Source organism: Verrucomicrobiia bacterium (assembly GCA_019694135.1).
Classification (GTDB): Bacteria; Verrucomicrobiota; Verrucomicrobiia; order JADLBR01; family JAIBCM01; genus JAIBCM01.
The window spans coordinates 113034-228376 of the sequence record JAIBCM010000004.1; the positions used below are offsets into that span (position 1 = coordinate 113034).

The 115343-nt window shown below is 42.9% G+C and carries 103 protein-coding genes and 2 tRNA genes (2 of these 105 cut by a window edge); 61 read left to right on the forward strand and 44 right to left on the reverse strand.

All coding sequences use genetic code 11. From position 1 onward, the window contains the following. The 8 genes in view from K1X66_07150 to K1X66_07185 are tightly spaced (at most 53 nt apart) and all read left to right on the forward strand, a layout consistent with a single transcriptional unit that may run on beyond the window. Nucleotides 1-539: the 3' end of a hypothetical protein gene (locus K1X66_07150; GenBank protein ID MBX7158145.1), read on the forward strand. 610 nt of this gene lie to the left of the window's left edge; 539 of the gene's 1149 nt are visible here — the last part of the coding sequence; its start codon lies beyond the left edge, outside the window; its stop codon occupies nucleotides 537-539. 53 nt (nucleotides 540-592) lie between these two features. After that, nucleotides 593-1756: a hypothetical protein gene (locus K1X66_07155; GenBank protein MBX7158146.1), complete on the forward strand. Its 1164-nt coding sequence runs from the start codon at nucleotides 593-595 to the stop codon at nucleotides 1754-1756. 50 nt (nucleotides 1757-1806) lie between these two features. Beyond that, on the forward strand, nucleotides 1807-3036 hold the full coding sequence (locus K1X66_07160; GenBank protein ID MBX7158147.1) for a phosphoglycerate kinase: 1230 nt from the start codon (nucleotides 1807-1809) through the stop codon (nucleotides 3034-3036). Between the two features lie 3 nt (nucleotides 3037-3039). After that, complete coding sequence (tpiA, locus tag K1X66_07165) at nucleotides 3040-3804, forward strand: triose-phosphate isomerase (protein MBX7158148.1); 765 nt, start codon at nucleotides 3040-3042, stop codon at nucleotides 3802-3804. A gap of 49 nt (nucleotides 3805-3853) precedes the next feature. Further along, the gene (gene secG, locus K1X66_07170) at nucleotides 3854-4240 is read left to right on the forward strand and encodes a preprotein translocase subunit SecG (GenBank protein ID MBX7158149.1); all 387 of its coding nucleotides are present in this window, start codon (nucleotides 3854-3856) and stop codon (nucleotides 4238-4240) included. Further along, on the forward strand, nucleotides 4221-5816 hold the full coding sequence (locus K1X66_07175) for a peptide ABC transporter substrate-binding protein (protein ID MBX7158150.1): 1596 nt from the start codon (nucleotides 4221-4223) through the stop codon (nucleotides 5814-5816). Before secG ends, K1X66_07175 begins: the two co-directional genes overlap by 20 nt. Before the next feature lie 5 nt (nucleotides 5817-5821). Further along, a complete protein-coding gene (locus K1X66_07180) occupies nucleotides 5822-6739 on the forward strand; it encodes an ABC transporter permease (protein ID MBX7158151.1) in 918 nt (305 codons plus the stop codon). Nucleotides 6740-6746: 7 nt separating this feature from the next. Continuing rightward, nucleotides 6747-7637 carry an ABC transporter permease gene (locus K1X66_07185; protein ID MBX7158152.1) on the forward strand — a complete coding sequence of 297 codons (891 nt, stop codon included), beginning with the start codon at nucleotides 6747-6749 and terminating at the stop codon, nucleotides 7635-7637. A gap of 16 nt (nucleotides 7638-7653) precedes the next feature. On the opposite strand, the gene K1X66_07190 is transcribed toward K1X66_07185, so the two are convergent. After that, complete coding sequence (locus K1X66_07190; GenBank protein ID MBX7158153.1) at nucleotides 7654-8688, reverse strand: polyprenyl synthetase family protein; 1035 nt, start codon at nucleotides 8686-8688, stop codon at nucleotides 7654-7656. Between the two features lie 252 nt (nucleotides 8689-8940). On the opposite strand from K1X66_07190, the gene K1X66_07195 reads away from it, so the two are divergent. From K1X66_07195 to fmt, 17 genes are read left to right on the forward strand one after another with little or no spacing between them, the layout of a single operon-like run. After that, nucleotides 8941-9369 (forward strand): division/cell wall cluster transcriptional repressor MraZ, encoded by a 429-nt coding sequence (locus K1X66_07195; GenBank protein MBX7158154.1) that lies wholly within the window; start codon nucleotides 8941-8943, stop codon nucleotides 9367-9369. A gap of 44 nt (nucleotides 9370-9413) precedes the next feature. After that, a complete protein-coding gene (gene rsmH, locus K1X66_07200) occupies nucleotides 9414-10367 on the forward strand; it encodes a 16S rRNA (cytosine(1402)-N(4))-methyltransferase RsmH (protein MBX7158155.1) in 954 nt (317 codons plus the stop codon). After that, the gene (locus K1X66_07205; protein MBX7158156.1) at nucleotides 10360-10719 is read left to right on the forward strand and encodes a hypothetical protein; all 360 of its coding nucleotides are present in this window, start codon (nucleotides 10360-10362) and stop codon (nucleotides 10717-10719) included. The genes rsmH and K1X66_07205 overlap by 8 nt, the downstream gene beginning before the upstream one ends. Further along, nucleotides 10716-12491, forward strand: a complete 1776-nt coding sequence (locus tag K1X66_07210) for a penicillin-binding protein 2 (protein MBX7158157.1) — start codon at nucleotides 10716-10718, stop codon at nucleotides 12489-12491. Before K1X66_07205 ends, K1X66_07210 begins: the two co-directional genes overlap by 4 nt. Continuing rightward, nucleotides 12488-13954, forward strand: coding sequence for a UDP-N-acetylmuramoyl-L-alanyl-D-glutamate--2,6-diaminopimelate ligase (locus K1X66_07215; GenBank protein MBX7158158.1), 1467 nt, complete (start codon nucleotides 12488-12490; stop codon nucleotides 13952-13954). Before K1X66_07210 ends, K1X66_07215 begins: the two co-directional genes overlap by 4 nt. Next, a complete protein-coding gene (locus K1X66_07220) occupies nucleotides 13945-15339 on the forward strand; it encodes a UDP-N-acetylmuramoyl-tripeptide--D-alanyl-D-alanine ligase (protein ID MBX7158159.1) in 1395 nt (464 codons plus the stop codon). The genes K1X66_07215 and K1X66_07220 overlap by 10 nt, the downstream gene beginning before the upstream one ends. Then, complete coding sequence (mraY, locus tag K1X66_07225; GenBank protein ID MBX7158160.1) at nucleotides 15333-16430, forward strand: phospho-N-acetylmuramoyl-pentapeptide-transferase; 1098 nt, start codon at nucleotides 15333-15335, stop codon at nucleotides 16428-16430. The genes K1X66_07220 and mraY overlap by 7 nt, the downstream gene beginning before the upstream one ends. A 22-nt stretch (nucleotides 16431-16452) precedes the next feature. Next, a complete protein-coding gene (gene murD / locus K1X66_07230) occupies nucleotides 16453-17784 on the forward strand; it encodes a UDP-N-acetylmuramoyl-L-alanine--D-glutamate ligase (GenBank protein ID MBX7158161.1) in 1332 nt (443 codons plus the stop codon). Nucleotides 17785-17806: 22 nt separating this feature from the next. Then, nucleotides 17807-18646 carry a LysM peptidoglycan-binding domain-containing protein gene (locus K1X66_07235; GenBank protein MBX7158162.1) on the forward strand — a complete coding sequence of 280 codons (840 nt, stop codon included), beginning with the start codon at nucleotides 17807-17809 and terminating at the stop codon, nucleotides 18644-18646. Nucleotides 18647-18651: 5 nt separating this feature from the next. Further along, nucleotides 18652-19803, forward strand: a complete 1152-nt coding sequence (gene ftsW, locus K1X66_07240) for a putative lipid II flippase FtsW (protein MBX7158163.1) — start codon at nucleotides 18652-18654, stop codon at nucleotides 19801-19803. 3 nt (nucleotides 19804-19806) lie between these two features. Continuing rightward, nucleotides 19807-20916 carry an undecaprenyldiphospho-muramoylpentapeptide beta-N-acetylglucosaminyltransferase gene (gene murG / locus K1X66_07245; protein MBX7158164.1) on the forward strand — a complete coding sequence of 370 codons (1110 nt, stop codon included), beginning with the start codon at nucleotides 19807-19809 and terminating at the stop codon, nucleotides 20914-20916. After that, nucleotides 20913-23201, forward strand: coding sequence for a UDP-N-acetylmuramate--L-alanine ligase (gene murC, locus K1X66_07250; GenBank protein MBX7158165.1), 2289 nt, complete (start codon nucleotides 20913-20915; stop codon nucleotides 23199-23201). Before murG ends, murC begins: the two co-directional genes overlap by 4 nt. 17 nt (nucleotides 23202-23218) lie before the next feature. After that, nucleotides 23219-24118 carry a D-alanine--D-alanine ligase gene (locus tag K1X66_07255; GenBank protein MBX7158166.1) on the forward strand — a complete coding sequence of 300 codons (900 nt, stop codon included), beginning with the start codon at nucleotides 23219-23221 and terminating at the stop codon, nucleotides 24116-24118. Beyond that, nucleotides 24115-25011 (forward strand): FtsQ-type POTRA domain-containing protein, encoded by an 897-nt coding sequence (locus K1X66_07260; GenBank protein MBX7158167.1) that lies wholly within the window; start codon nucleotides 24115-24117, stop codon nucleotides 25009-25011. The genes K1X66_07255 and K1X66_07260 overlap by 4 nt, the downstream gene beginning before the upstream one ends. A gap of 3 nt (nucleotides 25012-25014) precedes the next feature. After that, the gene (ftsA, locus tag K1X66_07265) at nucleotides 25015-26241 is read left to right on the forward strand and encodes a cell division protein FtsA (GenBank protein ID MBX7158168.1); all 1227 of its coding nucleotides are present in this window, start codon (nucleotides 25015-25017) and stop codon (nucleotides 26239-26241) included. 14 nt (nucleotides 26242-26255) lie between these two features. After that, entirely contained in the window at nucleotides 26256-27422 is a 1167-nt protein-coding gene (locus tag K1X66_07270; protein MBX7158169.1) for a hypothetical protein, read from the forward strand. Beyond that, complete coding sequence (gene fmt / locus K1X66_07275) at nucleotides 27419-28366, forward strand: methionyl-tRNA formyltransferase (GenBank protein ID MBX7158170.1); 948 nt, start codon at nucleotides 27419-27421, stop codon at nucleotides 28364-28366. The genes K1X66_07270 and fmt overlap by 4 nt, the downstream gene beginning before the upstream one ends. Here the strand turns inward: fmt and K1X66_07280 are convergent. Both K1X66_07280 and moeB read right to left on the reverse strand, forming a co-directional pair. Next, complete coding sequence (locus K1X66_07280) at nucleotides 28347-29120, reverse strand: rhomboid family intramembrane serine protease (protein ID MBX7158171.1); 774 nt, start codon at nucleotides 29118-29120, stop codon at nucleotides 28347-28349. The genes fmt and K1X66_07280 overlap by 20 nt on opposite strands. Next, on the reverse strand, nucleotides 29121-30314 hold the full coding sequence (gene moeB / locus K1X66_07285; GenBank protein ID MBX7158172.1) for a molybdopterin-synthase adenylyltransferase MoeB: 1194 nt from the start codon (nucleotides 30312-30314) through the stop codon (nucleotides 29121-29123). A gap of 212 nt (nucleotides 30315-30526) precedes the next feature. Between moeB and K1X66_07290 the strand changes: the two genes are divergently transcribed. Then, complete coding sequence (locus K1X66_07290) at nucleotides 30527-31354, forward strand: hypothetical protein (protein MBX7158173.1); 828 nt, start codon at nucleotides 30527-30529, stop codon at nucleotides 31352-31354. A gap of 15 nt (nucleotides 31355-31369) precedes the next feature. Here the strand turns inward: K1X66_07290 and lpxA are convergent, their stop codons facing one another. From lpxA to K1X66_07305, 3 genes are read right to left on the reverse strand one after another with little or no spacing between them, the layout of a single operon-like run. Then, entirely contained in the window at nucleotides 31370-32167 is a 798-nt protein-coding gene (gene lpxA, locus K1X66_07295; protein ID MBX7158174.1) for an acyl-ACP--UDP-N-acetylglucosamine O-acyltransferase, read from the reverse strand. Then, the gene (gene radC / locus K1X66_07300) at nucleotides 32164-32862 is read right to left on the reverse strand and encodes a DNA repair protein RadC (protein ID MBX7158175.1); all 699 of its coding nucleotides are present in this window, start codon (nucleotides 32860-32862) and stop codon (nucleotides 32164-32166) included. The genes lpxA and radC overlap by 4 nt, the downstream gene beginning before the upstream one ends. 36 nt (nucleotides 32863-32898) lie before the next feature. Further along, nucleotides 32899-34872, reverse strand: a complete 1974-nt coding sequence (locus K1X66_07305; GenBank protein ID MBX7158176.1) for a phospho-sugar mutase — start codon at nucleotides 34870-34872, stop codon at nucleotides 32899-32901. A 197-nt stretch (nucleotides 34873-35069) separates the two neighbouring features. Here K1X66_07305 and K1X66_07310 point away from each other — a divergent pair, with 197 nt between their 5' ends. Then, a complete protein-coding gene (locus K1X66_07310; protein ID MBX7158177.1) occupies nucleotides 35070-36605 on the forward strand; it encodes an amino acid permease in 1536 nt (511 codons plus the stop codon). On the opposite strand, the gene K1X66_07315 is transcribed toward K1X66_07310, so the two are convergent. Genes K1X66_07315 through K1X66_07340 form a run of 6 tightly spaced genes read right to left on the reverse strand, consistent with a single transcriptional unit; the run spans nucleotide 36602 to nucleotide 44474 of the window. Continuing rightward, complete coding sequence (locus K1X66_07315) at nucleotides 36602-37948, reverse strand: glutamine synthetase family protein (protein ID MBX7158178.1); 1347 nt, start codon at nucleotides 37946-37948, stop codon at nucleotides 36602-36604. The two genes, K1X66_07310 and K1X66_07315, sit on opposite strands and share 4 nt — an antisense overlap. Nucleotides 37949-37972: 24 nt before the next feature. Beyond that, entirely contained in the window at nucleotides 37973-39409 is a 1437-nt protein-coding gene (locus K1X66_07320) for an aldehyde dehydrogenase family protein (GenBank protein MBX7158179.1), read from the reverse strand. A gap of 6 nt (nucleotides 39410-39415) precedes the next feature. Next, complete coding sequence (locus tag K1X66_07325) at nucleotides 39416-40534, reverse strand: iron-containing alcohol dehydrogenase (protein ID MBX7158180.1); 1119 nt, start codon at nucleotides 40532-40534, stop codon at nucleotides 39416-39418. Nucleotides 40535-40549: 15 nt separating this feature from the next. After that, complete coding sequence (locus K1X66_07330; protein ID MBX7158181.1) at nucleotides 40550-41281, reverse strand: type 1 glutamine amidotransferase; 732 nt, start codon at nucleotides 41279-41281, stop codon at nucleotides 40550-40552. Continuing rightward, complete coding sequence (locus K1X66_07335) at nucleotides 41250-42800, reverse strand: NCS2 family permease (protein MBX7158182.1); 1551 nt, start codon at nucleotides 42798-42800, stop codon at nucleotides 41250-41252. Before K1X66_07335 ends, K1X66_07330 begins: the two co-directional genes overlap by 32 nt. Before the next feature lie 39 nt (nucleotides 42801-42839). Next, entirely contained in the window at nucleotides 42840-44474 is a 1635-nt protein-coding gene (locus K1X66_07340; GenBank protein ID MBX7158183.1) for a hypothetical protein, read from the reverse strand. A 109-nt stretch (nucleotides 44475-44583) separates the two neighbouring features. On the opposite strand from K1X66_07340, the gene K1X66_07345 reads away from it, so the two are divergent. Continuing rightward, on the forward strand, nucleotides 44584-45675 hold the full coding sequence (locus K1X66_07345) for a hypothetical protein (GenBank protein MBX7158184.1): 1092 nt from the start codon (nucleotides 44584-44586) through the stop codon (nucleotides 45673-45675). Nucleotides 45676-45677: 2 nt separating this feature from the next. Here K1X66_07345 and mog read toward each other — a convergent pair whose 3' ends face one another. Next, on the reverse strand, nucleotides 45678-46166 hold the full coding sequence (gene mog, locus K1X66_07350) for a molybdopterin adenylyltransferase (protein ID MBX7158185.1): 489 nt from the start codon (nucleotides 46164-46166) through the stop codon (nucleotides 45678-45680). Between the two features lie 99 nt (nucleotides 46167-46265). On the opposite strand from mog, the gene K1X66_07355 reads away from it, so the two are divergent. Continuing rightward, nucleotides 46266-47486, forward strand: coding sequence for a hypothetical protein (locus K1X66_07355; GenBank protein MBX7158186.1), 1221 nt, complete (start codon nucleotides 46266-46268; stop codon nucleotides 47484-47486). Here K1X66_07355 and moaC read toward each other — a convergent pair whose 3' ends face one another. From moaC to K1X66_07370, 3 genes are all read right to left on the reverse strand, one after another. After that, on the reverse strand, nucleotides 47487-47933 hold the full coding sequence (gene moaC, locus K1X66_07360; GenBank protein MBX7158187.1) for a cyclic pyranopterin monophosphate synthase MoaC: 447 nt from the start codon (nucleotides 47931-47933) through the stop codon (nucleotides 47487-47489). A gap of 47 nt (nucleotides 47934-47980) precedes the next feature. After that, the gene (locus K1X66_07365; protein MBX7158188.1) at nucleotides 47981-48613 is read right to left on the reverse strand and encodes a phosphoribosyltransferase; all 633 of its coding nucleotides are present in this window, start codon (nucleotides 48611-48613) and stop codon (nucleotides 47981-47983) included. Nucleotides 48614-48691: 78 nt separating this feature from the next. Continuing rightward, nucleotides 48692-49876 (reverse strand): molybdopterin molybdotransferase MoeA, encoded by a 1185-nt coding sequence (locus K1X66_07370; GenBank protein ID MBX7158189.1) that lies wholly within the window; start codon nucleotides 49874-49876, stop codon nucleotides 48692-48694. 50 nt (nucleotides 49877-49926) lie between these two features. Between K1X66_07370 and modA the strand changes: the two genes are divergently transcribed. Next, complete coding sequence (gene modA, locus K1X66_07375; protein ID MBX7158190.1) at nucleotides 49927-50682, forward strand: molybdate ABC transporter substrate-binding protein; 756 nt, start codon at nucleotides 49927-49929, stop codon at nucleotides 50680-50682. Nucleotides 50683-50730: 48 nt separating this feature from the next. Here modA and K1X66_07380 read toward each other — a convergent pair. Beyond that, nucleotides 50731-50803, reverse strand: a tRNA-Ala gene (locus tag K1X66_07380). Nucleotides 50804-50873: 70 nt separating this feature from the next. Between K1X66_07380 and K1X66_07385 the strand changes: the two genes are divergently transcribed. The 6 genes from K1X66_07385 (at nucleotide 50874) to K1X66_07410 (ending at nucleotide 54309) form a co-directional block, all read left to right on the forward strand. After that, the gene (locus K1X66_07385) at nucleotides 50874-51707 is read left to right on the forward strand and encodes a LysM peptidoglycan-binding domain-containing protein (GenBank protein ID MBX7158191.1); all 834 of its coding nucleotides are present in this window, start codon (nucleotides 50874-50876) and stop codon (nucleotides 51705-51707) included. Between the two features lie 26 nt (nucleotides 51708-51733). After that, the gene (locus K1X66_07390; protein MBX7158192.1) at nucleotides 51734-52354 is read left to right on the forward strand and encodes a hypothetical protein; all 621 of its coding nucleotides are present in this window, start codon (nucleotides 51734-51736) and stop codon (nucleotides 52352-52354) included. An 8-nt stretch (nucleotides 52355-52362) separates the two neighbouring features. Next, nucleotides 52363-52611 (forward strand): hypothetical protein, encoded by a 249-nt coding sequence (locus K1X66_07395; protein ID MBX7158193.1) that lies wholly within the window; start codon nucleotides 52363-52365, stop codon nucleotides 52609-52611. Between the two features lie 12 nt (nucleotides 52612-52623). Continuing rightward, nucleotides 52624-52932, forward strand: a complete 309-nt coding sequence (locus K1X66_07400; GenBank protein MBX7158194.1) for a zinc ribbon domain-containing protein — start codon at nucleotides 52624-52626, stop codon at nucleotides 52930-52932. Next, nucleotides 52916-54199 (forward strand): hypothetical protein, encoded by a 1284-nt coding sequence (locus tag K1X66_07405; protein MBX7158195.1) that lies wholly within the window; start codon nucleotides 52916-52918, stop codon nucleotides 54197-54199. The genes K1X66_07400 and K1X66_07405 overlap by 17 nt, the downstream gene beginning before the upstream one ends. 38 nt (nucleotides 54200-54237) lie before the next feature. Further along, nucleotides 54238-54309: transfer RNA gene (locus tag K1X66_07410), tRNA-His, on the forward strand. Nucleotides 54310-54433: 124 nt separating this feature from the next. Here the strand turns inward: K1X66_07410 and K1X66_07415 are convergent. The 3 genes from K1X66_07415 to K1X66_07425 form a co-directional block, all read right to left on the reverse strand. Further along, nucleotides 54434-55699, reverse strand: coding sequence for a hypothetical protein (locus K1X66_07415; GenBank protein ID MBX7158196.1), 1266 nt, complete (start codon nucleotides 55697-55699; stop codon nucleotides 54434-54436). Nucleotides 55700-55777: 78 nt separating this feature from the next. Continuing rightward, nucleotides 55778-57094: a VCBS repeat-containing protein gene (locus tag K1X66_07420; protein MBX7158197.1), complete on the reverse strand. Its 1317-nt coding sequence runs from the start codon at nucleotides 57092-57094 to the stop codon at nucleotides 55778-55780. 162 nt (nucleotides 57095-57256) lie between these two features. Beyond that, a complete protein-coding gene (locus K1X66_07425; GenBank protein MBX7158198.1) occupies nucleotides 57257-58570 on the reverse strand; it encodes a hypothetical protein in 1314 nt (437 codons plus the stop codon). A 77-nt stretch (nucleotides 58571-58647) separates the two neighbouring features. Between K1X66_07425 and fumC the strand changes: the two genes are divergently transcribed. Genes fumC through K1X66_07440 form a run of 3 tightly spaced genes read left to right on the forward strand, consistent with a single transcriptional unit; the run spans nucleotide 58648 to nucleotide 62181 of the window. Beyond that, nucleotides 58648-60051, forward strand: coding sequence for a class II fumarate hydratase (fumC, locus tag K1X66_07430; protein ID MBX7158199.1), 1404 nt, complete (start codon nucleotides 58648-58650; stop codon nucleotides 60049-60051). 15 nt (nucleotides 60052-60066) lie between these two features. Continuing rightward, nucleotides 60067-61662 (forward strand): CTP synthase, encoded by a 1596-nt coding sequence (locus tag K1X66_07435; protein ID MBX7158200.1) that lies wholly within the window; start codon nucleotides 60067-60069, stop codon nucleotides 61660-61662. A 51-nt stretch (nucleotides 61663-61713) separates the two neighbouring features. Continuing rightward, nucleotides 61714-62181: a single-stranded DNA-binding protein gene (locus K1X66_07440; GenBank protein ID MBX7158201.1), complete on the forward strand. Its 468-nt coding sequence runs from the start codon at nucleotides 61714-61716 to the stop codon at nucleotides 62179-62181. A gap of 6 nt (nucleotides 62182-62187) precedes the next feature. Here the strand turns inward: K1X66_07440 and K1X66_07445 are convergent, their stop codons facing one another. The 3 genes from K1X66_07445 to K1X66_07455 are packed head-to-tail and all read right to left on the reverse strand — an operon-like array spanning nucleotide 62188 to nucleotide 67046. Further along, a complete protein-coding gene (locus K1X66_07445; protein MBX7158202.1) occupies nucleotides 62188-64869 on the reverse strand; it encodes a DEAD/DEAH box helicase family protein in 2682 nt (893 codons plus the stop codon). A gap of 6 nt (nucleotides 64870-64875) precedes the next feature. Next, nucleotides 64876-65454 carry an ORF6N domain-containing protein gene (locus tag K1X66_07450; GenBank protein MBX7158203.1) on the reverse strand — a complete coding sequence of 193 codons (579 nt, stop codon included), beginning with the start codon at nucleotides 65452-65454 and terminating at the stop codon, nucleotides 64876-64878. Continuing rightward, nucleotides 65451-67046 (reverse strand): site-specific DNA-methyltransferase, encoded by a 1596-nt coding sequence (locus K1X66_07455; protein MBX7158204.1) that lies wholly within the window; start codon nucleotides 67044-67046, stop codon nucleotides 65451-65453. The genes K1X66_07450 and K1X66_07455 overlap by 4 nt, the downstream gene beginning before the upstream one ends. A 130-nt stretch (nucleotides 67047-67176) precedes the next feature. Here K1X66_07455 and K1X66_07460 point away from each other — a divergent pair, with 130 nt between their 5' ends. The 4 genes from K1X66_07460 to K1X66_07475 are packed head-to-tail and all read left to right on the forward strand — an operon-like array spanning nucleotide 67177 to nucleotide 74037. Continuing rightward, nucleotides 67177-68340, forward strand: coding sequence for a PAS domain S-box protein (locus K1X66_07460; GenBank protein ID MBX7158205.1), 1164 nt, complete (start codon nucleotides 67177-67179; stop codon nucleotides 68338-68340). A 7-nt stretch (nucleotides 68341-68347) separates the two neighbouring features. Further along, nucleotides 68348-69739 carry a sigma-54 dependent transcriptional regulator gene (locus K1X66_07465; protein ID MBX7158206.1) on the forward strand — a complete coding sequence of 464 codons (1392 nt, stop codon included), beginning with the start codon at nucleotides 68348-68350 and terminating at the stop codon, nucleotides 69737-69739. Further along, nucleotides 69729-70682, forward strand: coding sequence for a ribose-phosphate pyrophosphokinase (locus K1X66_07470; GenBank protein MBX7158207.1), 954 nt, complete (start codon nucleotides 69729-69731; stop codon nucleotides 70680-70682). The genes K1X66_07465 and K1X66_07470 overlap by 11 nt, the downstream gene beginning before the upstream one ends. 13 nt (nucleotides 70683-70695) lie before the next feature. Continuing rightward, nucleotides 70696-74037 carry an AsmA-like C-terminal region-containing protein gene (locus K1X66_07475; protein ID MBX7158208.1) on the forward strand — a complete coding sequence of 1114 codons (3342 nt, stop codon included), beginning with the start codon at nucleotides 70696-70698 and terminating at the stop codon, nucleotides 74035-74037. Nucleotides 74038-74044: 7 nt separating this feature from the next. Here the strand turns inward: K1X66_07475 and nifS are convergent, their stop codons facing one another. Beyond that, complete coding sequence (nifS, locus tag K1X66_07480; GenBank protein ID MBX7158209.1) at nucleotides 74045-75238, reverse strand: cysteine desulfurase NifS; 1194 nt, start codon at nucleotides 75236-75238, stop codon at nucleotides 74045-74047. A gap of 44 nt (nucleotides 75239-75282) precedes the next feature. On the opposite strand from nifS, the gene K1X66_07485 reads away from it, so the two are divergent. From K1X66_07485 to K1X66_07500, 4 genes are read left to right on the forward strand one after another with little or no spacing between them, the layout of a single operon-like run. Continuing rightward, a complete protein-coding gene (locus K1X66_07485; protein ID MBX7158210.1) occupies nucleotides 75283-76428 on the forward strand; it encodes a glycosyltransferase in 1146 nt (381 codons plus the stop codon). Continuing rightward, on the forward strand, nucleotides 76418-77134 hold the full coding sequence (locus K1X66_07490) for a GNAT family acetyltransferase (protein ID MBX7158211.1): 717 nt from the start codon (nucleotides 76418-76420) through the stop codon (nucleotides 77132-77134). The genes K1X66_07485 and K1X66_07490 overlap by 11 nt, the downstream gene beginning before the upstream one ends. Before the next feature lie 3 nt (nucleotides 77135-77137). After that, nucleotides 77138-77905 (forward strand): polysaccharide deacetylase family protein, encoded by a 768-nt coding sequence (locus tag K1X66_07495; protein ID MBX7158212.1) that lies wholly within the window; start codon nucleotides 77138-77140, stop codon nucleotides 77903-77905. Then, nucleotides 77898-80273: a glycosyltransferase gene (locus K1X66_07500; GenBank protein MBX7158213.1), complete on the forward strand. Its 2376-nt coding sequence runs from the start codon at nucleotides 77898-77900 to the stop codon at nucleotides 80271-80273. The genes K1X66_07495 and K1X66_07500 overlap by 8 nt, the downstream gene beginning before the upstream one ends. On the opposite strand, the gene K1X66_07505 is transcribed toward K1X66_07500, so the two are convergent. Both K1X66_07505 and K1X66_07510 read right to left on the reverse strand, forming a co-directional pair. Beyond that, nucleotides 80270-80947: a type II secretion system GspH family protein gene (locus K1X66_07505; GenBank protein ID MBX7158214.1), complete on the reverse strand. Its 678-nt coding sequence runs from the start codon at nucleotides 80945-80947 to the stop codon at nucleotides 80270-80272. The two genes, K1X66_07500 and K1X66_07505, sit on opposite strands and share 4 nt — an antisense overlap. Before the next feature lie 18 nt (nucleotides 80948-80965). After that, nucleotides 80966-81496: a hypothetical protein gene (locus K1X66_07510; protein ID MBX7158215.1), complete on the reverse strand. Its 531-nt coding sequence runs from the start codon at nucleotides 81494-81496 to the stop codon at nucleotides 80966-80968. Between the two features lie 90 nt (nucleotides 81497-81586). On the opposite strand from K1X66_07510, the gene cysK reads away from it, so the two are divergent. The 9 genes from cysK (at nucleotide 81587) to K1X66_07555 (ending at nucleotide 90195) form a co-directional block, all read left to right on the forward strand. Further along, nucleotides 81587-82549: a cysteine synthase A gene (gene cysK, locus K1X66_07515; GenBank protein MBX7158216.1), complete on the forward strand. Its 963-nt coding sequence runs from the start codon at nucleotides 81587-81589 to the stop codon at nucleotides 82547-82549. A 39-nt stretch (nucleotides 82550-82588) separates the two neighbouring features. After that, the gene (locus tag K1X66_07520) at nucleotides 82589-83071 is read left to right on the forward strand and encodes a TlpA family protein disulfide reductase (GenBank protein MBX7158217.1); all 483 of its coding nucleotides are present in this window, start codon (nucleotides 82589-82591) and stop codon (nucleotides 83069-83071) included. Nucleotides 83072-83208: 137 nt separating this feature from the next. Further along, a complete protein-coding gene (gene allB, locus K1X66_07525) occupies nucleotides 83209-84564 on the forward strand; it encodes an allantoinase AllB (GenBank protein ID MBX7158218.1) in 1356 nt (451 codons plus the stop codon). Beyond that, nucleotides 84561-85592, forward strand: coding sequence for an N-acetyl-gamma-glutamyl-phosphate reductase (gene argC / locus K1X66_07530; protein MBX7158219.1), 1032 nt, complete (start codon nucleotides 84561-84563; stop codon nucleotides 85590-85592). The genes allB and argC overlap by 4 nt, the downstream gene beginning before the upstream one ends. Further along, entirely contained in the window at nucleotides 85589-86803 is a 1215-nt protein-coding gene (gene argJ, locus K1X66_07535; GenBank protein ID MBX7158220.1) for a bifunctional glutamate N-acetyltransferase/amino-acid acetyltransferase ArgJ, read from the forward strand. Before argC ends, argJ begins: the two co-directional genes overlap by 4 nt. 25 nt (nucleotides 86804-86828) lie before the next feature. Further along, nucleotides 86829-87704, forward strand: a complete 876-nt coding sequence (gene argB / locus K1X66_07540) for an acetylglutamate kinase (GenBank protein ID MBX7158221.1) — start codon at nucleotides 86829-86831, stop codon at nucleotides 87702-87704. Nucleotides 87705-87709: 5 nt separating this feature from the next. Further along, complete coding sequence (gene argF, locus K1X66_07545; protein MBX7158222.1) at nucleotides 87710-88612, forward strand: ornithine carbamoyltransferase; 903 nt, start codon at nucleotides 87710-87712, stop codon at nucleotides 88610-88612. Between the two features lie 2 nt (nucleotides 88613-88614). Continuing rightward, nucleotides 88615-89727: a mechanosensitive ion channel family protein gene (locus K1X66_07550; protein ID MBX7158223.1), complete on the forward strand. Its 1113-nt coding sequence runs from the start codon at nucleotides 88615-88617 to the stop codon at nucleotides 89725-89727. A 24-nt stretch (nucleotides 89728-89751) separates the two neighbouring features. After that, the gene (locus K1X66_07555; GenBank protein MBX7158224.1) at nucleotides 89752-90195 is read left to right on the forward strand and encodes a DUF5069 domain-containing protein; all 444 of its coding nucleotides are present in this window, start codon (nucleotides 89752-89754) and stop codon (nucleotides 90193-90195) included. Nucleotides 90196-90215: 20 nt separating this feature from the next. Here the strand turns inward: K1X66_07555 and polX are convergent, their stop codons facing one another. From polX to K1X66_07570, 3 genes are read right to left on the reverse strand one after another with little or no spacing between them, the layout of a single operon-like run. Next, nucleotides 90216-91952, reverse strand: a complete 1737-nt coding sequence (gene polX, locus K1X66_07560) for a DNA polymerase/3'-5' exonuclease PolX (GenBank protein MBX7158225.1) — start codon at nucleotides 91950-91952, stop codon at nucleotides 90216-90218. 6 nt (nucleotides 91953-91958) lie between these two features. Continuing rightward, nucleotides 91959-93101 carry an 8-amino-7-oxononanoate synthase gene (gene bioF / locus K1X66_07565; protein ID MBX7158226.1) on the reverse strand — a complete coding sequence of 381 codons (1143 nt, stop codon included), beginning with the start codon at nucleotides 93099-93101 and terminating at the stop codon, nucleotides 91959-91961. Nucleotide 93102: 1 nt separating this feature from the next. Then, nucleotides 93103-94251: an amidohydrolase family protein gene (locus K1X66_07570; protein ID MBX7158227.1), complete on the reverse strand. Its 1149-nt coding sequence runs from the start codon at nucleotides 94249-94251 to the stop codon at nucleotides 93103-93105. Nucleotides 94252-94289: 38 nt separating this feature from the next. On the opposite strand from K1X66_07570, the gene K1X66_07575 reads away from it, so the two are divergent. Then, the gene (locus tag K1X66_07575) at nucleotides 94290-96014 is read left to right on the forward strand and encodes a carbon starvation protein A (GenBank protein MBX7158228.1); all 1725 of its coding nucleotides are present in this window, start codon (nucleotides 94290-94292) and stop codon (nucleotides 96012-96014) included. Here the strand turns inward: K1X66_07575 and trpD are convergent. The 5 genes from trpD to K1X66_07600 form a co-directional block, all read right to left on the reverse strand. Further along, complete coding sequence (trpD, locus tag K1X66_07580; protein ID MBX7158229.1) at nucleotides 96004-97065, reverse strand: anthranilate phosphoribosyltransferase; 1062 nt, start codon at nucleotides 97063-97065, stop codon at nucleotides 96004-96006. The two genes, K1X66_07575 and trpD, sit on opposite strands and share 11 nt — an antisense overlap. Before the next feature lie 12 nt (nucleotides 97066-97077). Continuing rightward, nucleotides 97078-98136, reverse strand: a complete 1059-nt coding sequence (locus K1X66_07585; GenBank protein ID MBX7158230.1) for a type IV pilus twitching motility protein PilT — start codon at nucleotides 98134-98136, stop codon at nucleotides 97078-97080. A gap of 2 nt (nucleotides 98137-98138) precedes the next feature. Beyond that, complete coding sequence (locus tag K1X66_07590; GenBank protein MBX7158231.1) at nucleotides 98139-99464, reverse strand: PilT/PilU family type 4a pilus ATPase; 1326 nt, start codon at nucleotides 99462-99464, stop codon at nucleotides 98139-98141. A 59-nt stretch (nucleotides 99465-99523) separates the two neighbouring features. After that, a complete protein-coding gene (locus K1X66_07595; GenBank protein MBX7158232.1) occupies nucleotides 99524-99949 on the reverse strand; it encodes a hypothetical protein in 426 nt (141 codons plus the stop codon). A gap of 85 nt (nucleotides 99950-100034) precedes the next feature. Next, nucleotides 100035-102134: a hypothetical protein gene (locus K1X66_07600; GenBank protein ID MBX7158233.1), complete on the reverse strand. Its 2100-nt coding sequence runs from the start codon at nucleotides 102132-102134 to the stop codon at nucleotides 100035-100037. A gap of 33 nt (nucleotides 102135-102167) precedes the next feature. Here K1X66_07600 and K1X66_07605 point away from each other — a divergent pair, with 33 nt between their 5' ends. After that, the gene (locus K1X66_07605; protein MBX7158234.1) at nucleotides 102168-102593 is read left to right on the forward strand and encodes a VOC family protein; all 426 of its coding nucleotides are present in this window, start codon (nucleotides 102168-102170) and stop codon (nucleotides 102591-102593) included. Between the two features lie 11 nt (nucleotides 102594-102604). On the opposite strand, the gene alc is transcribed toward K1X66_07605, so the two are convergent. The 7 genes from alc to K1X66_07640 all read right to left on the reverse strand — a co-directional run bounded on the left by alc (nucleotide 102605) and on the right by K1X66_07640 (nucleotide 110154). Beyond that, nucleotides 102605-103603 (reverse strand): allantoicase, encoded by a 999-nt coding sequence (alc, locus tag K1X66_07610; GenBank protein MBX7158235.1) that lies wholly within the window; start codon nucleotides 103601-103603, stop codon nucleotides 102605-102607. Nucleotides 103604-103634: 31 nt separating this feature from the next. Then, nucleotides 103635-103994, reverse strand: coding sequence for a hydroxyisourate hydrolase (uraH, locus tag K1X66_07615; GenBank protein ID MBX7158236.1), 360 nt, complete (start codon nucleotides 103992-103994; stop codon nucleotides 103635-103637). 9 nt (nucleotides 103995-104003) lie between these two features. Next, nucleotides 104004-104516 carry a 2-oxo-4-hydroxy-4-carboxy-5-ureidoimidazoline decarboxylase gene (gene uraD, locus K1X66_07620; GenBank protein MBX7158237.1) on the reverse strand — a complete coding sequence of 171 codons (513 nt, stop codon included), beginning with the start codon at nucleotides 104514-104516 and terminating at the stop codon, nucleotides 104004-104006. Between the two features lies 1 nt (nucleotide 104517). After that, on the reverse strand, nucleotides 104518-106101 hold the full coding sequence (aceB, locus tag K1X66_07625) for a malate synthase A (protein ID MBX7158238.1): 1584 nt from the start codon (nucleotides 106099-106101) through the stop codon (nucleotides 104518-104520). 94 nt (nucleotides 106102-106195) lie between these two features. Beyond that, complete coding sequence (locus tag K1X66_07630; GenBank protein ID MBX7158239.1) at nucleotides 106196-106915, reverse strand: response regulator transcription factor; 720 nt, start codon at nucleotides 106913-106915, stop codon at nucleotides 106196-106198. Nucleotides 106916-106920: 5 nt separating this feature from the next. Continuing rightward, nucleotides 106921-108783, reverse strand: coding sequence for a HAMP domain-containing histidine kinase (locus tag K1X66_07635; protein ID MBX7158240.1), 1863 nt, complete (start codon nucleotides 108781-108783; stop codon nucleotides 106921-106923). Between the two features lie 45 nt (nucleotides 108784-108828). Continuing rightward, nucleotides 108829-110154 carry a VWA domain-containing protein gene (locus tag K1X66_07640; protein MBX7158241.1) on the reverse strand — a complete coding sequence of 442 codons (1326 nt, stop codon included), beginning with the start codon at nucleotides 110152-110154 and terminating at the stop codon, nucleotides 108829-108831. A gap of 102 nt (nucleotides 110155-110256) precedes the next feature. Here K1X66_07640 and K1X66_07645 point away from each other — a divergent pair, with 102 nt between their 5' ends. Next, nucleotides 110257-111045 carry a M14 family metallocarboxypeptidase gene (locus K1X66_07645; GenBank protein ID MBX7158242.1) on the forward strand — a complete coding sequence of 263 codons (789 nt, stop codon included), beginning with the start codon at nucleotides 110257-110259 and terminating at the stop codon, nucleotides 111043-111045. Nucleotides 111046-111088: 43 nt separating this feature from the next. Here the strand turns inward: K1X66_07645 and K1X66_07650 are convergent, their stop codons facing one another. From K1X66_07650 to K1X66_07660, 3 genes are read right to left on the reverse strand one after another with little or no spacing between them, the layout of a single operon-like run. Continuing rightward, nucleotides 111089-111886, reverse strand: a complete 798-nt coding sequence (locus tag K1X66_07650) for a TIGR00282 family metallophosphoesterase (GenBank protein ID MBX7158243.1) — start codon at nucleotides 111884-111886, stop codon at nucleotides 111089-111091. A gap of 7 nt (nucleotides 111887-111893) precedes the next feature. Next, nucleotides 111894-112736: an ABC transporter substrate-binding protein gene (locus K1X66_07655; protein ID MBX7158244.1), complete on the reverse strand. Its 843-nt coding sequence runs from the start codon at nucleotides 112734-112736 to the stop codon at nucleotides 111894-111896. Nucleotides 112737-112762: 26 nt separating this feature from the next. Further along, nucleotides 112763-113119, reverse strand: coding sequence for a cupin domain-containing protein (locus K1X66_07660; GenBank protein MBX7158245.1), 357 nt, complete (start codon nucleotides 113117-113119; stop codon nucleotides 112763-112765). Nucleotides 113120-113173: 54 nt separating this feature from the next. Here K1X66_07660 and speY point away from each other — a divergent pair, with 54 nt between their 5' ends. After that, entirely contained in the window at nucleotides 113174-114331 is a 1158-nt protein-coding gene (gene speY, locus K1X66_07665; GenBank protein ID MBX7158246.1) for a deoxyhypusine synthase, read from the forward strand. 64 nt (nucleotides 114332-114395) lie between these two features. Beyond that, a protein-coding gene (locus K1X66_07670; GenBank protein MBX7158247.1) for a DUF11 domain-containing protein crosses the window boundary here: on the forward strand, nucleotides 114396-115343 show its 5' portion. It continues 1494 nt past the right edge of the window; only the first 948 of its 2442 coding nucleotides appear in the window; the start codon lies at nucleotides 114396-114398; its stop codon lies off the right edge, out of view.

The window sequence follows — 115343 nt, forward strand, 5'->3', positions numbered from 1 at the left end:
AAGAATTTTGGTTTCGTTGGTTTTTCCCAAGTGTGGTTCAATTTGGCCACGGGTTAGCGATTGATGATATATCAGTATCCTTTAGTGGTATTTCTAATATAATTAATCCGGGTCCAACTAATAATAATGGCAGTAATAGTGTCTTATCATTATTGGATGTTCAACTTAACCTTAAGAAACCGAAGATTGATAAATTATTGCGTTTTAATGGCCTGAATGGTTTTCCCATAAAAGGTCAAATCTTTGCCAATACGAGTGTTGTGACCAAAGCTTCTTATGCTGCTTTTGCTACTTCGACTAATATTCCCACCAATCTTGTTTTCTTGGAGGCAGGTATATTTAAAACTAAAATCAAGAAGAAGTTAGCCAAAAAAGGGGTTGTGGCTCTTTTCAAGCATAAAGGTAAAGCCAATAAGCCGGGCCAAGGTATTCCTTCAGAAACTCCTTCTATAACGCTTATCGTGAAGGTGGATGGAACCCAGGGAACTAATGCGGGTAGCGCTTTATTTACGAATGTTTTCAGTTCAAAGGTAAAATAAGGTTTTTTTTATTTTTACATTGAAAAAAAAATCTCGAATCCTAACTTAGTTCGATGAAATATTCTAAATTAGCTTTGTATGGTTTATTAGGTTTTGTTTTTCAATTGTCTTTACGAGGGCAAATTGATATTCCCAATGTGCCTTTTACTTATAGCCAAAACTTTGATGTTTTTGGGGTAAACAATTCTCCCTGGGCGAATAACATGAACCCGTTACCAGGTTGGTATTATGTTTTTTCCACGGATGGTATGGGTTCTTCGGATATCTTCGGCTTAGTAGCCGATGATGGAAGCAATCCTTTAGTGGTTCCCAAAAATTATGGTTCCAATGGGGCACTTGATCGAGCTTTGGGGGGAGTCAATGGACTGCTTGGTCCTCAACATTTGGATTGGTTTTATGGGGCACGCTTTCATAATTCCACCGCTTTTAGTATTAGTAATATTACTATTTCTTATAAAGGGGAACAGTGGACTCAAAACAATCCGATGCCACAGACTTTAAGATTTTTCTACCGAATTGGTGGTAATGATTTTCTAGCCAATAATACAGGTTGGACTGCTTTGTCTTTGTTTGATTTTGTTAGCCCTAAAACGGGTGCGACTCTTGCTTTGAATGGGAATGCTCTTTCCAATCAAAAATCATTTTCTGTGAATAGCGCGGTATTCCCTAATCCTATTGTTATACCGCCCAATGGAGAATTTTGGATTCGTTGGGTTCAATCTGATAATCTAAACAATGGTCAAGGTTTGGCCATTGATGATTTTGCAATAGATTTTTCTACTAATGCATTCAATGTTAATCCCAATCCTACCAATAACGCTCCTGTTTCATTTGCTGATATTCAGCTTTCTCTAAAAAAACCTAAACTTACCAAGACGCTTCGCTTTAAGGGAACTGGCGGTTTTGCTTTTAAAACTCATGTGCTTGCCACAGTGAGCACCCCCACACAAGTGTCGTATGTCGCTTTTGCCACAGGAACAACCAATGTTCCTACTAATCTTGTTGTAGCAGGACTGTTTAAACCCATTACCAAAGGCAAACTCGCCAAAAAAGGTGTGAAGGCACTTGCTAAACATAAAGGTAAAGCCAATAAACCGGGACAAGGCGTTGCCCCAGACACCGCTTCGGTTACCTTAATTATTAAAGTTGATGCAACACAAGGCACAAATATTGGTAGCGTTTTCTTTACTAATACTTTCACTTCTCAAGTAAAATAAATTAATTGTTTTTGCGCGACAGCGAGCCATATCTTTCTATACTGAGAGATATGGCTAAACTTTCTATTCAAGATATTTCTTGTGAAGGTCAGCGGGTAATAGTTCGCGTTGACTTCAATGTTCCACTGGAAAATAAACAGAGTCACCCCACGATCGCCGATGACACTCGAATTCGAGCCGCTTTACCTACATTAACTCATTTACTGAAGCAAAATGCTATTATTATTTTAGTGAGTCATTTAGGACGTCCAAAAGGAAAAATAGATACTCATCAAAGTCTGCGTTCCATCGGTATTCGACTCAATGAACTGCTCGATCATCCGGTGGCGTTTATTCATCATGATCTAATGAAACCGCAAGATTATGAAGAAGTTCAATCAATTCTTGCTCACGCCAAACCAGGACAAATTTTTCTTCTCGAAAATATCCGGTTTTATCCGGGTGAAGAAAAAAATGATCCTGACCTAGGCAAACGCTTGGCCGCCTTAGGCGATATTTATATCAATGACGCCTTTGGCGCGGCACATCGCGCGCATGCGTCCACTGAAGCCATTGCGCGCTTTTCAAAAAAAGCAGTTAGTGGATTTCTCATGCAAAAAGAACTCCAATTCCTTAGCGAGGCAGTGGAAGAGCCGGCAAAACCGTTTGTGGTGATTTTAGGCGGCGCGAAAGTGTCCGATAAAATTAATGTCATTGATCGGCTCATCGAAAAAGCTGATACGATTTTAATCGGCGGGGGGATGGCTTATACCTTTCAATACGCTTTAGGCAAAGGCATTGGAGACTCCTTATGCGAACCAGATAAAAAAGAAGTGGCTTTAGCTGCCATCAAAAAGGCGAAACAAAAACAAATTTCATTTTTATTGCCTGAAGATAATTTGATCGTTGATCAGCTCGATTTTTCTAAAAAAAGTGTGGGTCAAAGCCGTTTTACCCAACCCGGCGAAGCGATTCCTGATTCGTGGCAGGGCGTCGACATTGGTCCGAAGACCATTAAACGCTATCAACAAGAAATTGCTAAAGCCAAAACGATTTTATGGAATGGTCCGATGGGAGTTTTCGAGATCGCAGCTTGTGCTCAGGGCACATTTGCGATTGCCCAGGTGGTTGCAAAAAACAATCAAGCCACAAGCATCGTTGGAGGCGGGGACTCCATCAAAGCCATCAAGCAAGCTGGTGTAAAAGATAAAATTACCTTTATCTCAACCGGAGGAGGCGCTTCCCTTGAATTGCTGGAAGGCAAAACCTTGCCTGGGGTTGCTGCGTTGAATGATAAATGATTTATGCTTCGTAAAAAAATTATTGCTGCCAACTGGAAAATGAACAAAACGCCCTCTGAAGGCGTAATTTTAACCCAAAATCTTCTCAAGCAACTGGGCGATTTTGACCGAGCGGATTTAGTGATTTGCCCGCCCTTTACCAGTTTAGCGAGTGTGAACGATTTGATTAAAGGTCACTCTCATTTTTCGCTCGGCGCTCAGAATCTTTTTTATGAAAAACAGGGTGCTTACACGGGTGAAATTTCAGCCGATATGCTGCGAGACGCGGGATGTGGTTACGTAATTATTGGCCACAGTGAACGGCGCGAATATTTTTTGGAGACTGACGAAATAGTAAATCGCAAAATTAAAGCTGCGTTGGCTGCGAATTTGAAATCCATTGTTTGTGTGGGAGAAAAATTATCAGTTCGCGAAGACAATGGCGCTGAAACTTTAATTCGAAACCAAATTCAAAAAGCGTTTCACGATCTTTCTGATGAAGCGATGAATCACATCATCGTTGCTTATGAACCGGTTTGGGCCATTGGCACAGGGAGGAATGCCACGCCTGCGCAAGCTCAAGAGGTGCATAATTGGATTCGAGATCAGATCGCTAAGCAGTTTAGCACTAAAGTGGCCGATCAGATTCGCATTCAATATGGTGGTAGTGTGAAGCCGGAAAATGCTAAAGAACTGTTAAATCAACCTGACGTGGATGGCGCTTTGGTGGGAGGGGCGAGCCTCGAAGCAGCGAGCTTTACTGCGATTGTGAAAAATAGTGTAGGATAAGCTTCTAGCTTGCCATGATTGGGTTTGCTCTTTATGCTTCGGGCGCTTTATGTGGACAAATTTTATCATCATAGGATTGCAAATTATTTTAGTGCCGCTTTGTGCTTTCATGGTGCTTTTGATTTTGATGCAACGCCCGAAGCAAGAAGGATTAGGCGCGGCATTTGGTTCAGGCATGACCGAATCGGTTTTTGGTGCTGACACTTCTAACGTGCTTAGTCGCTTAACTGTTTGGTGCGTGGTTTTATTTTTTGGTATTATATTAACCCTAAGCTCGCTTTATGCGCACCGTTCCACTCCTTCTAGTGAAGTCCAAAAAGCGTTAACGGAACACACAATGAAACCAACTTCGGTTTCCACTAATATTTTGTCTTTGGAAACTAACGTCATGGATTTGACCACTAATCTTTCCTCCAATGCCACAAATCAGCCGTAACGTGTTGTTACGATTTTTTCTTTATTTTATTTTTCTGGGATTTTCCCTTTCTTCCTGTTCGCCCTCCAAACCTCGAGCAGATTTAGTTTTTATTAATGGCATTGAGCCGGAAAGTTTGGATCCCGCTATTATTACGGGTCAACCGGAGGGGCGCATTGTAATGGCGCTTTTCGAAGGATTAACCTCGCGCGATAGTTATGGTCGTGTGGGGCCTGGTATGGCGGAGCGTTGGGAAATTTCTTCCGATGGATTAACTTACCGTTTTTATTTGAGAAATAACGCGCGTTGGAGCAATGGCGATTTGGTAGCCGCGCAAGATTTTGCGCAGTCGTGGGAGCGCGTGTTAAATCCAGTGACAACTTCCGATTATGCGGAAATTCTTTACTATCTTGAAAATGCTGAGGCTTATCACGATGGTAAAATAAAAGATTTTAATCAGGTGGGGGTGAAAGCGCTCGATTCGCAAACCCTGGAAGTGAGATTGCACGATCCCACGCCTTTCTTTCTCGATCTTTGTGCGTTTGTGACGACTTATCCGGTCCATTTTCCTACCCTTAGGCGCTACGGATTAGATTGGATTAAACCAGGAAAATTAGTTTCCAATGGCGCTTATCGTTTGACGGATTGGCGGATCAATGATCGCATTCGGTTGGAAAAAAATCCTTATTATTGGCGTGCTGATCAGGTGGAATTGAACACGGTAGAAGCGTTGCCGATTAATCAAGCAACAACGGCTTTTAATTTTTATCAAACTAGTGTGGCCGATCTTGTTTTGGATAAAGGCAGTATACCACCTTTATTATTAGGGGAACTGCGCAAACGTCCCGATTGTCATATTGCGCCGATTTTAGCTACTTATTTTTATCGCTTTAATGTTACGCGACCCCCTTTCAATAATCCTCTGGTTCGCAAAGCGATTGCATTTTCGATTGATAAAAAATTTATTGTCGAACGCGTCACGCGCGCTGGCGAACCGGTCACAGGGTCTTTCACGCCTCCAGGACTTCCGCAATATCAACCGCCCCGAGGTTTGAGTCACGATCCTGATTTGGGTCGAAAATTATTAGCCCAAGCCGGTTATCCGAATGGGAAAAATTTTCCTGCTATGACATTGCTTTATAATAAAACTGAGCAAGACGAAAATATTGCGTTGGCTTTTCAAAGTATGATGAAAAAAGAGTTGGGAATTCGAGTGGAATTGAGAAATCAAGAATGGAAAGTTTATCTCAATTCATTGAGCCAATTGGATTACGATATCGCGCGCTCCAGTTGGGTGGGAGATTATGCTGATCCTAATACTTTTCTCGATTGCTTTGTTACAGGTCGCGGCAATAATCGCACGGGATGGAGTTTTGCTCGATACGATCAATTGATGACTCAAGCCAATCAGGAAAATAATCCCGACAAACGCGCGCAGTTGCTTTATCAAGCTGAAACTATTCTTGTGGAAGAACAGGTGCCTATCGTTCCTATTTTTCATTTCGTTGGCATTAAATTATATGACGCGAATCGATTAGGAGGCTTGCATCTCAACTTGATTGATGAATATCCTATTCGCGAAATGTTTCGAAAATAAATTTTATGAGACGCCGTTTGATTATTCGCGTGGTATTGGCGATTCCCACTTTGTTTGCGGTGGTTTGTCTGACTTTTTTCTTGATGCGTTTGGCTCCTGGTGGACCGTTTGATCGTGAAAAAGCGATTCCTGAAAGCATTAAACGTCAACTCATGGCGCAATATCAATTGGATGGTCCCGTGCTAACTCAACTTTATTATTACTTAAAAGACGTAGCTCGAGGCGACTTGCGATTATCCACCAAATATCGCAATCGCACAGTGAACGAAATCATTTCTCAAACGTTGCCCATTTCCGCTTGCCTAGGAGGCATTGCTTTTTTTTTGGCGTTGGGTGGAGGTTGTTTTTTTGGAATTTGGGCGGCTTATCGACATAATCGACCGTCGGATTCTATTTTGATGTTTTTAGCTTTGTTGGGAATTGCATTGCCGAGTTTTGTGATCGGGCCATTACTCATTGTTCTTTTTAGTTTTAAGTTGGGATGGTTGCCCGTAGGCGGTTGGGGGACAGTCCAACAAGTTTTTTTGCCTGCTCTGGCTTTGAGCCTTCCATACATGGCTTATCTCGCCCGAATGGTGCGGGTGAGCATGTTGGAAACATTGAATCAAGATTATATTCGCACAGCTCGCGCCAAAGGTCTTGCTGAATGGCGCGTGCTTTACGTTCATGCTTTAAAAAATGCTGCGTTGCCTGTGGTTTCTTATTCTGGGCCGCTCGCGGCTAATATTTTAACCGGTTCTTTGGTTGTGGAAGAAATTTTTAAAATTCCTGGCATTGGCCCTTTTTTCGTGAACGGCGTTTTGAATCGCGACGTTTTTGTTGTCGGTGGCATTACACTGGTTTACAGCATGTTGCTAATTGCCTTCAACCTGGTAGTCGATTTGTTTTACGGTTTGCTAGATAAACGGATTCAATCTGCGTGATATTGAGATGAAACTTTTTTCTCAAATTCTAATTCATCGACGTATCATGATAGCTTTATGCATTTTATGTATCGTTGTTTTGGCGGCTATTATCGGTCCTTGGTTTTCGCCTTACGATTATGAAACGGGTAGCGCTACGGCATTTTCTCCTCCAAGTTGGCAGCATTGGGGGGGGACGGATTTATTGGGACGCGATGTTTTTACACGCATGCTTTATGGCGCGCGAATTTCTTTGTTGGTAGGTTTTGTAGGCGCTCTGGTGAGTTTGCTGATTGGTGTGAGTTATGGCGCGATTTCCGGCTATATCGGGGGAAAAATTGATTTGGTGATGATGCGTTTGGTGGATGTGCTGTATAGTATTCCACGACTCATTTTTGTTATTACTTTGATTAGCATGTTGGATTGGCAAATGCGGCGCTTGTTAATGCGTTGGGAATGGCCGGAATTAGCGGCTCAGGCTCGATTAGTTTTATTATTCGTAGGATTAGGTGCTGTCGAGTGGTTAACTATGGCACGCATTGTGCGAGGGCAAGTTTTGACTTTAAAAGAAAGACAATTTGTAACAGCAAGCCGCGCTTTGGGGCAAAATCATTTTTATCTCTTATTTCGACATATTTTGCCTAATCTCACCGGGATTATATTGGTTTATTTAACCTTAACGATTCCAGTGGTTATTTTGGAGGAATCGCTCCTTAGCTTTTTAGGTTTGGGTGTTCAAGCGCCTCTTTCGAGTTGGGGAATTATGATTTCCAGTGGAGCGCAAATTATTAATCCTATTAAAAGTTATTGGTGGCTGCTTTTTACGCCTAGTTTGGCCATGGCCATTACGTTGTTGGCCTTGAACTTTGTGGGTGATGGTTTGCGCGATTGGCTTGATCCTCGAAGTCAATCGCATTGATCTCTAGGTAATAAACTTAAAGAGGTTCGAGTTGTTGCTTTAATGTTTCGAGGAACTTTTCTAATCCGTTGCGATAAACATTTTGCTTCCATTCAGTAAGGTAAGCGCGACTCGCATCAATTTCTTTAATAAAACTTTCAATAGCGTGACGAAATTGGCCTGAAGCATGAATTGCTTGAATGAGTTGATAGTAACTTTCTAATTCGCCGCTCAAAATAATTTCATGCGCTTTTTCCAGGTCGGCTCCTTGAAGAGTTTGAAGATAAAAAAGAATAGGCAAAGTTAGCTTGCCTTTTACCAGGTCGGTGCCCAAAGTTTTTCCAGTTTGGTTTTCAGTTCCAACCAGATCTAGACAGTCATCGTAAATTTGATAAGCAATACCTAAATGGCGGCCAAATTGCCGAAAACTCTCTTGTTTTTCTTGGTTAACCTGATTGAGCAGAGCGCTTAGTTCGGTGCAGACTTCAAATAAGGCAGCTGTTTTCATACCGATGATTCGAAAATAATCTTCTATGGAAAAAGTCAGGTCGAATTGACGTTGCGTTTGCAAAATTTCACCTTGGATCAAATCGCTAGCAGCTTCGGCAACTTTTTCTGCAACACGGCGATTCTCAAAACGGGTGCATAATTTGAGGGCATGGGCAAAAAGACAATCGCCCAAAAGCACTGCTGTTTCCGGGCCCCATCGGGCATGAGCGGTGGCTTTGCCGCGTCGCATTTCAGCATGATCTAAAATGTCGTCGTGAACTAAAGAAGCGAGATGAATTAATTCCACGACGGAAGCGAGTTTTATATGATCGGTTTGAATTTGTCCTGAAACACCGCCAGCGAGTAAAACCAGAGCGGGTCGCAAATTTTTGCCGCGCGTTTCTAATACATAACTTAAATAACCGACTAAAGCCGGATCAAACGCGGCCACTTGTTTGCGAATAAATCGGTCTACTTCCTTAAGAAATAAATGAATTTCTGCAAAGGAGATTTCAAATTTTGCTCGAATGAGGGGAATTTCCTTTTTGAAAAAGTTGGCGGATTGCAAAGGAGGACGTTTCATGTTTATTTAAATCTGCCTGCAAGTTTCAATGCGTCAAAGAGATTTTTGTGATTAAATTTTTTGTGTAAACCACAATCAAACGATTCTTGGGTGTTAACGAATAATCTTTAACAGTTATTCTGCAAGGCGGAGATGAATATAGGGTTACAGCAAAAAAGATAAAAAACGTGATTTTTTGTTTGCATTGGTGGCAAGAAATGGTGTAAAGTGGTGAAATATGGAAAAAGAAACCATATTCTCCCTTTAAAAATTATGAATGCTCCCTTTAAAGCCAGTTATGCCGATTCGTTCGAGCACGGCTTTGATGCGAAGGGACGCATTACGATTCCATCGGAATGGCGCGATGAGGGTTATGAATCGCAACTGTTTGTTTTTCCTTCCAGTGAAGGTTGTTTAAAGGTTTACCCCAGCTCTTGGCTGGCTCGACAGCAGGAAAAAATTATTGATTTGCCGTTGGCCGATAAACGCAGAAAGAAAATCGAAGCGCTTGCTATGATTGCGCAGAAAATTGTGTGGGATGCACAGGGGCGCGTAATGATTTCGGAAAGATTGCGCCAGCATGCGGGCTTGAAAAAAAATGCCATTTTAGCTGGCGCTTTGGACCATTTTGAAATTTGGGATGAAAAACTTCGTAAAATTAGGCGTGAAACGCGTTTGAACTTGGAAGATTTAGGGTTGTAAACGATAAGAAAAAGAATTGGAAAAAATGAATGGGGGAAAATTAATTGAAAGAGGCTTCTTATCACGAGCCGGTTTTGGTTCGCGAGGTTGTAGCAGTCTTACAACCGACGCAGGGCAAATATTATCTCGATGCCACATTGGGCGGAGGTGGACACAGCGAGGCTCTGTTAAATACGGGGGCTCGGGTTTTGGGATGGGATCGCGATCCAGAGTCTATTCAGTTTGCGGCCAAGCGATTGGAGCGATTTGGAGATCGATTTTTGGCCGAAAAGAAAAATTTTTCTCAAATCAACGAGTTGCCGGCAAATGGGCTAGATGGTGTGTTGCTGGATTTGGGCGTTTCCTCGCATCAATTCGACACTCCGGAACGAGGTTTCAGTTTTCGATTCGATGCGCCTTTGGATATGCGCATGGATCCGTCGCAAGGGCAGCCGCTTTTTCAACTTTTACAAACGGTAATGGAGGAAGATATGGCTTTTTGGTTGCGTGAATATGGTGAGGAGCCTAAGGCTCGAGCGATCGCGCGCGAGATTGTGAAAGCGCGTTCCATGTCACGTCCAGTAAAAACGACACAAGATTTAGTGGCTGTGATTGAGAGGGTTTATCCCGGTGGAGGCCCGCGTTCACATCATCCAGCCACACGTTCTTTTCAAGCGTTTCGCATAGCGGTTAATGACGAGATGGGGGCACTCAAAAAAGCGCTGGAATTGGCAGAAAAAATTTTAAAACCGCAAGGGCGTTTGGCTGTGATTACTTTTCATTCTCTTGAGGATCGCTTGGTAAAACAGGTGATGAAAGAGAAAAGTCGCGCTTTTGAGGAAACGCCTCGTTGGCCTAACAGCGTGCCTAACCCTAAACAAGTTTTTCAACTCGTCACCAAAAAGCCGATTGTCGCGAGTGCCGAAGAAATTGCAAATAATCCTCGTGCGCGAAGCGCCAAACTGCGAGTGGTGGAAAAATTAACTTTCGAAAAAGAATCAGGAGTCAGTTATGAATAATCGATTACGTGAAGCACAAGCCTTTCAAGTTTTTACCGCGATTAAATTGGGGATCGTTATCCTTTTTGTCACGTTATTAGGTTTAGGTTTTATTGTTCAACACAATACGCATCGGCATTTGAGTGAGGAACTTAGTTTGCGCGAAAAAACGTTGCGTGAATTAAAGAAAAAAAATCAGATTCAAGAGGCATATGTTGCGCGTTTAAAGAATCCCGAAAATTTACGAAATCGGGTTCAGGAATTGGGATTAAATTTGGTTGAAATCAAACAAGAACAAATTGTGCGGGTTTATCAAGGGTTGTCATTGCCCCTGCCGGAATCTCGCCTTGCCAAAGTGGCTCAAGCGCGATGAATTTTTCTTGGACAGAGCAAATGCGAAAGCGCGCAGTACTTACGATTAGTGGGTTGGTTTTTTTATTTACTGTTCTTTCATTGCGTTTGTTGGAAGTGCAGGTGGGAAAGCATGATTATTATCTGGGTCGAGCGGCCGCAAATCATGCTTTTCGTAAAATGGTTTATGCTCGGCGCGGCGATATTCTGGATCGCAATGGCAATCTTTTGGCAACCAGTATTCCTTATAAAACGGTTCAAGTAGATCTTTTGCGTTTGCGACAAATCTTGCAGAAGAATCAGGAGATAAAAAACCCTAAAAAAAGAATGTCATTGGAGCAAATCGCTCAGTCTCTTGCTCCATTTTTGGAGATGGATACGAACGAAATTTTGAAACGTTTGAATGATACTCGATCCCTTATTGTTTTGAAAAAGAAAGTAGAGCTTTCAGCCTGGGAAAAAATCGAGGCTTTACAATGGCCGGGTATTTTAGGTGTGGACGAATATCAACGTCGTTATCCCGAAGGGCGAAATGCGAGTCATGTCTTGGGTTATGTCGATAGCGAAGGCAATGGCAAGGATGGCATTGAAGCTTCGATGGATCATTATTTAAAAGGCATTGATGGTTGGTATGTTTCAGAGCATGATGCCAGTCGACACGAGATTCGCGCTTATCGTTCGCAAGACGCGCCAGTAAAAAATGGTTATTCCATTTCGCTCACATTGGATCAAACCATTCAATATATTGTTGAGGAAGAGTTGGATAAGGCGATGACCAATTATTCGCCGGCAGCCGCTTATGCGATTGTGATGAGGCCAAAAACTGGTGAAATTTTAGCGTTGGCCAATCGTCCCACTTATGATCCTAACGAACGAGCCAGTTTAACCTGGGAAGGTATGCGCAATCGGTGTGTGACGGATACCTTTGAACCGGGGTCGACCTTTAAAATTGTTACCACGGCTGCAACGCTCAATGAAGGATTGGTGACACTTGATACTCCGATTTTTTGTGAAAATGGTTTGTGGTTTTGGGCAGGTGTGCCTTTGCGAGATCATAGCAGTTATGGAACTTTGACTGTGGAACAAGTTTTACAAAAATCCAGCAATGTTGGTTTTGCTAAATTGGGTTTGAAGTTGGGTGAGACTTTGCTTTATCGCTACATTCGCGAATTTGGGTTTGGGCAAACGGTTTTAAATCAGATCATGCCAGGTGAACAAGTTGGCACATTGCGACCTTTGGCAAAATGGTCAAAAATTTCTATTACTCGTGTTCCAATTGGTTATGAAGTGGCAGCAACACCTTTGCAAATGATTACTGCCATGTCAGCCATTGCCAATGATGGTGTGCTAATGAGACCCATGTTAATTCATGAGGTTTTGGATGAGGAGAGCAGTGTGGTGGCCCGTTATAGTCCACGAGTTGTTAAACAAATTATTAGGCCGGAAATTGCGAAGCAGGTGATTAAAGCTTTATCATCAGTAGTTTCGCAAGAAGGCACAGCGGGCAAAGCGGCGGTAGAAGGATTTACTGTAGCGGGAAAAACAGGAACTTCACGCAAATGGGATAATGAAGCGAAAGAATATTCGCACAAACGGTATTTAGCTTCCTTCATTGGTTTTTTGCCAGCGCAAGATCCGGAATTTGCTTTGCTAACGATTATTGATGAGCCTTCCAGTGGAGGAATTTATGGTGGTCAAGTGGCAGCGCCCGTTTTTTCCGCAATGGCTTCGCGCATTGCACGACATTTGGATCTGAGTCCTGAAACTTCTTTCTGGGAGGTGGCGAGCCGATGATGTTGCAAGATTTAATTCAGGAGGTGTCATCGGCCCGCCTTTTTGGTCAATCAGAAATTCAAGTAAAAGGGTTGGCTTATGATTCGCGTCGTGTGCAAAAGGGAGACCTTTTTTTTGCTTTATCAGGAAGCCAAAAACAAGGACGTGATTTTATTCAGGAGGCGATCAGTCATGGGGCAGTGGCAGTTGTTGGTGAAGAGAGTTTTGAAACAGAAGTAACTCGGATTGAAGTGGCGAATGCCCGGATGGCTATGGCAAAAATCGCTCAACGATTTTTTGATTTTCCAGATCGTCAGTTGCAGGTGGTTGGGATTACGGGAACAAATGGCAAAACAACAACGGCATTTTTGACAAAACATCTTTTGCAATCGATGGGCCTGCGTTGTGGATTAATCGGAACGGTGCGTTATGAGATTGGGGATCGAGTTGAGGCAGCGACTCATACGACACCAGAATCGTGTGAGTTATATGCCTTATTACAAAAAATGGTGAGAGAAAACTGTCGTGCGGCTGTCATGGAGGTTTCTTCTCATGCACTGGATCAATATCGAGTAGGTGGAGTGGATTTTGATGTAGCGGTTTTTACTAATTTAACCCGTGATCATTTAGATTATCACTCGGAGATGGAATCTTATTTTTCGGCAAAGCAACGTTTGTTTGCCAATTTAGGACAACAACAAAAACCGGGTGCGATGGTGGTAAACGGAGATGATAAGCGCGGTCAAATATTGGTAAAAAATTTTTTATTGAAATCTGATAGGAAGGTTGTCTTTGGCGAAATTGCTGGAGATTTACTATGGAGATTGTGCGGTTGGCATGAAAAGGGATGTTTGGCAGAATTTGTTTATCGCAATCAACGCCGATCCGTGGCGTTGCCTTTGTTTGGAAAATTTAATATTGCCAATGCTGCTGCGGCAATGGGAGCAGGGTTGATGCTGGGTGGCGTTTTTGAAAAATTAGCACGAGCTTTAGAAAGTGCGCCATCTGTGCCAGGTCGTTTGGAAGCGGTGCCCAACACTCAAGGGTTTAAAGTTTTTGTGGATTATGCTCATACCGATGATGCATTAAGAAAAGCGTTGGAAACGTTGGCACAAGTGCCACATCGTCGTTTGATTACGGTGTTTGGTTGTGGTGGGAATCGTGATCGAACGAAGCGTCCTTTGATGGGTGCGGTTGCGATGGAATTGAGTGATCGAGTTTATGTGACGTCGGATAATCCACGATTTGAAAAGCCAGAAGCTATTATTGAAGAAATTGTGGTTGGGTTGAAAGAGGACAATGATTTTGAAATTGTTGTTGATCGTGAAGAGGCGATTCGCGCAGCGCTTAATGAAGCGGGAACTGAAGATATTGTTTTGATCGCGGGTAAAGGACACGAAACGTATCAAGAAATTGAGGGCGTGCGTTATCCGTTTCATGATAGGGAAGTGGCACAAAAAATTCTGGAGGAGGCATGCGAGTGATGAAACTTTCGGAATTGATAGAGGTTTGGGACGATGCATTTTTGTTATCAGGACGAAATGTTTCGAGTGCCACTCAAGTTTTGGGTGTGAACACGGATTCGCGTCGAGTGATAAAAGGCGACTGTTTTTTTGCGCTGAAAGGAGAGCGTTACGATGCTCATGATTTTATTGAGGAAGTTATTGCACGGGGTGCTGTGACTGCTGTTGTGGAGCGCGATGTGAAAACACTAAAAGAGTTTCCATTAATTCGCGTCGATAACACCGTATTGGCATTACAGCAGTTAGCGTCTTTTTATCGCGATAGTCTTAAGATTCCGATTGTAGCGGTAGCCGGAAGTAATGGTAAAACGAGTACGAAAGAATTAATTGCAGCGGCGTTAAGTTCACGATGGAATGCGGCAAAAACTTTGGGCAATTTAAATAATCATCTGGGTGTTCCATTGACGCTTTTGGGAATTGATCCTGAGCATGAGGCGGCAGTGGTGGAGTTAGGCACGAATCATCCTGGCGAAATTGCCTTTTTAACGAAATTGGTTAAGCCCACGGTGGGGGTGATTACTAATATTGGTTTGGAGCATTTGGAATTTTTTAAAGATGAGGCAGGGGTTGCCAAGGAGGAGGGCGCTTTACTTGAGGGAATGGAAAATCAAGCGATCGCCATTTTGAATGCGGATGATTCTTGGACGGAATCGTTGCGTGGTAGAGCAAAAGGAAAAGTTTTAACTGCTGGGTTTAGTGAATCGGCTGATGTTCGAGTGAGCAAATTGGAACAAAATGATAAGGGGCAATCTTTTTGTGTGACTTTTCAAGATGATGAGAAAATTTTTGAATTACCCTTAGTGGGTCGACATTTGGCGGGAAATGCTGCTTTGGCTATTGCTACGGGTTTATCGTTAGATTTTTCTTTAGCCGAGATGGCGGAGGGATTGAAGCGAGTGAGTTTACCTTCTGGAAGAATGAAGGTGTATGTTGCGAAAGGTGGCGGAAAAGTGATTGATGATTCTTATAATGCCAATCCTAGTTCCATGAAGGCAGCTTTGCATTATTTGGCTGGTTTATCAGGACGGCGAATTGCCGTGCTGGGAGATATGGGAGAGCTGGGTGAGGAGGCGAGTCAGTGGCATCGTTATGTGGGTCGAGAAGCGGCTCAACTTCCTTTGGATTTGGTGGTGGCGATTGGGAGGGAAGCGGGAAATTATGCTCAGGGAACTGCTGGTAAGATAAAGGTTGAAACTTTTGTTGGGGTAGAAGAGGCTGTCGATTTTCTTAAAAAAAATGTGGGTTCGAATGATGTGATCTTGGTTAAAGCGTCACGTTCAGCGCGATTAGAGCGAGTCGTGGAAGCGTTGGTAGGAAGCGTTACAGAAAGGGATCACTCGTGTTAGAATTATTACATCGTTATTCTGAAACGTTTGGTGCGTTTAACTTATTTCGTTACGTTTCTTTTCGAGCGCTAGGTGCGGCGACGACGGGTCTTTTATTTTGTTTGTTTTGTGGGCCTTGGATTATTCGTAAATTGACGGAGTTAAAATTAGGCCAACCGATTCGCACTAAAGAAGAGGTTCACCGTTTGGCTGAATTGCATGGTGGAAAAAGTGGAACGCCGACAATGGGAGGTGTGATGATTTTAGCGGCGGTGGTAATTGCGACTGTGTTGTGGGCACCGATTTTGAATCGGTTTGTTCTTTTGACTTTGTTTGCGATGCTAATTTTAGGCGGATTGGGATTTTGGGATGATTTGTTGAAAGTGAAACAGAAGAAATCGGCTGGAGTTCCAGGTCGAGTAAAACTTTTAGTGCAAATTGTGTTGGCAGTTGTGATCGGAGCCACTTTGTTAAGTGACGAAGCAACGAGTCAACAGGCGTCTCAGTTGGAAGTGCCATTTTTTAAAGAACCGATTTTAACGATGGGTTGGGGAGCTTTAGCTTTTTTTGCGCTGGTGTTAACGGGTTCTTCAAATGCGGTAAACTTAACGGATGGGTTAGATGGTTTGGCCGCAGGATGCACAGTGATTGTGGCATTGGTATTTGGTATCTTTAGTTATGTGTCGGGCAATGTGAAATTGGCTGAGTATTTATTTATGCCTTACACGGCTGGAACAGGGGAGTTGACGGTGATTGCTGCTGCGCTAGTGGGCGCGACTTTAGGGTTTTTATGGTTCAACTGTTATCCAGCCAAAGTTTTTATGGGTGACACCGGTTCTTTAGCGATCGGGGGAGCTTTAGGCACGATTGCGATTTGTATCAATCAAGAATTTTTATTGTTGGTTGTGGGTGGCGTATTTGTGATGGAAGCGCTTTCTGTGATTTTGCAAGTGGCCTCTTTTAAGCTTACGGGTCAAAGGATTTTTGCGATGGCGCCTCTTCATCATCATTTTGAATTGAAAGGGTGGAGTGAGACAACGGTGGTGGTTCGATTTTGGATACTTGGCGTTTTTTTTGCGTCATTAGCTTTGTTAACTTTGAAATTACGGTGAGGTAGATGAAGCATGAATGGTTATGAAATGGAGTGGACAAAAAGTTGTGGTGATTGGGCTGGGTGCCAGTGGTTTGGCAGCGGCACGTTTGCTCTATGGAGTAGGAGCGGAGGTTACTGTGAGAGATGAATCGGATAATGAATTGTTGAGAGAACGCGCTAATTCCTTGCAAACTCGAGGGATTCATGTCGAGTTGGGGAAATTAATTCGTGCAGATGAGACACGTTTTGATTTTGGAGTTTTAAGTCCTGGGATTGATCCTCGGCGCTCTATGATTCAAAATTTATTGAAAGCCAAGGTGCCAATATGGAGTGAGTTGGAGTTGGCTTATCGTTTTTGTCAGTGTCCTTTAATTGCTATTACGGGAACGAACGGAAAAACGACGACAACGGAATTAGTGCATGCTGTTTTGACGGCGGGTGGTAAAAAATCGTGTGCTGCAGGCAATATTGGATTGGCTCTCAGTGAAGTGGTTCATGATAGTGATAAACGAGATGTGACGGTGGTGGAAGCTAGCTCTTTTCAATTAGAGCAAACTATTCATTTTCATCCCAAAGTTGCGGCATTGCTTAATATTTCACCGGATCACATGGATCGCTATGATTCGATGAGCGACTATTTTGCAGCAAAGTTAAAAATTTTTAGAAATCAAGCAGCGGGTGATTTAGCAATTGTAAATGCCTCGTTTGGTCGGTTGGATCTGAAAGCAAAAACAATTACTTTTTCTGCGCGTGGATTAGCTGCGGATTATACTCTGGAAAGAGGTGTGATTTGTTATCGCGGTCGCGCTATTGTTGCTATGGAATCTTTGCCATTGCGGGGATTGCATAATGCAGAAAATATCATGGTGGCGATTGCGGTGGCTCAATATTATGGAATCGAAGAGTCAGTAATCGTGAAGGCGTTGATCAATTTTCGTCTTGCGCCGCATCGATGTGAGTGGGTTGGAAAAATAAAAGGAGTGACGTTTATTAATGATTCTAAAGCAACCAATGTGGATGCGATGGCGCAGGCGATTGAAAGTTTTCCTAATCCCATTGTTTTAATTGCCGGTGGAAAAGATAAGGGATTTGAATTTGATTCTGTAGCCGAATTGGTGGCGAAACGAACTCGGGGCGTGGTGTTGATAGGAGAGACTGCATCGAAATTAAAACAGGCCTGGGAGAAGGCGAATTGTTTGTCCGCAACAAACTTTCAAAAAGCCTTTGATCAAGCTGTGCGTTTAGCTCAAGCAGGTGATGTGGTGTTGTTGTCACCCGGTTGTTCCAGTTTTGACATGTTTCGCGATTATGCGGATCGCGGCAATCAATTCAAAGCGATGGTGCAAAAATTTTTACAGGAAAATATCGGTTAAATTCAAAAAAGGAGAAATCAATATGGAAAATCAATGGGAAAAAGAAAGTAAAGAAGGCATTCGTTTGTCGCATGTCTTTTTAATTGTGTTAGTCGTTCATCTTGTGGTGATTGGTGGCGCTTTTGCGTTTCAATATTGGCGAGGTGGCGCGGAAACGAGTGTGAGCGAAGTTTCTGAAAAACAGCAAAAGAGTCGATCCAGAAAAAAAATGGAAGTCAGCGAGCCTAAAGTTCAAAAAATGGCAGAAGAAATCAGTCAAACGACTCCTGCTATGGCCTCTGCAGAGAAGGATACTGTCAAACCAACTACTACTCCTACTTTGCCTCCGCCTGTGGCGACACCCAAGGCAACGGTTCAGGAAGTGAAAAAAGAAATAGTTGTTGCAGCACCGCTTTTGCACGCCGTGGTAAAGGGTGACACTTTAAGTAAAATTGCAAAGCAATACAAAATTACTTTGGCAAATTTGTTGAAATGGAATCAATTGGCAGACGATAAGATTCGTTTGGGTCAAGTTTTGAAAGTTTCTGAGTCGAAAATGATTGTGGCTCAGCAGGAGCCAGTTGCCGCGACCGCGGCTCGCCCTCCCGTGGTTGACACGACTCCTGTGATCAAGCCGGTCGTTGAAACGAAGCCCGCTACGAAACGCATGGAAAATTATACCGTGGTCAAAGGTGATACACTTTATCGTATAGCCAAAAAATTTGGAACGAAACCTCAATTAATTTTAGAGGCGAACCAGATTCAAGATGCGAATAAAATTGGTGTTGGCATGCAGTTAAAGATTCCAGTTGAAACGGAAGTTTCCAAAGCTACTTCGCCTCAAAAAATTGAAGCTTCTCATGTTGCAATGTCGGTACAATAAAATTTATGCTTTTGAAACGGCAGGGTTCCACGCTTTTATTTTTCATCTTGTTCAGTTTTTGTGGACTGGGCTTGGTGATGTTGTATAGCGCGAGCGCTTTCTCTAAGGAAGCGCTCCATGCCGGAGATAGTTTTCGATTTTTAAAAAATCAGGCGGTTTGGTTGGTTTTGGGATTGATCGCTTTAGGAGTCACAGCCTTTCGAGATTATCGTTGCTGGAATAAAAATATTTGGTGGCTGTTGGGAGGGGTTGTGATTCTTTTAGCTTTATGTTATGTGCCAGGAATTGGGAAGCGGGTAAATGGCGCAAATCGTTGGTTAGGTTTAGGTGGGTTGACTTTACAACCGAGTGAATTGGCTAAGTTGGCTTTGCTGCTGTTTGTGTCATGGTGGTATGATATCAATCAGCGACGGGTCAAAACATTTCTTCATGGTTTTTGTATTCCTGCTGCGGTTTGTGGTGTAGTTTTGCTTTTAATTCTTTTTGAAAAGGATGTGGGTACGACGTTGTTATTGGGTGCGGTTCTTATGATTTTATGGTTTGCGGCGGGTGTGCGTTGGCAATATCTCGTTTTAACTATGGTGATAGCAGCCGGAGGTGTGGGTTTTATTGTGTCGAAGGACAAAGAGCGTTTAAGTCGTTTATGGGCGCATGCCAGTCATGGAGATAAAATGGTGGAAAAGGGGGAGGGATGGCAACAAACACAGTCGTTGATTGCACTAGGTTCAGGAGGGGTAGAGGGTTTGGGTATTGGCGAAAGTCGTCAAAAACTTTATTATCTTCCTGAAGCGCATACCGATTTTATTTTCGCAATTATTGGTGAAGAGTTAGGGTTAAGGGCAACGTTAATGATTGTGTTGGGTTTTGTGATGTATGTGATGATTGGGGGGTATATTGCAACGCGCGCTTCGGATTGGCAGGGAACTTTACTGGCGTTGGGTATTGTGACATTGGTGGGGTTGCAGGCTTTTATTAATATGGGGGTTGTCACGCGATTGTTGCCCAATAAGGGATTGGCTTTGCCTTTTATTAGTTATGGTGGATCGAGTTTGGTGGTGGCGTTGGCTATGACGGGATGGTTGATAAGTATTGCGCGTCATGTGTCGACCGAAGAAGAAACGCGATGGGTGTGGAGGAAAAGAGAGAGGCTTACGTGATTTATGGGTTATCGTATTGCCATTGCATGTGGCGGAACGGGAGGACATTTGTTTCCCGGTTTAGCAGTGGCTGATGTGTTGCGAGAACAGGGCAATCAAATATTATTACTAGTCTCGAATAAAGATATTGATCGTTCTGCGCTGAATAAACATCAAGGTTATGAGTTTCGTGTTTTATCCGCTGTGGGATGGCCGGGGTTTCGTCCATTTCTTTTGGTTCATTTTTTTTGGCGTTATTTTCAAGCGGTGCGAGAATGTAAAAAATGGTTCAAGGTTTGGAAGCCGGATGCGGTATTGGGAATGGGAGGGTTTACATCAGCTGTGCCTTTGCGTTATGCGATAAAAAGAAAAATTCCGACATTGATGCACGAATCCAATGTGATTCCAGGAAGAGTTACGGTTTGGTTATCAAAAAAGGTAGATAAGGTTTTATTGGGATTTGAGGCGTGTCGATCGCATTTAGCTTCGATGATCAGCACAGGTGTGACAGGCACGCCATTAAAAGTAAAACCGAAATTGGGTGATCGAATCGAAACTTTGAAAAAATTAGGTTTGTCTCCCGAAAAAAAAACGATTTTGGTGATGGGAGGGAGTCAAGGCGCTAAAGCGTTAAATGAATTGGTGGTTCAAGCGATGCGGTATTGGGAGGGGTTGCAATCGCGTTGGCAATTCATTCATCTTACTGGAAAAGGAGAAAGGGAATTGGTGGAGTTGAATTATCGGCGAGAAGGGTTTCAGGCACAGGTGATGGAGTTTTGTGGTGAGATGGCGGAGATTTATCGAGTTACAGATCTTGCCATTTCTCGAAGTGGTGCGGCTTCATTAAGCGAGTTAACGGCATGGGAAATTCCTAGTGTATTGATTCCTTTTCCTTTTGCGGCGGGCAATCATCAATTTTTTAATGCGCAAGTTTTTGAAAAGGCAGGAGCGGCTTTGATGGAGGAACAGGATTCTCTAACACCTGAAATATTGGGTCAAAAAATAAAAATCTTATTAGAAGATGAAGAGCAGCGGCAGCGGATGCATGAAGCGTGTCGAAAAGTGGCAATTGAAGATGGTGCAGAACGTGTTGCGGATGCGGTGATGAGGGCTATCGAGGAGAAACCAGCATGAGCGCCATTGTGCAATGCTTGCATCACCGCATGCCCGACCGTTTTTGGCATTTTGTGGGAGTGGGGGGTAGTGGAATGTCGGGTTTAGCGCGTTTGTTATTGGAAAAGGGTTATCAGGTTTCGGGTTCTGATTTGGTGGAAAGTCGACTCATTCAACAATTAGAAGAGAAAGGGTTGATTTTTTTTCAAGGTCATCAATCGGATTTTGTGGATCAGGCTCAAGCGGTTGTGGTTTCCTCTGCAATTGATGAGAGTAATGTAGAATTGGAGTCGGCTCGAGCAAGAAAAATTCCCATTTTTCATCGCGCAGAGTTGTTATCGGCTTTGTTAGCAGAGAAAAAATCTATTGTCGTAGCGGGAATGCACGGAAAAACGACAACGACAAGTTTGTTGGCTTGGCTGTTTCACGAGACGCAAAGTTCTTTTTATGTAGGAGGTGTAGTGACACAGTTGGGAGCGAGCGCGAAAATTGGCGAGGGAGAGTGGTTTATTGCTGAGGGAGATGAAAGCGATGGCACGCTGGTTAAGTATGCGCCGCATTTTTCTTTGGTGTTAAATATTGAAAAGGAACATTTAGATTTTTATCCTTCTTTGCAAGCGATTGAATCAGTTTTTCGAGAATTGGGAGAGCGGACGAAAGGAAAAATTTTTTATTGTGGAGATGATGAAGGAGCGACGCGAGTTTTTAAAAGTTTTGAAAATGCGATTAGTTTTGGATTGAGTCATTCAGTTCATGTTCAGGGGAAAAATGTTGTATTCGATAAATCAGGATCGCGTTTTGATGTTTGGGTGAAGGGAAAATTATGGCTTGAGGGAGTGCATTTATCTTTGCCAGGTTCGCATAATATTCGAAATGCGCTGGGAGCAATTGCAGTGGCGCGTGAAGCGGGGTTAAGTGAAAAAATGATTGTGGAAAGACTTGCTTCTTTCCAGGGAGCGCGACGTCGATTTGAGATTAAATGGGAGTGTGATGATTTTTTAGTGATTGATGATTATGGGCATCATCCCACTGAAATTCGAGCGACGTTAGAAGCTGCGAAACAGGTGGCGGGGGGGAGGCGGCTAGTTGTGGTTTTTCAGCCGCATCGATTCAGTCGCACAAAAGCGTTAAAGGAAGACTTTGCTAAAGCTTTTGATTGGGCAGATCGTTTGTTTTTGACGGAAATTTATCCGGCGGATGAGTCAGCAAAGGATTGGCCAGATGTGACGGGAGAAAATTTGTTTCGTGTCGTTGAGGCAACTGGGCGCGGGGCAATTTCTTTTCAAGGTCAAGGCTTAGCATTGGCACAAGAACTGATTCATGAAGTGAAACCGGGCGATTGTGTTGTGGTGTTGGGAGCGGGTGATATCGGAAAAGTGACGCAGGTTTTGGTGGAGCACTTGAAATTTTATCGAGAGTTAATGGAAGCGGCTGGAGATAATGGGCGTGTGGTTCGTAATGAATCTTTGCGTCGTCACACCACTTTGCGTGTGGGCGGGCCTGCGGAGTTTTGGTGTGAGCCGGATGGAGAAGAGTCTTTGGCACGAGTTTTACAATTGTGCGAGAAAAACGCTATGCCTGTCACATTTATTGGACGGGGATCGAATTTATTAATCAAAGATGGGGGAATTCGCGGGGTTTGTTTACATTTGCATGAAAATTTTTTTTCAAAGATTGAAGTTGCAAAAGATAAAGTTTCGGCGCAAGCGGGCACTAAACTAAAATCGATTGTGGCGGCTGCCAAGCGTGAGGGATTGGGTGGTTTTGAATTTATGGAGGGGATTCCAGGAAGTTTAGGTGGGGCGCTATTTATGAATGCAGGAGCGATGGGAGGATGGATGTTTGAGAGGGTTGTCTCAGTGCGTTGTATGAATAAAAATGGTGAGATTGCTGAATTGTTGCGAGAGGGGATTCAAGCCAATTATCGTTGTGTGCCAACGTTGCAAAATAAAATTGTTTTATCAGCAGTTTTGCAGGGTAAAAAAGAAGCAAAAGAAGTTGTCGAAGAACGTTTGCGTGAGTTTAGTAAGAAACGTTGGGAATCGCAACCGGCAGCATCGAGTGCGGGTTGTATTTTTAAAAATCCTTCGTTGAGTCCTGCGGGTAAGTTGGTGGACGAGTTGGGGTTAAAAGGTTTGTCGATTGGTGGCGCACGAGTTAGTCAAGAGCACGGTAATTTTATTGTAAACGATGGCACAGCGACTGCTTCGGATGTATTAGGGTTGATTGAGTTGGTGCGGCAACGCGTGCGTGCGGAACGCGGGGTGGAATTGGAAACAGAAATTATTATTTTAGGAGATAATTAAAGTGTTAAGATAACAAAATGAAGATTGTCGTTTTAAAGGGCGGTATTTCGGCAGAGCGTGAAGTTTCTTTGCGTTCGGGAGCAGCTGTCGCAAAAGCCTTACGTGAAAAAGGTTATGAAGCCGAGGAGTTGGATGTGGTTTCTGAAGAGTTTGTCTTGCCTGTTTGCGATGTGGTTTTTATCGCGCTGCATGGCACGTTTGGTGAGGATGGCCAAGTGCAAGCTATCTTGGATAAGCAAAATTTAATTTACACGGGTTGTGGACAGGCCGCTAGTGAGAAGGCTTTTGATAAGGTGGTTTCGAAAGAAATCTTTGTGGATCACGAGGTGCCTACGCCTGCTTTTGAAATTTGCAAAAAGGGGGAGCGTCCCTCATTAGCTCTGCCGTTTGTGGTGAAGCCGTCGCGGCAAGGATCCAGTGTGGGAATTTCTCGTGTGGTGTCACAAGAGCAAGTAGATTCGGCTTTGACGCTTGCTTTTCAGTACGATGACGAGGTAATTGTGGAGCAGATGATTGTGGGTAAGGAGTTAACGGTTGGTGTTTTAGGGGATCAAGCTTTGCCAGTAGTTCATATCGAGCCCCAGGAAGGGTTTTATGATTATCAAAATAAATACACTGCAGGCCGAACGTGGTATCATTGCCCCGCAGATTTATCGAAATTAGTTACGGAAGCAGTTCAAGAAGCGGCTTTGAGCGCACATCAGGCTTTGGGTTGTGAGGTTTATTCGCGAGTGGATGTTTTGTTGGATGCACAAGAGCGCCCCTGGGTTTTGGAGGCAAATACGATTCCTGGCATGACAGAAACTAGTTTGTTGCCCAAGGCGGCAGCTGCGGCTGGGATTGGATTTGGGGATTTGTGTGAACGTATTGTGTTTTTATCGCAAGCAATGAGAAAGAAAAATAATGTTATTTTATGAAGAGTTCATTTGGGAAACGAAAATTAAATGATGGTAATCGACGCAAGGCTGGTAAAGCGATTTCGTTGCGTGCGAGTATTCAAAAAAGTCGAGGACGGCGTCATGGGGCAAAGCAGTTGCGAAATATTTTGTTGGGTTTAAGTGGAGTTGGATTGGTGTTGGTATTGGGATTTTTTTTGGGACGTTGGGCGTTGAATCGTTTGTTGTATCAAAATCCGCGTTACGCTTTGACGCGTGTGGATGTGGAATTGCAAGGTCGATTAAGGAGGGATCAAGTACTACGATGGGCAGATATTCCTGCTGAAGCGAATGTTTTGGCGTTGAATTTACGAGCGATTCAAAATCGTTTAGAGTCGCAATCTTCCGTGCAAACGGCTGAGGTTTTGAGAGAGTTGCCAAATCGTTTGGTGATTCGTGTGACGGAGAGACGACCTTTAGCGCGAATTGTGATTAAAACGTTATTGGAGGAACAGGAAGAATCTTATTATACGATTGATGAAGAAGGGTTGGTGATGCGTTTGCGACCTGGGGAAGATTTTCGACATTTGCCGGAGATTCGAGGTGTAGATAGTGAAAAAATTGTGGTTGGTGAAAAGATTGAGTTAGGAGAGGTTTATAGCGCACTTTTTTTATTATCCTTAATGGAGCAACGATTGGCTCAAGCTCAATTTCATTTGTTTTCAATTGATGTGTCGAAGGAAGGAATTTTGGAAGTGAATTTGGAAGAGGGCGGAAAAGTTAGATTTTCTGCTAGTTCGAATCAGTTGAAGACGCAATTAGAACGGTTTGAAAAGATTTTAAATTATTGTGGTGAAGTGCACCGTAAATTGTTAAGTGCTGATCTTACAGTCAATCGTAATGTGCCGGTGACATTCGCGCCGGTGGAAATTTAGGTTATGTTATTTCGTTCAAAAGAGACAACGTTGGTAGCAGTAGAAGCTGGCACGAGCAAAATGGTGGTGGCGGTAGGCCATGTTCGCCATGATGGGGTGTTGAAAGTGTTGGGTTTGGGAGAATCAAGTTCTGCTGGAGTACGAAAAGGGGATGTGTTTGATCCGAAAACAGCTTCGGACGCCTTGCGTGAAGCGATGGCAAAAGCGGAGGAAAATGCTGATGTTGTTATTCATGAAGCTTTTGTTGCATTGAGCGGCGCTCATTTGGAATGTGTGGTGCAAAGAGGTTCCACGATGATTTCTCAGGAAAAAAAGGTGGTGACGGAAGAAGATATCGAGGAAGCGCGAGATTTGGCTGAAGAAATGTCTTTGCCAGAGGGTCGATGTCATGTGGCGACTTTGCCGAAGGGGTTTTCTATTGATGGTGGGCCGCGGGTTTCCGATCCTGTGGGCATGAATGGAACGCAAGTTGAGGGTGAGTTTTTAATTGTGCATGGTGTGGCGAGTCGTTTGCATAATGTGATGGATCGTGTGCGTGAGTTGCAAATTGATGTGTGTGATTTTTCGCTGAGTCCGATGGCTTCGGCTGAGGCTGTGTTGACGGAGGAGCAAAAGAAGTTGGGTGCGCTTGTGATTGATTTGGGAGGGGGATTAACTCATTATGCGGCTTATATCAATGGACAGATTGAGTCATTAGGGGTTTTAGGCGTGGGGGGAGATCATGTGACACAGGATTTGAGTCGTGCGTTTAATTTGCCATTGAGATTGTCGGAAGATTTGAAATGTTCGCAAGGCGCGGTAATCGGAGAGGATCGAGTGCGGGATGAAGTTATTGCTCTGAAACCGATGAGCGGTTTTGCGGGGAAATCGATTTATCGAGAAAGTTTAATTAAAGTCATGAAGACGCGATGGGAGGAGGCGTTGTTGATTGTTAAAAAGCAGTTGGGAGAAAATTTTTTGGATTTATTATCAGCAGGAATTTTTCTTACTGGAGGCGGTTCGCGAACCCAAGGAATTCAGGTTTTAGCCGAGACGATTTTTCAGTTGCCTGTGACTTTGGTGAAGGAGCATGCGTTTAATGGTAATGTGGGTGAGTTGGCGCGTCCGGAGCTTTCGACAGTTTTGGGAGTTTTGTTATTGGGGCAAAAACGGGTTTTGCAAGAGAGAGGCGATTCTTCGTTAGGGCAGCGGTTTAGTCGCGCTTTGAAAAAAATGAAATTTATTGTTTAATGATTGATAGAGTTATGAAGATTCAGGTTTTTGGTTTGGGTGGTGCAGGGCTTCAGATGATCGGATCGATCAAGCCAACGGATTCTGTGCAAGTTGTGGGTTGGGATGCTGATGAGAGAGCTTTGAAACACTGTTCATTAAAAGAGAAGCGATGGATTGGTGCGGATTTGTTGCGGGGTTGGGGAGTTCGTGGAGATAAATCGGTAGGCGCGCAAGTATTTCGATTGCATGAGCAGGAAATGAAAAATGAAATTAAGACGTCTGCGATTGTTTTTTTAGCGGCTTCGTTAGGAGGAGGATTGGGGGCGGGCGGATTAGCATCAGTTGTTAGCTGGGTTAAAGAGAAGGGAGCGCTTCCTATTATTTTAGTTTCGATGCCTTTTCAATGGGAAGGTGTTCGAAATGTTAATCAGGCTATGCAAACGTTGCAGGAATTAAGAAAAACTGGAGAGACTGTTTTTATTTTTCCGGCAGATCAGTTGACCAAAGAGGGTTGGGCAGAGGGCGAAAGGGCAGATCAGAAATGGCACGCTGTGATTGAAGCGATGGGACAATGTTTGAACGGTTTGATAGAAATGATTACGAAAAAAGGACTGGTTTTTTCGGAGACTGAAGAAGTGTTGAAAGCCATTACGACTATATCGCATGGCGCCAGCTTGCAAGGAGGATTTGGATGGGGTGAGGGGAAGGGAGCTCATGCCATGGACGAAGCGCTTGCTACAGTGATCGCGAATGACTGGTTGCGAGATGCAGCGACTTCGGCGCATGAAGTTTTGGTGGCAGTGTTAGGAGGACCTAAGTTGGCTTTGGCCGAAGTGAAGAAAGCAACAGAATTTTTGAAGCAGCATGTAGGCAATGAAAATACGCATTTTATTTTTAATGCGATTTTGGAAGAAAGTTACGAGGGAAAAGTTAAATTGGTCATTTGGACAGCAGGAGTTAAAGGTGGTGACGAGTTAGCGGTAAATGTGCAGGAAGTAGCGGATGAAAGTAAAATTTCGCTTCCGCTAGAAGAATCGGCATCTTTAAAAGAGAAGGAATTGAAACAGGAAGCTTTTGCTTTTGAAACTCCTAATCGTGGCCGATTTGAAAAAACGGATGCAACTTTTTATCAGGGTGAAAATTTGGATATTCCCACTTTTTTAAGGAAACAGATTCGTATTCGTCAGGTATCGGTATGAAAGTGGTGTTTATTGGCACAGGTGAAATTGGGGTGCCTTGTTTAAATAGTTTGGCAGAAAGCGACGAGTATGAAGTAGTGGCCGTTGTAACGCAACCCGATCGACCTGCAGGTCGACAGATGCGTTTGCAGACGAGCCCGATTAAACAGGCGGCTTTAAAATGGCATATTCGTATTTACCAACCGCAAAAAATTAATGAAAAAACCGTAGTTGCACAGTTGCGTTATTTAGAAGCAGACGTATTTGTGGTGGTTGCTTATGGACAAATTTTATCGCAAGCCATTTTGAATTTACCCAAATTGGGTTGTTTGAATGTTCACGCGTCGCTGTTGCCGAAGTATCGGGGTGCGTCACCGATTCAAGCCGCTATTCGAGCGGGTGAGCGTTATTCAGGCATTACGATTATGTGGATGGATGAAGGTTTGGACACTGGCGATATATTGTGCTCCCAACGTCTTTCGATTCGAAGCGATGAGACGGCAGAGACGTTGCATGATCGTTTGGCAGAGTTAGCTCCTAAGACTTTGAAAGAGGGATTAGATTTGTTGCAAAAAGGAAAAGCGCCTCGCATGAAACAGAAGGAAAAGGAGGCGATTTATGCTAAAAAAATTAAAAAAGAAGAAGGCTGGATTGATTGGAAGCAAGAGCAGGTGGCCGTGGATCGGCAAATTCGCGCAATGATTCCTTGGCCAGGAGCTTATACGTGGTTGAAAGTAGGGAACCAGCGAAAGTGTTTAAAAATTTTTAAAACGATTTTATCCAATCGATGTCACGGTAAACCAGGTGAAGTAGTGAAAGTGGATAAACACGGCATTTTGGTTGCTGCGAAAAAGGGAGGACTTTTATTGCGTGAAGTGCAATTGGAGGGAAAACAGAGGATGGCAGCGACAGATTTTGTGCGAGGTTTTTCGATTCCGATTGGAACTATTTTGGAATCGCCTTAGGAAGGTGTTCCAGACAATATTCTTGGCCATCAGCGGCAATACGAAAATGCAGGTGAGGATTGGTTAAATCGGTTTTTTTACACACGAAACAGTTGTGAAATGCTTCTGAAACCGGTCTTGGATGAGATTGAATTTTTTTCTTTCGAAGATGAGCCGATCGTCTTTGAAAAAGAATTCGCGCGATATCTTTTCCAAAAAAGAGAAAATAGTTAAGGTGCGCAATCAATAGAGATATTTTTCCTGCAAAAGAAGTGTTGAAAAAATATACAATAAGAATGAACAAACTAAAGTAAGCCAACCATTTGACTTTAATGGGTAAAATAAAGAACACCAAAATTTGATAATTGGGATAAAGCGTAGCAAAAGCAAAAAAAATAGTGCTGTAAATAAACCCTCCCGTGGCATCTACCCAATTAAAAATAAAAGCGATGAGTGTTGTGCTCAATAGACCAATAAAGAAATAGAGATTCACGCGAAATGCGCCCCAGGCCTGTTCCAGGCCATTGCCCAGCATCCACAAAAACATGAGCGCAAAAATAATCCAAAAAAGATTAACTGTTGGTGGAATGAAAACGTAAGTGAACAAACGCCAGACTTCGCCTTGAAGAATAAGCTGAGGGTTGAGAACCAGATAATTAATGAAATCAGGTTGAAAACGAAGCAGGACAAAAGTGATGGTAGACAAAAAAACAATGCCAGGTATCAGATGCGGGATAGCAAAACGGCCAAATTTATTTTCTAGATAAGCAAGCATTTAATATTTTGGTGTTTTAGGATCCACTTCATTGGCCCAGGCTTCGATGCCACCTTTGACATTCCACACTTTTCTAAAACCAGCCTGTTGCAAAAGTTGAACGGCTTTCGCGCTGCGCATACCGCTCTTGCAATGAATCACAATTTCATCCGCAGAATCCAGTTCATGAATACGCGCTGGCAATTCGCCCAAAGGGATGAGCCTAGAATTGGGAATGCGACAGATTTGAAATTCATGCGGTTCTCGAACATCGAGCAAAATAAATTTATCTTTTTGATTAAAACGATTTTTTAATTCGGTGGCGGAAATTTCCGGCACTACGGGTTCTTCATCCTGCGTGACGGGTCCCTCCACAGCGGGCATGCCGCAGAACTGCTCGTAATCGATCAATTCTTTAATGGTAGGATGATCGCCGCAAATGGGGCAGTTCGGATTTTTACGCAGTTTTAATTCTTTAAATCTCATTTTGAGCGCATCGAAGAGCAGAAGTTTACCGATCATGAGATCGCCCAAGCCTAAAATAATTTTAATGGTTTCAATCGCTTGCAAAACTCCGATGATTCCCGGCAACACGCCTAAAACACCACCTTCTGCGCAACTGGGAACGAGACCGGGTGGAGGGGGTTCGGGATAAAGACAGCGATAGCAAGGGCCTTGCGATGCCCAAAAAATGGTAGACTGGCCTTCAAACCGAAAAATGCTTCCGTAAACATTCGGTTTATCGAGTAAAACGCAGGCGTCATTTACGAGATAACGCGTTGGAAAATTATCTGTGCCATCCACGACCACATCATAATCTTTAATGATGTCGAGCGCATTATCCGAGCATAAAGCGGTCTCATAAAGTTGCACTTCGCTGTAAGGATTAATTTCATGAATTCTTTCCTGAGCGGAAAGCACTTTGGGTTTTCCGATGCTTGATGTTCCGTGAATAATTTGGCGTTGCAAATTGGAATAATCGACCGTGTCAAAATCGACAATACCCAATTTTCCCACGCCAGCCGCAGCAAGATAAGAGAGCAAGGGCGAACCCAAACCTCCTGTGCCAATGGCCAAAACGCGAGAAGCTTTTAATTTTTTTTGTCCTTCGATCGTGACTTCGGGCATAATCAAATGCCGGCTGTAACGCTTAATTTCCTCATTGGAAAGATTCGTCCGACCAAAACTCTGAACAATACGCGGTAAATAACTCATAAACAACCTAATTTGCTTAGCAGGATTTTTGAAGAATGCAATGTGTAGGGTTATTTAGTTTGAAGGCCAATTTTCAAACTAGGACACTATCAGAATGCATAGTGAGCAATTTTGAATTTTGCTTATCAATAGTTAATTTTAATTTGACAAGGTCATTTTCGTAAATACTTTTGAATTTGAGGAAAGTAACCAATCACTAGGAGGTAAATATTATGGGACTATTGAGTCAAGCCGCGAAGAAAGCTCTTAAGGACACACTTAAAGCGACGGTGAAACAGGGGAGGCAGGCCCAAAAAGATGCTAAAACTTTTTTAGCTGGAGTGAGAGAGTCTTTAACTCAAGCTAAAGACCGTCTTCCTCCAAAGGATATTCTTAAAGCAGAACCCAAAGGATATTTACCCTTAATGGATCAGAACGCCTTAGACGATGCCAGAAAAATCATTAGAGGAGCGCCCGACCAGCTTGAATCGCTTAAAGTGCAAGCTAAACGTGCTTCTGAAGAAGTGGGGCAGCGGTTTAAAGAGGTTGAGAAGCAGGTTGAACGTGTAGAAAGATATTCGGATATTCACCCCTCCGGACATCCGCTGTTGGAAGAAGCCAAGGAGTCGTTGGCGATAGCGGTTCGCGATGCGGAACTGGCTGCAAAACGTGTCAGCGATGCTAATGAAAAAATTAATCAAATTTATGATAAAGTAGATGGTGCGAAAGAAACTATTATAAAATATACCGGTTATGGTCTTGCAGTGGGAGCAGCTTTAACTCCTCAAGAATCGTTGGCAGCAGATGTAGCAGAAGCATCTTTGGATGCACTTGGAGTAGTCGAAACGATGGCAAGCGGTCCTTTGGGTGCTCTTGCCGGTTGTTTAATTGCACCAGCTCCTGGTAAAAGCAGATTGGATATTTTTTCTTGCATGAGTCATGAGGTAAATGAGGTAGGCAATGAGTTAGTAAGTAGCCCGGCTGCAAAGAATGTTTGGAATCACATTGAAAATCAATCCAAAGCTGCCATTCAATCGGGCGGAGCAGGCATATTTTATTGATTCTCGTTTGTCTTATCATTCTTCATCGTCAGCTTTTGAGCTGGCTTCAGGCATCACAACGCCTTTTTTTGCGGTTTGAATGAATTGAATGATTTCTTTGATTTCTGAAGAAGCGGATGCAAGGTCAAATTGTTTCAAAGTTTCGTTGAGATTTTTTTCAGAAAGAAACAGCTCATGATAAAGACGTTTTAACGCCATGCGGGTTTCTAAAGAAAATTGTGCGCGTTTAAGAGCGACGCTATTTAAACCCATCAAACGATTTGTCGCATCGCCGATCATGAAAGGAGGAATATCTTTGCTGATGCGTCCTCCGCCGCGCAGCATGCCCATACGACCCACGCGACAGAATTGATGAATCACGGTGTTGCCAGAAATGAAAGCTTTTTCGCCGATTTCGACATAACCCGCGCATAAAGCGTGGTTCGCGAGAATGGCGCCATCTTTAACTTTGCAATTATGAGCCAGATGAGAGCTGCCCATTAAAAAGCAGTGATTCCCGATTTCTGTAGCTGTTTCGGGTTGGGTGCCGCGATGGATAGTGGCATATTCGCGAATTATGTTGTGATCGCCCATTCGCACGTAGCTAATCGTTTTAAAATCGAAAGCGTGATCTTGAGGTTCAGCGCCAATAATCGCTCCATAACCAATTTGATTATGATTTCCAATTGTTGTGTGACCTGTAATGACAGCATGAGCACGAATCTCGCAATTTTCTCCGATAGTAACGTGTTCATCGATAATAACGCCCGGGCCAATTTGAACGTTGCTTGCAAGTTTGGCCTTGGGATGAACGTGTGCGGTGGGATGAATCATAAACGGTTTGCTGCTCGGAAACTAAACCAACCTTCAGGAAATTCCGAGGTTCTTTTTCCAATGATCACGTGATCGAATAAGGCAATTTCTAAGATTTTGGAAGCTTCAAGCAAGGTTTGGGTCATTTGCATATCGGCTGTGGAAGGGGAGGGGTCGCCGGAAGGATGGTTGTGGACCAAGATAATAGCATGAGCGCGGCGTGCGATAGCCGATGAAAAAACTTCGCGAGGATGAGCAAGAGTTTGATCGAGCAAGCCTCGTGAAATTTCTTCGATGCTAATGAGCAAACGTTTAGCATTGAGCAAAATCACGCGCACACTTTCATATTGCAACGTTTTTAATTCCTCACCCAAAAGCTCGTAAACCGCTTCAGGCGTTTCAATCTTTTGTTGTTGAACCAGTTGACGGCGTAAGCGAGAACCCATTTCAAAAGCCGCTTTGAGTTGGATAGCTTTAGTCATTCCTACGCCTTTGATTTGCGCCAAATCTCGCAAGGAAGCTTGGGCTAGACCATCGAGACTATGAAATTTTTTGAGTAATGTTTCACCCAACTGCACAGAGGAAATGCCCGTAGTGCCCGTGCGCAAGAGAATCGCTAGCAATTCCGATTCTCGCAACGCTGAAGGGCCTTGATTCTGCAATCGTTCGCGAGGTCTTTCTGCGGAGGGCAGTTCACGAATTTTGAGCATGCTCAAAATGATAGCGATGTGATCGAAATGAGGAAAGGGATTTTATGGGTTAGTGGCTAAAGACTGTAATCGAATATGAACATCTTCCTGAACCGCATCCCAGAGTTGAATGATGAATTGTTGGACGTGTTGTTTGGCTTGGAGAAGAGTTTCCGGTGTGAACGATTTGCGATCAGGCGGAAGTTGATGCGCGGAGAGGTAAAATTTAATTTTTGGTTCCGTGCCTGATCCGCGCACGATAATTTGCGCGCCATTATCCAATTTAAAGAGAAGCATGAGTTCTTTGGGAATCGGTTTGCCATCTACATCAACTAGATTTTCTTTAGCAAAATTCATTTTTTCTACGACGGCGTGGCCTAAATAGTTCTTAGATGGATTTTGTTCAAAAGATTTTAAAATGCCTTGAATTTTGACTGCGCCTTCAGCGCCTTCGAGAAGAAATTGTCCCAATTTTTCATAGAAGAAGCCGAGTTCCGAATAAATTTGGTCCAGATACTCGAGCAGGGTTTGATTTTGTGAGCGGGCATGAGCCGCGGCTTCCACGAACATAAGTGCGGCTGCGTTGGCATCTTTATCGCGAACATAATCTCCGCCGCTGTAGCCGTAACTTTCTTCGCCACCAAATACGAAGTAGCACCCTTTTTTCAAATGGGCGTTGCGCTTTTCTTCTTCAGAATAGGAGCGATAATGTTTTTCATTGAATCCTTGCTCGACGAGTTGTTGTTCGTAGTCGCGCAGTTTTTCTCCAATATATTTGAAACCGGTTAGGGTGTTGACTAGTTTTAGTCCAAATTTTTTAGCGATAGCTGTTTGCAGTTCGGTGGTGACGAAGGTTTTGATGAGACAGGCATGGGTTGCATTTTGTGAGGTGAGAATGCCTTGCTGGAAAAGTGTGGTGGTGCGGTAATAAGCTAAAATGGAACCGATTTGGTTTCCAGTAATAAGTTCGTAATCGTCTTGCGAGTTACGAATGGCAACACCCATACGGTCGCAATCGGGATCGGTAGCAATCACGATGTCGGCTTTATCTTTTTGAGCTTTTTTTATGGCGAGAGTGAGCGCTTCGCTATTTTCTGGATTGGGCGATGCGACAGTGGGGAAACGGCCATCAGCGCTGAGTTGTTTTCTAACGAGTAGGGGTTTAATTTTGTATTTTTTTAAGGTGGGAACGATCGCATGTGCGCCTGTGCCGTGGAGCGGTGTGTAAACGATTTTAAGATTCGAGGCCTGTGTTTCTAAGGTTTCCTGGTCAAGAACTAAAGTTCTCAAGGCTCGCAAGTAAGCTTTATCGGTTTCTGGATTAAGCATTTGGATAGTGGCGCCGTAGCGTGGTTCGAGTTCTCCGGTAGCTTGGATCTGGTTGACTTCGTGAATGATTGCCGAGGCGTGCGGTTCGACGAGTTGCGCGCCATCGTCGAAATAGGCTTTGAAACCGTTGTCGTAAGGAGGATTGTGGCTGGCGGTAATCATGACGCCAGCTTGGGCATTGAGATAGCGAATGGTAAAGGAAAGTTGAGGGGTGGAACGGTCTTCGGCAAAGAGCCAAGCGTTGATGCCTTCGTTGGTGGCGACTTGTGCGACGAGTTGGGCAAAATCTCGGGAAAAATGTCGGGTGTCATGCGCGATGACGAGACTGGGTGAGGGATGTTTGCGAAAAATTTTCTTAAGATAACGGCAGAGTCCACGCGCAGCGCGTTCGACATTGGCATCGTTCATGGCATTGGAACCGAGGCAGGCATGCTCGGGTCGATCCAGTTCGTTAGGGGTGCCTCGTTCGGCGCGGGTGACATATTTACCTATCGTGCGTCCGCGTAGACCGCCGGTGCCAAAGCTTAAGGTTTTATAAAAACGATCGTTGATTTCGGTAAGTTGTTTCTCATCCCATAATTCTTGTAAAGCCGCGCGTTGCCAGGAGTTGGGAAGGGTTAAATGATAGGCTTCGAGAAAGTTTTTGGCTGCCGTTTCAAAAAGTTGTCCTGACGCGATATGGGTAGAAAGTTGTTCTAAGGTAATCATAATGAGTCACCAAAAAACCCAATTCTAAGGTAAAAGGGAAGCTTTTTTTATCGCTATCAGCTTTCAGATTTCGCTTGCTATGTATAAGTGTTCCTTATTAAACTTGGGTCGCATGCAAGGAACTTTAGCTATCCTTCGGAAGCTTGGTAGCCTTATTCAGGGGGACGTTTTCATTCAACATAAAACAAAGGAAAAATATGAGCGATTCAATCGATATTCATGATGACGTTAAATTATTGCACCGAATGGGCTACGCACAGGAGCTCAAGCGGCGCATGAGTGCTTTTTCTAATTTTGCCATTTCTTTTTCGATTATTTGTATTTTGGCGGGTGGCATTACTTCTTTTCAATTGGGCTTTTGTGGCGCAGGCGGGGCGGGAGTAGGGATTGGTTGGCCAGTGGGCGTGTTTTTTGCCTTTTTAGTATCTTTAACTATGGCGCAAGTGGCTTCCGCTTATCCGACGGCGGGTGGTCTTTACCATTGGAGTTCCATTTTGGGTGGAAAAGGATGGGGATGGGTAACGGCTTGGCTCAATTTGAGTGGATTAATTTTTGTGACTGCTGCAGTAGACGTCGGAGCTTACACCATCTTTATTAATGCGGTACTTCCTTATTTTGGAGTCGATCCTGCTGGGCTTACGGCTCATCATCAATTGTTGGGTGTGAGTTTAATTATTTTCTCACATGCATTGTTCAATCACTACGGGATTCATGTGACGACTTTATTGACTGATTTTAGCGGTTATTTGATTTTTGCAGTTTCTATTGTGCTGACTCTTACCATGTTGTTCCTTGCCTCGCATTTGGATTTTGGTCGGCTTGTTACATTTGCGAATTATAGTGGCGATGCGGGAGGAGGAGTTTGGCCGCAAAATAATAGTATTATGATGCTTTTTTTATTGGGGTTATTGTTGCCGGTTTACACGATAACCGGTTACGATGCTTCAGCCCATACTTCAGAAGAAACTGTAGGAGCGGCGAAAAATGTTCCCAAAGGAATTTTACGTTCGGTTTATCTTTCCGGCATTTTTGGTTTTGTAATGGTCGCGTCTTTTGTGTTGGCCATTCCTAATATGGATGAAGCGGCAAAACAAGGGGGGAACGTTTTTTATTGGTTGATGAACACTTTAGTTCCTGAACCACTTAAAATGATTCTTTGGGCTGGCATTGCTTTGGCTAATTATCTTTGTGGCTTGGCTTGTTTAACTTCGAGTTCGCGCATGACTTTTGCCTTTGCGCGCGATGGAGGATTGCCTTGGTCGAAAGGGTTGCGCCATATTTCGCCTGTTCATCGCACGCCGACTTATGCGATTTGGATCACTGGAACATTGGCAGTTTTGTCGACGGCTTATGCTGAGGCTTATGCCACGTTGACTGCGGCGTGTGTTATCTTTCTTTATTTTTCTTATGTGATGCCCGCCGCGGCGGGCATTTTTGCTTATGGTCGCACGTGGACGCGTATGGGTCCGTTTGATATTGGCAAAACGGCTTATCGCATTATTGGCGTCATTTGTGTGTTGGGTGTGTTGCTTATGTTTTATCTGGGAATTCAACCGCCGAATGAAAAAGCGCTCAATATTACTGGCATTGTTATTGTTTTATTGATCGTCACCTGGTTTACCGTGGTGAAAAAACGTTTCAAAGGGCCGCCTTCTGAAGAAGAGGCTCAAGCACGTTTGGAAAAGCTTCAAGAATTGGAGCAACGAGTTGGCGAAGCGGGAATGAAACTTTAAATTCTTTCGAAGTAACGTTTTAATTCCCAATCCGTGACAGCTTCATTGTAAGTTTGCACTTCAAGGCGCGCGGTGTGGACGTAGAAATCCACCACACTGTCACCAAGAGCGAGGCGGGCGAGTTTGCTGCGATTCAATTTTTCTGCGGCTTCAGCTAGAGATTTGGGCAGGCTGGCTAATTTTTTGTCGAGGTAAGCGTTGCCTTGATATGCGTTGCCGCAATCGAGTTTTTCGTCTATGCCAGCCATGCCGGCAACCATCATGGCAGCGAAGGCTAGGTAAGGATTGGCATCGGCTCCGGGCATACGGTTTTCAATGCGAAATCCTTCACTATGACCAACTACGCGAAAACCGACCGTGCGATTGTCCATGGCCCATGCCATTTTAGTGGGAGCCCAACTTGCGGTTTGATAACGTTTGTAAGCGTTGATGGTCGGCGCGTAGAAATAGCAGAGTTCTGGAGAATATTTCATTAAACCGCCAAGAAAATGTTTGAATAGCTGTGAACCTCCATGTTTTTTATTATCCCAAAAAAGGTTTTTATTTTTTTGCCATAAACTGATGTGGATATGACAACTACTGCCGGCTTCTTGCGTGGCGATTTTTGCCATGAAAGTGAGACATTTTCCGTTTTGTTCTGCGATTTCTTTAGCGCCTTGTTTGAACAAAGCATGACGATCAGCAATTTCCAAAGGTTCGTTATAAACAAAGTTTAGTTCATGTTGACCACAACCCCATTCGCCTTTGGAAGATTCGACTGGAATTCCCGCTTCTTCCATTTGATTGCGAAGTGTACGCAAAATCGGTTCATCCCGTAAGGGTTGCATGGTATGATAATCGATGCGATAATCGCTGGAGGGGATGAGATTGAAATATTTTTTTTCTAACGCCTCGTGATAGGTGTGATTGAAAAGAAAAAATTCTAGTTCGCTTGCAATTTTGCTGGTGAATCCGCGTTTTCCCAATGCTTCGATTTGGCGACGTAAGACAGTTCGAGGCGCTTCTTCGACTAAACCATTTTCATGGTGGTGCAGATCGCATAAGACAAAGGCGGCGCCGGGTTGCCAGGGTAACATGCGCAAAGTGGAAAGATCCGGGCGCATTTCAAAGTCGCCAAACCCTTTTTCCCAACTGGCTAGATCAAAACCGTCTTGTGGATCCATTTCCATATTGAGTGTCAGAAGATAGTTGCAACCATGTGTTCCACTTTGAGCCACATGATCTAAAAAATAATGAGCTGTCAAACGCTTGCCCATTAACCGCCCGAACACGTCTGGAAAAACGATTAAGATGGTGTCGATTTCTTTTTTAGCGATTTTATTTTTTAGTTCAGTTAGATTCATAAGTAAGCCTATGGATCGAGGGTTTTAATCTTCTGTGATATAAATATTTTTTAGTTCGGTATAACCTTCCATTGCAGTCATGCCCAGATCACGTCCGATTCCGCTGCGTTTGAAGCCGCCAAAGGGTGCAGCAACATGCACGCTATTAATGGAGTTGATGCTCAGAACTCCGCTTTCAACACGTTTTGCAACGCGCAAGGCACGTTTTAAATCGTTTGTCCAAATTGAACCACTTAACCCGTAGTGCGATTCATTGACTTCGCGCAACATGCTATTTTCATCACGAAAAGGTCGAATGCAAACAACCGGTCCAAAAATTTCTTCTCGCCATACTTTTTCACGTGTGTTGCAACCCAATATGACGACGGGTCGCATATAGAAACCTTTTTTAGGAAGAGGCGTTTTGCCGCAAACAATTTTTTGGCAGTGATCTGGAACAGAATCCAAGTAAGTTTGAACATGATCGCGATGTTGTTTGGAAATGAGAGGGCCGATTTGAGTTTTAGGGTGGCTAGGGTCGCCGATTATTAAGCGATTGCTAGCTTGGATAAATTTTTTAACAAATTCGTCAAAGATATTTTGTTCAACAAAAACTCGACTTCGCGCACAACAATCCTGGCCAGTGTTGTCAAAGACGCTAATAGAACAAAGGGCTGCTACTTTTTCTAAGTCGGCATCATTAAAAACGATGTTAGGAGATTTGCCGCCGAGCTCTAAAGAAACGCGTTTCATATCATCAGCTGCCATTTTCATAATATGAGTGCCAATTTCTGTAGAACCAGTAAAAGAAATTTTGCGAATGAGAGGATGTTGAACTAAAGCATCGCCTAGTCGCTGACCGCTCCCTGGCAAAACTTGTAAAACCCCATCTGGCAAGCCGGCTTCCAATGCTAAAATTCCGAGTTTGATAGCGGTGAGTGGAGAGAGGCTAGCAGGTTTGAGCACAACACAGTTGCCTGCAGCAAGTGCGGGAAAAATTTTCCAGGCAGCAATTGATAAGGGAAAATTCCACGGCACAATGGCAGCGACAACACCTAGAGGGGAACGAAGCGTGTAATCGAATCCGCCACGAGCTACGGGGATGGTTTGACCGCAAAATTTTGAAATGGCATCGGTGTAATAGGCAGCGATACGAAAGGTTAATTGAAGCTCGCCTCTGGCATTGGAAATAGGCATTCCGATGTTAAGCATTTCTAATTGAGCTAACTCCTCTTGATGTTGAACAATGAGCTGAGTAAATCGAAAAAGAATTTCAGTTCTTTTACCGGGTGTCATGTCGCGCCAGCTTTTTTCAAAGGCTTTTTGAGCGCCTGTAACGCTCGTTTCCAAATCTTTAAGAGAGGCAGAGGCTACTTCACAAAGTTTTTTTTCGGTTGCGGGATTAATCAGGGTAAGTGTGTTCCGATCTGACGCATGGCATAGTTTTCCATTGATGACAAGTTGGGTGGTAAACTTTTTCATTTTTTATCAAAATGCTTGGAGATAAAGTTCTTTAAGATCGGTTTGGGTGACAGGGACGGGATTAGTTTGGTGACAACTGTCATCATAAGCATGTTGAGCGAGCGTGTCGATATCAGATTTTTTGACTTGGTAATCGCGAAGTTTTCCTGAAAGGTTGAGTTGTTCGAGCAATAGGCGAATGGCGATAATGGTTTCAGCATCGTTGGGTTCAATAAGGCCCATAGCGATGCCCACGCGATGGTAGAGATTAGGTTTACGTTGAGCATTCCATTCCATGACCCAGGGTAAGCAAAGAGCGTTAGCAGTTCCGTGATGTAAACCGCAGAGCGAGGAAAGAGGATGAGCAAGTGAGTGCGTTGCGCCGAGATCCTTTTGAAAAGCGATAGCACCCATCGTGGCAGCGAGTTGCATGAGACCGCGCGCTTCCAAATCGTTTCCATTTTGGTAGGCTCGTAAAAGTGCTTTTTGAGCACAGATGAGATGGATGCCTTCCAAAGCAAGGGCGTCGCAGAGAGGATGAAAAACAGGTGAGGTGAAAGATTCGATACAATGGGTGAGCGCATCGGCGCCCGTGGCAGCTGTAAGTTGCGGAGGAAGTTCCAAAGTGAATTCAGGGTCGAGAATGACAAGGCTGGCTAGAAGTGAGGGATGAAAAAAGACACGTTTATGTTGATCGAGAATAATGACGGAGCTGCGCCCCACTTCGCTTCCTGTGCCGGCTGTTGTAGGAATTGCGATGAAGGGTGCGAGTGAGGAGTAGTCGGTTTCGTAGGAAAATTGTGATAGTTTTTGTTGAGGTTGTTTAATACGAAGTCGAATGACTTTTCCAACATCGAGTGCGCTGCCTCCACCAAAAGCGATGACTGAATCGCATTGATTATTTTGATAAGCTTGAAAGGCTTGTTCCACGTCATTTTCCATGGGATTAGGATGCACTTCGGAAAAGATGGGAAAATTAGCGGATAGTGCATCGCGTAAACGTTGAAATGCGGGCGTTTTTAAGAGGCCAGGATCGGTTACAATGAGAGGGCGTTTTAATTGAAGAGCTTGCAATTTTTTCGATAATTCATGGCGAGCCCCGGGTCCGTAAAGAATGGAAGTGGGAAAGGAAAAAGTAGAGATCATAAAGAATTAATTGTTTTAAGTGAAATAATGGATGAAATTAGAAATCATTTCAGGATGAGGTAAAGTTTTTGGTGTTTTTTGGATGCGATCGCGAATGTTGAATGGAATTTTGGCTTGCCAGTGGTCGAAGCGTGCTTTCCAAATAAAATTGAGAATCGTGCGATTCATTTCAGGATGAAATTGAACGCCAAAAGCGGCTTTGCCAATTTGAAAAGCTTGGTGCCGCGTTTGTTCACTTTTTGCTAGCCAGATAGCTTCAGGAGGAAGATCGGCAACAATGTCGTGATGACTTTCTATTGCCAGAAAAGTTTCGGGCATAGATTGAAATAAGGGAGAGGCTTTGCCCTGTGGAGTCAGAGTAACGGGAAGAAATCCGATTTCCCAACCTTGTGGATTGTAGTGAACGAGACCACCACAAGCGCGGGCTAGGAGTTGGTGCCCGTAGCAAATTCCGAGGATGGCTTTTTCTTTTTGGGTATAGCGTTCGAGTAATTGCAAGAGGCGAAGCGTGGGATAATCATTATTCCAAGCGTTGCGCGGTGATCCGGTAAGAATAATGGCATCAGCGCATTCGAAATGACGTGCAATTTCTTGATCTTCTGGTGAAAGGGTCTGAAGATGAAATTTTTTTAAGGGGCTTAACATTTTTTTATACCAAGCTGTTACATTTTTGAGTGGGTGTTGAGCAGGATAAGTCTCATTCCATATCACGTTGTTAACGAGAAGAATTTTTTTGAGGCGACTCATGTCTTATTTTTACTATACGGCTTAAAATTAAAATAGCCATACCGCTTGCTAAATAGGTGTAAGCAAATTCGGGCGCTGCGCCGAGGGTGAGCGAGTTTTGAATGCCGTTGGCAGTGAGTTGGTAAGCGTGGATCAAGCCGAGCCAAGCAAGTAATGAAGCGATGAAAAGGGTGAACGCTGCTTTTTGCCATTGTTTTTCAATAATGAAAACGAGAAAAGCAGCTAACAAAGTGCTGGTGAGAAGGAAACCTTGATTGAGTGCGATTACGCCATGAATAGCTAGTGCCGAACCAAATTGAGCAATGGTTTCATAAAGTGTAGTTCCCGCTGCCTGCAAAGTTGTTTCAATGAGTTGTAGCGCCCAGGCGGCAAAGGTTGGAATGAGTCCTAATGCCACAGCTAAAGCGTGTGATTTGGGGACAGCTTGAAATGCTTGTGCGGTGATGATGATGCCAATCCAGAGTAAAATCCCCAATGTCGCTTCGAGAGGAATCCAGTTGAGTAAAAGCGTAATCATGCCAAGTGAGCAGAAAAGCGTAATGACAACGCCATTTAAAATCGAGTAAGAGCTGCGAGCCCCCATTGCTTTCCAACCGGGATGACCAATATAAATAGTGGTGGGGAAAGGGCTTCCTAAACAAGCTGCCACGCAGGAACCAAAGCCGTTTATAAACATTGAAGAGCGGGTGGGATAAGAGTCCCCAGCGGCTTCAGCACTTTCCAAATTTTGCAAAGAGCCAATGATATTAAAAAGTCCCATGGGTAAAATAATCGAGAAATATTGCCAAGCCATGGGACTTTTTATTAAAGAAAAAGTATCGTTAAGCGTAATGTGCGGAAAATAAAAATTGAACACATAACTTTGAGTAGTGGGAGTGAAATAAGGCAAATGAAAAGCTCGCAATAACCATGCGATAATCGTGCCAATGAGTACAGCGGTTAAACCTGCGGGAAGTGGTAGGTTCAATTTTGAAGTGTAACTGACTAAAATAAACAGCATCGGTAAAATGGCGAGAGCGGGTGAGGCAAAAATTTGAAAGATAAAGCCCATTGCGATGAAAGTGATAGCAACGCCTGCTAGCGCGGAGAGCAACGCAGCGCGTGGTGTGTGACGTCGCAACCAATCGGCACAAAACGCGCCAAGAATTTCCATGATGCCGCTCAGTAAGCAGGCAAAGAGACCCGCGCGCCAAGCTAAGTCGGCATTGTTGGTGGCTCGATAAATCGGCGCCATGATTAAAAAAATGTAAGCGAAAACAGTGGGAGTGTTAATACCATACGGAAGGGCGGTAATATCGTTACGATTAGTTTTCCTAGCTAAACGTCGTGCTTGCCAACCATAAAAAAGATTGCCCGCCAGAATTGAGAGAGCTGCTCCAGGTAAAATATGTGTGGTAACAAAGTCGATGGGTAATCCGCAGAGCACCGGACAAAGTGTTGCGATCACCATCAATTGAACCAGATTATCGATGAAGAGGCCAAAAAATCCGTCAATGTCGCCACGGACGAAGTTTTTCATGTTAGGCTGATGATTTTAGTCAATAGCTTTAGTTTAATTTTAAGGTTTAACGGCAGTTATTGGAGAAAATGTTTGAGGTGGAGGATTTTGAAGAATGGTAGATTGGCTCATGATTTCAAGTTGAGCTTCAGTATAGGCTGTTGCATAAATGTCGTCCGAGTTAGGATCATTTTTTGATGACAAAATGTTGTTTCTTAAGCGATTTTCGGTAATGAAGTTGTCGTTTCTTTCATTGGCACGACGCAAGTTTTGCTCTGGATTTCCTGGTGCAGAAGCGATAAGAATTTTTGTCACTTTTTGCGCATTGCTGTAGAGGATTGCCTGATCGGGTGCCGGATTTTTACTATCGATCAAAATTGATTTACCCATTTCTTTAAACCAGGGGGCGTCTTGAACGCCTTCCAAGGCTCCCGTAAAGGATTGTTTTTCAGGTGATGTCGCTACGAATCTAATGCCCTGATTGGAAGGGTAATCGCTTGCAGCTTGGAGCATAGCGGCGGGAAGATTTGCGGGTTCTTCCTCATGAAGAATAGGGGGATTTATTTTGATTTGGATGCCAGCGGGGGCTAAAACATCTTGTAAGGCCGCGATCTGTCGTTCGTAATTGTCGATGGCAGTTTGAAAATTTTCTTTTCCAAAAACGACAAGTTGGGTTTCCAACACTTGCTTTATAGGAACACTACCCAAGGAGACTTCAACTTTTTCGCCTCGAATATTATCATAAGAAACTGAGATTTCGCTGCCAAGTTTGGCATAAAAAGTTTGATCTTGCGCGCTGTTATTTTTCCAGGGCAATGGTTTTTTGTCTATGGTTTCTGAGGGAACCAGTATTAAAGCGGCTGAACGGAAGACACCGGGATTGCTAGGATTTTTTTCTTCTTTTAAAAGGATTTCCACTGATTTAATTGGGTGTTGAGGGTCATCGGGGTCGCTGATATTGAGAGTAACTCGGATTTCGTCCTGACCTTTTAAAGCAGGATCGGAAATTCGCACATAAAAAGCGCGATTGGATTTTTCAGGCTTAATAGAGGAATGGACTGTTACGTTATGGTTACTTTGATCGGGGGAGCGCCAATAATTCACAACTTCGACGGCATATTCATTGATCAAGGGAATAACAGGTTGCCCTGATTTTGTGTAGGCAATGTTCTTATCGTTGGCTGGATGGTATAGATCGCCATTTTTTTTATAGATTAAAAAATCGTTGGTAATGATATCGCCTTTATCATCGATGGATGCATTTTTTTGGGAAAAATCCTCTGATTTTTTAGTTGGGTCAGGGATATAGTATTGATCATTTTGTAAGGTGATGGTTCTTACGTCAACTAAAGGATACCCTTGTGAGGTATAATAATTATTATTGTTATCTTGATAGACGACAGTGTCTCCAAGAGTTAGTTTTTTCAGAGATCCAACGATTTTTAATTTGTCTTGAATCTCGTTTGGAGAAAGTTTTTTTTGCTGGTTATAATCTGCAACATATCGGTTATTGTTAATGATAAAACCTTCTTGATGTTCGGGAACTAAATCCTCGCCATGGCTTAAACGCGTGATATTGATGGAGTCGACAGGAGTTAAGACATGATTGATAAGCTGAATTCTTGGAGGTTGGATTCTAGAATGTTCATACTTAGTAAAAGCTTGATCTAAACGTGAGGGCGTAGCTTGAGCCATAAGATTAAATGCTTAAGATTAAGTGAAGCTAAAAGTCATGAAGAATCAATTTTTTTCTTAAACTAAAAGGAGTGTTGCGATTTTCACAGGTATTTGCTAGGAGGATGGCATGATTGCTTTAGTCACAGGTATGATCGGCGGGATGGAAGAGTGGCCGCTTCTTGAAAAAGTTGTAGAATTAGGAAAATTAAATGGGAAAAATATTCGCATTTTTGATGCGGTAAAAGATTTTACCAAAGAGGGGAAAAAACCTTTGGAACTTTTATTGCAAACAACCGATTACGTTTTTGAACTCACTCGCGAGCGTGAATACAGTAAGATTGGTTACGAGATTCAGAAGAATAATTTAAAGGATGTGATCGTTCGATTACCAGCGACGGTGGAATGGAATCGTATCAATCGCAAGTTTAAGGATCAACGCATTATTCGCGATTTTATTAAACCGGATCTTATTGTGACCTTGATTGATGCAGAGTGGATGATTCAAAAGCGATTGCAGAATCCGCCTGTTCAAGACACTTTCTTTCGCGCTTTGAAAGAAAGAAATCATACGATTTACGAAATTTTATCTTGGATGCACGAAGAAGTCAGTCTTTCGGAAGACTGGGCCAAGGCGATGAATATTCCGCATTACGTGATTGCAGTGGGTGAACCGCCAGATTGTTTGTATAAGTTGGTCACGAATCCAAATCCCTGGGTAATTTACGCCAGTTATTCCATGACCTATGCTACGGCTGACATGCGATTGGAAGTCAATAAAGTCATTGAACGTTTAAGAAAATATGCGGCGGTGGTAGATCCACAAACCGTCGAAATTCCAGTAGAGGGATTTGATTCTGAAGTGGATAAGGCTGCGATTTATGCTTATACCGTACATCGTGATTTGCATTGGTATGTGGGTAAAGTGCATTCTGTAGTGGCGATTCATCCTTATCCGGAGCGCCCACCACTTTCTGCGGGAATGATGGATGAGTTGGGCCATGCGCGCGATTATATGAAGCGGCGTTATATGATTTTCCCGAAAGGATTTAGTCCTTTTACAGCGGATAGTTATATCGAAAAAGGTCATCTCTTTGAAACGGCTGATGAATTTTTCCGTTATATTGAAAAAGTGGAGGGTCGAAAGCCGATGACGGATATTCTGGCTCTTCCAACAGCTAAAGATAAAACTAAAAAATCAGGCAAAAAAATTGCGGCTTAAATTTAAGCTAATTTCGGGCGAAATCCGCTGATGTGATCCAAACATTCTGCGATAGCTGGTCCTAAAATTTCGAGGCATTCTTGAATGGCTTTGGGGTTGCCGGGTAGGTTGATTATTAAGCTTGGGCCACGAACTCCAGCGATTGCTCGTGATAAGATAGCGGTTTTGACTTTGCTAAAAGAATAAGCGCGCATCGCCTCTCCAAAACCGGGCAATTCTTTTTCTAAAACTTGTCGCGTTGCCTCGGGAGTGACATCCCGGGCAGAAGGACCTGTGCCGCCCGTGGTAAGGATGAGATGACATTTTTCTTTATCAGCAAAGTGGAAAAGTTTTTTAGCAATGAGTGATAAGTCATCTGGTAAAAGACAGCGTTGCCATTCGATGGATTCTTGAAAAATTGAGCTTATGACACGTTCTATTTCTGGGCCGCTTTCATCTTGATAAATGCCTTGGGTGGCTCGGTCGCTAAGGGTAAGGCGGGCTATTTTCATTTTTACTTTTTATACTGGCTATTGGAAATTTGACAAATTGCTTTTATGGCATTTTATTGTTTGGATTGGAGTTTAAAAATAATAGTAATAAATTTTATTATGGCAAAAGGTCGACTAACACAAATTTTAGCTCGTATTAGGGGAAGAAGTAGTAAAGGTTCAGTCGTGCTAACTCAAGCAGAAGTGGTAGCATTGAGAGAAGCAGGGAAAAAACAAATTGGCGAAGCTATTCGACTTCGTCAAATGGCTGAAGACGCATGGACGCGAGCTAGTTTAGTTTCTGAGCCTCAAGTTACAGAAGTGGCCTCTGAAGTTGGTAATCTAGAAAGATTAGCCGTAGCTGCAGAAAAGGCTGTTCCAGACGCCTTGTGGTTTGCGCATCATGCAGAGAGAGGTGTAATTTGTATAATTGATACTACCACAGCTATTAGACAGGCAAACGAGTTTCTTTTAGTTGATTTTGCTCGTTTATTGAGTGAAGTTCAAAAAGGTGCTAATAAAATAGAAGCCTTAAAATGTTTGGAACAAGCTTATCACCAATTGGGCGAATTGACATCAAAAGCTTATAATCAAAGTAAAATTGTTTTGGATACGGCTAAAAAAGCTGCGGAAAAAGCGGCGAAAATTGCCGCTCAATCTGGGGCTTCAAAGGCAGCAAAAGATGCAAATACTATGGCTCAAGCAGCACTTCGAGAAGCGCAAAAATATGTGATAGCATTGTATGAAGTAGAAAGAGCTGTTGCAAAGTTAGGAACAAGTATCACTGATCTCACGAAATTGCATGAGCTTCCTGAAAATTATAAATATTTGTTTGAGACTGTAATGAATGCTCGTGAAACGGGCACTAGTATGAAAGCTGCTTGGGAAAAAGTAAGTATTGCTGCGGAAGGTCAAGCAAATCTAGCGGTTCAATCGACTGGAGCTTTAGTGGCGTTAGGACAGCTTATGAATACAGGGCCTGGCGATTTTATGGAAAAACTTCAACAAGGAGAGTTGCCCACTCCAGCTGAGTTTGGTGGTGCGATGAATCAAGCATTCGGAGATCCATCGACATTGCTTGAAGTGCCTTGTGCTACCATGCCGGGATGCATGGATATGAAACGTGAAGCGGATACTAAGGTGGGAGAGGCTATTGTTGGCGCTTACGATTATACAGTGGAGGCTTATAATACGATTGTGGGTGCTGGCGATCAATCGGTAGAGGTAGTAAGAGCTGCCACTGAGCGAGCTCGGGCTGTTACAGCATGGGAATTGGTTGCAAAAACAGGTCAACCTACTCCTCCGACCCAGTCACTATCTAATATTTCGCCGGGTCTTTAATTAGAATTTTTCTTTTGCTAGCAAACGAAGATTTGTGACTTTCATGGTTTTATCAACTGCTTTGGTCATGTCGTAAAGGGTTAAAGCAGTTATCGCGACGGCGGTTAAAGCCTCCATTTCTGCACCGGTTTTTTCTTGGCAGGAAACGATAGCAAAAATTTTGAGCCGATCTTTTTGTAATTTAAATTCGATTTGAATTGAGTTGAGTGCAAGTAAATGACAAAGGGGGATGAGTTCGCTGGTTTTTTTTGCGGCTTGAATGCCGGCCACCTGCGCGCAGGTTAAAGCATCGCCTTTGGGTAATGCTTTTTTCTTGAGCAAACGAACGGTGGCAGGTTGAAGATGAAGTTCGGCAGTGGCAGTGGCGATACGTTTTTGTATGGGTTTGGACCCCACATCAACCATTTTTATTTTTCCTTGGGGCGTGAGATGGGACAATTTTTTCATGATTCGTTAATCATTATGTTAGAAAAAACATAATGGAACGAAATTTTTTAAGATGTTTTGAGTAGTGCGCGAACTTCTTCATCGGTGGTTTGACTGAAATCTTCATACCAGCTTCCGACACTTTCAAAATGCAATGGGGTCAAAGCGCAAATCACTTCATCGGCTTCTTGTTGAAGTTCGTTGCAAGTAGAAAGCGCGCCTACGGGAACGGCAACGATAATGGTTGAGGGCTTTTTTTGGCGCACGGCACGGATCGCGGCGCGCATGCTAGCGCCTGTGGCAAGACCATCGTCGACAAGGATAATGGTTTGGTCGGTTAATGAGGGAAAAGGTTTATCGCCGCGATAAAGAGTTTCGCGGCGTTCCAGTTCCTGACGTTCTTTTGCGACAATGTGTTGAATGGTCATTTCAGAAATGTTCAAGCTTTGCACGATTTCCTGGTTGAGCATGAGAACATCACCCGAAGCAATTGCGCCAAAGGCTAATTCTTCAAATCCAGGCACGCCCAATTTTCGAACAATCAGGATATCTAAAGGAAGGTGCAAAAGGTTAGCCATTTGAAAGCCCACGGGCACTCCTCCGCGTGGAAGCCCTAAAATCAGGGTGTTAGTTTTGTCTTGATATTTCAACAGGCGCAAGGCGAGCGCTTGACCGGCTTGGCTGCGATTCACAAAACGAATTTTAGTATGAATCATAACTTTTTTTCTGCTCTCTCTTATATTATAAACCTTGAGAGGGAGAGCAGCAAATGATTGATATTATAAGGGCAACCAGAAAAGAGGTTTGCCTTTTGTAAATGGCCCGCTGCCGGAGGGAATTTGTATAAGAGCGTCGGCATAGGCGAAGCTGGCGATATGACCGGAGCCTTTCCAAGCAAGAGGGAAGAGTTCGGTTTCCTGTTTTTTCGTTTCGCATCGCGCTGGCCAATACGTTTCGCGCAGATTGGGCGAATAATCAAAATCTTTTCCCAAAGGCGAGTGTAAAAAGTGGATTTTGGCTTCAACGCCTTGCATTTTTTGAATGGCGATTTGAATGAACAAATAAAAGCAGACCAAAAGCGAAACAGGATTTCCAGGGATGCCAAAAGCCGCGATGTTGTTGCGCGTGGCAAAGATAAGAGGTTTACCTGGGCGAATATTAATTTGATCAAAGTGCACTTGGAAACCGTTTTCTTGCAGTAATTTTTTTGTAAAATCTTTTTCGCCGACGGAAGCGCCCCCGGAAAAAAGGATAAGATCGACTTTTTCGGTTAAAGCTTTTTGCAAGTGAGTTTGAAGTTGAGAGTAATCATCGGGCAAAAGATGGGACGATAATAATTTGCCACCGCTTTTGGGGATTAAATTTTTTAATAAAAGTGTGTTGGTATCGCGAATTTGGTAAGGAGCAGGGGTGGCATCAGGCGAAACCAATTCGTCACCCGTGCTTAAGATGGCAATACGAGGTTGACGAAAAACGGATAGGTGAGTTTGGCCTATGGAAGCCGCAATGGCAAGTTGAGCGGCGTGCAGAGGAGTTCCCTTTTTTAGTAAGCAATCTCCTTTTTTATAATCTTCACCTTTTTGGCGAATATTCATTTTGGGGTAAGCTTGGGAGATTTTGACGCGATCGGCTTCTGTTTGCACTTCTTCTTGCATCACTACGCCATTGGCGCCTTGGGGAAGTGGCGCACCGGTAAAAATTCTAGCGCAATTGCCTGAAATGAGCGGATGTTTGGGAGATTGACCGGCATGAATGATTTCTGAAATAGTAAAGGCGCCCGGTACTTCTTCTGCGATGACAGCGTAACCGTCGACGGCAGAACGCGCAAAAGGTGGGAAATCTTCGTCAGCAGAAATGGACATCGCTAACACACGATTTTCGGCTTCGGTTAGAGCGATAGTTTCGTTAGCTAATGGAACAAGGGATTGTAGAATATGAGATTGAGCTTCTTGGACGGTTAGCATGGAAAAATAGTGCTCGTGTTTTGGCGTGGGTGCAATCAGGATTATTAATTATGAGACGGGTTAGTATCATTTTATTTTTTGCAAGTTATTTGTCGGCGTTTGCTGCAGAACCCTCTTTTTTAGAGGTGGGAGCGGATGTGAGTTTGAGAGGGGTTTTAAGTGATTTATCGGAAATTTTCGCGGGTAGCGCTTCTAATATTCAAGTGCGCCTTAATTTGGCTCCAAGCGGTGTTTTGCGAGAAAAAATTGCAGAAGGGAAAGAGGTTCTCGATATTTTTATTGCAACTTCTCAAGGCGAGATTGCTGCGCTTGCTAAGTTGGGCAAGATTCGTGACGCTTCCCAAACGCGCTTAGCCGAAACGCGAGTGGTTTTGGTTTCCGCTTGGCCGGTGAAAGGGAATCAAGATTGGATGGAGTTAGCGGAAACGCAGTGGAAACGGATGGTGATTGCAAATCCCGAGACGACGATGTCAGGGGTAGTGGCTCAAAATTTGTTGGGTGCGGAAGGGTTTTTGGAGAATTGGTCAGGACAAATTATTTATGAAAATTCTTCGGAAAAAGTTTTGGATTGGATTAAGCGAGCGAAAGCGGATGCTGGAGTTTTGTATAGCAGTGACACGTTTCACCTGCGACCTAGCGAAACCTTTCATATGTTTGAGTTGGATCCGATGCGCAGTTTTCCTGTTATTTATTATGGTGCGACGTTAAGCGCTTCTTCTCATATTGAGGAAAGTGGAAAATTTTTAAATTTTATTTCGTCGGAAGCACAACGAAAAATTTGGCAGAAATGGGGATTTCAATTTTGAAATGCAATATTTGTGTTGCTGCGAAGGATTTTTCTTCAAGTTAAAGCATGGAGCCATGGGGATTCGAACCCCAGACCTTCTCAATGCCATTGAGACGCTCTACCAACTGAGCTATGACCCCTTGTTTGAGAGAAGTATATTTTTATCTAACCGCTTGCTTCCTTCCGAGTCAACGCTTAATAATAGGCTTCATGCGTAGGTTGTTAATTTTCATTTCACTGGGGCTGCTGCTAGTTGGCTGTTCTCCTGAGGCGAGAAAGGAATCGCAAAATAATGACTACGAATCGAGCACGTTTAAGCGGGCTAAAGAAAAGTATGAGCTTCGCGATTATCGAGGGGCGATTTCGTTATATGAAGAGGTGTTGCGTGATAATCCGTTGATGGCTAAAGCGCATTTGGAGCTAGGTTTAATTTATAATGATAAAATAGGAGATCCGGTTTCTGCGATTTATCATTTTCGACGATATCTCAAGCTGAAGCCCAATGCGGAACGCGCTAAAATAATCGAGGAATGGATTGCGCGTGCCGAGTTGGCCATTGCTTCTTCGCAACCTAATTCGCCCATGGAAAGCACCGAACAATTTGTTCAACTACAAAAAGAAAACCTGCTTTTGAAACAATCTACGGAAAAATTGCAACAAGAGTTGAATGCGTTGAGATATCAAGTGGTAGAAACTAAAAAATTGCCGATTTCATCAGTCGATGCTTCGGTTGCTACAGAAAAAACTGCTGTCTCAATGCCTGTGCCAACAACTCCAGCAACCAACACGGTGGTATTGCGATTAGTGACAAATTCGGCAACGGCATCCCCCACGATAGCAAAAACTGAAAAATCCGAAGTTTCTATCGCTGTTCCGATTGCTTCAAAGAAACATACCGTTTTAGCTGGTGAAACGTTGTGGCGAATTGCCGTGCGTTATTATCCTGAACAGGTAAAAGAGGGGACTCAGAAAATTATGGAGGCGAACGGATTAAGCGATGCAGCAAAAATTAAAAGTGGGCAAGTATTGATTATTCCTCAATAGCGCGTAAGAGAAAAATAGAAAATTTTATGAAAAAAGATCAAGATGATTTGTTGCCCCCAATGGGGCGTCATTCGACTCAGGAAGAGTTAACCGAACAGGTTCAGCGAGCTCAGCAGCAATTAATGGATTTGCAGCGGCAGCAGGAACTCATTGAAGCTCAAAAACGAGAACTCGAAGAGTTAGCTGAACGACAACAGGAAGTGCGTTCCGGTAGAAAGGAAATGGTGGAAAAATTGCGCCGTGCATTAGTAGTTTTGGAACGTGAAGAAGAGGCCGTGAAACGTGAAGTAGAGCAAATCAGTCAAACTAAACTTTCTTTTTTGGATACTTTGGCTTCCGTGGATCAGATTACACCTGAAGAATGGGACACGAATCATTTAGCTGATGAATTAATGAATGCGTTGAGTCGTATCGACCATGCGCGCGCTGTTTATAATCAGCATAAAGTGAAGTTGAAGGTCTTGCGAGGCGAAGAGTTAGAATCGATTTCTTCGGAAAATGAAGCAGCGGGAGAAGCCGGAGGCAGCGCAGAATGGGCGGAGACTCCGAACGATTTTGGATTATGGTTTCGTCGCGGGTTTGCCTTGTCCTTGCCTTTGTTGCTTTTAGGAATTGTTTGGTTGATCTTTTTTTTAATTAAAAAATAATTTAAGCAATGTTTGTTCGCGATCCCGTTCGTAAAAAACAAAAGGAATTGAAAAAAGTTGCTGCTGACAATGCTTCTTTAAAAAAATCTCTTGAGAAATTAATTGAAGAGGCCAAGCAACCGCAACCTGTTAAAATAGTGCCTACGGGACCTAAGACTTTGAGAGTTGAAAATAAAAGGGCAAAAATAAAATTTTTACGCTATTTTCTTATTTTATTGGCTTTGGCACTTTATATTTTGTATCTCCGATCGCGTTAGAAAGAAAAAGTTATGCCTACTTACCAATATTTTTGTGAAAAATGCAAAAAAAATTTTGATTATTTTCAATCAATGAAAGATAAACCTTTGACGCATTGTCCTCAAACCGAATGTCGTCAAAAAAAATGGGGAAAAGGAAAGGTAAAGCGTCTTTTGTCTGGAGGAGCCGGATTCATTTTTAAGGGGAGCGGTTTTTATATTACCGATTATCGCAGTGAAAATTATAAATCAGCAGCGAAAAAGGAAAGTGAAGCAGCTAAGCCAAACTCTGAAAAAAAGAGCTCGGAAACTAAGAAAAAAGACAGTGCGAAAAAAGATTGATTTTCTGCTTTGGGAGAGATCGTTAAAAATAATTATTTTATTTTTAGGGTTAGCAATGGTTGTTCATGCTCAAACGGAGAAAAAATATACCCTTACCACTTTTGACCAGCGTTTTGAAATCACGACAACTAATCTCAGTTTAACTCATCAACTTTTGTTAACGGTAGAGCAGGCAGGTAAAGATTTTGAGATGTTAGTGGGAGATAAGCAGGATTGGAAATATCCGATTCACATATCTGTTTTTGCAGGAGTTAAGGGGTTTGAACGTCAGATTAAAATTTCTCATCAAGGGTTGATTTTTAATCTTTTGGCTTCGCCTGAAGCTCTAAGTGGAGGAGAATTTTTTAGCGCTTTGAGTGAGTTGCTCTGTTACGAATTAAGTGTGCGCGATTTGAAAGGGATTCAGAATTATGAAACCTTACCGGTTTTAGATTTTTGGTTGGTTGACGGAATTGGGCAGAACCTAAATCGAGTTTATCATGAAGACTATTTACGTGTGGTGAAAGGTGTGACCGATCACCAAGCGGCGCCTACTTTGTTGACTGTGCAGTCTTGGACCCAACCGAGTGAAGATCGTTTGGAGCGGTGGTATCAGAAGGCATTTGATTTTTGGCTGGTTCGTCAATTAACGTTTCATAGGGTGGATCGCAACACTTTGGGACAATGGTTGCGTCAAGCGAGTCGCACGGAGGCAGAAAGAACAACGTATTGGACTAATCTGGTGGTGGGTGGAAAATGGTGGTCAACAGCTTTACGTCGTAGCGTAAGACAGCCACATGAAGTTTTTTTGAATCTTGAAACAACGCAGCAACAGCTCGAAACCATTTTGCAGATCGAATTTGAAAAAGATAAAAAAAGTTATTCCTTAGCGCATTGGCATGAGACCCCAAGGAATGCTGATTTTTTTCTTTTTTTAAGAAAAGAGCAACAGGCCTTGTGGCGATTGATGGAAAGAGGCGATGCTTTTTATCAACCTGTAATTATGGCTTATTACGAAGCGCTTTCTATTTTGTTGGGTGATATCAAATCACAGAAAACTTTTTTGGATCAAATTCAGTTTGCAGAAAATTTGGCGCAGCATTTGCAGGTGCAGCATCAAAAGGTAAATGATTATTTAAATTGGTTCGAAGTCACTCAATATCCCTTGGCACCGGAAATTGAATTTGACGATTATTTTGATTGGATGGCGAGTTTGGAGACGCAGGAGGCGATGGCAAATTTAAGGCAACGTGCTAATCCTTTTTCAATTTTGAATTGGCAGCGTTGAAATTTTTGCACAAGATATAGTTAGTTCAATCACGAATGGCGGCCGTAGTTCAATGGTAGAACTCCAGGTTGTGGTCCTGGCTGTTGCGGGTTCGAATCCCGTCGGTCGCCCTTCTTTCGTTTCCAATCTTAAATTAAATTTGAAATTTCCAATTTATGAACATCAATTCTTATTTTCATAAAAAAAGGCTTATGGAATCTCCATAAGCCTTTAACTTAAAAAATTAACTTAAACTTATCTTGGCGCAATCAATTTTACCCCTTTAACCGCATTAGTTACAAAGGGAGCTACGATTCCTGGAGCAAATGGAGATTGGAGGAAAAGAGTTTTCTTTTCACCAATCAAGATGGTGGCTCCGCTTCCATCAAAGACAAATTGGCCAACTGCACCGGCTTTTGCTTTTTTGCTGTTTAAGGTAATAATCTTGTTGAGCGTATTAAAATCAGGTCCAGAAAGACTGACAATTTCAGTGCCTTTTTGGGCCAAAACGGTGGGTTGTAAGCGTCCGCTTAGAGCGCCAAAGATTTTGAATTTTTTTGGCAATTTTTTATCAGCCACCACTTTGGGCGCTTCAAAACCGGAGCCGGTGTTAATGGCCACAAAGAGTGAAGTTTTCTTTTGGAAATAAAGATCGGGGACGAGATCGCCATTAAAATCACCGCTAGCCACAGGTTTCAAGCCTTTGACTTGGAGATTATGAATGGGTGTGGTAAAACCAGGACCTTTTAAGCCCTGCACGGTTTTGCCTTTTTTAGTGATGAGATCACTGATGTGATCACCATCTAGATCGGCTCCAGCCACAATTTTGGATTTGATTGTTGCATTTGGAGTGGTTGACTTACTAATGGAAACGATGTTGGTTTCATTAACTACGTAAATATTTTTCTTTTTCTTTAACACATAGTCGGAAAAACTATCACCATTATAGTCATTTTCGGGATAGATCGAAAGGTTTAAAGTCCATTGAGAGATTAAGCCACTATCTACGCCTTGATCATCTTTCACAAAAAGCTTCCAATCTCCATTGGGATTAGTGTTTGTAAAGACTGCTAAGTTTGTGCCATAAGGAGCTGTAGGAGCAGGTGAAGGCCAAACGTCATTAGTGCCATCGTTGCCTGGGAAGTTTGTGGGCTTAAATCTTCCTCCCAAAGCAATACTAGTACTATCGGGTATAGAGTTAGTTGTAAAATCAGTGATAATAAAAGGGGCATTAGTTATGTTGCCTGATCCTCCACAATCGGACATAAGAATGGTTGATTGTCCCTCAGGTCCAACTAAGAGTATATCGACATCATCGGGAAAGGTGTGAGTTAGAGTAAAAGAAACTTCTATTTGTATCAATTTTGTTGGTAAGTTAGAAACGGTAATGACTGAAGGATAGGGTACAGCATTAGTGTTATCTGGGATGGCAATGTCCTGTTGTTGTGTGATGAAGATTTGAGCTTGGGTTGATTTAACAAATAAAACGCTTACGACAATTAGTAGTAGTATTTTTTTCATAGAATAGAATTTAAATTTATTAATTAACAAAAAAGCCAAGCTACAGCTTGGCTTTTTTTAGTATTTTAACAAGCAAGTTTATTTTGGAACCACCAATTTAACTCCCTTAACCGTATTGGTGACAAAAGGGAATAAAGTGCCTGGAACAAAAGGTGAATGGAAGGAAAGCACTTTCTTTTGTTGTAAGATGATGGTGGAACCGGTGTAATCACCAACATATTGACCCACAGCTCCAGCTTTAATTTTTTTGCTAGTGAGTTGAACAATTTGATTTGCTGTAGCAAAGGTTGGACCATCGAGTTGTGCAATGGTTGTCTTATTTTGAGCTAACACTGCAGGTTGGGAACGAGCTGTTAAAGCGCCAAAGATTTTAAACTTCTTAGGTAAAGTTTTATCGGCGATTAACTTAGGGGGCTCAAAACCAGTTCCATTGTTAATGGCAACATAGAGTGAAGTTTTCTTTTGTAAATAAAGATCAGGAATCAAATCACCATCGAAATCACCACTTGCTACCGGCTTCATGCCTTTGACTATTAAGGAGTGGGTCGGACTAGTGAAGGTAGGACCTTTTAAGCCTTGGACGGTTTTACCTTTTTTCACAATGAGATCGCTAATATGGTCACCATCTAGGTCAGCTCCTGCTACGATCTTTGCTTTTATCGTAGCCGTAGGAGGCGTGGATTTGGCAATGGGAACGACATTAGTCTGATTGACGACGTAAACTTTTTTACCTTTTTTTGCTACATAATGAAAGCCGTTATCACCTACGTAATCATTTTGGGAGTAGGGTGCGATAATGAGTTCCCAGCGTAAGATATTGAGGACGGCTGGTGGCATAAATCCAAAGGGGCTTGTGGCGTAAAGCTTCCAAACGCCATTGGGATTGGTGTCTTTAAACACAGCTAAACTGGCAGAATAAGGTCCTTGTGGCGCTGGTGGAGCAAAGGTGTCTGGTGCCATAGCAAGATCAAAAAAATTGCCGTCTGTAGGTCTGTAAATGCCTGAGACAAGTTGAAAAGCGGGATCAAAAGCTTGTATAAGGTTAGTAGGCGTTGGCATAGGAGGTGCTCCATCAACAATAAAAAGCACTTGATTGGTTACTCCTTGTGCATTGCCCACATCAGAAAAGAGAATGGTTGATTGACCATTGGGACCTTCTAAAAGGACATCCCAGAATAAGGGTGAGCCGGGGCCCGTAAAGAGATCAACTCTGACGGCCATGGCGGCAATTTTTGTAGAAATATTGGAGATGGTTACAGTTGAGGGATAGACTCCAGCATTGGTTCCACCGCCTGCAATAATAACGTCTTGTTCCTGAGCAACGAATAATTGGCTGTTAGCGTTAAAAGCTGACAACCCTAATATCAAACATAATATAAATATATACTTTTTCATAATCCTTACCTGTTAATTGTTTTTCCTTGGTTTTGCTAAATATTAAAGCTTATAACCACTTATTAATTAATAAAGCATAAGCCTAAGACCTTTGTCAAATGGAATTGGTCAATAATGATAAGCCGGCAGAGAATAAGACCCTTAATAAAATTAGGAAATTTTTTATCTTGGTGCAGCCAATTTTATCCCCTTAACACTATTAGTTACTAAGGGAGTGATAATTTCAGGAGCGAAAGGAGAATGGAACGAAATCGTTTTCTTTTGTTGTAAGATGATGGTGGAACCGGTGTAATCACCAACATATTGACCCACAGCTCCAGCTTTAATTTTTTTGCTAGTGAGTTGAACAATTTGATTTGCTGTAGCAAAGGTTGGGCCATCGAGTTGTGCGATGGTTGTCTTATCTTGGGCTAACACAGTGGGCTGTGATCGACCACTTAATGCGCCAAAGACTTTAAATTTTTTAGGTAAGGTTTTGTCAGCAATCAATTTTGGTGCTTCAAAATTGTTACTGGTATTAATGGCTACGTACAAGGATGTTTTCTTTTGCAAATAAAGATCAGGAATGAAATCGCCGTTAAAATCGCCGCTGGCTACGGGTTTCATGCCTTTCACCTGAAGGGTATGAGTTGGTGTAGTAAAGGTAGGACCTTTTAACCCTTGAATAGTTTTACCTTTTTTGATTATGAGATCGCTAATATGGTCGCCATCGAGATCGGCGCCCCCAACGATTTTTGCTTTGACTATAGCAGAAGGAGGCGTGGCTTTGCTTATGGGAAAGACATTGGTTTGATTGACGACATAAACTTTTTTACCTTTTTTTGCTACATAATGAAAACCGCCATCACCCAGGTAATCATTTTGCGAATAAGGAAAAATAATTAATGACCATTGTTTAACCGTCAAAGAAGAAGGAGGAGGGACAGGTATAGGACTCGTGACATAAAGTTTCCAATCGCCATTAGGATTGGTATCGCCAAAGATAGCTAAATTAGTGGCATAGGGACCCACGGGCGCTGGCGCTGGAAAAGTGTCCACGGCAAAACTGCCATCAGTAGGACGGAAAAAACCGGATTTTAATGCGAAAACGGGATTTAAAAAATCACCCAAATTAGCCGGAGTAGGTAAGGGAGGTGCTATATCAACCAAGATTAAAGTTACGTTAGTAATGGATTGGGCGTTTCCTACGTCAGAAAAAAGATAAGTCACTTGACCTTCGGGCCCTTCCAAGATGACGTCCCAAGCTACGGGAGTTGCGGATACTGTAGATAAGTTGACAGCGACTAAGAAGCCGGAAATTTTAGTTGAAATATTCGAAACTGTTATGACCGACGGATAATGATCGCCGATGGCTTGATTATTGGCCAGGATAATAGGCTCATTTTTTGTAATAATGAGTTGTGCCCTGGCTTCAAAGAAAATAACGCATGCCACCAGCTGCATGCTAAGTAGAAGTTTGATTATACCCTTTTTCATAATTTACCCCTTAATTAAAGAAAACACAGAACCGTGGCTTGTCAAATTTTAGATTACTCTGTAAGGGGTTGTTTCGTATGTCATTAGCTTCTAGTCGAATTGAAACCGATAGCATGGGTAGCATTCCTGTGCCACAAGATCGTTATTATGGTGCGCAGACCGCGCGTTCCCTTCATCATTTTGATATTGGCAAAGATCAAATGCCGCAAGAAGTGATCTGGGCCATGGCTATTTTGAAAAAAGCGGCTGCTTTGACTAATCATGAACTAAACAAACTCACTAAAGATAAAATGGAGCTCATTGTTCAGGCGGCAGATGAAGTCATTGCAAGTAAATTGCAAGATCATTTCCCTTTAAAAGTTTGGCAAACTGGTAGTGGCACTCAAACCAACATGAATGTCAATGAAGTCATTTCCAATCGCGCGATTGAAATCGCGGGTGGAGTTTTAGGAAGTAAAAAACCGATTCATCCCAATGATGATGTGAACATGTCGCAATCTTCCAACGACACTTTTCCCACAGCGATGTCGATTGCCGCAGCGAAGGGTTTGGAGCATAATTTGTTGCCACGAGTTATGGAGCTGCGTGACGCGTTAGATGCGAAGTCTCAACAATTTTCAACCTTGATCAAAAGTGGTCGCACTCATTTGATGGATGCCACTCCGATTACTTTAGGCCAGGAATTCAGTGGTTATGTAGCACAACTGGATGCCGATATTACTCGTATTCAAAGCGTGTTGCCGGATCTTTATCAACTCGCTATTGGCGGCACGGCTGTTGGAACGGGACTCAATACTCACCCTCGCTTTGCTGAAAAAGTCAGTGCAAAAATTGCTGAGTTGACCAAACTTCCTTTTCAATCGGCTCCCAACAAATTTGCGGAGCTCGCAGCACATGATGCTTTGGTAATGGCTAGTGGCGCACTAAAAACTTTGGCGGTTTCTTTGATGAAAATTGCTAACGACGTTCGTTGGATGGGTTCGGGGCCACGTTGTGGGTTGGGTGAATTGAGTTTGCCCGAAAATGAGCCAGGCTCCTCCATTATGCCTGGTAAAGTGAATCCCACGCAATGCGAAGCGATGACGATGGTTTGTGTGCAAGTGATGGGAAATGATGCTGCGATTGGTTTTGCCGGTTCCCAAGGAAATTTTGAGTTAAACGTTTTTAAACCAGTGATTATTTATAATTTTTTACATTCCACGCGACTTTTGACGGATGCTTGTCGAAGTTTTCGCGAGCATTGTGTGCAGGAAATGCAAGCAAATCAAGAGCGACTCGATTATTACATGAAAAATTCGCTCATGCTCGTAACGGCATTAAGCCCTGAGATTGGTTACGATAAATCGGCCAAAGTAGCTCATACGGCCCATGTGGAAAATTTAACTTTGCGCGAGGCGTGTTTGAAATTGGGTTATTTAAGTGGAGAGGAATTTGATAAACTTGTGCAACCTAAAAAAATGTTGGGTCCACAAGAAGCCTGATAGCTGATAGCTAAAATGAAATACATTTTTATTACTGGCGGTGTCGTGAGTTCTTTAGGTAAAGGGCTGACCGCAGCATCGATCGGAACGCTTTTAGAAAGTCGCGGTTTTCGAGTTATTTTACAAAAGTTTGATCCTTATTTGAATGTGGATCCCGGCACGATGAGCCCTTTTCAACATGGTGAAGTTTATGTTTTAGAAGATGGCGCGGAGACGGATTTGGATTTGGGTCATTATGAACGGTTTACCTCAGCTAAATTAACGCGACATAATAACCTGACAAGCGGTCAGATCTATGAATCGGTAATTGGTCGTGAAAGAGCGGGCGAATATTTGGGCGCTACGATTCAAGTTATTCCGCATGTCACGGATGAAATTAAAAATCGAATTCGACAAATTGCTGCGCAGCAACCTGGCGATATTTTAATCACCGAAATTGGTGGCACGACAGGGGATATTGAGGGCATGCCATTTTTAGAAGCGATTCGTCAATTTTCGCAAGAGGTCGGCGCTCATAATGTTTTGTTGATTCATCTCACTTTAGTGCCTTTTCTCAAGGCGGCGGGTGAACTCAAAACCAAACCCACTCAACAAAGTGTTGCTAAATTACGCGAAATTGGGTTGCAACCTCAACTGTTGTTATGTCGCACGGAACATCCTTTAAGTTTGGAAATTCGCAAAAAAATTGCGTTGTTTTGTAATGTGTCACCGGAATGTGTTATGGAACAGCGCGATGTGGATCATACCATTTACGAAGCGCCATTGATGTTGCATCGCGAGAAAATGGACGAGTTAATTTGCAAGCACCTTCAACTTCCTGAGACCACGCCTCAACTGCAACTTTGGGAACAGTTCGTGAAACGCGTGATTTCACCTTCTCAAAAACGTTGTATTGCGGTGGTGGGAAAATATATTGAACATCAAGACGCTTATAAAAGTGTTTACGAATCACTCACTCACGCTGCCGCGGCTCAAGATATTGGCGTGGAACTTCTCAAGGTTGATGCTGAAATGATTGAAGAAGAAGGGCCTGAAATTTTTTTAAAAAAAGCTCATGGTATTTTGGTGCCTGGAGGATTTGGTGAGCGTGGCACGGAAGGTAAGATTGCCGCGATTCGTTACGCGCGCGAGAAGGGAGTGCCTTATTTAGGTTTGTGTTTGGGAATGCAGTTGGCAGTGGTGGAATTTGCGCGTCATGTTTTGCAATGGAACGAGGCGAATAGCTCTGAATTTTCTTCTGAGACATCGCACCCTGTGATTACTTTGTTGGATGAACAAAAAGAGGTGACTCAGAAAGGAGGAACCATGCGGTTGGGAGTATGGCCGTGTGATTTAGCAGAGGGCACACGATCACGAGAGTTTTATGGTCAATCCCAAGTGAATGAACGTCATCGCCATCGTTATGAGTTTAATAACGATTATCGCGAAGCTTTCCAAAAAGCGGGGTTAACGATTGCGGGCACTTCTGAAAAGGGCAAGTTAGTAGAAATTATCGAGTTGGCTTCGCATCCTTGGTTTGTGGCATGTCAATTTCATCCAGAGTTTCAATCAAAACCGCTTCAGCCCCATCCTTTATTTTTGGGGTTTATTCAAGCGATCCGATCGCGTTAACTTAAGAATAACCTTTTTGACATTCTACGCTTTTTTTCTCATAATAAAGGGGTGGAAAGTCCCCGTGAGATTTTGGAAATGATTTTGGGCCATCTCGGGCTTGTTTTTGAAGTTACGGAGCAAAAAAGCGCGGACGGTTTGATTTTGCAGATTCATACCCGCGACCCTCGTCATTTAATCGGGCGTGATGGCCGAGTTTTGGACGAACTTCAATATTTAGTCAATTATCTCATCGACAATTCTTCTGATGAAGAAAAAGAACATGTTTTGATCGATGTGGAAGGTTATCGCGAGCAAGCGAAGCAGGAGTTGATTGATAAAGTGAAACGGATTAAAGAACGCGTGTTAAAAACAAGGCGCCCTTTTATTTTGGAAATGCTCAATGCTTATCAACGCCGCATTCTTCACGAAGCGTTTAAAAAAGATCAAGAAATTGTCATTGTCAGCCCATCCCACAAAGCCCGTTTTAAACGGATGACAGTCAAAATTCGGGAAACGGAAAAAGCTGGAAAAAACTGAATCGTGCTACGGTTTTTTAATGACTTGATTGATCTCAGAAAAATTTCTATCGGTTGGCATGACAAAGAGACAATGTCCTTTGCTGCGACTTTGCCAAATGGCTCCCACAACGCGTTTTTCTTCCGAGTCACTTAATAAATGTTTGCCTTTATATTCTACCACTAACACGCGACCATCTTCCAATTGGCAAATAAAATCGGGATAAAATCTGTTTTTTGAAGTTTGAAGTCGAAACGATGTTTCTTTATTCGCTAAATTTCGCACCCAAAACTTTATTTCCGGCAAGGAATCTAAAAATTCCGCGCACTCAAACTCTTCTCTTAAATTGCCGTTCGGAGTTCTTTCCGATAGTTCGCCCGGTTTAGGTCCGAAATAATGTTTTTTAAACTGAAAAGCGCCTTCGTAACGCCAGCTTGGTTCATATTCCAATGTTTTAAAATTAATCGCCTGCTCTTCGTTAACTGTCAACATCGAATCGTTAAGCAAAAGCTGTTGAAATGCGATTTTATGTTCCGCATCGCGATGTTCTTGAATGCGACGCTCTATTTCATCGCGAAGTCGAAAACGATCGCGCGCAAGCGCGTCTATGTCTGTCATCCCATGTTTAGCCATCAAACCGCGAATCACTTTACGCAAAAATTCCGCAGATTCTCCAGATGAGATATCGCGATGTTCAATGTGACGATCCAACCAAGCGATTAAACTTTCCAGAGTCCAATCGCTTATTTGACCCAGAGCCAAAACCTGTTGATGGAGCGTGTTAATGAAATCATTTTCCAACATTTCACGCATTACGTTTATTTGTATCTCGCCTCTAACGCCCACATCAAGCATTCCCGATTTTCCGGTGGGACGTTGGAAAGGATTATAGTCGACTGAAAGTGAAGCGTCCTTAACGCTTAATTTCCAAGGATGCTCTAAAAGAAAAGTTTCTTCGAACTCAAAAAACGTGCCGTTTTCGTTGATGCAAAGTAATGGCACGATAAAATCTAACTGTTTTTCATAAGGCGACAGCTCGCGCGTTTTTCCACTACCGCCAAAAACTTTGTCCACTTCGCGCATCCATTCGACCGCTTTTACAACCTTCGCTTTGGCTTCATCAGTTTTTACACAACTGACAAGTTTTTCAGTTTCAACTTTATCGAGCGGAACAAGCAGAGTGATTTCGCCTTGTTCCGAATCGATTCGCGCTTTGCCCTGGAGTTCATTCATTTGAACCTGTGCAACAGCGGCATCAATTTCTTCGGGGGACACTGACACTCGTTTGGGTTGTGCGCCGAGCGGTAACGCGTCCTGAGAAATGGGAATGATAATGCGTTCCGCTTCCGTTTTGGTGAAGCCGTTGTTTTCCAATGCTTCCCGCAACTCATTTAAAACTTCCGGCAACGAATCTGAAACGGAAAAAGCGTAAGCGCAATTTAAATCGGGGTGCTGCTTGGCTTGCGCATGGGGCAATCGCAAAATGCGTCCCACGATTTGTTCCATGGCTGTGGCCGAGCGCGTTTCTTTTAAACTGCAAAGCACATAAGCAAAGGGGCAATCCCAACCTTCGCGCAATTTTTGAACGGTGATGATAAAGCGAACTGCCGGTTCTTTCGGCGAGCGAATGGCCTCCGCGCTTGGCAATTCATCCTGATTGCCGACAGAAATTTTAATTTGATCTTTCGCGATGCTGAATTCGTTGACTAATCGCTCGCGCAAAGGTTCGCACGCATCCACTCGTTCAGCTTGAATTAACATAATAGGGCGCAAATATTCACCGGTTTGTTGAGCTTCCGCCAACGCCAATTTTTCCAAATCCGAGCGTAGTGTGATAGCTTCGGCCAAAAGTTGATCGGATTGACTGGGATGTCGCGTCACCACGCGCAGCGGCAGCTTTACCATGTTCGCAACTTTCAATTCTGCCGCGGAAACATGATGCAGCACGTTTGACGGATTTTTTGTTTTCGCTGGTGTGGCGGTGAACTCCACAATGCACGACGGCAACACATTGCCCAAGCTGGCAAAACTTAAGTCGGTGCGCGCATTATGCGCTTCATCCACGATAACGATTGGGCGTCGCAAGCGCAGCATATTTACTAGTGATGGGTTTGGTTTCCCATCCGCTCCTGGCAATAAATCGTTCAATCGATCCACTGGCACATGCAGCAAATGCTCTGCAAAATTTCCGTTTTGCTCATAAACTTTTCTTCCCGTGGTGTCTTCCACGCGAAAAGCTTGAATAGTCGAAACAATAACGACCGTTTGTCCTTCTACCGCCGCGCGAGAAAGGCGCAAAGCCTCTTCAATCGTTACCACCTCCACCGAACCGCATTCTAATTCTAACGCGCGACGATAAGGATGGCGCGGATCGCGCAGCGCATTCGCTGTTTGTTCTAAAATCGTGTTGCTGGGCACAAGCCAGAGAACAACCGCGCGATCGGCGCGGAGTAATTCTGACATGGCGAAACCCGCTGCATAGCAGGCGAGCAACGTTTTTCCGCCACCGGTTGGCACGCGCAGGCAAATATAAGGCGTCTCAGATTTTATTCCTCCGATATTTACAGGAAGATAGTGTATGGAATCGACACTGTTTTGATTTAAAACCGCGCGAAAAGCTTCTTCAGGACTGCCGTGGCGCGCTGTTTCTCGAAAAAAATGGCGCAACGATTCCAGCGTTCGTGACTGATAATCTTTAAGAGTGATCATAAGTTATTATTTTGTTTGATTAAAGCCGATTCGCCGTGGCAGCGGTTCGAGTGGTGGGGATAGAAGAGGCTGCAGTTTTGTCCAAATAGTTCGCAAGGCATGGTCGTGTTGCAGTAACGATTTGTCAATCTCCGCAAGCCGTTTGAGAATCGCCGCGTTGGAAGCCAGTTGTTCTCGCATTTGAACAAAAGCGCGCACCACATACAAACTCATTTTGACTGCCTCCGGACTGTTCAATACCGTTGCTGCCATGATAGCGCCGTGTTCGGTGAAGGCTATGGGGCGATAAGCTGCGCCTCGATGCTTGCGAGAACTGGTCACAAATTGTGACCAGTTCGGTGTAACTAAATTGTTTTCAATAAGTTGTGATGAGTTGGTGGCGGTGTTTTGCGATCTCAAGTCTTCAAACTCTTTAGCAGTGAGTTGAAAAGCAAAATCCTTAGGGAATCTTTGTCGATTGCGTTTGATGGCTTGGTTAAAAACTTTGGTTGGCACGCCATAAAGTTTGGCGAGATCGGCGTCGAGGATAACCTTCTGTCCGCGAAGGGTGATAATCAGCGATTCAATGGGCGATTGGGGTTTCATGACACTTTAATTTCATAAGGAGTTTGCCGAACAAGGATGCGTTCGGCTTGCAAACGTTTCGCGCCTAGCAAAGAACCCGCGCAATAGATTATTTTTTGCCCGTCGAACTTGGGCAGTTGCGCGAGAATGTTGCGTGTCAAAATATTTCCGCCATTGGCGCTTTTATCACCTAGAATACCGTTAAATAAAAGATAAATGCCCACGCCGCGGCAAATGCCGATTAAAGGCGAGTTGGGCACGCGCTCGCGAGGAAGTGGCTCACCTGTTTCCGTGAAATAGACATGGCGCGCCAGGTCGGCAAAACGAACGGTTTCGCGAATTTTTCCGGCTTGATCAAATAACGGCTCGCCTAATTGGCAAAAACGAAAACCGCCACCGAGTCCCTCCACTTTTTCGCCTTTAGCATTGGTATAACCTTCTGCCACCCGTTTCATACGTTCGGCAGTAATATCGCGAGCAATGTTAGGCTCCATCTCTACAAGGATAAATTTGCGATTCCCGCCATCTTGCTTGTTCAAACTCAAAACCGCATGCCCTGTCGTTCCACTGCCAGCAAAGGAGTCGAGGATAATGGCATTTTTATCTTGGATCATGGTTAATAAATGCTTGATAAATTCAATTGGTTTAGGTTGAGCAAAAGCACCTCCCCCTAAAATATCACGAAGCAAAGTTGTTCCATGACTATTAAAACCGACATCTTCAGGGTTAAGTAAGGCGTTTGGAGGTTGTCCGACTTGCACATCTTTTAGGTAACGTTTTACCTTGGGTTCTTTCCCCTTAAAAACAATTCGGTTTTCACGTTCCATATCGGTTAGTGTTTCTTGAGAGTATGCAGGATAACGTCCAGCAGAGGCACTCCATTTTATACCATTGTTGAATGTGTATTCGTAAGGTGTATAAAAATTTCGCGCTGAAAGTGGATCTAATTTATATCGCCCTTTTCCGTCGCCATCATTAAACGGATAATTTTCAGTTTTATCTACTGGGATTCGAATATATCTTTCTTTGTTTTCTCCATGCCAGGCTTTGTTGCGCCCATAGACTAAGGTGTAATCCACGTTTAAATTAAAATCTTTGCTGGAATTTCTTACAGTATGCATAGAGCGTCGCACGAGTGTGGCAAACCAATTTTGTTCACCGAAGATTTCATTCATTATAAAACGCAGATTTGAAATTTCCATGTCATCTATTGTTACAAAAATAATTCCCTCTTCCGAGTGTAGGAACTGTCGCAATAACTGTAAGCGGGGATACATCATGCAGAGCCATTTGTCGTGGCGAGAGAGGTCTTCGGTCTCTTTACCGACGGTTTTACCGAGCCAGTCGCGGATAAGGGGGCTGTTGACGTTGTCGTTGTAAATCCAGTTTTCGTTGCCGGTGTTGTAGGGAGGATCAATGTAGATGCATTTGACTTGGCCGGCGTAGTAGGGAAGCAGGGCTTTGAGAGCGACGAGGTTATCACCCTGGACGATGAGGTTGCCGCCGCCGGGATCGCCTACCGAAAGGTCCGGCATGTCTTTGACGAGGTGGAAAGGCACTTGATGGTGGTGGTTGACCACAGCTTCTTTTCCGATCCAGTTGAGTGTTGGCATTGATACGGGACTTTAAACAAATTATTTAGAGATAAAATATTAATTTTTGCTGAATAAATGGCGTGTTAAAAAGGTTTTCGGGATTCGTTATTTTTCGGAAAAACTTGATTTTCTGAAGAAATGTGACAATTTGTCTCGTTTGAAGCCACAAATTTTCAATAAATTTCTCGAGCGCATTGGACAATTGGGAGCGGATGAAGTTCAAAGTTATTTGCAACGATTAGCTCGTGAGCGTGGTTTTTTAGAAGCGGTGTTTCAATCGATCCAAGAAGGAGTTATTGCGATCGATCAAAATGGGTTCATTCAATATTATAATCCCGTTGCTGCAAGATTGTTCGGATTGGGGGAGGTCAATGCCTTGGGGGAGAAAGTGGAAAAATTTTTAAGAGAATTACCCTGGCAAGCCTTGCGACAATCCTATACCGATAGCACGTTGCAATTAGAAATTTCTTATCCTGAAAAACGCTTTTTGAAAGTGCGTTGTATTCGATTGTTCCCTCAATCGCAAGACGAGTTGGGTTATCTGTTGATTGTTCAAGATGAAACGGAAGGTCAGCAAGCGATTCGCGAGGCGGCCGAATCGGAACGAGTGCATGCGTTAACTTTATTGGCTGCGGGTGTTGCGCATGAATTGGGGAATCCTCTGAATTCTTTTAACATTCAACTTCAATTGATGGAACGCGATTTGGTTAAAGGCGGTCTACAAATGAAAAAGAAATTGATGAAGGCCGTACAGGTGGCGCGCGATGAAGTGCGACGTTTGGATGGGATTGTAAAACAGTTTTTGAAAGCGGTTCGTCCTTCCGTTCCGCATTTGCAATTATTATCGCTGAATAGCATTGTGGAGGCGTCTTTAGAGTTTTTTTTACCCGAGTTATCGGATCGTGAAATTACAGTGAAAAAGCAGTTAGCAGAAGGGCTGCCTTTGGTCAAAATGGATGAAGATCAAATGAAGCAAGTGTTTTATAATGTGATTCGTAATGGTATGCAAGCGATGCGAGCAGGTGGAATTTTAAAAGCTTCGACGCATTTGACTGAAGATGGGGTCATGGTTAGTTTTCAAGACTCAGGTGAAGGGATGTCTCCGGAAACTGTAGAACGTTTGTTTGAGCCTTATTATACTACGAAACGGGAGGGGACCGGGTTGGGTTTAGTGATTGCGCATCGTATTGTTCGGGAGCATGGTGGTAAGTTGAATATTGAAAGTGAAAAGGGAAAGGGAACGTTGGTGCAAGTGTGGTTACCTTTACCAGAACGTGCGATGAAATTATTGCCCATGAGTCCAACTTCGTAATGATGCCATGAAAGCGAATCTTTTAATCGTCGATGACGAAAAAAATACGCGCGAAGGGTTGCGCGCAGCTTTGGAAGATAATTATGAAGTTTATGTTGCAAGCGATGCAAAGCAAGCGATGAATGTTTTGGAAAATGAATCCATTGATTTGGTGTTAACCGATTTGAAAATGGCGGGTGAGGACGGGTTGCAATTAATTCGTCGCATTCGCAGTTTGCCGCAGCAACCGATTTGTTTGTTGATGACTTCGTATGGAAGTGTGGAAATTGCAGTGCAGGCCATGAAGGAGGGAGCGGCGGATTATTTGACGAAACCGTTGAATTTAGATGAGGTGCAGATGATTGTGGCACGTCATTTGCGCACACGCTCGTTAGAGGCGGAAAATCGTCAATTGAAGGGACAAATTCAGACGCAATTTGGTTTGGAAAATATCATCGGCAAATCGCCGCGGATGGTTGAGGTGTTTGATTTGGTGAAACAAGTAGCGCCTTCGCGCGCGACGGTTTTGATCCAAGGCGAAAGTGGTACGGGTAAAGAATTAATTGCGAAAGCGATTCATCAATTGAGCCCTCGCAAGGAAGGGCCTTTAGTGACTGTGCATTGCGCTGCTTTATCGCCTCAACTTTTGGAGAGCGAACTGTTTGGTCATGAAAAAGGCGCTTTCACTGGGGCGATGGAACGAAGAATCGGGCGATTTGAGGCTGCGGATGGAGGCACGATTTTTTTGGATGAGATTGGGGAGATTGATCCTGCTACGCAGGTAAAAATTTTGCGTGTTTTGGGAGAGCGCAGTTTTGAGCGTGTGGGCAGCACGAAGACAATGAAGGTCGATGTGCGATTGATTGCGGCGACGAATAAGGATCTTAAAAAATTGGTGGATGAAGGAAAATTTCGGGACGATCTTTATTTTCGTTTGAATGTGGTTTTGATCGCATTGCCTCCTTTGCGCGAGAGGCAGGAGGATATTCCTTTGATGGTTAAATCTTTTTTGACGGAGTTTAATCGTGAAAATGGAAAAAGGGTTCGAGATTTTACGCCGGAAGCGATGGAGCGTTTGTTGGCTTATTCTTGGCCGGGCAATGTTCGTGAGTTGCGGACAGCGGTGGAGCATGCGGTGGTTTTGGCAAAAGGTGAGGACGCAAGTTTGAGAGATTTGCCCGTTTCGCTTCGTCGAATGGATACTAATTTGACGGAGCAAAGGATGGAAAAAATGATTAAAAATTCACAATTAAACTGGGAAGCTACGGAAAAACAGTTAATTCTTAAGGCGCTTATGAAAACAAAAGGAAATCGAACCGAAGCGGCAAAAGCGATGGGAATGAGTCGGCGCACTTTGCATCGCAAATTGAATGCTTATGGTTTAGAATCGGAAACGTTTGGAGATAGTGATGAAACCTGATTTTTCTAAATTGTGTATTGTTAGCGGTTCGGCAAATCGTGAACTGGCTCAACGTATTGTGGATAGCATTGGTATTCCTTTGGGCGCGTTGACGGTCGATTCTTTTCCCGACGGTGAAAGTTTTGTGAAGTTTGATGAAAATATTCGAGGAAAAGATCTTTTTATTATTCAACCCACTTGTCCGCCCACCAATCATAATTTGATGGAGCTTTTAATTATTATTGATGCGGCGCGGCGAGCCAGTGCGAATCGCATCACGCCTGTTTTATCTTTTTATGGTTATGCGCGTCAGGATCGAAAAGATCAGCCGCGCGTGCCCATTACAGCGAAGTTGGTGGCAAATTTGTTGGTGGCAGCGGGTGCGAATCGTATTTTAACGATGGATTTGCATGCGCAACAGATTCAGGGATTTTTTGATGTGCCTGTGGATCATTTGTATGCCGCGCCGGTTTTTTATCGTTATTTGAAAAGCAAAGCGTTTGAAAATTTGGTGGTGGTTGGACCCGATATTGGCGGATTAAAAATGGCTTCGGCCTATGCGCAAATGTTGGGCGCAGGGTTGGCAATCGTGGCGAAACGAAGAAAATCGGCTACGGAAGTCGAAGCTTATGAAATCATAGGCGATGTGGATGGTAAAAATGTTTTGATGGTCGATGATTTGACTGAGACGGCTGGCACTTTGACAAGCGCGGCAAAATTGCTTAAAGCGCGTGGAGCCAAGAAAATTATTGCGGGTGTTTCTCACGCGATTTTAAATCAAATTGCTTTAGAGCGATTGCAAAAGTCGGATATCGACGAATTAATTACCACTAATAGCACGCCTCAAAAAGAGGTGAAAGGTTTTCAGTTAACGGTGTTATGTGTGGCGGAGTTATTAGGGCATGCCATTCAACGCATTCATTTGGGTGAATCGGTGTCCTCTTTATTTTTGCTGAATCAATAACTGTGTGGCGAGTATGAAGAAATGGCTTTTTATTTTTCTTATTTTATTAGTGATTTTTTTGGGAGCTGCAGGGTTTTTTACTGATTTTGCTTTTAAAACAATATGGTTGCCGCGGTTGGGGAAAAGTCTTGGACTGGATATTAAAACGGAAAAGGTGGATTGGCATCCTTTGTCTTCGGTTGCTTTGTCAGGCGTTACATTTTCTGCCAAGCAAAAAGGTGTTTCAGGACGATTGGATGAGGTTCGTTTGGAATATGATTTGAAAGCTTTGAAGCGAGGATCGTTGATGATTTCTAATTTTGTTGCTGATTCCGGTGTGGTTCAGTGGGATTTGACTCAAAAACAAACTTTCAACTCGGCGAAGAAAGATGTTGCAGAAAAGGAGGATAAAAAATCGGAAGTTGTTTTGCGGCGTTCTTCTTCAACCGGCTTTCAAATCGAGTCGGGCCCTTTGGTTTTGAAAAATATTCAATTGGCAACAACTTTGCCGAGTTCGCAAGGAGGAAAACTTTTTGCAACCAATAGTATTAATCAATTTTGGATGAGTGGTTACCATCCCGATCAAGAAACGCGCATGACTTTGGAAAATGAGTTTTCAGGGCAACCGAGTTTGGGAGTTACAATTGATCGAGCTAAGATGAAAGCCGAATTCCGTTTGATTTTGGATGCGGATTTTTTATTTCGCACGGGCCAAGGTAGTGTGCAGGTTAGCAACATTGTGGGAAAAAGTGGCGATTGGTCGTTAGCGGGTTATGAAATTCAGCATGAATTCGAGTTGGAGCCTTATCGTTTAAAACATTTTTCGATCAGTGTGCGACATGAAGGAAAAAATTGCGGCGAATTAAAAGCGTCAGGGCCTGTTGATTTTAATTTAAAGACGGCAGATTTGGTGATGACGTGGAGCGGGGTTTCGCCCATTTTAATGAATCTAGGATTGGCTCCTTTAGGTTGGCGTATGGAATCAGGTGAGTTAAGTGCTTCAGGCCAATTTCAAATGTTAAAAGAGTCCATTCGCCTTCAAGGCGAGGCGCTGTTAAAGGAGGGTAAAATTCATCGCATTGCAAATCCTACGAGTTTGCCTTTGTTAGATGGAAATATGATTTTCGCTACAGAATGGTTTCCTAAGCAACAGGCGTTACAAGTGGATCGTGTGGAGATGAATTTAAAACAGGATCAGCAACCTTTTGCCGAAGCAAAGCTCGACCAAGGCATTCGATTGAGTTGGAATCCGAATCAACCTGGAGAAGAGCAAGCAACGCTAAATGTAAAAGTTTTTCCAACAGATGTTATGTTATTTAAAGAAGCATGGCGTGGACTGCCTCATTTTACTATGGAGGCGGGAGCGTTGGAAGGAGTGGGTAAAATAGTGGCTTCGCAATCGGGTCGTGAAATTCATTGGGATTGGCAGGGACATTTTGAAAATGTGAAAGCGCAACTTCAACGGTTGACTTTAAATCAAGCGACTGCGGAGCTTGCTACAGAGGGAAGTGTTCTTAATTTTCAAAAATTTAATTTAAAACAGTTGCGTTTGGCGCTGATGGAACAAAATGAGACTCAAGGTGAATTAGCGATTTCCGGTTTTTGCGATAAACAGAAAGGTAAATTTGATGGGACGATTAAGGGAGAATTGCCTTGGTTGGCGAGTATTTTATCGCAACAACTGGCTTTGACTCAGGGTAAGGTGGATGGAAAATTCGAAATGGGTTGGGCAGATCCTGAGGCGAAATCAGCCAAATTTCTTTTTAATGCAAATAATTTATCCGGAGAATGGGGAAAGTTGTCTCTTGTTGGCGCTCAAGCAAATTGTGAGGGTGCACTTCAGACAGCAGGGCAGGAAATGCGACTGCAACAAGTCAAAATTCGCCTGCGTCCCGCAGCCAGTGCAAAGGAAGGACAAGTGTTAATCACGGGTCTTTTTAATAACTCTGCGAAAACGTTAAATGTAAAAGGCTCTTTACAAGATTGGACTCAAGACAATTTGGCGCCTTTTTTTAAGAATTGGAATCCTCAGGCTGAGATCCAGTCTTTGAACGGTAATTTTACGTTAGAAGATCAAGGTAGCACGCGTTTTTTTGATTTGGATCTGAGAGCTAAAAAAGTGTTGATTCCTAATAAAATTTCAGCTGTCTCGTTTGATAGCCAACCCTCGGATGTTGAAGTAAAAATCACAGCGGCAGGCAATCGTCCTAGGTTGGAAGTTTCAGAAGGACTATTAAAACTGGAGCCATCGAATGGTTATAATAATGAAGTAAATTTATCAGGTTGGTGGGAAAGTGATGAACGATTTGATCTTAAACTGGAAACGGCTTCTTTTGATCTTTCTCCTATTGCGGGTCTATGTCAAAAAGGTGAAGGATCTAAAAAATCTTTGCAGCAAGAAGAGATTCAGGATAGTTCTTTAGCAAAACCGGTTTCTCAAGGGATGGTGACCAATTTGATTGGCCACAGTGATACGAATCGCTTGCTTGTTTCAACGTCATTTATGCCGCCTAAACAAGATAAGGATAAACCATTTAAAAATGTAGATCGAAAGGTGGTTTGTTCAGCAGAAAAATTGTTTCTACCGCCTTATCCTCAAGCTAAAATTCGTTTTACTTGGCATCAAGAGGGTAAAAAATTTACTTGGGATCCGCTAGAAATTCAAATGGGCGAAGGAACGATTAATGGAAATTGGACGGGAGCTGTTGCGGGTAATTTTTCTCCTTTTGAACTGAATTTGAAGAGCCATAATCTACGGCTCGAACCTTTTCAGAATTTTGTGAAACCTGAGACGAAACCTTATTTGCAAGGTCTCTTGGACGCCGATATTGCTTTAAAAGGTGCGGGCAGTCAGTGGGCTATTTTACAAAAAACTTTGAATGGAAAAATTAATCTCAAAAATCAAGAAGCTCATCTTGAACTCATTCCAGCAACTCAATCGTTTTTGCGATCGGCAGCGCGCTATGTTTCTCCTGAGCTTGCTAATACTAAATTTGATTCTGTCAGTGGAGATTTTTCGATTGGTAATGGTCGGGTGAAAACAGAAAATATGAAGCTGCAGGGAGATTTGATGCGCTTGGCGATGCAGGGAAAATTGGATTTTGATCAGGATTTGAATCTGACAGTTGTTTTTACCGGCAAGAAAGATGTGTTGGAAAGAGCGCAAGTGAAGGTAGGAGATTTTCAAATCGGTGGTGGCATTTTTGTTTCTTTAGGAAAAACAGAAAATGGTTACACGACTTTACCGGGTCAATTGCCAGTGCGAGGTAAATTGCCTAATGAGGTAAAAGCAGAATGGGAAAAGTGGTTGATTTCAATCGGCCAAAAAGCGGCTCCGACTGCGGTGCAAGATCTCTTGAACCAATTTCTTCATTGAATTTTTTTTAAGTGGTTTGAAGGGATTGTTCAGCATTGAACACGAAAGGTGAGTGTGCTCGTAATTGGTTAATTGTAGCAGGAAGATGGTGCATGAGTTGTTCGATATCGCTATTGTGATTGTAGCGCGATAATGAAAATCGAATAGAGCTACTAGCTCGAAGGTTTGCTAATCCCATGGCTTTGAGCACGTGTGAGGGTTCTGGTGATCCGGTTGTGCAAGCGGAACCTGAAGAGCAACAGATATGATATCGATCCAATTGTAAAAGCAAAGCTTCAGCTTCGACGCCGTCAAAAGCGATATGACTGGTGTTGGGTAAACGAAATTCTTGATGTCCGTTGCGGTGCGTGCCGGGAACCAATGTTAGGATTTGATTTTCCAGTAAGTCGCGTAGATTTTTTACGCGTGTTTGTTCGTCTGGAAGATGTTGTTGAGCTAGTTCTGCGGCTTTGCCCAGCGCTACAATGGAGGCAACATTTTCGGTGCCGGCGCGTTTTTTATGTTCCTGGCTGCCACCAATGATATAAGGCGTGAAACGCGTGTTTTGCCGAATAAATAAAGCTCCAACACCTTTGGGAGCATGCAATTTGTGTCCTGATAAAGAAAGAAAATCGACAGGAGTTTTTTGTAAATCAATAGGTAATTTTCCAACAATTTGCACGGCATCGGTATGAAGTAAGATTTTTTTCTTCTGACAAATTTCGGTGATTTTCTCTATTGGAAAAAGCACGCCTGTTTCATTGTTAGCCCACATGATGGAAACTAAAGCGGTGTCAGGCCGAATAGCTTTTTCGAGTTCCTCCGAATCGAGCAGACCGTCGGAATTTACTCCCAGATAAGTTACAGCGAATCCGCGTCGTTCTAATGCTTCGCAGTGTTTTAAAACGGCAGAATGTTCGACTTGGGTTGTGATGATATGTTTTTTGTGGGTAGTTTTTAGTGCGGATTCGATAGCAGTGTTGTCCGATTCCGTGCCGCAACTGGTAAAGATAATTTCTTTTGGTTCACAATTCAATAACGCTGCAACTTGTTCTCGAGCGTGATGGATTGCTTTTTTTACCTGAGCGCCAAATGTGTAAGCGCTCGATGGGTTACCGTAGAATTCGGTTAAAAAGGGCATCATGGCGTCCCGAACCTCAGGTGCGATTGAGGTTGTCGCATTATTATCAAGATATACGATGTCCTTGGCATGAATGGCCATAGGATTTAAATTACGATTTTGATGAGAGAGTTGCAAGTCTAGGTATGAAACTTTGTGATGTAACCCAGTTTTATTCGCCGGTGAGTGGTGGCGTGAAACGTTATCTTTCAGAGAAAAAAGATTATCTCTTACGCGAGACCGACCATGAACATGTTTTGATTATTCCAGGAAATAAAAATGAATGTCAGGAACGTGGTCGCACTAAAATTCACACCATTGCCTCGCCGCAAATCGAAAAAACTGCGGGCTATCGTTTTTTATGGAACTTGCCGCGATTGAAGAAAATTTTGTTACAAGAGCGGCCTGACGTGATTGAATCTGGCGATCCTTATCAAGTCGGATGGAAAATCGCAGAGGTGGCTGAGGAATTAAATTGTAAAAAAGTGGCATTTTATCATAGCCATTTTCCTGAAACTTATTTGACGATGTTAGAATCTTATGTAGGAAAAAATCTGCAGGATTTTCTTTTGGATTATGCGCATCATTATGCTCGACGACTTTATTCTCGTTATGACAAAACTTTAGTGCCTTCACCTTTGCTGAGAAAGATATTGGAAGAATGGGGTATAACTAACACAGTCGACGTGAAGTTAGGAGTGAACACCGATTTGTTACGACCGGGAATGCCTCCTGCGGAGATTCGAGAAAAATGGAAAACGCGACCAGATCAAATTATTTTATTGAGTGTGGGTCGTTTATCGCCAGAAAAAAATATTACTACTTTATTAAAAAGCTTCAAAATTTTATGGGAAAAATTTCCTGATCGTTTTTATTTGGTTATAGTGGGCGAAGGGCCTTTGCGAGTTCAAGTAAAAGAAGTATTAGAAAAAACGAACGCAATCACATGGTATTCTTACTTGGACCCTAAAGAGTTGGTTGAGATCTATCGTTCTGCAGATCTGTTTGTGCATCCGGGTGTTTGCGAAACGTTTGGTTTAGTGACATTGGAGGCGCAAGCATGTGGTTTGCCTGTTGTGGGAATTCGTGGTGGGTTTATGGATCGTTTAGCCTTTGCTGATAGTTTGTCCTATTGGGCAATTGGAAATTCCGCTGAAGCCTTGACAGAAGCGATCGAAAAAATATCACGATGCAATTTGAAAAAGATGGGAAAAATGGCTTCAGAAGTGGTCCATGGAAAATATAGTTGGAATGTGGTGTTGAAAGAGTTATTTGAAATTTATGAATCGTGATCAACAAAACCGAGTCAAACGCCAATTTATTGTGCGTCCCTTTGAAAAACGTGATCGGGAAAGGGTGAGGCAAATTTGTTGCGAGACTGGCTTTTTAGGAAATCCGATTGATCCTGTATTTCAAGATCGAGAGTTGTTTGCGGATTATCTGACTCGTTATTACACCGATAAAGAGCCGGAATCTTCTTTTGTGATTGAAAGAGAAAATCAAATTCGCGGTTATTTGTTGGGTTCTCGTTGTTCTTACCGTCAAAAAATTTTTAATCTTTTTTCGCATGCGCGACTGGCGTTGAAAGGAGGAGTTCGTTACTGGACTTCTTACAATGAGGCTTCACGTCGTTATTGTCGGTGGGTTTTATCTCGAGGTTGGCGTGAAACTCCGACGACACCCAAAAATATGGCACATTTTCATATTAATTTATTGCCGGATTCCAAAAGTGTTGCTGAGACGCATGATTTGATTCAAGCCTTTTTGAGTTATCTTCATCGTTTGGGTGAAAAAAAGGTTTATGGACAGATGGTAGTTTTTGAAGGGCGACGTGGAGAAAGAATGTTTTCGCGCTACGGATTTGAAGTTTTGGATCGCTCAGAAGTTACCAAGTATCGAGAGCTGCATTCTGAGCCCGTTTATTTATTTACCGTGGTGAAAGATTTGGAAAAGAATCCTTATTTATATAGTGAGAAAGTTGCTTATTCTGTTTCCTAAGTTATGAATGGTAAGCATCTCATCGTCAGTTTGCACGATGTGCATCCCGGATCTTTGGAGCGTATTCGGGAGCAAACCCAATTTTGCGAAAATTTGGGTGTGTTTCCGTTGAGTTTGCTGGTAGTGCCTCATTATCATCAACAGAAAAAAATAATTGATTGTCCAGTAACTGTGGCATGGTTGCAAGAAAGGCAGGCGCAAGGGGATGAAATGGTGTTGCACGGTTACTATCACCAACGTGTGGCACAAAAAAATGCTCTAAATAATTGGTTCTGGACACGTTTTTATACCCAAAATGAGGCGGAGTTTTATGATTTGAATCAACACGAAGCTAATCATCGTATTGAGCAGGGGAGACAACTTCTAGAGGAAATAGGTTTGATTACAAAAGGTTTTATTGCGCCAGCTTGGTTAATGAGCCAAGATGTTTTCCGCGTGATTTTTGAAAAAAAATTTCATTATACGAATACAATTTCAAAAATTTTTTTTACTTCTTCAAATTCCAAGACGATAAGAAATGTTTCAAGTCGCTCTTTGTGTTATTCAACTCGGGCGAAATGGCGAAGCGAAACTTCATTAATTTGGAATCGAGCGTTGGGAAGGCGCTTGCGATCAAAAAATTTGATTCGTTTGAGTTTACATCCAAATGACCTTACTTTTCCCGCTATTCGTCGTCAGGTGGAATTTTTTTTGAAAGATGTGATGGAACAAGGCTTCCAGCCAATCACTTATGCCGGGTGGGTAGAAGAAAGGATTAAAACTCATGGCTAAGTGTGATTTGCAAGTGCATTCCCGTTTTTCAGATCGGCCTCCCGAATGGATTTTGAGGCGTCTCGGAATGCCGGAAAGTTATACTTTGCCAGAGACAATTTATCAAAAAGCTAAAGCGGCTGGCATGGATTTTGTGACTATTACCGATCACGACACATTGCAAGGAGGTCTTGAAATTGCGGATCGCAAGGACGTGTTTTTAAGTGAGGAAGTCACAACCCATTTTCCAGATGGAGTCAAAGTTCATATTTTAGTTTGGGGTTTGAACGAAGAGCAGCATCGTGAAATTTCAACCGTTAAAAATAACATTTTTGATTTAATCGATTATTTGAATCAGAAAAAATTGGCGCATGGTGTGGCGCATCCTTTGGTGAGTGTAGATGGTAAGTTGACAGTGGATCATTTTGAAAGGTTGCTTTTATTATTTCAAAATTTTGAAGGAATTAATGGATTAAGGAATCCTTTTGCTAATGAAGTGTTACAAGCCTGTTTGGTAGCTTTAACTTCTGAAAAAATTCAAAAACTAGCTGATAAACATAATATTTCTCCTCGAATTCAGGAACCGTGGCGTAAGTCTCTTTTTGGAGGGAGCGATGATCATGGCGGGCTTTTTATTGCGCGCGCTTACACGGAAACTTCTTCTTCCGCTAAAACAGTTGATGATTTTTTAGCTGCGCTGCAAAACGGCCAATTTTCGGCTTGTGGTGAGGGAGGGAGTATTCAAGTTTTTGCTTCGGGTATTTATCATACCGCGCATCGTTTTGTGAATGATTATTTGCAAAAACGCGCTCCGCTTTATGCCAGCTTGCTAGGCAAAATGGTGGAGCGTTTTTTAGAAGGGAAAAATCCTACCATCTTTTCTTTTAAGGAAAAAGTGGGCTTGGTGGCTGATACGATTCGTCATGGTCAGGTTTTTTCTTTGTTAAAATTGGGCAATTCCATTCCTAAAGATTTCTCGGATTTTTTTAAGCGACCGGATCTGAAACAACGTTTGGATGAGGTGATGCGATCGGAGTCTTTGCCTGAGCGGCGCGCTTTTTTTGTGGCGTCTGAAGTTTCCAATTATTTGGGTTATCGACTTTTTAAGCAAACGATTGATCGCATGAATTCGGGCGATTTTTTAGGAGCGTTACAATCGGCGAGCACTCTGTTACCCGTGGCGACCACGGTTTTGCCCTATTTTGTGGCGTTTCAATCATTGTTTTCTAATCGTCGATTTCTGGAGCAGGTGAGCCGTGAATTTTGTCATGAGAATTCCGGGGTTTTACAAAATAATAAGCGAGCTTGGTTTACGGACACCTTGGATGATGTGAATGGTGTGGCGCGTACGATTCGAACCATGACACGTCATGTGCGTGAGTTGGGTCACGATTTAACTGTTGTGACTTCTCGTACGGAAACGGGAGAATCAGAATTTTTTATTCATAATTTTCGACCTATTGGCGAATTTGAAATTCCCGAATATCGGATTCAGCGACTGAGTTTTCCACCTATTTTAGAAATGTTAGATTATGTTCAAAAAGAAAAATTTTCGGAAATTATTATTAGCACTCCAGGGCCTGTGGGAGTAGTGGGATTGATGGCAGCAAAAATGTTTGGACTGCCTGTGAGCGGTATTTATCACACGGATTTTCCGCAATATGTCAAAATTTTAAGTGAAGATGATGCGATGGAGACGTTGACGTGGAATTATATGCAATGGTTTTACGGGCAGTTGGATATTATTTATTCCAATTCACGTTATTATCGTGATTTGTGGGAGGCGCGTGGCATTGCTTCTAATAAATTAAAAATTTTTCCGCGAGGGTTAGACACCGATTTATTTCATGAGAAGCATCGCAATGCGACTTATTGGAAGAGTAAGGGGTTGCAAAATAAAGTTGTGTTGTATGTGGGAAGAATTTCGAAAGAAAAAGATTTGGATTTGATTCCTGACATCGCATCGGAATTAAGAGAAAGAAAATGTTCCGTGAGCTGGGCTTTTGTGGGAGATGGACCGTTTCGAGAGGAGTTGCAACAACGCATGCCACAAGCGGTTTTTACCGGCGTGGTAACAGGGGAAGAGTTGGGGATAGCTTATGCGTCGGCTGATTTATTTTTATTTCCCAGCACGACCGATACTTATGGCAATGTGATTGTGGAAGCGTGTGCGGCGGGTTTACCCGTGATAGTGTCTGATGTGGGTGGTCCTAAGGAATTGGTGAAGAGCGGTATTCCAGGAGTGATTTGTGCGAAGCGAAATGTGAAACAGTTTGCTGATGCGATTGAAAACTGGAGCAAAAATCCGCCAAAATTTGAGCGTCCGAACCTCGCCATTTTAAACGGTTGGCAGGAAGCAGCTAAGAAATTTTGGACTAAAGAAGATTAAAGCTCTGGGCTGAGGGCTTTGATATTTAATTGAAAAGAATCTTCCGTGCCACCGAGCTGCACAGAGCCATCCGATTTTTTAGGAACCCAAGAGACGCTTCCATCGACTCGAAGCACATGAATGCCATTGCCGCCATGAATTTGTGGAAGCAGGTCGTTAGCCTTCCATCCTTTTTCACCATTACGCGTAATTCCACCGCGGGTGGGGTTCCAGGCCAAAGGCTCGATGGATTCTGAACCTTCGCTGTGACCTGCAAAATAGGCATAAGAATTTTCTCCGCGTTCTAATGCTTTAGAATAGTTAGGGGCAGTTCCAATGTCGTTATCACCTTTTTTAAAGAAAGGGACGCCCGGGGTATAAAAAATTCGCTCATCTCTTAAAGTGCCTGCTCCAAACAATGCCCGAAATGCGACATTGGCATTGGGTGCAAAAGTGTCGTTGCCTTCGTCGTCCATAGGCCAATTTTTAGGAAATTGACCATCGTAATCATTAGCAAAAAGTTTAATCGAAAGGCCTACTTGCTTTAAATTGCTGACGTCTTGCACTTTAAATCCTTCTCGTCGAGCTTTGTTAAGCGCAGGAAGCGCTAAGCCAGCTAAAAGTGCGATGATACTAATAACTACCAAAAGTTCGACTAAGGTGAAAGCGTTAGATTTTTTTATGGTTTTCATCATTTTCATAATTTTTGTCCCTTATTTTTTTCTACGATTCAAAAAGAAAGTGGTCAATCCGATTATTATCAAAAGTGCGGCGCCAATAATAAGGCCCCACGGCAAAGATTTTGTTGCTGCGGCTTCTTGTTCAGGGCCAATATTTAATCCGCCACCAGTAGAAGAAGATGTTTGGGATTTATCTAAATTAAGTCCTCCCGAAGGCGCTTGATTGGTGTCTTCTTCTTGAGAAGTGTTTTGATTAAAGTTTAGTCCGCCCCCATCTTGAGCGCCATTTGCGTTAGCATTGGGATTTAATCCGCCGCCACCGCCCTGAGCGCCACCCTGACTTGTTCCTGGGCTTAAACCGCCACCCCCTTCGGCTTCGTCTTTTTCTTCTGATTCGACTCCACCACCGCCTTGCGCGGAGCCGGATCCTGGCGAGATGCCGCCACCGCCTTGGGCTTGAGCAACTGCGGTAAGAGAAAGACAGTTTAAAATGCAGAGAGTGCAAAGAAGAAAGAGAAAATTTTTCAACTGAAGCCAATAACGGTCAAACATTGGTAAAGCCACGTTTATATAATTAGTCCTGGAAATGCTTATTGTCAAATGATTCTGTTTGCCTTGACCCGGTAAAAGAATTTGCCAAAGTGAATGGCAATTATGGCTTGGTATAACTCAATTATTGAAACAATCGGTGGAACGCCTTTAATCAAACTGAATCGAGTCACACAGGGATTAGATGCGACCATCGCATTAAAATGTGAATTTTTTAATCCTCTAGGCAGTGTGAAGGATCGAATTGGTGCGGCGATGATCGAAGCGGCTGAGAAAGAAGGGAAGATCAATCAGGACACGCTGATTGTCGAGCCGACTTCGGGCAACACCGGGATTGCATTGGCATTTGTTTGCGCGGCGAAAGGTTATAAATTAGTGTTAACCATGCCCGAGAGCATGAGTATTGAACGACGTATTTTGCTTGCGATGTTGGGTGCAAAGTTAGTTTTAACTCCTGCAAGTGAGGGAATGCGCGGGGCAGTTAATCGCGCGCAAGAAATTTTGAAGGAAACAAAAAATGCTTTCATGCCGCAACAATTTTCCAATGAGGCTAATCCTCAAGTTCACGCTAAAACGACAGCGGAAGAGTTATGGCGCGATACCGATGGGAAAATTGATATTTTGATTTCTGCAGTCGGAACGGGAGGAACCATTACGGGTTGCGCGGAGGTGCTGAAAAAGAAGAAACCGTCTTTCCAAGCGATTGCTGTAGAGCCTAAAGATTCTCCTGTGATTACTCAAACGCGCACGGGGCAACCGTTGAAGCCAGGCCCTCATAAGATTCAGGGAACCGGCGCGGGTTTTATTCCAGAAAATTTGCACCTCAATATTGTTGATGAGGTTTTGACTGTAACAAATGAAGAGGCGTTTGCTATGGCGCGTCGACTTTGCAAGGAGGAAGGCATTCTTGCGGGAATTTCTTCGGGAGCCAATGTGCATGCGGCTATTGAAATTGCGAAACGGCCCGAAAATAAGGGGAAATTAATCGTGACGGTCGGCTGTAGCACGGGCGAACGTTATTTAAGTACGGCTTTAGCAGATGAAGCGCGACGCGAAGTAGGCGTCTAATTGATAAATATTCGTTTAATTATAAAATAGAAAGTATCTATGAAACTAAATTTAAATCGTTGTTTGTTAATCGCCGCAATTTTATTTGCGGTTGCCAGCTCCTCCATTGCCTCTACGGCTGATATGGTCGGAAAACCGTTGCCACCTTTTAAAGGATTGGATTTTATTAAAGCTACTGCGCCAGATATTAAAGGGAAACCGGTTTTAGTGGAATTTTGGGCAACTTGGTGTCCGCCTTGTCGCAAAAGTATTCCGCATTTGAATGAAATTTACGAAAAATATCAAAAAGAAGGATTGCAAATTGTCGGAATTAGCAACGAGCCGAAATCGGTCATTAAAAAATTCATGGAAACAACCCCGATGAAATATCATGTGGCTTCGGATGAAAAGGGCGATTACAGCAAACCTTTTGATGTTGAGGGAATTCCTCATGCGTTTTTGATAGATAAAACTGGGAAAATCGTGTGGGAAGGGCATCCGATGGATTTGCAAGAAAGCGCGATTGAAAAAGTTTTAAAATAATTGATAGCACTTTAAAAAAGTAAACTCGGCAAGGGAGCTTCTTTGCCGAATTTTTTTTGTGGTTATTTTATTACTTGAAAAATAGAATAATCTTTCGGCTTGTGTCGTAAAACGGGTCGTTTATTTGTCAGTTATCCATGGACTGCGATTTATTGATTCAAAACGCTACGATCGTAACTGAAACAAAATCTTTTCTGGGAGAGGTTGCTGTTGCAAATGAAAAAATTGTTGCGATTGGTCCCGATCTTAATGCTAAATCTCGTGAAACGATTAATGCTCAAGGATTGCATCTTTTTTCCGCCATCATTGATGCTCACGTGCATTTTAATGAACCAGGTCGCGAATCTTGGGAAGGGCTTGCAACCGGTTCTCAAGCATTGGCTGCCGGAGGTGGAACACTTTTTTTTGATATGCCACTTAATTCGGATCCTCCCGTTTTAAATGTCGAGAGACTTCACGAAAAAGCAAAAGTTGCCACTCAAAAATCTTATACTGACTTTGCATTTTGGGGTGGTTTAGTTCCGGGAAATTTAGATCATTTGGAAGCGTTGGCAGATGAAGGGGTGATCGGTTTTAAAGCGTTCATGAGCGACAGTGGCATTGCCGAATTTTCCCGTGTCGACTTGGCTTCGTTAAAAAAAGGAATGCAAATCGCGTCGCGTTCAGGGAAAATAGTTGCCGTGCATGCGGAATCCGAGACGATGACCGCAGCGTTGACACAACGAGCGCTTGCTGAAAAACGTTTTACCATTCGCGACTATCTTAACTCTCGACCGATTGCTAGCGAGTTGGAAGCGATTCAAAAAGCAATCGAGCTAGCAGCGGAAACCGGTTGTGCTTTGCACGTGGTGCATGTCAGTTGTGCGGAGGGCATTGCTTTAATTACTAGCGCGAAGCAAAAAGGAGTTAATGTTTCCTGCGAAACCTGTCCTCATTATTTGGTTTTGACGGAAGAAGATGTGGAGAAATTGGGCGCGATTGCTAAATGTGCGCCACCTGTTCGTTCGCGTGAAGAAAAAGAAAAATTGTGGAATGAGTTAAAAAACGATCGCATCGATATCATTGGATCGGACCACTCTCCTTGCCCACCTGAGATGAAACAGAAAGATAATTTTTTCCAAGTTTGGGGCGGCATTTCAGGAGTTCAACACACTTTTTCACTTTTAACTGAAGAAGGCATGACACAACGCCATGTTTTACCCGAACAATTAACCCGATGGCTTTCTACTCAAGTAGCGGATCGTTTTCAGATTTTTCCTCAAAAAGGTAGATTAAATGTAGGATCGGATGCTGATTTTTTTATTGCTGATCTTAATGCAATAGAGGAAGTTACAGCTAAAAAACTGTTTTATCGCCACCCTCAATCGCCTTATATCGGACGTCAGCTTCGTGGCAAGGTAGTCAGAACCTTTTTGAGAGGGCATTGTATATTTCAAGATGGAAAAATGGTTGGAAATCCGATAGGTAAATGGGTGAAACCTGTGGGATTATGAAAAAAATAACAGCGGCAATTATTGGGGCATCCGGTTACACGGGCGAAGAACTCATGCGTTTGGTGCTTCGTCATCCTATGCTAGAACTGGCTGCAGCTACCTCGCGACAATATGTTGGAAAACGTATTGTCGAAATTTATCCGCATCTTGTTGAGGCGGAAATGATGTCTTTTACTGCGCCAGAGTTAACGACCATTAACGCGGATGTTTTTTTTCTGGCGATGCCTCATGGTGAAGCAACACCTCTTGTGGAATCGTTATTGAAAACGGGCAAAAAAATTATTGATCTCAGCGCTGATTTTCGACTCAAAGATCGCAATCGCTATGTGGAATATTACAATGCGCAACCTGCTTCGCAAACACTACTTAATTTAGCAGTTTACGGTAATCCTGAATTGTATCGTGAAGCGATTGCTCAAGCTCAATTCATTGCTTGTCCGGGTTGTTATCCCACTTCGATTTTGTTAGCGCTCGCGCCGTTATTGAAAGAAAATAAAATTAAAACGGATTCTATTGTGATTAATTCATTGAGTGGCGTTTCGGGAGCCGGTCGTAAAGCGGATCTTGCGTTGCTTTTTGCCGAGTGCCATGAAAATGTAAAACCTTACAGCGTGGGACATCATCGTCACATTCCTGAAATTGAACAGGAACTTTCACGTGTTGCGAATCAACCGGTCGCGGTTCAATTCACGCCGCATTTGCTTCCTGTACGACGTGGCATTCTTACTTCCATCGTCGTGGAACCTCGCGACAAAAAGAGTCTTCCGTCTCAGCAGGAAGTAGAAACAGGGTATACACGTTTTTATGATAAAAAACCGTTTGTTCGGTTTTTGACTCGTAGTTTGCCAGAAATTAAACATGTGGCATGGACGAACCGTTGCGATATTGCGGTACGCGTCGATTCTCGCACGTCGCGTTTATTGATTTTTTCCGCATTGGATAATTTAACTAAAGGCGCTGGTGGTCAAGCGATTCAATGTCTTAATATCATGATGGGCTGGAATGAAACAGAAGGCTTAACGCGATGAAACTTAAAAAGTTTGTCCTGGTAAAACAGGGTGGAGTAACAACGCCTCAAGGTTTTGTTTCGAGCGGCGTAAGCGCTAATATTAAAAAAAATCGAAAGTTAGATTTGGCGTTGATTGTGAGTGAAACGCCTGCCGTGGCGGCTGGCACTTTTACTACCAACCAAATCAAGGCGGCGCCTGTTCACGTTTCCATAGAACATTTAAAAAGTGATTTGGCTCGCGCGATTTTGGCAAATAGCGGCAATGCCAATGCTTGCACGGGTGTTCAAGGAATTGGAGACGCTAAAGAAATGACGAATTTGGCGGCCATGATGTTGGGATGTCGCGAAAAAGAAGTGTTCGTTTGTTCGACGGGTCGAATTGGACGATTGTTACCCATGGAAAAAGTGCGACGGGGCATTTCTCGAGCGATAAAACATTTAACGCATGAAGGCGCTCATGCTACGGCTAAAGCGATTATGACTTCTGACACGGTCGAAAAAGAAATCGCCGTGCGATTTAAAATTGGCGCGAAAACGGTTCATTTGGGGGCCTGCGCAAAAGGGGCTGGTATGATTGATCCTACTATGGCCACCATGCTATGTTTTATTACGACTGATGCGGCGATTGATCGAAAAACGTTGAATCGCTGTTTGCACGTTGCTGTAGAACAATCCTTTAATAGTATTTGTGTGGATGGGGATATGAGCACCAATGACACGGTTTTGATACTGGCAAATGGGCAGGCTAAAAATCCTATTTTGAAAAGTTATCACCCCGAGCTCGACGTTTTTCAAACTGCGCTTAATTTTGTGACACGTGAACTGGCCAAGAAAATAGTGTTAGACGGGGAAGGAGTCAGTAAATTGGTCACGGTTGCGATTAAAGGCGCTGCGAATACGCGCGCTGCTAAAATAGCGGCGGAAGCGATTTCCCGTTCCTGTTTGGTGAAGACTTCGTGGGCTGGTAACGATCCTAACTGGGGACGATTGATGGCAGCTTTGGGTTATTCTTCAGCGCGGGTGAGGGAGGAGTTGGTGGATATTTATTATGATGGTTTGCTTGTGGTAAGAAATGGGAAGCAAACCGATTATCCTGCGACGAAATTAAAGCACATTGTTTCTAAACCTCATTTTCAAATTACGATTCATCTGCATTTAGGAGAAGGTGAATACACTCTCTATACTAGTGACCTTACCGAAGAGTATGTGAAATTGAATTTATCCGAATAAAGCCATTGTGATAGTTTTTTAAATTATGATTTCTGCCGAAGATCGTGCTAAAGTTTTAATTGAAGCATTGCCTTATCTTCAACAATTTCGCGAGGCGATTTTGGTGATTAAATTTGGCGGGAGCGCCATGGAGGATCCCAATTTGGTTAATCTGGTGTTGCGCGATATTGCTTTGTTGGATGTGGTGGGTATGCATCCTGTTGTTGTGCATGGCGGAGGAAAAGCTATTACACAAAAAATGAATGCCAGCGGGTTAAATGCGCATTTTGTGCAAGGGCATCGCGTTACGGATTTGGCTTCTATTCAATTAGTCGAAACGGTTTTGGATCAAGAAGTGAATCCTGTTTTAGTCAAAACTTTGGAAAGTTTTGATGTTTATGCTCGTGGCATTTCTGGCAAAGAAGTGTTTCAAGCGCATCAAGCGTCACCTTTAATTTTGGAAAATGGTGAGAGTGTGGATTTAGGTTTTGTCGGTGAAGTCGCGCATGTGAATAAAAAACCTTTGTTAGCTTGTTTGCGGCATAGCATCATTCCTGTGTTGTCGCCTTTAGGTTGCGATGTTCAGGGCAACTGTCTTAATGTGAATGCGGATTTGGCGGCTATGCAAGCGGCGATTGCGTTGCAGGCAACGAAATTAATTTATCTTTCCGACGTTCCTGGAATTCTTCGGGACCGTAATGATGAAAAAAGTTTAATTTCAAGCGTGAATGAGGCCGATGTGGAGCGATTAAAAAAAGAAGGCGTGTTATCTGGTGGCATGTTGCCAAAAATTGAAAGCGCTTTGGATGCTGTCAAACGAGGAGTGGGTAAGGTGCAATTTGTCGATGGGCGCAAGCCGCACTCACTTTTATTAGAACTTTTTACCGATGCTGGATTTGGCACGGAAATCGTGCTTGAATAGATGGCATGAGGCATTTTCTTTCTATTTTAGATTTTTCGGCTCAAGACATTCGCGAAGTTTTAGCTTTAACAAAAAAGTTAAAAATGGATCGTCATTTGATTCAACCCTTGCGCGGAGAAACTTGGACTTTGATTTTTTCTAAAGCTTCCACGCGCACGCGTGTTTCTTTTGAGGTGGGGCTTCGCGAATTGGGCGCAAATGTCATTTTTCTTGCTGCGCATGATATTCAGTTGGGACGAGGCGAGCCGATTCGTGACACGGCACGGGTTATTGGTCGTATGGCACATGGCGCAGTGATTCGCACTTTTGCTCAGCAAGATGTGGTAGATTTTGCGCGTTACAGTAAAATTCCTACGATTAATGCATTAACGGATGAAGAGCATCCCTGCCAAATTTTGACTGATATTTTTACCATTGAAGAATTGCGTGGTCCTATTGAAAAGCAGCGCGTGGTTTTTATTGGTGATGGGGCGTGCAATGTTCCGGCTTCCTGGATGCTAGCGGCAAAGCAGTTGCAGTTTGAGTTAATTATTGCGGCGCCTTCTGGTTATCAACCTTCGGAAATGTTAGTCAAACAAACGGGCGTGAAGGTTACTGCTTCGCTTGAAGAAGCGGTCAAGAATGCTGACGTGCTTTATACCGATGTTTGGGTTTCTATGGGGAAGGAATTGGAAAAGGAAACGCGATTAAAAGCGTTAGGCGGTTATCAAATTAACGAAAAGATTCTTTCTTTGGCTAAACCCGACGCGCTTGTGTTGCATTGTCTGCCCGCTTATCGTGGTTTGGAAATTACGGACTCTGTTTTAGAGCGGCATGCAGAAACTATTTTTACTGAAGCAGAAAATCGTTTGCATGTTCAAAAAGCAATTATCACTTTTCTCAAGCAATCAATTCATTCACAATCGTAGTCATGGAATCGGTTACGAATGCAGTTGAAAATATCCGCACGACAGTGGCATCGTTACATCGCCATACGAATTTATCTGAATGGATTCAATTTGGCATCATCGTTGTTATAGGTTTATTAGCAGTTTGGTTAGTGAATCGTTTCGGGATTCGTTTTTTAGTCAAGATTTTGAAAAATAAACAAATCCCTGCGGCTTATGCGATCGGAGGCGCGATTTCTGCTCCTTTGTGTCTGGTAATGGTGGTGTTTTTTTTGAATACGGCCAAGTCGGTTTTTAAACATATGCCAGGTTGGCTTTGGCAGCGGGTGGAGTATTTAGCTGTCTGGATTTATGGATTTGCGGTGGTGGTTTTTCTTTTTCGTTTGGTGGATATTATTCTTTCTCTTTTGCAAAGAAAATGGCAACAGGCTGATCGAGATCTGAATACCCAAATGATTCGTCTTTTAGGACAGGCATCAAAATTTCTTATTTTGTTCGTGGCCTTAATTATGATTTTGGATCAAGCCGGGATTAAGGTGCTAGGCTTAATTACGGGTTTAGGATTTTTAGGCGCTGCGGTGGCATTGGCAGCGCAAAACACTTTGGCTAATTTGATTGGTTCAGTAGAAATTTTGGCTGATCGACTTTTTAAAGTGGGCGATCGCATTACTTTTTCTGATTATGATGGTTTTGTGACGCGTATGGGTTTGCGAAGTGTGGAGCTGACCTCGTTGTATGGAATTCGCATTAATCTTCCTAACAAAGATTTGGTTGATAAACAAATTCGCAATTTATCGCGTGGACGATTTGTTAACACGAATATTCGAGTGGGTATTACATATGATAGTAGTCGAGAAAAAATTGAGCGGGCAATGAAGTTGTTAGAGGAAATTATTGAGGAGGCAAAACGAAGGTTGGATTTTCCTGAAGTTGAAAGTTATGTGACGCATTTTAGACAAATGGCCGATTATTTTTTGGAGATCGAAATTGTTTTTTGGGCAGTTTATACGACCGGTCGAGAATATTGGGGTATGATGACACCGATTCATCTGGCGATTAAAGAAAAATTTGACGCGGCTGGAATCGAATTTGCTTTCCCTACACAAACGTTACATATTGAAGGTCTTAAAAAATGAACGAAAGGAGCTTTAATTATGAAAATGTCTGTGAATGATTTAACGCAACGTTCCCCTCGTAGTCCTCGGGTTCGTTTAGGAGGTTATGTAATTTTGCCTCGTTGTTTGGATAAATGTCGCGCCGATATCGCTGGCAAAATAGGGGAATATCATTTTGATTGTCCTTTGGATAAACGTTTTTTGAGTTTTGTGGATATTTCTGCGGATGAACTGAAGGAGCAGGTTGCTCGAGATAAAGGTGATCGAGAAATTTTAGAATGGATCACGGCTCATGCGAAACATAAACCAACGGCTTGGGAAATTGCTGAATGGTCGCGTTATCGTGAACAGGAAGTCGCAAGCGATGTGGAGTTCCGAGATTTTGTGCAAAAAACTCATTCTGAACTAGCTCCTCATCGAAGTGATATTGCTACGCTTTTTGATCTTTTGGATCTAGACGATTATGTGAGTTTCGGTGGCAAACCCTAGGTCGGTTTTTTGCAAAAATATTAGAGTATTTCTTTTATTTTTTTCAAAGGCAGAGTGTTGATTACATCTTGTTTTCGGAGCCAACCTTTGCGGGCAATATTGATGCCGATTCGTAAGAAAGCTAATTGTGAGGTGTGATGCGCGTCGGGATTAATGACGCATTTTACGCCTAAATCGCGAGCTAGTTTCCACCAGCGCCAATCCATGTCGAGCCGATAAGGATTGGCATTGAGTTCAATCCACGTGTCATTAGCGACGCAAGCTTCGATAACTTTTTTCACATTCACAGCATAACCGTCGCGTTCTAGTAAAAGACGGCCTGTGAGATGGCCAATAAAAGTAACATGTTCATTTTCGACTGCTTGGATAATGCGTTGTGTCATAGTGGCTTCATCCTGAGAGAAGGAGTTGTGAACGGATGCAACGACATAATCAAGTTGCTCTAAAATATCGTCAGAAAAATCGAGTTGACCGTTTTTTAAAATATCGACTTCGCAACCGGCCAAAAGTTTGAATTCTTCTGATGTTTTATTCCATTGTTGGATTTCTTTTATTTGATTCAAAAGTCGTTCCTCAGAAAGGCCGTTAGCTTGAAAAGCGGCCTTGCTATGGTCTGCAATGCCGAGATATTTCAAGCCCAACGTTTGGGCCGCTTCCGCCATTTCTTGAAGCGAACTTCGACCATCGCTAGCGGTGGTGTGACAATGGAATGTGCCGCAAATTTCGGTCCATTCGATTAATTGAGGAATGGCATGATTTTCGGCTGCTTGAATTTCACCTAGGTCTTCGCGAAGTTCGGGTGGAATATAGTCCAAGCCAAGTTGATTGAAAATTTCTTCTTCTGTTTTACAAAGAATCAACTCTTCTTCTTCGACTGGATTTGATTCGGAATTTGAAATCCTGAAAAGTCCCCATTCACTCATTTTCATGCCGCGTTCAATAGCGCGGTGGCGCATGGCGATATTATGTTCTTTGCTTCCAGTAAAATGGTGCAAGGCGTAAGGATATTCTTTATCGCTTACAACTCGAAGATCACAAGCTAAGCCGTCTTCTAATAAGACGCTGGATTTTGTGTCGCCATGATTGACAACTTCAACCACCAGTGGCAACGAAACAAAATAATCCATTACTTCTTTGGGGCGAGGCGAAGAGGCGAGCAGATCTAAGTCTTTTACTACTTCTTTACCGCGTCGAAAACTCCCTGCCATGCTAACTCGAATAACTGCAGGACATTTTCGTAAGGAATCGACCAGCGTTTCCGCGAGAGCAATAACATCGCCATAACGATGTTTTTCGCTAAAGGTTCGGCGTTGCGCAATACGCGCGAGAATATTTTCCTGAGTTTTTTTTCCCAAAGTGGGAATGTGAGCGACGCGATCTTCCAGACATGCTTTTTCTAAGGAATCAACGGAGTCGATGTTCAATTTTTCATAGAGTAATTTAATTTTTTTAGGACCCAGGCCGGGAATTTGAAAAAGCTCCGTCAAATGAGGAGGAAAAGAGGTTTTGAGTTCTTCAAGATACTGGGATCGACCCGTTTTAACAAGTTCTGTAATTTTTTCTTGCATGGATTTACCAATGCCTGGCAATTCCTCCAAACGATTTTCTTCTACCATTTTTGATAGATCGCCTGTCGTGGTTTGTATGATTCTTACTGCATTTTGGTAGGCACGTGTTTTAAAAGGGTTTTCTCCTTTTAATTCCATAAAAATGGCAATATCCGCGAGGGCGGTGGCGACGTCGTCTTTGGTGATCATGCAAAATTAAATTATCGCATTTAAAGTCTCGATCAATTCTGTAATTGTTTGAGAGGAATGGCTGGCAGATAACGTAACCCGTAGGCGTGCTTGATTTTTGGGAACGGTGGGATAGCGAATGGCTGGAATCCAAAATCCTTTTGCTTTTAAATTTTCAGCGGCTGTAAGCGCTTTTTTAGAATCTCCCAAAATGATAGGAAAGATGGGGCTTTGACCTAAAGTATTATTTACCAAACCTTGTTTGAATTGATCGACGAGTTGCCACAGAGTTTCACAGCGATGCTGGCCTTCTGCGGAGGAAATAAGTCGGAGGCTGGCCAAAGCAGCTGCAGCATTGGTCGCTGGCACAGCAGTGGAGAAAATAAAACTGCGCGCGCGATTGATGAGAAAATCAATGAGAGATCGTGAACCTGCAATATAACCTCCGCTAACACCAATCGCTTTGCTTAAGGTGCCCATTTGGATTTCAACATGATCGTTGACATTTAAATGTTGACAGAGACCCGCTCGTGTTTTGCCGAAAATGCCGGTGCTATGGGCTTCGTCGACAAAAAGCCAAGCCCCATATTTTTCTTTTAAAGTTACGATTTCTTTAAGAAGCGACCAATCGCCATCCATAGAAAAAACGGCTTCGGTAATGATCAATATTTTACTTTTTTTCTCTTTTTTATGAGATTGCGCCCATTTGAGATGGCTTTCGAGTTGTTCAAGGTGATTGTGTTTAAAAATGCGAAGTTTTGCTTGGCTTAGTTTTGCCGCGTCGATAAGACAAGCGTGACATAATTTATCTAAAATAATGACATCTTCCTTACCCACTAAACTGGGAATCGCTCCCACGGCTGTTGCATAGCCGCTGGAAAAAGTTAGCGCAGCTTCTGTTTTTTTAAATTGAGCAAGCGCTTCTTCGAGTTGTTGATGAATTTTGAAATGGCCACAAATTAAACGTGAGGCGCCTGTTCCTGATCCGTAATCTTCCAGCGCTTGAATAGCCGCTTCTTTTAAAGCAGGGTGATGATTTAGTCCTAAATAATCGTTGGAAGAAAAATTGTAGTAAGGTTTTTCGTTTCGATTATGGAGTTGGCGGAGCAGGTTTTGTTGTTGGATTATTTTAAGTTCGTTGGATAAAAAATTTTCAAATGAATTTGTCATGTTAAACAGCTCGTAAAATTTTTCCGGCACTCATAACAAAAGGAACTTTTTTGGTATAATTGACCATGGTTTCATAAGGGTCATTTTGGGGAGAGAATGGAACCGCAATAACATCGGCGAAAGCGCCTGGTTTAAAGCAGCCGAGTTGATCGGTTTGTCGCAACGCGTTTGCAGCATCGAGGGTTACCATGCGCAATAAAGTTTTATAAGACAGTTTGGGTTGGGTGCGATGAAATTGTTGCAAATTGGCGAGGAGGCTTAAGGTGGAGGCACTTGCTAAACTGTCGCTGCCCAAAACTACAGGGATATGGTGTTGATGAAAATGGTCGTAAGGAAAAGGTTTTCGATTGAAATAAGCATGAGTTTCTGGACAGTGAACGATTACAGCATTTATTTTTTTAATTTTTTCAAACGCGCTAGTTGTTAAATAATTGCAATGTGTTAGTAAAGCGCCTTGAGGTAACATTTTTTTTTCTAAAAGACAGTTTAAAGCGTCTTTACCTTGGCAATCGGACATGTCGCGACCGAGTTCTCTTAAAAAATCGTAGAGTTTTCCTGATCGCGAAAGAAACATTTCGTTTTCTTCATAGGATTCGTTGACATGGGTAGTAAAGAGTTTTTTATTTTTTTCTGCTTCTTGTTTGGCGAATTGGTAGAGGGTTTCTGAAGCGGTGTAGGGGGCGTGGGGGGAAAGCGCTTGGTTTTTTTTCGGAAAATGAAATGGCGTTTTGATATCAATCCCTTCTATTGCCCAGTAGGTCCGAATGGGTGGTTGTAGTGTAGCAATGACATCGAGAAATGATTCGATATTCAGAACGGTTGTCGTGCCATGATCGATCAATTCTTCAAAACCATTAAGAATAGATTGGCGATAATCTTCTAATGAGAATGTGGTTTTGAGCTGGATGATTTTTTTTAGCCAATCGACAAAGGATTGGGTTGGAGGAATACGATTTCGCAGTAAAGTGTAATCTAGGTGGCAATGGCAATCGATGAGGCCGGGTGCGATAAGATAACCCGCAAGATCTAGATCGCAATGAGATGGTGTGCCAGATTGTATTTGGATGATTTTATCGTTTTGAATTTCGAGCCAACCTGGCGAAATAGGAGGTCCCGTCATGGGTAGCAGGCATGTGGCTCGAATAATCATAGGTTTGCTTTTTTTAACGGGTGGTTTAGAAAAAAGCGATGAGTTTGCTGCTAATTATTATTATTTGTAGCGTGGTTCTGAGTTTGGCCTATGGAATTTATGGAGGGTTTCTTTTTCGCTGGTTAAGGCCTGATGATCGAAAGACCCCAGCGCATGCGCAGTATGATGGTGTGGATTTTGTGCCTGCGCGAACGGCGGTGGTTACGGGACAACATTTTAGCGCGATCGCTGCTGCGGGGCCGATTGTGGGGCCGATTTTAGCGGGTCTTTATTTTGGTTGGTTGCCTGCTTTGCTTTGGATTTTGTTGGGAGCGATTTTTGTGGGAGGTGTGCATGATATGGCTTCGCTTTTTGCGAGTATTCGTCACAAGGCTTGTTCGATTGCGGAGGTGGTGAGACAGCGAATGAGTCGTTCGGTTTATTTGGTTTTTCTTTTGTTTATTTGGCTTTCGTTGGTTTATGTGATTATTGCGTTTGCGGATTTGACGGCGGCTTCTTTTGCTAAGGCGACTTCTTTTTCTGTCAATTTTGGAGTTGGAAACGAAAGTGCGATTTCTATTTCTGGCGGAGGGGTGGCGACGGCGGCTGTCGTTTATCTTGGGATTAGTGTTTTATTGGGGTTAATTACTTTTCGTTGGAAAGCTTCTTTGTTGCCCGGGGCTGTTGTGAGTGTGTTAGCTATTGGTTTCGCGATTTGGTTTGGTCAACGTTATCCGTTGAATTGGCCTGCTGCGTGGAATGCCACAAAAACGTGGGATTGGGCTTTGTTGGTTTACTGTTTTTTTGCGTCCATTTTGCCGATGTGGTTATTGCTGCAACCGCGCGGTTTTTTGGGTAGTTTATTTTTGTATGCGGTGTTGTTAGTGGGAATAGTGGGAACGGTTGTGGGAACTTTTTCTTCTCAACTTACTTTGCAATTTCCTATGTGGCGTGGTGAAACTTCTCCTATTGGGCCATTATTTCCTTTTTTATTTATCACGATTGCTTGTGGAGCTTGTAGTGGTTTTCATTCGATTGTTTCCAGTGGCACAACGAGTAAGCAGTTGAATTGCGAAAAGGATATCAAGCCTGTGGCGTATGGCGCCATGCTGCTCGAAGCAATGGTAGCAGTTTTAGCGCTGCTTACTTTAATGGTGTTGCCTGCGACAACTTCGTTGAAAAATCCGGATGCTATTTTTGCGCAGGGAATTGGTCGTTTGCTTTCTTTTTTTGGCGTGCCAATGGAGTTTGCGATTACTTTTGGGTTGCTTGCGTTTAGCACATTTATTTTTGATACACTCGATGTTTGCACACGTTTAGGGCGTTATGTTTTTCAGGAGTTACTGGGTTTGCAAGGGAAATGGGCTGGGGTTTGGGCCACCGCAGTAACTTTGGCGTTTCCTGCAATTTATTTATCTATAGCACCCGAAGGAGTTTGGCGACAGTTTTGGATTATTTTCGGAACGAGCAATCAATTGTTAGCGGCTCTTACTTTAGTCGGAGTTTCTGTTTGGTTGAAAACGCAACAACGCAATCCTTGGCCTGCGTTAGCACCGGCGATTTTTATGTTAGTGATTACTGGGATTGCTTTGTTTCATAGTTTAAGTTCTTTTGGGAAAATTCTGATTAGTTCACAAAAAATTTCTTCTATCGTTTTTTTAAATTTTGGTATTACGCTTGTTTTATTGGCGTTAGGGTTTTTTGTAACGTTTCAAGCGTTTAAAACGTTGAGTTTTAAAGTAGTCGCAGCAAGCGATTCATCACGAGCACAAATCAATTTTTAAGACGAGAAGTGATATCTAATACCTGTTGCAATTTTTTCCAGGCTTTGCCTGAAGCTAAAATTTCTTGAGCAACAGCAACGCCTTCTTCCAGACTTTTCACTTTATCTGTTAAAAATAAGCCAGCCCCCGCATTCAATGCCACAATATCTCGACGAATGGTTTTATCTTCGCCTTTTAAAATATGAGTTATTATTTCAGCTGATTCTTTTGCGCTTTTTACTTCTAACAATTTGCTATCACCTTTTTTAAAATTAAAGTTTTTCGGTGAATAAGTTTTATGCTGAAAACTATGGCCGTTCCACTCGCGCCAAATCGAAGGTCCCAAAGGAGAAAGCTCATCCATATATTCATCTTTTTCGTTTTTTCCGCAGACTACAGCCGCACGCCTTAGACCCATGAGGCTTAAGGCTTCGATATGGCATTCTGTCCAACTTTCATGAGGAACGCCCAATAATTGGATAGGAGGTTTTGCGGGATTAATTAAAGGACCAATTAAATTAAAAATGGTTCGATATCCTTGTTTGGCTACTGCTTTTCGAAGCGGAGCTATTTTTTTAAATATTGGATGATAATTTTGAGCGAAAATAAAACAAATGTTTGTTTTCTTAAAACACTCTAAAGTTTCTTTAGGAGTAACATCAAAAGTAATATTAAAAGCTTCGATCAAATCGAAACCACCAGATTTTGATGTGATGCTGCGATTGCCATGTTTAGTAACTTTAATCCCAGCCGCGGCAATTACAAAACTAGCACAGGTGGAGACATTAAACGTATTTCGTCCATCACCACCTGTTCCACAAAGATCAATAAATCCTTCTTTTCTGATTTCATCAGGAATGGGCAAAGGTTTAGCCATTTCGCGTAAGACGAGAGAAAAGTCAGCAACTTCTTGGGGTTGCTCAATACGCTTAGTTAAAGCGATAAGAAACTTGACCTTTTCTATTTGGTTTACTTTATCATCTATTAAAATCGATAAAATTTCTTGAACGTCATTTTTTTCAAAAATTTTTTCAGAGACAAGTTTGGTCCATGTATTTAAATCGCGAGACATGATTAGATAAATTTAAATTCCAGCCGCAGCGGCAAAGCGTTGTTTATCGATCGCTTTCATGTAAGCTTCTTGTGGAGAAACTTGGCCTGATTTTAAAACTTTCATGATGGCATCGTCCATGAGTTGCATGCCGTCGGCTTTGCCCGCGACGAGAACGTCTTGCAGTTTTTGTGTGGCGCCTTCGCGAATAATGGCGCCGACTGCAGGATTGGAGACGAGGATTTCGTTAACGGCTAAGCGTCCCGGTTTATCGCAACGTTTTAATAAAAGTTGTGCAACAACTCCTCGTAAAGAGGCCGCTAACATGGTGCGGACTTGTTGTTGTTGATCGGAAGGGAAGACGTCAATTAAACGGTCGATGGTTTTTCGCGCATTATTGGTATGCAATGTGCCGAAAACTAAGAGACCCGTTTCAGCGGCGGTAAGGGCTAAAGAGATTGTTTCTAAATCGCGCATTTCACCCACGAGCACGATATCGCAATCTTCGCGTAAGGCAGCTTTTAACCCTCGAGCAAACTCTGGTGTATCATTGGGAACTTCGCGTTGGGTAATGACACTTTTTTTGTTGCTGTGAACAAATTCAATGGGTTCTTCAATGGTTACAATGTGACGGGATAGGTTGGTGTTAATGTAATCGATTAGGGCTGCCAAGGTGGTGGATTTACCGCTACCGGTGGGACCCGTAACCAAAACTAAACCACCTCGCAAATGAGCAAAATTTTTAATTACTGGTGGCATACCGAGTTCTTCCAAGGAAGCAATTTGTGTGGGGATTAAACGGAAAACGGCGCCATAACCATTGACTTGTTTTAAGAAATTACAACGAAATCGAGAGTTTTCATTCATTTCGTAGGCGAAATCGAGATCTCCACTTTTCTCAAATTTTTCCCAGCGTTTATCACCTGCAATTTCTTTCAGAAGTTGTTGCATTTCGTCATGCGTGAGAATTTGTTCTCGGATGGCACTAATTTCGCCATGGATTCGAATTTTAGGTGGCTCACCTTCACCTAAATGAAGATCAGAGCCATGAGCTGCAATAAGTTGTTCAAAAAATGCGTCGATTTTTGCCATAACTACTTTTGTAAATAAGGATAAAATAATTTTTTCTGATCGGCACGTTCGAAAGCTTCTTGAGGCGTGATTAAATCCGCGGTGAGTAATTCCATTAAGGAGTCGTCCATAAGTTTCATGCCTTGACGTTTTCCAGTTTGGATGACACCGGGCAGCATGAAAGTTTTACTATCACGAATGAGCGCGGCAACTGCAGGTGTGTTGATTAAAATTTCGAGAGCTAAAACCATGCCTTGACCGTCAGCGCGAGGTATGAGTTGTTGGCTGATAATGCCACGCAAAGATTCACTGACCATGACGCGAATTTGATCTTGTTGATCGACGGGAAAGACATCGAGCACTCGATCCAAGGTGCGTGCTGCGTTGGCAGTGTGGAGTGTGGAGAAAACTAAATGGCCTGTTTCTGAAGCGGTAATGGCTAACGAAATGGTTTCCAGATCGCGCATTTCACCGACCATAATTACGTCCGGATCTTCGCGCAATGAGGCGCGCAAAGCAGTGGCAAATGATTTGGAATGATTGCCGATTTCGCGTTGGGTGATATGGCAGTTGATCGGACTAAAGGCGTATTCGATGGGATCTTCCAAAGTGATAATGTGATCGTGGCGTGCACGATTGACTTCTTGCACAAGGGCAGCAAGGGTAGTGGATTTACCACTTCCCATGGGGCCGGTGACTAAAACAAGACCGTTTGTGTATTGAGTGAGAAGTTTTAGTTGATCAGGTAATTCTAATTCTTCCATGGTGCGGATATGCGGATTGATCAAGCGAAATACGGCATCGTAACCGCGACGTTGTTTAACAATACTTGTTCGGAATCGGCCTAGATGCGATGGAGCATAAGAAAAATCGCAATCGCCTTTTTCTTTTAAGCGATTTTTTTGTGTTTCGTCTAAAAAATTCATTACCAATTTCTCTGTATCGGCCGGTTGTAAAGGTGAGGCTTCAGGCCAAATCGGTTGCAACACACCGAAACGTCGCATAAGGGGTGGTGCTCCGACGCCAAGATGGATGTCGGAGGCTTGAAATTGTTGAGCGACGCGCAAGTAATCGTCCACGTTTTGACAGCTTTGTGAGGAAGCAGAAGGCTCACCTAACGTGGCAGTAGTGGGATCGGCGATAGAGGCTTGATTTTGGGATTCGGTGATGGCGTCGCGAAACTTTTTTATTTGCTTTTCATTTAGCAGTTGTTGTTCCTCCAGAAAATCCAAGGCCGAAGCGCCGGGAAGTTTTGCTAGAGCGGTTTCTACTGCTGCTTTTTGTTCAGGAGTAATCCAACCTTGTTCCAACGAAATGGAAAGCACGTAATCATTATACTGAACCGACATAAAAAAAGTTTATCGGACTGCTAAGGCAAGGGAAGAAAATAGTGAATTGATTTAATATCCTAAAACAAACGGAATCGTGGGCTGGTTAAAAAATAAATGCTTGCCCCATAAAAAAGAATGATAAGAATTTGTGCCCAAAGATAAGTCTGACTCAGGTGTCCGGTGCATAGGTTAATGATCCAGATCAATAAGCTGAACCCAATCACGGCAGCCAAAGCATAGCAAGCCCAAATTCGATCTGCCATAATTTCCACGGCGCTTAATATCATTCCTAAGGGAACCAAAAAAAAGAATAATTTTGTTGTGCCAAACAACTTAAAACAAACGGTGAAAGGGACGGCCAAATAAAAGCCGACTGCTAACATGTTTTTTACTGCGTGGGGCATAAAGCCACCGATTCCCAAAGACCATATTCCTTCGATTAGGACTAAAGCACAAAAAGCGGCCCAAACGAGGTAAATGAAACCAAATATTTTTGATACCATAGACTAGTAATAAATAATTAGAGCCAAAAATCGAATAAAGTCGAGTTTGCTTTTTAATGGTCGAAGGTTGCTAAACTTCAGTTTTTTAGTCGGTATCGAATCCTAATAAATTTCCCAGCCACCAACTGATGCCACGAAACGCTAATCCCAAAAGAGTTAAAGGATGTCGAAAAAGCACTTTTTTGATTTGAGAAGAAAGGTCTTCTTGAGGGTTTTTAAGAGTTCCCGAAAGTCTGACAGTAGCCCAGCAAAGACCATCTTGTTTCTCTTTGAAAACGGTAGTTTCGGCTTCGGGTAGCCATCGTAGTGATTCAGCTGGTAATCCGACTTTGAATTTTCCTGACAAGGTTTTATTTGGATTTAAAATGAAATAGCCTTTTAAGCCGAATTTGTCTTTGGCGAGAAGATCGATGTTAGAGAAACGAATATGTCCCTTCGCAAGTTTTTCCCATTGTAATGAAGCGCGATTAAAGGTGAGATGACGAAAAGTGGGGTCTTTTAAAAATCTGCTTAGCGATTTGAGAAGAGCAAGGTTAGTCGCTTTGCCTTGCTCAATACGCAAAGCGCCTTTTCCTGAGCCTTTTTCCCAATCATCTTTCAGTCCTGACCAATTAATCGTGCCTTGTGCATTTCCCGAAAGATGGTTTTTCAATCTTTCGGGAAGAAATGTTGTGATGGAATTCAAATGAAATTTGGATGTGAAGTTTAATCGTTGGGTCGCGAAATAATCCAATTTTCCTAATATTTGAAAATAGTTTGGGGCGTCAAACTCAAAGGAAGTGGCTTGAAAATTTTTTTTCCAATAAACAAAGTTGGCTCTTGCTTTTTTAAAGAAAAAATAATCGGGACAACGAAGAGAGTAAGTGTTTAACATGTTTTTTAAACGCTGAGGCGTCAATAATTCTGCGCCATCAAGAATGACATGGCCGGAGGCTTGAGAGCCTTCAATTTCTCGCAAAAGACCTTTCCACCAGAGTTTGCCGCGTAATTCTGCTTTCAAACGAGGTTTTAGGGTCATAGCTACCCAACGAGCAAGTGGCATGTCTGAAAAGCGCAGAGAAAATTCGCCTTCACTCGTTTTCCAATCATAGGCGGCCCAACCTTTCAAATGCATTTTATTGCGAACACGTAAATCTAACTCATCCACTTGAAAACGATCGTTACGGTAATCAAAATGGCATTGAGCTTGATCAAAATCCATTCTTAGCAAATCAGGATTTTTGTAGCGTTTTGCAATGGCTTCAAGCCAGGGCCAGGCTTCTAAATGTGTTTCTAATAATTTTAATTCGCCTGTGGAAGTGGTATTTTTACCAGAGGAATCGGTTTCCCAACGCATATTGCCTGTGATCAGTCCTCGCAAACGATCGTGTAAAAGAGGGGGTAGGGTTTGCGCAAAAGGCAACTTTTCCACGGCAAGCTGAGCGGAAATACTTTTATCGTTTCGCATGCCGATACGGCCTCGCAAGTTGACTCGCGAAAGATTGGTGCTTTGTCCTAGTAGAATGGCTTCTTCGATATCCGCTTTATCTCGTGTGATAAAAAGATTTAATTTTTTTACTGTTAAAGGGGGTAAAAGAGGGAAGTAGAGAGTGCCGTTTTTAATGGAATATTTAAAATCTTGGCCGATCATGGTCGCATCGATATGGACTTGATGCAAAATGCCCGTTCCGTTTTGAAAAGGAAACTTCACCTCAGCATTGGGACAGGTGATTTGAGGGCAATAAAATCGTTGAGGCATTAACCAAGCATACCAAGGACGCTTTTCCTTAGAGGGCTTTATTTTGATAGCATCATTGGGAGCGCGTAATACGAAATGGCCGCTTGCCACATCAATGCGATCCAATTGCCAGACACCTCGAAAAATAGCTGTGGGATTAAACACAGCTTGAATATTCGTGGCTCCAATGAATCCGATGGCTTCTCCGGGCCACCCCGTTGCTGAAAAATAAGGAGTGGAAATTTTCCAGCCTTCCAAAGATAGAGGGCCGAATGCACCTTTGACTTTTATCGCATTTGAAACAGCGTGGGATAGGCTCGAATGGATAGCTGGATTTTTGACGAGTTTTGGCAGGCGAGCTATTATCAAAGTATAAGTGAAATATAGGACAACGGAGCCAATAATTGCCAAAGTGCTAAAAATTAAAATTTTTTTTCGCTTTTTCAAAACGTAATAAAACGCTAACACGAGCTAAGTCATAAGAAACTAAAAATTAAAGAAATGAACCAATCCATTCTTCATATTGCTTTAATGGTAAGGGATTATGATGAGGCAATAGATTTTTATACGCGCAAGTTGCATTTTATTTTGGTGGAAGATACTTATCAACCCGCGCAGGATAAAAGGTGGGTTCTTATTGCTCCACCGGGTTCTCGTGAAACCACTTTATTATTGGCTCGAGCTGTTACACCTGAACAAGAAAGTTTTATTGGAAATCAAGCGGGTGGAAGAGTTTTTCTTTTCTTAAAGACGGATGATTTTTGGAGAGATTATCTTGATATGAAAGCCAAGGGGATCAAATTTATTAGAGAGCCTAAACAAGAGGATTATGGAACCGTAGCAGTTTTTGAGGATTTATACGGACATCGTTGGGATTTAATTGAGTTCAATCGAGATCATTCGATTATTACGCACATGATAGAATAGATTTAACGATTTTACTTAGCTTTTCCAATAATTCGCAATCGACTAACCCCGCCGTCCGGGAATATATTAAGTTTCACGTGTGTGCAAGAGCCGATCGATTTTAACTCTTTTTCAAAATAATGTTGAGTATGCGCTTGCAATTTTGTTTTAGGCAAAATTTCTTTCCATTCAACTTGATGATAAGTCAAACCGTCAACAGCAGTGTCTGGCAAATAGCAACCTTCTAAAGAAGCCGTGTCAGGATAATTTCCTTTAAAATGGTTGGTATCGATTTCAATCTTTTGAATTTCACCAGGAAGACCGAGTTTCACAATGCTCCAATCAAAGCCGGGTCCGCGTCGTCGTCGTGTTTCCCAACCTTCTCCCATATTCGCGGCACGACCGGGCATGATAAGATTATCTTTCGGACTAAAAAACATGTCACTGCAAGCTGTTACAATACCGCCATTTTCTAGCGCGGCCAAATCCAGCACTTGATCTTTTTTCTGGCCCAAATCAGGAATGACCTCGCCATACACGCGAAAACGGGCCACACCGCCGTCGGGATAGATGTTAAGTCGGAGGTGAGTCCAGCGTTCATGGTTACCCACAGCAAAAAGATTTTGAAAACCCGGTCGCAGCGGTGATTTAGGAAGAATTTCTTTCCATGCCCACGTCTCTGGCGAACCGCTTTCCTTTTCCACTGCACACGCGTCAATAGAAGCGTAAGCGGGATTATTTCCTAAAAAATGATTGGTATCGATATCGACACCATGAATTTTGCCAGCTAATCCCAAGCGAATGACGCACCAATCATGACCCGGAACTCGTTTGCGTCGACTTTCCCAGCCGTCCATCCATTTACCATTTTCAGTGAACTTATCCGGTATAAAAATGCCTCGACCCGGTTTTAATAAATTTTCTTTGGGCGCAAAAAAATCGTCACTAGCGAGCAACGTTTTACCGCCAATTTTTTCTGCAGCCAGATCGACTAATCCCACAAAGGCTGCGCTTTCTTTTGAAATATCCATAATGTTTTAAGTTTAAGTTTGAAAAAATTATTTAACTTCCGCGATAAGTGCTATAAGCCCACGGCGAAGCGAGTAAAGGAACATGATAAGAAGCTGAAGCATCCGAAATATTAAATCGAATAGGAACTTGATCGAGGAAAGGGGGCTGAACCAGCAGCGTTGACGCCTTTGTAGAAAAGTAACCCGCAACATCAAAAACTAATTCGTAGCGCCCAACTTTCATCTCATTTTCGTTCAAAAGTGGCGCATCCGTGCGACCATCCTGATTGGTTTGCACGGTTTTTAAAAGTTTTCTTTGATCTCCCTGATATTGCCAAAGTTCAATGCGAACACCTGCTGCGGGTTTCCCATGAACGGTGTCTAAAACGTGAGTGCTAAGTTTAGCTGCCATATTTTTATTTTAAAATTTGTCCGTTATTAAATCGCGTAAACGAAATTCTGCAATTTTATAAATTTCTTCTAAAGCAGTTTTCATTTCTTGTTCGCGACTGTTTTGTAGCCGATTTTTAAAACCGTTCAAGATTGCTTCTTTTTTATTGAGCCGTGCGCAAATGATAAAGGGAAAACCAAATTTTTCGCGATAAGCACGATTATTATTTTGAAAAAGCTGAATTTCCTCCGTCGAAAGTTGAGTCAAACCTGCGCTGGTTTGTTCCTGAGTGGAGGCTTGAGTCAGCTTACCTTCCAAAGCTATTTTCCCAACGAGATCGGGGTGAGCGTTGAGAAGCGCCAACTGTTTTTTTTCCGACGATTGAGTAACAATCTTACAAAGTTTTTGATGCAATTCAGAACCACTAGAAAAAGGTTGAAATTTCCATCCCTCTTCCGCAATCCATGGCGAATGTTCAAATACTCCGCCAAAGATTTTAGTGAATTCGCTTTGCGAAAGTTGATTGATTTCAGATAGGGTCATATTAATCCAAATATTCGTAAGCGGGCAGGGTAAGGAAATCACTAAATTCTGCGCTTTTTGACATGCGCGAAAAAAGTTCTACTGCCCGATCAAAATGGCCGTTTTCATAGCGTTCCTTGCCGATTTCGTTTTGAATTGTTTTTAGCTCTTGAGGCACTAGCGAATCATAAAGTTCCGCAGTGACGATTTGGCCATTAGTCAGTTTGGCGCCGTAGCGCAGCCATTGCCAGACTTGCGCGCGTGAGATTTCCGCTGTGGCGGCATCTTCCATCAAATAATAAAGCGGCACACAACCTAAACCGCCCAGCCAAGCTTCCAAATATTGGATGCCCACGCGCAAATTGGTTCGAAAACCGTCTTCGGTCATGGTGCCATCAGGCACTTTGAGTAAATCTTTCGCTGTAACTTGAACATCATCGCGTTGGCGAGAAATTTGGTTGGCTTGAGGCATGTGTTTGTCGAATGCTTGTAGCGCTACGGGGACTAATCCGGGATGTGCTACCCAAGTGCCATCGTGACCATCCGTGGCTTCGCGTTCTTTATCCGCGAGTACTTTTGCTAAAGCGGCTTCATTGGCTTGGGGATCATTTTTAATTGGGATTTGGGCAGCCATGCCTCCCATGGCGTGCGCGCCGCGTTTATGACAAGTCTTAATAACATGCAAAGCATACGAGCGCATGAAATGAGTTGTCATAGTCACTTGCGAGCGATCCGGTAATAAAAAACGGGAATGATTTCTCAATTTTTTAATGAAACTAAAAATATAATCCCAACGACCACAATTGAGTCCTGCTGAATGATCGCGAAGTTCATAAAGAATTTCTTCAGCTTCAAATGTGGCAAGAATCGTTTCAATTAGAACGGTTGCTCGCACGCTACCACGCGGAATTTTGAGAGTGTCTTGCGCGAAATTAAAAACATCGTTCCAAAGACGCGCCTCGAGATGGTTTTCCATTTTTGGCAGATAAAAATAAGGGCCAGAACCTTTATCCAAAAGGGCGCGCGCATTATGAAAAAAGAAAAGAGAAAAATCGAAAAGACTTCCTGAAATGGGTTTGCCTTGCCACAAAACATGTTTTTCAGGTAAATGCCAACCACGAGGTCGCACCATGAGCGTGGCAATTTTTTCTTTCAGCGCATACTGCTTGCCATTGGGTGCTGTAAAGTCAATCTTGCGTTGGATTGCGTCGCGAAGATTGATTTGGCCTTCGATCATATTTTCCCAGGTTGGTGAACTGGCATCTTCGAAATCGGCCATGAAAACTTTCGCGTCGGAATTTAACGCATTAATGACCATTTTGCGATCAACAGGGCCAGTGATTTCTGTGCGACGATCTTGTAAATCTTTGGGAATAGAAGCGACCTTCCAGTTTCCTTGTCGAATCGATTCGGTGCTCGCAAGAAAATCAGGTAGTTTGCCCGCGTCCAATTCCTTTTGGCGTTCGACTCTTTTTTGGAGCAGAGCATCGCGCCGATCCGAAAATTCTTTCACGACTTGTGAAACAAAATGTAAAGCCTCCGGGGTCAGAATAGTTTCTGAACCTTTTACCGGAGTTCCGAGAAGGGTTAAATCTGAAGCAGACATAAAAAGAATTAACGGAAATTTTTCTTAAAAGACAAGCCGATGTTTTTAGTTACTTGCTAGCACTTTCGCCAGCACAGCCAGAGAGGTATTTGAGTTACTTCGCCTTTTTTATTTTTGTCGAGGAGTCGGTCAATGGTATATTAAGTTTATAACCGACACCATGAACGCTTTCTAAAACGTTCTCATCAATTGCTGTGCCCAATTTTTTTCGGAGTTTTACAATTGTTTGATCCAGAGTGCGGGTGGTGCCGTAATAGTCGTAGCCCCAAACTTCATTTAGGAGACGATCGCGCGATAAAACTTCGCCAGGATGTTTGAAAAAAAGCTGCAAAACTTTTAACTCTTTCGGGGTTAATGGGTGCACGATTTTTCCGCGACTGAGTTGAAACGTTTTGGGATTAATCGTGGATTGGCCAATGGAAAAGACCCCGTCATGAACTGCAGACAAAGGTTGACGTCGACGCAGTAAGGCATGAATGCGCGCTTGCAATTCGCGAACTCCAAAAGGTTTTGTAACGTAATCATCGGCGCCCAAATCCAGTCCAATGACTTTATCCAATTCCTGGCTTTTTGCGGTTAACATTAAAATAAGCGAAGAGACTTTTCTTTGGCGCAGCGTTTTGCAGATGTCGTAACCACTTACTCCAGGCAACATGATATCGAGCACGATGAGGTCGGGCTTGAATTTTTCGCATCGTTCAATCACTTGATCGCCACGATCGCAGGTTGCGATTTCAAAATCGTCTTGGAGCATTTCTTCCAAGCCCAGACGAATGCTGGGATCATCTTCTACAATCAGGATTTTTGTTTTCATAAATTTCAACTGGTTTCCAAAGGCAATTCGAGCGTGAATGAGCTTCCACCGCCTTTTCGAGGTTCATAATCAATATCGCCTCCATGCGAGCGAGCAATTCTCCGTGCTAACGTTAATCCCAAGCCTGAGCCTTGAATGCCGCTGTTGAGAGAGTTGTGGGCACGGAAAAATTTTTCGAAAATCTTTTCTTCACAACCTTTGGGTACTCCATCACCACGGTCTTTTACGGAAATGCGCACTTTCGATTGATCCATCGGACAACTGATTTCGATGTCGATTCGGCGATTTTTGCCACCATATTTTTCAGCATTGGAGAGAAGATTGAGAATAATTTGTCCAATTGCGTCGCGATCAGCTTTGATGAGGCAAGAAGCCTGCGTGTTTTCCAGGTTTAATTGAAACCCATTTGCTTCTAAGTGAGGTTTGTAATTTGTCACAATGTCTTCAACGATTTTGACTAAATCGCAACTTTGCATGTCATAATTTTTTTCGCCCCGTTCCATGCGCGAAAAATCTAAAATATTATTAATAAGTCGCGTTAAACGATTGGCTTCGGAGGAAATGATTTTTAAGTAGGATTGTTGTTTTTCTTCAACGATGGTTTTGCCAGAGGTTAACAATTCTGAGAAAATTCGAATAGAAGTTAAAGGCGTTTTGAGTTCGTGGGAAACGTTGCTAACAAAATCGGTTTTTTGTCGCGCGAGTTTGACTTGGCGATGCAGATCGGAAAAGATGAGCCAGCCCCCTACGATAATGGCTAATACGAGAACTAGAACAATGAGGCTGATGGTGAGTTTTAAGGTTTGTGCGGATTGATTGAGTTTTTTAGGGTTAAGCAAATAGGCGGCGACTTCCCAGTGAGGCAACATTTCACCAATTTCTGTGGCGACAAAGGGGCGTTTCCAATCGGTTTGATAATCTTTTTCGCTTAAAGCGATGGGTTTGCCTTTTTCATCCAGAACCGCGAGACAAATTTCGCTGCCGTTTTCGTATTGAGGTTGATAGGCCGCAATGGTTGTTTTAATTTTTTCTCGAATTTGGTTTAAATTGAGTTGCGCCCCAAAAATGAGTTGAGGATCGCGAGGGGAACGATACCACATGATCAACTTTAATTGATTTTGTAAAAAGCGCGCTAAAACACCTGAAGTAGAAGTGCCCACGATTTGACGAAATTCCGCTTCTTGACTTTCTAATTGTGAAATCGCTTGGGTTTGCGGTTTTAAATCTTTTTGTGGAATAACGTTGCGAACGATATTGGCTTTGGGTTTGGAAACTAATCCTTTATCGGAAAAATCCTCTTTTTGGGATCGTTTCATTTTTGGAGTAGAAGCCTGAGAGGAGACAGGGGCTTGTTGAACACTTTCATTCAATGCTTCGTTTTCATAGGCCTTTTCTTCTGTTTGAAAAGTTTCGGATATGGGTTTTTCTTTATTTTCTTCAATCGTTTTTCTTTGATAAACTTCGACTGTTTCTTGGTTGTTGAGAAAAAGTGAGTTGTCAGTTAAAAATCGTTTCGCAACTGGCCCGTCCAAAGGGGAGGGTGAGAGAATCACGCCATCGACAAAAACAACAAAACCCACTTCTGCCCACGGCCATTTTGCAGTGAGCTCTCGATTAAATTCGGGAGCCATTTCGCGTAAATGACGATCGGCTAACAAATCTTCCACTTGTTGACCGAAGTCAGTTTGGATATCGGAAATGGTGTTGCGAATGGTTTCAGCAGTGGATTCGGTGGTGCTTTGATGAATTAACGCCTGTTGGCGTTCCATGACAAATTGTTGATCCCTCAGAGATCGAATGGCCAAAAAGGCTAGCAGCAAACTAGGAGTTAATACGGCTGCTAGAAAAACAACGGCCACTCGTCTCATGTCGGGATTATTCCGGAAATTATCGTTTACGGCAATGTCTGTTTATTATTTTGCGTTTTTTTGTTTATAAACATCCGATTTTAGCACTTTACGTTGTGATTTGCTCATCGAACCACTTTCCATATCTTCTGCTTGTTCGCGCAAGGCTTGTTGTTCTTTTTTAATTTTGGGTTGCATCGCAACAGGCGCGCTCGCATAGGCCGCATCTAATTTTTCCATTTGTCGATTTAATGTTTGGCTAGCGGCTCGATAATCATTAGCGTCGGCTTGTTCCACTGCTTTATTTCTTGCAGTCACATTGCCCATTAACTCCCGTTCTGTTGCTACGGTTTGATTGATGGAAGATTCGGCTTTTTTATGATCTTTGGTGTATTGAACTTGCACGGTTTTTTCTACCGTTTGCATTTTTCCTGATTCTGTTTCATCGGAAAAGGAGGTTTTTATTTTGGCAACGGTCAAGGTTTGATCCGGCTTACCTTTGGGCAAACGACAGCGTAAAAAGACGTAACGATTTTGGCCGGAAGCCAGTTGGTTAAGATTAATTTTGGCATAACCTTTCTTAAATTGTTCATCGCGACCCATTAAATCAATAGGTTCCACGCCAGGAGGCAAAGTGATTTCTAAGCAAATATTTCGGGCGACAACAGAAAAGAGTTCGCCTAATTCTTTAGAAAAAATGTCCGGTAAATCTTCAACATCTTTAACATAATAATAATTTGCATCGCTAGCTTCTGCTAATGAAGCCATCAAATCTTCATTGTAATCGTCGCCGATGCCCATGGTTGTGACGGCAATGCCATCTTTGGCAATGCGTTGGCCTAAAGCGCTGATTTCGGAGTTGGAACTAGGCCCAATGTTGGCGAGACCATCTGACAGTAAAATGACGCGATTAATTTTTTTAGCAGAAAAATAGCGTTGCACTTGGTCGGCGCCTTGTTCGACACCTGAGTAAAGTGCGGTGCCTCCACCGGCTTCAATTCGTGAAATGCGAGATTTCAATCGATCTTTATCTTCCACGGGTTGTGCTGGGATTAGGATTTGAACTTCGTTGTCATAAACTACGAGTGAAAAAATATCTTCGTCAGAAAGTTGATTAACGAGGGCAATGGCCGCTTGTTTGGCTTGCTCGAGCTTGGCGCCTTCCATTGATCCTGAGCGATCTAGCACGACGGCGAGATTTAAGGGGAGGCGATGGTGATGATGTGGAATGTGTGAGGCGGTGAGGTCAATTTTGATTGCCACCTCTTTTTCGTCATCGACTAAGAGCACTTCCTGATCAGGATTCACTTTAACTTCCAGGGTTTCCTTTGCGTGGACGGAAAAAATAAAAAGTCCGGCAAAGCCAATTAAGAGTAATCGAAATAATTTCATATATCATATGATGACATAGGTGGTGCAATGGGTTGTTATCGGGCTGTAAAAGAATTGTAAAAAAATTGTGATGGTCTATTGCTTGGTAGTTCTAATTATTGCATGAAATCTTTTTCCCCTTCTGTTTTTTCTGAAGCGTTGCATCGATGCCATGATTATCGAGCTTTGATTCAGGGATGGAAAAAAGCGGCAAAAAAAATGGGTGTAAAACTTCAGCCTTACAGTAATTATGATGGAGAGACGCTTTATTATTTAAGCAATGGATGCCCCGAGTCTTCAAAAGATTTTTCACTTTATCTTTCGGCTGGGATTCATGGCGATGAGCCTGCCGGGCCTACTGCGCTTTTGCGATGGGCAGAATGTCATGTAAAAGAATTAAAAAAAATCCATTATTTGATATTTCCTTGTTTGAATCCTTGGGGAATTAAAAATAATTTTCGTTACGATTCAAAAGGAAATGATCTCAATCGATTTTTTAAAGCAGGTGTGAAATTAGTCCCGTTTGTTGCGTGGCGACGATTATTGAAACAGTTTCGATTTGATGCTGCATTGATGTTGCATGAAGACTACGATGCGCAAGGTGTTTATCTTTATGAATTGGATCGAACAGGTGATCGTTGGGGAGCGGATTTGATTCAAGCAGTGCAATCCTGGATTGTGCCGGAACCGCGGAGAAGGGTGGATGGGCGACGTTGTAAGGATGGTTTAATTCAGCCGGTTATTGATCTGAAGCGGTTAAATTTGCATCCCGAAGCCATTTATCTTTATTTTCATCATACGGATCGTTCTATCACAATCGAAACACCTTCGGAATTTAGTTTGGCGCGACGTGTCGAAGCTCAAGTGGCGATGATACAGAAAGCGGTGCAGCGACTTATTCAAAGAAGGTGAAAATAGTTTGAGGTCGCAAAATGCGATCTCAAGTAGCCAAATTTTAAGGTGAATTTTTTGTTGCCTCACGAAATTGAACACGCTCAATTTTGGTTGCGAGTCCGGAAGTTTCATCGACTTCAATAAAAGCGCCGTTGATTCGAATATCGCGCTGGCTCAAATACCAACGTTGCGGAAGAAGGGTAAGGTAACGCTGAATGACGCCTTCTGCCTCGCGACCGATTACTGAATCATGTGCGCCACACATGCCAACATCGGTTTGATAAGCGGTGCCTTTTGGAAAAATTTCCTCGTCAGCTGTGGCCACGTGCGTGTGTGTGCCCACAACAGCAGAAACCTTTCCATCCAAAAATCGGCCAAAAGCAATTTTTTCGGAAGTTGCTTCTGCATGAAAATCAACCAAAATACAATTCGTTTCTTTTTTTATTTCTTTAAGAATTGGTTCGATCAACAAAAAAGGGTTATCTAATTCTGGTTTGATAAAGGTGCGTCCTTGGGCGTTGATGATGCCGAGTTTTTTTCCATTGCCTTGAACGATGACATGGCCTTTACCTGGAGTGCCTTCGGGGTAGTTAAGAGGGCGCAATAAGCGAGGTTCTGTTTCGAAATAGGAAACCACTTCTTTTTGATCCCAAACGTGATCGCCGAGCGTGATCACATCCGCGCCGTAGCGCATGAGTTCAATCGCTAGTTTGGAAGTGATGCCATTGCCGCCGGCTGCATTTTCACCATTGATGATCACAAAGTCGGGTTGATATTTTTCTTGGGCTAAAGGTAAAAGATTTTTTACGGCTTCGCGTCCCGGTTCTCCCACAACATCGCCTAAAAAAATGATTCGCATAATGATATTAAATAAATTCTATTTCTCCGACCTGGGGAATAAAGCCTTTTTCCGCACTACGATTTAAAAAAGTTTTTATGGCTTTTTTGCCTCGATCGCCATAGTCCAGGGTTAATTCATTCACATACATGCCGATGAACTGGTCTGCGTCTTGCGCGTTAAGTCCGCGTCCTAAAGGGAGAGCATGTTGCACACCAGCTTCGCGATGGGTTAGGCCGTAATGAATGCTCTTTTTTAAAAGAGTTGAAATGGATTGCATAGAGGTTTTGCCCAGAGATCGTTTGATGGCATTGCCACCTAAAGGTAAAGGAAGGCCATCGGTTTCTTGAAACCACCATTTGCCTAAATCTTCGCATAAAACAAAGCCCTCTTTTTGATAGGTGAGTTGGCCCTCGTGAATGAGTAATCCCACTTCGGCTTCGTTGCGATGTAGTGCGTCAAAAATTTGATCAAAAGGAACCATGACAAAAGAGAAAGCTTCACCGCCTTTGCCATCTAAATAAAGTTGTAGGGCAAGATAAGCGCTGGTCATTGTGCCTGGCACGGCGATTCGCACTTTTTTCAAATCTTTTTTAGCGTGAAATTTTTTCCCCACTAAAATAGGGCCGTAATTATCACCCATGCTTGCGCCGCTAGAGAGTAAAGCATAATGCTTCGTTAAATGAGCGTAGGCATGAATCGAAACGGCCGTGATATCGAGTTCTTGGCGTGTGGCGCGTTCGTTAAGGGTTTGGATGTCTTGTAAGATGTGTTCGAATTCAAATTCGCCCGTGTCGATTTTATGTTTGGCCAAGGCGTAAAACATAAAAGCGTCATCGGGATCGGGGCTGTGACCGAGAGTAAGTTTCATAAGAGAAAATTATTTCTTTTCAAAAATCACATAATATTTCGCGAAGTTTCCACATTTTCCCATGTCCCATAAAATCCTTTAGGGATAGCAAAACAGTCTCCGCTATGAAAAATTTCTGTGTTTCCTTCACGATCAGAAATTTTTACGATTCCGCTTAATAAATAGCAAACTTCGTCTACCGGATAGTTATCCATTAACAGCGTGCAAGGGGTGCATTCCCAAACACCCGCTGTGAACTGTCCAGAATCATCGATGAAATAATTGTAGCCAGTCTCAAATTTTTCACCAGCAACTGCAATTTCTTTGCTTTCCGAGTTGATATCTTGCAAGCCAATGCCTTCTGGACCATTGGAGTTGATTCGAGTTATTGCTAATTTTTTCATTTATTTTTCTTCTGTTGCCATTTGTTATAATGTGCAAAGTAAATCAAAAAACTCATGAGTAAAAAGAAATTTCAATCATTTGCGCGTCTTGCACCAGGAGGAATTAAAAAAAATATTTCTGCTGCTGATCTTATTGATAGCGCGTTTCAAGCTTACAATGGCGCGCGTTTAGCCGAAGCGTGTCGACTTTATACGGAAAAAATGTTGGTTTCGAAAGGCACGGTTGGAATGAGTCTCACGGGCGCTTTAACACCGGCGGGTTTGGGGCGTTCGTGTTTAGTTCCTTTGTTGAAATCAGGTTTTGTCGATTGGATCATTAGCACGGGGGCAAATCTTTATCATGATTTGCATCATGGTTTGGATATGGAACTTTATCGGGGTTCGCCCTTTATTGATGATCGTGTGTTGCGCAAAGAAGGTATTATTCGTATTTACGATGTTTTATTTGATTACGATGTCTTGCTTGATACGGATGCTTTTGTGCGAAAGGTAGTTCAAGGATCTGAATTCCAAATGACGATGGGCACGGATGAGTTTCATTACAAATTAGGTCGCTATGTTTATGAACGGGAAAAATCGCTAGGCATTGCGGGTAGTTCGCTTTTAAGTGCGGCTTATCAATGTGGGGTTCCGATTTATACTTCTTCGCCGGGTGACAGTTCTATTGGTATGAACGTGGCGGCGATGTCGTTACGCGAGTCGCGGTTGCAGTTTGATATTAATCGCGATGTGAACCAAACGGCTGCGATTGTTTATGATGCGAAAGCGCGAGGAGGTTTGAGTAGTGTTTTTATTCTGGGCGGAGGTTCTCCTAAAAATTTCATGTTGCAAACGGAACCACAAATTCAAGAGGTCATGGGGATTGAGGAAAAGGGGCATGATTACTTTTTACAATGCACCGATGCGCGACCTGATACGGGAGGATTATCGGGTGCGACGCCGGCTGAGGCGGTGAGTTGGGGAAAAGTGGATCCTGATAAATTGCCGGATTGTGTCGTGGCTTATGTTGATTCCACGGTGGCGTTGCCTTTGATTACAGCTTATGCTTTAAGCCGGGTAAAACCACGTCCTTTGAAACGTCTTTATAGCAAGCGCGATCAACTTTTAGAAAAATTAAAACAGCAATATCTTAAAACGGGCACGGTTACAAAAATTAAGCCTACAAAGTCTCGTAAGATTGCGAAACGCAGCAGTTCAGTAGGCTCGAAATAGGCTTGGAAACCCATACGCCATTTGGCGTATGGCCTTTTTAAACAAATTTAGCTAGTTTTTTATTATGAGAAAAAATATTTATTTTTATTGGTGGGCTTTGCCTTTGGTTTTGTTAGGTCTTTTTAGTCAGGCACAAGCTCAGTTTACTACCTTTCAAGGTGCTTCCATGGTCATTGGGCAACCCGATTTTAATACTATTAGTGTTGTAGTGGATCAAACCCATGTTCCTCATGCGAGCGCATCGGCCATCAGTGCGAAAGGCCATTTTGCAGTGGCTTGTAGCAATGAAGGTCGCATTATGATTTGGAATACGATTCCGACTAACAGTTTGCAACCTGCCGATGTAGTGGTGGGTAAACCCGATTTTGTGAGCGCAGCGCCAGGAGTTAGTCAGACGCTTATGAATAGTTCCATGGGGGTGGCGTTCAGTCCCGATGGTGAAAAATTGATTGCGTCTGATTCAGGTAATCATCGTGTTTTAATTTGGAATACAATCCCAACGGTAAACGGTCAAGCCGCTGATATTGTTTTAGGACAAACTGATTTTAACACTGGCACAACGGACGGAAATCCAAGTGCAACTAAATTTGAATACCCTACGGGTATTTTTGTAGCGCCGAATGGACAGATGTTTGTTTGTGATACGTTGAATAATCGCGTGCTACTTTATAACGATATTCCTGAGGCTAGTAATACACCGGCAGATATTGTCATTGGTCAAAATAATATGACTCAGGATAGCAATGCGAATGGAGTTAAATTTGTGAATCATCCTGAATATGTAGCCGTTTCTCCAGATGGCCGTTTGATTATTGGTGATCGCGATAATTTTAGAGCCACTATTTTTAATACCATTCCCACAGCGGATGGTGCTTCTGCTGATATTGCCATTGGCTTCGGCGGTTTCCCGGGAGATGGTGATCCAGGATGTGACGATGTGCGTTTTCAATCGCCAACGGGAGTTACGGTTTCACCTAAAGGTTTGTTAGCCATTGGTGATACAGAAAATAAT

Excerpts from the sequence above, each read along its gene's own strand:
- K1X66_07455 (MBX7158204.1), bottom strand. The coding sequence starts at position 67,046 with ATGCCAACACTCAACTGGATCGGAAAAGAAGCTGTGGTCAACCACCAC.
- bioF (MBX7158226.1), bottom strand. The coding sequence starts at position 93,101 with ATGACAAATTCATTTGAAAATTTTTTATCCAACGAACTTAAAATAATC.
- K1X66_07485 (MBX7158210.1), top strand. The coding sequence starts at position 75,283 with ATGAAACTTTGTGATGTAACCCAGTTTTATTCGCCGGTGAGTGGTGGC.
- mog (MBX7158185.1), bottom strand. The coding sequence starts at position 46,166 with ATGAAAATAGCCCGCCTTACCCTTAGCGACCGAGCCACCCAAGGCATT.
- K1X66_07385 (MBX7158191.1), top strand. The coding sequence starts at position 50,874 with ATGCGTAGGTTGTTAATTTTCATTTCACTGGGGCTGCTGCTAGTTGGC.
- murC (MBX7158165.1), top strand. The coding sequence starts at position 20,913 with ATGAGCGCCATTGTGCAATGCTTGCATCACCGCATGCCCGACCGTTTT.
- ftsW (MBX7158163.1), top strand. The coding sequence starts at position 18,652 with ATGCTTTTGAAACGGCAGGGTTCCACGCTTTTATTTTTCATCTTGTTC.
- K1X66_07305 (MBX7158176.1), bottom strand. The coding sequence starts at position 34,872 with ATGATTACCTTAGAACAACTTTCTACCCATATCGCGTCAGGACAACTT.
- alc (MBX7158235.1), bottom strand. The coding sequence starts at position 103,603 with ATGGATATTTCAAAAGAAAGCGCAGCCTTTGTGGGATTAGTCGATCTG.
- K1X66_07555 (MBX7158224.1), top strand. The coding sequence starts at position 89,752 with ATGTCTGTGAATGATTTAACGCAACGTTCCCCTCGTAGTCCTCGGGTT.
- K1X66_07435 (MBX7158200.1), top strand. The coding sequence starts at position 60,067 with ATGAAATACATTTTTATTACTGGCGGTGTCGTGAGTTCTTTAGGTAAA.
- K1X66_07400 (MBX7158194.1), top strand. The coding sequence starts at position 52,624 with ATGCCTACTTACCAATATTTTTGTGAAAAATGCAAAAAAAATTTTGAT.
- K1X66_07195 (MBX7158154.1), top strand. The coding sequence starts at position 8,941 with ATGAATGCTCCCTTTAAAGCCAGTTATGCCGATTCGTTCGAGCACGGC.
- fumC (MBX7158199.1), top strand. The coding sequence starts at position 58,648 with ATGTCATTAGCTTCTAGTCGAATTGAAACCGATAGCATGGGTAGCATT.
- K1X66_07155 (MBX7158146.1), top strand. The coding sequence starts at position 593 with ATGAAATATTCTAAATTAGCTTTGTATGGTTTATTAGGTTTTGTTTTT.
- argF (MBX7158222.1), top strand. The coding sequence starts at position 87,710 with ATGAGGCATTTTCTTTCTATTTTAGATTTTTCGGCTCAAGACATTCGC.
- uraD (MBX7158237.1), bottom strand. The coding sequence starts at position 104,516 with ATGACCCTATCTGAAATCAATCAACTTTCGCAAAGCGAATTCACTAAA.
- K1X66_07180 (MBX7158151.1), top strand. The coding sequence starts at position 5,822 with ATGAGACGCCGTTTGATTATTCGCGTGGTATTGGCGATTCCCACTTTG.
- K1X66_07310 (MBX7158177.1), top strand. The coding sequence starts at position 35,070 with ATGAGCGATTCAATCGATATTCATGATGACGTTAAATTATTGCACCGA.
- K1X66_07315 (MBX7158178.1), bottom strand. The coding sequence starts at position 37,948 with ATGAATCTAACTGAACTAAAAAATAAAATCGCTAAAAAAGAAATCGAC.
- lpxA (MBX7158174.1), bottom strand. The coding sequence starts at position 32,167 with ATGATTCATCCCACCGCACACGTTCATCCCAAGGCCAAACTTGCAAGC.
- murD (MBX7158161.1), top strand. The coding sequence starts at position 16,453 with ATGAAATGGAGTGGACAAAAAGTTGTGGTGATTGGGCTGGGTGCCAGT.
- K1X66_07425 (MBX7158198.1), bottom strand. The coding sequence starts at position 58,570 with ATGAAAAAGGGTATAATCAAACTTCTACTTAGCATGCAGCTGGTGGCA.
- K1X66_07470 (MBX7158207.1), top strand. The coding sequence starts at position 69,729 with ATGAAACCTGATTTTTCTAAATTGTGTATTGTTAGCGGTTCGGCAAAT.
- murG (MBX7158164.1), top strand. The coding sequence starts at position 19,807 with ATGGGTTATCGTATTGCCATTGCATGTGGCGGAACGGGAGGACATTTG.
- K1X66_07260 (MBX7158167.1), top strand. The coding sequence starts at position 24,115 with ATGAAGAGTTCATTTGGGAAACGAAAATTAAATGATGGTAATCGACGC.
- K1X66_07630 (MBX7158239.1), bottom strand. The coding sequence starts at position 106,915 with ATGAAAACAAAAATCCTGATTGTAGAAGATGATCCCAGCATTCGTCTG.
- K1X66_07320 (MBX7158179.1), bottom strand. The coding sequence starts at position 39,409 with ATGAAAAAGTTTACCACCCAACTTGTCATCAATGGAAAACTATGCCAT.
- K1X66_07500 (MBX7158213.1), top strand. The coding sequence starts at position 77,898 with ATGGCTAAGTGTGATTTGCAAGTGCATTCCCGTTTTTCAGATCGGCCT.
- tpiA (MBX7158148.1), top strand. The coding sequence starts at position 3,040 with ATGCTTCGTAAAAAAATTATTGCTGCCAACTGGAAAATGAACAAAACG.
- aceB (MBX7158238.1), bottom strand. The coding sequence starts at position 106,101 with ATGTCTGCTTCAGATTTAACCCTTCTCGGAACTCCGGTAAAAGGTTCA.
- K1X66_07465 (MBX7158206.1), top strand. The coding sequence starts at position 68,348 with ATGAAAGCGAATCTTTTAATCGTCGATGACGAAAAAAATACGCGCGAA.
- uraH (MBX7158236.1), bottom strand. The coding sequence starts at position 103,994 with ATGGCAGCTAAACTTAGCACTCACGTTTTAGACACCGTTCATGGGAAA.
- K1X66_07390 (MBX7158192.1), top strand. The coding sequence starts at position 51,734 with ATGAAAAAAGATCAAGATGATTTGTTGCCCCCAATGGGGCGTCATTCG.
- ftsA (MBX7158168.1), top strand. The coding sequence starts at position 25,015 with ATGTTATTTCGTTCAAAAGAGACAACGTTGGTAGCAGTAGAAGCTGGC.
- argJ (MBX7158220.1), top strand. The coding sequence starts at position 85,589 with ATGAAACTTAAAAAGTTTGTCCTGGTAAAACAGGGTGGAGTAACAACG.
- K1X66_07575 (MBX7158228.1), top strand. The coding sequence starts at position 94,290 with ATGAGTTTGCTGCTAATTATTATTATTTGTAGCGTGGTTCTGAGTTTG.
- K1X66_07220 (MBX7158159.1), top strand. The coding sequence starts at position 13,945 with ATGCGAGTGATGAAACTTTCGGAATTGATAGAGGTTTGGGACGATGCA.
- K1X66_07175 (MBX7158150.1), top strand. The coding sequence starts at position 4,221 with ATGCCACAAATCAGCCGTAACGTGTTGTTACGATTTTTTCTTTATTTT.
- K1X66_07270 (MBX7158169.1), top strand. The coding sequence starts at position 26,256 with ATGAAGATTCAGGTTTTTGGTTTGGGTGGTGCAGGGCTTCAGATGATC.
- moeB (MBX7158172.1), bottom strand. The coding sequence starts at position 30,314 with ATGAGTTATTTACCGCGTATTGTTCAGAGTTTTGGTCGGACGAATCTT.
- K1X66_07655 (MBX7158244.1), bottom strand. The coding sequence starts at position 112,736 with ATGAAACTTACTCTCGGTCACAGCCCCGATCCCGATGACGCTTTTATG.
- K1X66_07490 (MBX7158211.1), top strand. The coding sequence starts at position 76,418 with ATGAATCGTGATCAACAAAACCGAGTCAAACGCCAATTTATTGTGCGT.
- K1X66_07495 (MBX7158212.1), top strand. The coding sequence starts at position 77,138 with ATGAATGGTAAGCATCTCATCGTCAGTTTGCACGATGTGCATCCCGGA.
- K1X66_07590 (MBX7158231.1), bottom strand. The coding sequence starts at position 99,464 with ATGTCGGTTCAGTATAATGATTACGTGCTTTCCATTTCGTTGGAACAA.
- allB (MBX7158218.1), top strand. The coding sequence starts at position 83,209 with ATGGACTGCGATTTATTGATTCAAAACGCTACGATCGTAACTGAAACA.
- K1X66_07160 (MBX7158147.1), top strand. The coding sequence starts at position 1,807 with ATGGCTAAACTTTCTATTCAAGATATTTCTTGTGAAGGTCAGCGGGTA.
- argC (MBX7158219.1), top strand. The coding sequence starts at position 84,561 with ATGAAAAAAATAACAGCGGCAATTATTGGGGCATCCGGTTACACGGGC.
- K1X66_07585 (MBX7158230.1), bottom strand. The coding sequence starts at position 98,136 with ATGGCAAAAATCGACGCATTTTTTGAACAACTTATTGCAGCTCATGGC.
- K1X66_07635 (MBX7158240.1), bottom strand. The coding sequence starts at position 108,783 with ATGAGACGAGTGGCCGTTGTTTTTCTAGCAGCCGTATTAACTCCTAGT.
- K1X66_07595 (MBX7158232.1), bottom strand. The coding sequence starts at position 99,949 with ATGGTATCAAAAATATTTGGTTTCATTTACCTCGTTTGGGCCGCTTTT.
- K1X66_07185 (MBX7158152.1), top strand. The coding sequence starts at position 6,747 with ATGAAACTTTTTTCTCAAATTCTAATTCATCGACGTATCATGATAGCT.
- K1X66_07640 (MBX7158241.1), bottom strand. The coding sequence starts at position 110,154 with ATGAAATTATTTCGATTACTCTTAATTGGCTTTGCCGGACTTTTTATT.
- modA (MBX7158190.1), top strand. The coding sequence starts at position 49,927 with ATGAGACGGGTTAGTATCATTTTATTTTTTGCAAGTTATTTGTCGGCG.
- K1X66_07280 (MBX7158171.1), bottom strand. The coding sequence starts at position 29,120 with ATGCTTGCTTATCTAGAAAATAAATTTGGCCGTTTTGCTATCCCGCAT.
- K1X66_07445 (MBX7158202.1), bottom strand. The coding sequence starts at position 64,869 with ATGATCACTCTTAAAGATTATCAGTCACGAACGCTGGAATCGTTGCGC.
- trpD (MBX7158229.1), bottom strand. The coding sequence starts at position 97,065 with ATGTCTCGCGATTTAAATACATGGACCAAACTTGTCTCTGAAAAAATT.
- K1X66_07370 (MBX7158189.1), bottom strand. The coding sequence starts at position 49,876 with ATGCTAACCGTCCAAGAAGCTCAATCTCATATTCTACAATCCCTTGTT.
- K1X66_07505 (MBX7158214.1), bottom strand. The coding sequence starts at position 80,947 with ATGATGAAAACCATAAAAAAATCTAACGCTTTCACCTTAGTCGAACTT.
- K1X66_07645 (MBX7158242.1), top strand. The coding sequence starts at position 110,257 with ATGAAATCTTTTTCCCCTTCTGTTTTTTCTGAAGCGTTGCATCGATGC.
- K1X66_07450 (MBX7158203.1), bottom strand. The coding sequence starts at position 65,454 with ATGAAACCCCAATCGCCCATTGAATCGCTGATTATCACCCTTCGCGGA.
- K1X66_07520 (MBX7158217.1), top strand. The coding sequence starts at position 82,589 with ATGAAACTAAATTTAAATCGTTGTTTGTTAATCGCCGCAATTTTATTT.
- moaC (MBX7158187.1), bottom strand. The coding sequence starts at position 47,933 with ATGAAAAAATTGTCCCATCTCACGCCCCAAGGAAAAATAAAAATGGTT.
- K1X66_07255 (MBX7158166.1), top strand. The coding sequence starts at position 23,219 with ATGAAGATTGTCGTTTTAAAGGGCGGTATTTCGGCAGAGCGTGAAGTT.
- K1X66_07335 (MBX7158182.1), bottom strand. The coding sequence starts at position 42,800 with ATGAAAAACTTCGTCCGTGGCGACATTGACGGATTTTTTGGCCTCTTC.
- K1X66_07475 (MBX7158208.1), top strand. The coding sequence starts at position 70,696 with ATGAAGAAATGGCTTTTTATTTTTCTTATTTTATTAGTGATTTTTTTG.
- K1X66_07330 (MBX7158181.1), bottom strand. The coding sequence starts at position 41,281 with ATGAGTCGCCTCAAAAAAATTCTTCTCGTTAACAACGTGATATGGAAT.
- cysK (MBX7158216.1), top strand. The coding sequence starts at position 81,587 with ATGGCTTGGTATAACTCAATTATTGAAACAATCGGTGGAACGCCTTTA.
- K1X66_07660 (MBX7158245.1), bottom strand. The coding sequence starts at position 113,119 with ATGAAAAAATTAGCAATAACTCGAATCAACTCCAATGGTCCAGAAGGC.
- K1X66_07415 (MBX7158196.1), bottom strand. The coding sequence starts at position 55,699 with ATGAAAAAAATACTACTACTAATTGTCGTAAGCGTTTTATTTGTTAAA.
- K1X66_07190 (MBX7158153.1), bottom strand. The coding sequence starts at position 8,688 with ATGAAACGTCCTCCTTTGCAATCCGCCAACTTTTTCAAAAAGGAAATT.
- K1X66_07325 (MBX7158180.1), bottom strand. The coding sequence starts at position 40,534 with ATGATCTCTACTTTTTCCTTTCCCACTTCCATTCTTTACGGACCCGGG.
- K1X66_07650 (MBX7158243.1), bottom strand. The coding sequence starts at position 111,886 with ATGCGAATCATTTTTTTAGGCGATGTTGTGGGAGAACCGGGACGCGAA.
- argB (MBX7158221.1), top strand. The coding sequence starts at position 86,829 with ATGATTTCTGCCGAAGATCGTGCTAAAGTTTTAATTGAAGCATTGCCT.
- K1X66_07205 (MBX7158156.1), top strand. The coding sequence starts at position 10,360 with ATGAATAATCGATTACGTGAAGCACAAGCCTTTCAAGTTTTTACCGCG.
- K1X66_07605 (MBX7158234.1), top strand. The coding sequence starts at position 102,168 with ATGAACCAATCCATTCTTCATATTGCTTTAATGGTAAGGGATTATGAT.
- K1X66_07345 (MBX7158184.1), top strand. The coding sequence starts at position 44,584 with ATGATTGCTTTAGTCACAGGTATGATCGGCGGGATGGAAGAGTGGCCG.
- K1X66_07235 (MBX7158162.1), top strand. The coding sequence starts at position 17,807 with ATGGAAAATCAATGGGAAAAAGAAAGTAAAGAAGGCATTCGTTTGTCG.
- fmt (MBX7158170.1), top strand. The coding sequence starts at position 27,419 with ATGAAAGTGGTGTTTATTGGCACAGGTGAAATTGGGGTGCCTTGTTTA.
- K1X66_07215 (MBX7158158.1), top strand. The coding sequence starts at position 12,488 with ATGATGTTGCAAGATTTAATTCAGGAGGTGTCATCGGCCCGCCTTTTT.
- nifS (MBX7158209.1), bottom strand. The coding sequence starts at position 75,238 with ATGGCCATTCATGCCAAGGACATCGTATATCTTGATAATAATGCGACA.
- K1X66_07290 (MBX7158173.1), top strand. The coding sequence starts at position 30,527 with ATGGGACTATTGAGTCAAGCCGCGAAGAAAGCTCTTAAGGACACACTT.
- K1X66_07355 (MBX7158186.1), top strand. The coding sequence starts at position 46,266 with ATGGCAAAAGGTCGACTAACACAAATTTTAGCTCGTATTAGGGGAAGA.
- polX (MBX7158225.1), bottom strand. The coding sequence starts at position 91,952 with ATGATCACCAAAGACGACGTCGCCACCGCCCTCGCGGATATTGCCATT.
- K1X66_07420 (MBX7158197.1), bottom strand. The coding sequence starts at position 57,094 with ATGAAAAAGTATATATTTATATTATGTTTGATATTAGGGTTGTCAGCT.
- K1X66_07395 (MBX7158193.1), top strand. The coding sequence starts at position 52,363 with ATGTTTGTTCGCGATCCCGTTCGTAAAAAACAAAAGGAATTGAAAAAA.
- K1X66_07550 (MBX7158223.1), top strand. The coding sequence starts at position 88,615 with ATGGAATCGGTTACGAATGCAGTTGAAAATATCCGCACGACAGTGGCA.
- K1X66_07570 (MBX7158227.1), bottom strand. The coding sequence starts at position 94,251 with ATGATTATTCGAGCCACATGCCTGCTACCCATGACGGGACCTCCTATT.
- K1X66_07210 (MBX7158157.1), top strand. The coding sequence starts at position 10,716 with ATGAATTTTTCTTGGACAGAGCAAATGCGAAAGCGCGCAGTACTTACG.
- speY (MBX7158246.1), top strand. The coding sequence starts at position 113,174 with ATGAGTAAAAAGAAATTTCAATCATTTGCGCGTCTTGCACCAGGAGGA.
- K1X66_07340 (MBX7158183.1), bottom strand. The coding sequence starts at position 44,474 with ATGGCTCAAGCTACGCCCTCACGTTTAGATCAAGCTTTTACTAAGTAT.
- secG (MBX7158149.1), top strand. The coding sequence starts at position 3,854 with ATGTGGACAAATTTTATCATCATAGGATTGCAAATTATTTTAGTGCCG.